Origin of the sequence: Kribbella sp. NPDC050470, assembly GCF_044458365.1 — a bacterium.
GTDB lineage: Bacteria > Actinomycetota > Actinomycetes > Propionibacteriales > Kribbellaceae > Kribbella.
On the sequence record NZ_JBITHV010000003.1, the window covers coordinates 221,649 to 333,810 of the forward strand.

Consider the following 112,162-nt stretch of genomic DNA (forward strand, 5'->3'; position numbering starts at 1 on the left):
ACTTCAAGCTCGTCCGACTCGAAAAGCTCCCGTAATCGGTACCCAGTTGTGACACATCTCGCATCGTTCGCCGATCGACTGTCACAAGCGGGAAGATGTGACCAGTTGATGGACTGGTGTCTCAGCCGGGGACCAGTTTCGGTACCGCCGTACCCGCGAGCGTCCAGACAGTTAGCGGATCAGGCAACTGCTGGGTACGGTGTCCGGCAAGTAGTGCAGCCAGTGAGGCCGGTGAGGAGGTCTACTGGTAGTAGAGACAGTGCATCAACCCCTGGATCCACGCGGTCCTGCCTGCGAAGCCTCACCCGGCTGAAGGGCCGGCCCCCGTGCAACGTTGCGGTCGCGGCGATCCCGCGCTCGAACCCGAGGAGTGCATGTGAGTGAGTCGGTGCCGGGGAGTGCCCCGGAAGTGTTCGCGCCGCACGAGGCGCCGGTCAGTCCGCCCCAGGCCTCCGAGGAGGTCGAGTTCGTCCAGCTGCTGACGCCCGAAGGTGAGCGCGTCGAGCACCCGGACTACGCGTTCGACCTGGACGACGAGGCGATCAAGGGCTTCTACCGGGACATGGTCCTGGTCCGCCGGATCGACACCGAGGCGACCGCCCTGCAGCGGCAGGGTGAGCTCGGAATCTGGGCGTCACTGCTCGGCCAGGAGGCCGCGCAGATCGGCTCCGGCCGCGCCCTCAACAGCAAGGACATGGTCTTCCCGACCTACCGCGAGCACGGCGTCGCCTGGTGCCAGGGCGTCGACCCGCTGCGGCTGCTCGGCCTGTTCCGCGGTGTCGACCAGGGCGCCTGGGACCCGCGTGACAACAACTTCCACCTGTACACGATCGTGATCGGCGCCCAGACGCTGCACGCGACCGGGTACGCGATGGGCCAGCAGCGCGACCACGCGATCGGCGACGCCGAGAGCGGCGAGGCGACGATCGCGTACTTCGGCGACGGCGCCAGCAGCCAGGGCGACGTGAACGAGGCCTTCATCTGGGCCTCGGTGTTCAACGCCCCGGTCGTGTTCTTCTGCCAGAACAACCAGTGGGCCATCTCCGAGCCGATCGACCGGCAGACCCGGATCCCGCTCTACCAGCGCGCGGCCGGCTTCGGCTTCCCGGGCGTCCGCGTCGACGGCAACGACGTACTCGCGACGTACGCCGTCACCCAGCAGGCGCTGAAGCGGGCCCGCGAGGGCAGCGGCCCGACCCTGGTCGAGGCCTACACGTACCGGATGGGCGCCCACACCACCTCCGACGACCCGACCAAGTACCGGCTGAACGAGGACCTCGAGCACTGGAAGCTCAAGGACCCGATCGCCCGGGTCCGCGCGTACCTGACCCGCTCGGCCGAGGTCGACGTGGCGTGGTTCGACGAGATCGACACCGAGGCGGACAAGATCGCCGCCGAGCTCCGGGCCGGCTGCCTGTCCATGCCGGATCCGGACCTGACCGACTTCTTCGACCACGTGTACGTCGAGCAGACCGCACAGCTGGCCGAGCAGAAGCAGCAGTACGCCGCGTACGCCGCCTCGTTCGAAGGGGAGGGTCACTGATGGCGAAGATCAGCCTCGGCAAGGGCATCAACATGGGCCTGCGGGCGGCGATGGAGGCCGACCCGAAGGTCGTCGTGATGGGCGAGGACATCGGCAAGCTCGGTGGTGTCTTCCGGGTCACCGAAGGGCTGCAGAAGGACTTCGGCGAGGACCGGGTGATCGACACCCCGCTGGCCGAGTCCGGCATCATCGGCACCGCGGTCGGCCTGGCGCTGCGCGGGTACCGGCCGGTCTGCGAGATCCAGTTCGACGGGTTCGTCTTCCCGGGGTACGACCAGATCATCAACCAGGTCGCGAAGATGCACTACCGGTCGCTCGGCAAGATCAAGATGCCGGTCGTCATCCGGATCCCGTTCGGCGGCGGCATCGGCGCGGTCGAGCACCACTCGGAGTCGCCGGAGTCGCTGTTCGCGCACGTGGCCGGCCTCAAGGTCGTCTCCTGCGGCGACCCGGTGGACGCGTACTGGATGATCCAGCAGGCGATCTCCTCCGACGACCCGGTCGTCTTCTTCGAGCCGAAGCGCCGGTACCACGAGAAGGCCGAGCTGGACGAGACCGTGCCGCCGGCGCTGCCGCTGCACCAGGCGAAGACGGTCCGCGAGGGCACCGACGCGACGCTGTTCTGCTGGGGCCCGATGGTGAAGACCAGCCTGCAGGCGGCCGAGGCCGCCGTCGAGGACGGCCGGAGCCTGGAGGTCATCGACCTGCGCACGATCTCGCCGCTGGACCTGCCGGCGATCTTCGCGTCGGTCAAGAAGACCCGGCGGGCGGTCGTGGTGCACGAGGCGCCGTACACGCTCGGCCCGGGCGCGGAGCTCGCGGCCCGGATCACCGAGGAGTGCTTCTACCACCTCGAGGCGCCGGTGCTGCGGGTGGCCGGGTTCGACACCCCGTACCCGCCGTCGCGGATGGAGGAGGAGTACCTGCCCGACCTGGACCGGGTGCTCGACGGGGTCGACCGGGTGATGGGGTACTGATGGGCATCCAGCAGTTCCGCCTGCCCGACGTCGGCGAAGGCCTGGTCGAGGCCGAGATCGTCAGCTGGAAGGTCAAGCCGGGCGACGCGGTCAAGCTGAACGACACCGTGGTGGAGATCGAGACGGCGAAGTCGCTGGTCGAGCTCCCGGTGCCGTTCGCCGGCACCGTCACCGAGCTCCTGGTCCCCGAGGGCGAGACGATCCCGGTCGGTACGCCGATCATCGCCGTCCAGACCGAGTCCGTCGCCGGTGACGAGGGCCAGCTGGCCGACGACATGGTGCCCGCCATTCCGGACGAGCCCGAGGCCGGCAAGATCGGCGGCGAAGCCCCCGGCGGCCGCACCGCCGTCCTGGTCGGCTACGGCCCCCGAACCACAGAAGCCAAACGCCGCCCCCGCAAGGGCGCACCCGCACCCTCCGCCAGCTCAGCTCCGGCTGCTGCTGCCACGGCGCCACCCACGCCCGCTGCGCCAGTCGGCGCTGCGCCCGGCACCGCGCCGGGTGCCCTCGCCACCAGCGCCGCAGGCGCCGCCTCGGCACCCGTCGTCCCCTCGCCCGTTGCTGAAGGCAACGGGGTTGCAGGTGCCGTGCACGTGTTGGCCAAGCCTCCGGTGCGGAAGCTCGCCAAGGATCTGGGCATCGACCTCGCAGCTGTGACCGCCACCGGAGCCGGGGGCATCATCACGCGGGCTGATGTCGAGGCATACGCGTCCGGCGCGCCGGCGGCGGAGCCCGTGGTTGCTCCGGTGGTGGAGGCTGCTCCGGTGGTGTCCGCGCAGGGTGACACGCGGGTGCCGATCAAGGGTGTGCAGAAGGTGATGGCGCAGGCGATGGTGGCCAGCGCGTTCACGGCGCCTCATGTGACCGAGTGGATCACCGTCGACGTCAGCGAGACCATGGCGCTGGTCGAGCGGCTGAAGGGCGACAAGGCGTTCCGCGACCTCAAGGTGTCGCCGTTGCTGGTGGTCGCGAAGGCGGTCGTCCTGGCGGCTCGCCGTACGCCGATCGTCAACGCGGCCTGGGACGAGCAGGCGCAGGAGATCGTCTACAAGGGCTCGATGAACCTCGGCATCGCCGCGGCCACCCCGCGCGGCCTGATCGTGCCGAACATCAAGAGCGCCGACTCGCTCACCCTGCCCGACCTGTGCCGCGCGCTGAACGACCTGGTCGCGACCGCGCGCGAGGGCAAGACCTCGCCGGCCGACCAGGCGGGCGGCTCGTTCACGATCACCAACGTGGGCGTGTTCGGGGTCGACGCCGGGACGCCGATCATCAACCCGGGCGAGGCTGCGATCCTCGCGTTCGGCGCGGTGCGCAAGCAGCCGTGGGTGGTTGACGACGAGATCGTCCCGCGCTGGATCACCACGCTCGCGCTGTCCTTCGACCACCGCATGATCGACGGCGAGAAGGGCTCCACCTTCCTCGCCGACGTCGCCGGCATCCTCGAGGACCCAGCCCGCGCCCTGATGTTCTGACGCAAACACCAAGGCCCGGGTGGAAACCACCCGGGCCTTCGTGTTGCCCTCAAGCGCTCGAGGTGTGTGAGCGTTGCGGCCGGCCCGATCGGCCGCGACGCCGAACAGCGGGCACCGCCGCTATCGCACCGAGGACCTCGACGTACTCGAGGCGCTGGTCTGTCTCCGCGCGGCCGGCGTCGGCATCGAGGACATGCGCACGTACCTGGCCAACCGCGCCCGCGGCCGCGAGGCAGCAGCCGAACAGCGCGACCTGCTGCTCCGGCACGCGGAGCGCATCGAGGCCGAGATCGCGCCCAGCAGGCAGTTGCGCGCGGCCGTTCGCCATTGCGGTGCGGACGATGCCGGCCTCGAGGTGGTTCCCGCGGACCTGATGTCGGACGACGGTTGGCCGGCCGCAGTGGCGGGGTGCGAGGAGGTCCACCATGTCGCCTCGCCCATCCCGGTCGCCCAGCCCGACGATCCCGACGAGCTGATCCGCCCGCGCGCGAGGGCACCCTGCGGGTACTGCCAGCACGACCTTGAGAAGCCACCAACCACATTTCGGCGTTCGAGATGGTCGGTGGGTTCTCAAGGTCGCTGTACACGCCGAAGCCGGGCGCCGAGTTCACCGAGGACGACTGGACGGATCCCGAGACGCCGGGTCTGGCGCCGTACCCGCGCTCGAAGGCGATCGCCGAGCGGGCCGCGTGGGACCTGATGGAGAACGACGACGGTGACACCGAGCTTGTCGTGGTGAACCCGACCGGCATCTTCGGCCCGACCCTGGCCTCCTGCAACTCGCCGAGACCCTGCGCCACCACCTCGGCCCGCTTGCCGTCGGCGTAATCCGCCTGACCGCTCAGATGTCTGGTGAGAGGGTGTAGCGGTGGTGGTCTTGATGGTGGTGCTGGGGGCGGCGGTGCTGCATGCCACCTGGAACGCGATGGCTCATGGCGCGCCGGATCGGGTGGCCGGGCTGGCGTTGTTCGAGCTGGCGGCGGGGGTCATCGGGCTGGTCGCCGTACTGGTGATGGGCCTGCCGCCGGCGGACACCTGGGGCTACATCATCGCGTCGGCGGTGCTGCATCTCGCGTATCTGGGTGGTCTGCTTGCGTCGTACCAGCTGGGTCAGTTCAGCCAGATGTATCCACTCGCCCGCGGTACGTCGCCGTGGGTGGTGGCCGTGGTGTCGATAGTCGTGCTGCATCAGGCGCTGGCCGTGGTCGAGCTCGCCGGGGTGCTGCTGATCTCGGCGGGCCTGATCGCACTGGTGTTCATCGGCCGGCCTGGTCGACAGCAAGTCCCGGCGCTGCTGGCGGCTTTCGGCACCGGGCTGACGATCGCGGCGTACACGGTCGTCGACGGCCTCGCGGTCCACAAGATGCCGGTGCTGACGTACATGGGCTGGGTCTTCATGCTCCAGGGCTTCCTGATGCCGCTGGTCGTCCTCGCCTGGCGCGGCACCAGCGTGCTCCGGCAGCCCCGCTCCGCCGTACTCTCCGGCCTCGGCGGCGGCGTGGTCTCGATGGTCGCCTACGGCCTCGTCCTCTGGGCCCAAACCCGAGGCACCCTCGCCGCCATCGCCGCCCTCCGCGAAACCAGCATCATCTTCGGCGCCATCATCGGCGCCCTCTTCTTCGGCGAACACTTCGGCCCCCGCCGAGCCCTAGCCGCCGCAGTAGTAGTAGGCGGCATCGTACTGATCAGCCTGGGCTGACAAGCACTCATCCACGGGTGACGTCTGAGGCCGCACACCTCTCTACGAACAGTTCCTTCCACGGCCCGTCTCCACCAGCCGCTGATGGAGTACGGCCCGGCGGCATCACATGGCGGTCGAAGGAGCGCGGCAGCGGGCGCATGGGGGCGCGGCAGCGCCCAGCAGACGGGTGGGTGGGAGCGGCTGCGTAGCACGGCGACGTAGGAGCCGCGCGTAGCGGACGCGTGGGCTGACCACAGTTGTTGAGGAGTGGGGGTCCCGGGCGGGGGACCCCCACTCGGTCTGGTTAGGGGGTTACGGCGTCGAGGGAGTCGGTGAGGCCTTCGCCGAAGAAGGCGTTGTTGGCGGTGGTGCCGGTGCAGCGGGGGTCGGGGGTGGTGGGGCAGGCGGTGTCGTCGGCCTGGTTGCGGAGGGCGGACTCTAGTTGCTTCGGGCCCCACCACGGGTGGGTGGACTTCATCAGCGCGGCCACGCCGGCGACGTGCGGGGACGCCATCGAGGTGCCGCTCATCCGGCCGTAGCCGCCACCTGGCCAGACCGTCGACAGGATCGAGCTGCCGGGGGCGGCGACGTCGATCTTGTTCAGGCCGAAGTTGGAGAATCCGCTCCGGACGCCGGCCTGGGTGGTGCTCGCGACGGTGACGACACCCGGCAGCTCGGTCGGCATGTCGAGGCAGTCGTTGTTGATCGTCCGGGTCACCGGCGTCGTGTCGTTCGGGCTGTTCGAGTCGGTGGTCTTGTTGGCCAGGTCGTAGTTCGAGTTGCCGGCCGCGGCCACGGACAGGACGCCGCGATGCGTGGCGTAGTCGACGGCACGCCGTACTGCTTCCTGGACGGCGCCCTGGTCACCGGTGTCCTTGCACCAGAACTCGAACGGGTCGATGAAGTAGCTGTGGTTGGTGACGTCCATGTGGTGCTCGGCGGCCCAGACGAAGCCGCAGATCGCGTACTCCGGGTAGATGAAGCCGTCGTTGTTGACCACCTTCACCGAGGCGATCCGCACGTTCGGCGCGACGCCGACGATGCCGACGCCGTTCCGGGCGGCGGCGACGGTTCCGGCGACGTGGGTGCCGTGCGAGCTGGTGGTCGGACGCCACGCGCCCTCGGCCGTGTCCGGTACGCCGTTGTCGACGCAGCTCACCGAGTCGGCCTTGTCGAAGTTCGGCGCGAGGTCCGGGTGGGTGTCGTCGACACCGCTGTCGTTGATGCCGACCAGGACGCTGCGGGAGCCGTCGGTGACCGCGTGCGCCTGGTCGGCCTTGATCTGGACCATGTCCCACTGGTCCTTCTCCAGCGGGTCCGGCGCCGGCGCGGCCGTCACCTCGCCGAGGGACTTCAGGCCGCCGGCCGGTCCCTCGCTCACCGCGGCCGTCCGGGTGGCGCCGACGGACTGCACGTCGCGCCCGTACTTGCCGGTGCGGACGGCGGTCTTGAAGTCGGCGTTCGTCGACTGGGCGATCACCACGCCGAGCTGCCGGTACGACTGGACGACGGTGCCGCCGGCCGCGACCACCGCCTTCTCGACCTTCTTCACATGCCCGGCGGACGCCTTGGTGTTGACCACGTAGTTCATCAGCGGCCCAGGCGCGGCCGCCGCCGAAGTCGGCTCAGCGGTCGGTACGGCGTTCGCCGTCGACGCACCGAATGCGGTCAGGGCCAGGGCGGCGGCGGCCAGGCCGGCAGTCAGCCGGCGAGGCCGGGAGGTTCGGATCACACTGTCTCCTCGAGGACGGTCGAGCACGGTAATCGGAGACTCTAGAGCGATTTCCGAACCGGCGGAGTTCTTCATCCACAACGCAGGGGAAACCCTCCACAAGCCCAAGATCGTCACTACACACGGTTCACTTGTTCACAGGGAGTTGCCCACATCTGTGGATTGACCTGTGGATAACTGGTGGACAAGCTGGGGAACACCGGTGGACGGGCCACTGTTGTAGGATAGATACAACAGAGATACGAGTCGTATGGGTGAGGGTTCAGTGACAGGCGGGGTGCCGGAACAAGCGCCGGCGAGAGCAGCAGACATCGAGTTGGGCGACCAGACCGCGGAGATCGCGCGGGTCGTGGTCGAGGCGGCGCCGGGGGTGGAGAAGATCCCGGCCGCCGAGCGGGTCTACGCGTACGTGAAGGCCGCGATCCTGGATCGCACCTACCCGGGCGGCGAGCTGCTCACCGAGGGCGAGCTGGCCACGGCCGTCGGGGTGTCGCGCACCCCGGTCCGGGAGGCGCTGCTCCGGCTGGAGGAGTCCGGCCTGGTGAAGTTGTACCCGAAGAAGGGCGCGCTCGTCCTGCCGGTGCTCCCGCAGGAGATCGACGACGTGCTCGAGGCCCGCGAGCTGATCGAGACGCATGCGGCCGCCAAGGTCTGGCCGCGGCGCCGGCAGCTGATCGAGACGCTCACCCAGCGCGTCGACGAGATGCGCGCGCACCGCAGGACCGGCGACGCGAAGAGCTTCCTGGAGGCCGACCGGGCTTTCCACGAGGCGATCGTCGGTGCCGCGGGCAACGAAATCCTGGCCAAGCTGTACAACAGCCTGCGCGACCGCCAGGTCCGGATGGGGGTGCCGGGCATCGAGATGCAGCCGGCCCGGATGGACAAGTCCATCACCGCGCACCAGGAGATGATCGACGCCCTCGACGGCAACAGCGTGAAGCGGTTCCGCGAGCTGGTCGTCACCCACATCAACGAGGCCGCCACCGACCTGCGGAGTACTCGGTGACAGAACTTCTCTACCCCCTGGGCGGACGGCGTGCCTGGGCGGTGTGGACCACTGCTGTCCTCACCTACCTGGTGACGGTGCTGCACCGCGGCTCGATGAGTGTCGCCGGTCTGCAGGCCGCAGAGCGCTTCGACATCTCCGCATCCGCGCTTGCGAGCTTCACCGTCGTACAGCTGACTGTGTACGCCGCCATGCAGGTGCCGGTCGGCATCCTGCTGGACCGGTACGGCTCCAAGCGCCTGCTGATCACTGCGTCGGTCCTGCTGTTCGCTGCGCAGTCCGCGTTCAGTCTGGTCGACTCCTATCCGGCTGCGCTCGCTGCACGCGCCGTACTGGGTGTCGGCGACGCACTGGTGTTCATCAGCGTGCTGCGGGTCGTCATGTCCTGGTTCCCCGCGCTACGGCAGCCGGTGATGTCGCAGGCCACCGGGATGCTCGGCGGTGTCGGCGCGATCGTCTCGACCGTGCCGATGGCCGCCGCGTTCCACGCCTTCGGCTGGACCAGCACGTTCGCCGCTGCCAGTGTGCTCAGTCTGGTCACAAGTGTCGCCGTACTGTTCCTGATTAGGGACACGCCGTACGACGTGCCGCTCAGGCGGACCAAGCAGTCGTTGACCGAAGTACGGAGCAACCTGCGCCGCGCCTGGCAGGAGCCGGGCACACGGCTCGGGCTGTGGACGCACTTCACCACCAGCTTCTCCGGCGGAACGTTCGGTCTGCTCTGGGGCTACCCGTTCCTCGTCCAGGGGCAGGGCGTCCCTCCGACCACGGCTGCCGCGATGCTCATCCTCCCCGTGCTGGCGAGCCTGTTCTACGGGCCTCTGGTCGGCCGGTATGCCGCGAGGTTCCCGTTCTACCGGTCGTGGATCGTGCTGGCCGTGATCGGCGGCTCGGTGCTCATGTGGACCGTCGTACTGCTGTGGCCGGGCCGGGCGCCGATGCCGGTGCTGCTGATGCTGATCGTCGTCCAGGCGGCCGGCGGACCGGGCTCGATGCTCGGGCTCGACTACGCCCGGACGTTCAACCCGGCGACCCGGTTCGGGGCGGCCAACGGGATGGTCAACACCGGCGGGTTCATCGCGATGCTGATCTGCATCGGCATGGTCGGCATCCTGCTGGACGTGTCGTCGGGCGGTGCGCCGCAGACGATCGACGACTTCAAGTTCGCGCTGGCGTTCCAGTACGTGCTGTGGGCGATCGGCACCCGGCAGATCCTCAAGTACCGCCGCAAGGCCCGCGGCCACCTGGCCCGCTACAACCCCGAGGCCTACCAGGCCCTGCTTGCCAACCAGATCATGCCGCTGAAGGGCTGAGCCAGCGGCCTGACAGCGGAGTGCCAGGGCGGTGCCAGTACGGCGTCGGACGGTAGTCCCAGTGAAGTGAGTCCACTGGGAGGAACCGATGACCACAACGAACCAGGTCGCCATCGAGGCGGTCGGCTTGGTCAAGAAATATGGCGACACCACCGCCCTCGCCGGCGTCGACCTGAGCGTGCCGACCGGCACCGTGCTCGGCGTGCTCGGGCCGAACGGCGCCGGCAAGACCACCGCGGTCCGCATCCTCGGCACCCTGATCCGCCCGGACGGCGGCCACGCCATGGTCGGCGGGTACGACGTCGTCCGCGACGCCGGCAAGGTCCGCGGGATCATCGGCCTGACCGGGCAGTACGCCTCGGTCGACGAGGACATGTCCGGCCGCCGGAACCTGGTCATGATCGGCCGGCTGCTCGGGTACTCGCGGGCGCAGGCCCGGGCCAAGGCGGACGAGCTGCTGGAGCGGTTCGAGCTGACCGGCGCGGCGGAGCGGATCGCGAAGACGTACTCCGGCGGTATGCGCCGCCGGCTCGACCTGGCCGCCAGCCTGGTCGGGAACCCGAGCATCCTCTACCTCGACGAGCCCACCACCGGTCTCGACCCGCACGCCCGCAACGGCGTCTGGGAGACGGTCCGGAACCTGGTGCTCGACGGCACCACGGTGCTGCTCACCACGCAGTACCTGGAGGAGGCCGATGCGCTCGCCGACTCGATCGTGGTGTTCGACAAGGGCCAGGTCGTCGCCTCCGGGCGGCCGGCCGAGCTCAAGGCCCAGGCCGGCCGGCAGTCGCTCGACGTACGCCCGGCCGAGCCCGCGCACCTCGAGCGGGTCGCCGCGATCGTCGCCGAGTCGGTCGGCGTCCGCCCGACCGTCGACGTGGTCAACACCCTGGTCAGCGCACCGGTCAGCGACGGCACGCCGATGCCGGTGGTGGTACGGCGCCTCGACGAAGAGGGGATCGCGGTCACCGAGCTGGCGCTGCGGCTGCCCAGTCTGGACGAGGTGTTCCTCGCCCTCACCGGGCATACCGCCGAGGAGAAGACGCAGGACGCCGTACTGGAAGGAGTGGGTCGATGACCACCGCAACACTGGAAGCCCCGGCCCACGCGGGCCGCCGGAGCCGGCCGTTCGCCTGGGTCGAGCAGAGCCTGACGCTTGCCTGGCGCAACATCGTCCGGATCCGGCAGAACCCGGAAGCGCTGGCGGACGTGACGTTCCAGCCGATCATCTTCCTGGTGCTGTTCCTGTTCGTGTTCGGCGGCGCGATCGCCCAGGGCGGGACCTGGCGGGACTACCTGCCGTTCCTGCTGCCGGGGCTGCTGGTGCAGACCGTGGTGTTCTCCACGATGGGCACCGGTGTCGGGCTGAACGACGACTTCGCCAAGGGCGTCTTCGACCGGTTCCGGTCCCTGCCGATCGCCCGGGTGGCGCCGCTGATCGGCGCGGTCCTCGGTGACGCGGTCCGGTACACGCTGTCGATTGTGATCTTGATGAGCACCGGGTTCGTGCTCGGGTTCCGGTTCCAGAACGGGGTCGGCTACGGCCTGCTGGCGCTGCTGATCGTGCTGCTGTTCGCGCTGTCGATGTGCTGGATCTGGGTCTGGCTCGGGCTCACGCTGAAGACGGCGCAGGGGGTCCAGGGCATCGCGTTCCTGGTGATGTTCCCGCTCACCTTCGGCAGCAACGTGTTCGTGCAGACCAGCACGCTGCCGGGGTTCCTGCAGGCGTTCGTGAACGTGAACCCGGTCAAGTACCTGGTCGATCTGATGCGGGCGCTGATGCTCGGCGGCGACATCCAGAAGCCGCTGCTGATCACCCTCGCCTGGATGGCCGGCCTGATCGCGGTCTTCGCACCCCTGGCGATCCGCGCCTACCGCCGCCGTACCTGATCATCCGACGGATAGGGGCCGGGGACGTTCCCGGCCCCTATCGTCAGTAGCGATCGATTCGATCAACAATCATCGCTTTTCGCAATGGTGTTGCCGACCCTAGTGTCGATGACATGGAACCGGCACCCGAGCAACTGTCCAGCCCTCGCGGCACACCCCTGACAGCGCTCACCTGGGCGGACGCGCAGACGCGTGTTGCCGAGGCGGAGGACTTCCTGCTCGCGACGACCGACCCGGATGGGCGGCCGCACGTGGTGCCGGTGCTGGGGGTGTCGCTCGACGGAACGTTCTGCTTCGTCACCTTCCGGCGGTCCCGCAAGACCCGCAACCTCGAGCGGAACAACGGCTGCGCGGTCACCGTGCCCGGTGCCGAGGTCGACCTGGTTCTCGAAGGGACTGCCGATCGCGTTCGGGACGGAGCCCGGCTGCAGGCGATCGCGGACCTGTTCCCGGTCAAGTATCCGTGGTGGCATCCGTTCGTCAGGGACGGCGAGTTCTACGATCCGGCCGACCTCGATCCGCGGCACGTCTACGCGGTCGAGCCGGCACAGGTGTTCGCCTTCGGCAAGGAGCACGGGTTCAGCGCCACGCGTTGGCGCAGCTAGATCTGTCCATGGCGTCCGTCAGAGTGGCGGTATGACGACCAGATGGACGATGACGATCGACTGCGCGGACCCGGGCCGGCTCGCGCGGTTCTGGGGTACGGCGCTCGGCTACGTGGGCTCGGATCCGCCGACGGGCTGGGACACCTGGGAGGCGTTCCTGACCGACCAGAACGTGCCCGAGGACGAGTGGAACGACGGCGCCAGCCTGTCCGACCCGAACGGCGTGCTGCCCGCCATCTCGTTCCTCAAGGTCCCCGAGCCACGCACGGTCAAGAACCGCCTGCACCTGGACCTCCAGGTCAGCGGCGGCCGCGCCGAACCCCAACCGCTGCGAGAACAACGCATCCGCGCCGTCGCAGCCACCCTCGTCGAGGCCGGCGCCACCATCGTCCACGAGATCCGCAAAGACGCCTCCCCCGACCTCGACCACCTCTGGATGGCCGACCCCGAAGGCAACGACTTCTGCGTCGTCTGAGACCTGCCGGCCGACGTTCACCAAGCCGATCAGGCCAGGTGTCCTGGGAGCAAGCCAGTTCCCGCAGAAGATCCTGGACTCCGTGGGCTCGGTCGTCCACAAGCCCCAGGACTGGTGAAAAGCAGAAGCCCCACCGAAGTGGGGCCTCGCGCCCAGCCACCGAAGCAACTGGGGGAATAGTCAGAGCCTAACCGACGAGCAGACCCCGGGCAACTGAGGACACTCAGTGCAGGTGTTCGCCGAAGGCCAATGGGTCGCGGGTGCAGAGGTAGGTTGCCCAGTGCAACTTTGTTGGGGTGCCGGTGGCGTCTCGGGTGATGCGGAGGAGTTCGCCGGTTTCGCGGCCGGAGGTGGTGCGGTAGACGTCTTCGGACAGGCGGGTGAAGACGGCGGGGGCGAGGTGCTCGGCTGCGGCGGGGGACTTGGCCTGGAGCTCGCCGGCCTTGACCGAGAAGACGAACGGGGTGCCCTCGGAGAACCAGGTGCCGAGGACGCCGACGAGCTCGTCCGGCACCGTCGTACCGGGGACCCAGGGGTCGGCCGGGAGCGGGTCGTCCTCGAGGACCTTGATGATCAGGTCGGTGGCCAGCAGGCCCGGCGCCGGCGCGGAGGTGGAGCTCTGCAGTGCGATGCCCGCAGTACCGGAGGGCCGGTGCACGAAGGTCGACGTGATGTGACCGGGCATCCCGCCGTCGTGGCCGACGAAGATCCGGTCGCCGCGGCGCAGCAGCATGAAGCCCAGGCCGAAGGCGAGTTGCCAGCGGTCCAGGTCGGCCATGATTTGCACCTGGCACATCTCGTCCAGGGTGTCCTTCGACAGCACCTCGTCGACCGGGTTCGCGACGAACATGGCCCACTTCGCCAGGTCTTCCGCCGTACTCGCGAGCCCGCCGCAGGCGTCCATCGAGCCGAGGTTCAGCAGTTGCTCGCGGACCGGAACGTCGGAGAACGGCGGCACGTAGTAGCCGACGGCTGTCGGTCCGCCGTCCATGCCGACCGTCGTACGGCGCATCTCCAGCGGATCCAGGATCCGGGTCTTGATCGCGTCGTACCAGGAGCGTCCGTCGAGGCGGGCGACGATCTCGCCGAGGAGTGAGAAGACCAGGTTCGAGTAGTGGAACCGGTGGTGCGGCTTGCCGACCCGCTCGGCGTCGTTCCAGCCCGAGACCAGCTCGGCGCGGTCCGGGAACTTCATCACGTCCCAGACGTCGCCGACCGGCTCGCGCTGCATCCCGCTGGCGTGGCTGAGCATCTGCCGCACGGTGATGCCCTCGTGCTTGCTCTCCGGGATCAGCTTCTCGACCGGGTCGTCGAGGGTGAGCTTGCCCTCGTCGCGCAGCGCCATGATCGCGACCGCGGTCAGCGTCTTGCTCTGCGAGGCGATCAGGAACTGCGAGTCGGCCGTCGGCGGCACACCGGGAGCGTCCAGGTCGGCGGATCCGGCCCCGTGGGACCAGGCCAGCGCCCCGTCCCGGGCGACGGCTCCCACGACGCCGGGCACGCGCCCCTTGGTCTGACGTTCCGCGACGAGGCGGGTGAGCGCAGTCTGCGTCTGCGCGGCGATATCTGTCACGACTGCCGACTGTAAGGGAAGGCAATGACAAACGGCAGGGGTATTTGGGTGGGCTCATGTGCGAGGCTGGTCGGGTGCGCATAGCGGTGCTTGGGCCTCTCGCGATGTGGGCGGCCGACGGGACTCCGCTGGACGTCCGCGGAGTCCGGCTGCGCGGACTGCTCGCCCGGCTCGCGCTGAGCGCGGGCAAACCGGTCAGCGTCGAGACTCTGGTCGACGGGCTCTGGGGCACCGAGGCGCCCAGCGCCAACGCGCTGCAGTCCCTCGTCTCCCGCCTGCGCGCCGGCCTGCCCGCCACCGAGTCGAGCATCGCCGTCCAGTCCGGCCCGGCCGGCTACACGCTGACCATCGGCCCGGACTGCGTCGACGCCCTCCAGTTCGAGGACCTGGTACGGCGCGGCCGCGGGCTGATCGGCTCCGACCCGGAGAAGGCGTGGACTCTGCTCACCCAGGCGGACAAGCTCTGGCGCGGTGACGCGCTCACCGACCTCCGCGACCTGCCGTTCGCTGCCATCGAGGCCGACCGCCTGGCCGAGCTCCGGCTCGCCGCCACCGAGCACCTCGCCGAGGCCGCAGTCAGCTGCGGTCACGCCCGCGAGCTGATCGGCGAGCTCGAGGGCCTCGCCACGGCCCACCCGCTGCGCGAGCGACTGCACGAGCTGCTGATCAGAGCCCTGTACGCCGACGGCCGCCAAGCCGAGGCGCTGGCCGCGCACGAGCGAGTCCGCGAGACCCTGGCCGACGAGCTCGGCGCCGATCCCGGGACCAGGCTCCGAGATCTGCATGTCGCAGTACTGCGGGGTGACTCGATCGATCCGCCCGCCACGACGACCGCCGTACCTGCGCCGGCCGCTCCGAAGCCGCGCAGCAACCTGCGTGCACCACTGACCAGCTTCGTCGGGCGGCGGGATGACGTGACCGAGCTGGCCCGCCTGGTGAGCGACGGGACGCGCCTGGTGACCATGGTCGGCCCTGGTGGCGCAGGGAAGACCAGACTGGCGACCGAGACCGGGCGCTCGCTCATGGAGCAGAGCGGCGACGGGATCTGGTTCGTCGAGCTTGCGCCACTCGGTGATGCGGCGGACGTCGCGCCGGCTGTGCTGTCCGCGCTCGGCGCGACCGAGTACGTCGAGGAGCTCAGTACGGCGCTCGCCCCCAAGCACTTCCCGACCAGCCGGGCAGCAACGCAGCGACTGGTCGAGGTGATCGCCGATCGCCGCATCCTGCTCGTGCTCGACAACTGCGAGCACCTGGTCAACGAAGTCGCCGGTCTGGTCGACTCGCTGCTCGCGGCCTGCCCACGGCTGCGGGTGCTCACCACCAGTCGCGAGCCGCTGAGCATCCCGGGCGAGCACCTGCATCCGGTCGGGCCGCTGGGCCTGCCGCCCGAGGACAACGACGCCGACGGCGACTACCCGGCGATGCAGCTGTTCGTCGACCGGGCCCGCGCCGTACGCCCCGACTTCATGCTCACCGACACCAACCGGGCAGCGGTCGCCGAGATCTGCCGGCGGCTGGACGGGATGCCGCTGGCGATCGAGCTGGCGGCGGCGCGCCTGCGGGCGCTCACTCCGGCGCAGATCGTCGACAAGCTGGCGGATAGGTTCCGCTTGCTGACCAGCGGATCGCGTACGGCGCTGCCCCGCCACCAGACGTTGCGTGCAGTCGTGGAGTGGAGCTGGGAGCTGCTCGACCCGGAGGAACAGGCGGTCGCGCGGCGGCTGTCGCTCTTCTCCGGCGGTGCGACGCTCGAGGCCGCCGAGCAGGTGTGCAGCGACGACAACCTGCCGCCCGAGTCCGTGCTCGGCGTACTGGCGTCCCTTGTCGACAAATCACTCGTCGAGGCAGCGGCCGACGACCGGTCCGTGCGCTACCGCATGCTCGAGACGGTCCGCGCGTACGCCGCCGAGCAGCTGCAGGACTCGGGTGAGTACGGGTACTTCCGGAACGCACACACCAAGTACTTCAGCCGCCTGCTCCGCCAGGCCCGGCCGAAGCTGCGGTCCGCCGAACAGATCCAGTGGATCGCCCGGCTGACCGCGGACAACGAGAACCTCGTCGACGCTCTGCGTACGGCGATCGACAGCGGCTCGGCTCGGTCGGCCGTCCAGCTGGTGGCCGCGCTCGGCGAGTACTGGAACATGTGCGGTCGCCCGGCCGAAGGTGTCACGTGGATGCGGGCGGCGCTCGCCGTACCTGGTCCTAGCTCGCCGCTGGACCGGGCTACGGCGTTGATGCTGTTCTCGCTCGGCACGCTGTCGAGTGGTGAGGACCCGACCGACTCGTTCCCGCAGGCGGTGCGTGGGCTGGCCGAGGTTCGCCTGCTGAGCCGACGGCACGAGCAGGTCGCGAGCGCGGGCGTCGGCCTGTTCACGAACGCGGTCTGGTCGGCGATCCGGCGCGACAAGGCGGCCTGCTTCAACACCTTGCAGATCGCCCGCGAGCACCAGGACCCGTGGACGCGCAACATGGGCGTGATGATGACCGCGATGTTCCGCGAGAACGAGGGCGACGTCGACCAGATGGCCGCCGACCTGACGCTCGCGCTCGACGGGTTCCGGGTGATCGGCGACCGCTGGGGCATCTCGCTCGCCCTCCGCGGCCTGTCCAGCTACCTGGGCATCCAGGGCGACCACGAGCGCGCCCTCGAAGCGCTGGACGAGTCGATGAGCCTGCTCGAGGAGCTCGGCACCGTCGAAGGTGTCCCGCAGATCCTCGGCCAGAGCGCGATGAGCCGGATCGAGCTGGGCGACCTGGAGGGCGCGCGGGCCGACCTGCAGCGGGCGATGCGGCTGGCCGAGGAGACCGGTTCGCGCAGCGGCCAGGGAATGGCGTACGCCGGGATGTCGCGCATCGCGCTGCGGACAGGCAAGCTCGACGAGGCCAGGGAGCTGGCGGAGCGCGCGTACTCGATGCTCGACCTCGAGGCCGAGCGGATGGCGCCGCACGGCCAGGCGATGATGCTGTCGCAGCTGAGCCGGGTGAGCGTCGCGCGTGGCGAGCTCGATGACGCCGTCGCCTACAGCCGCCAGGCGATGGAGCTGGGCCTGAGCACCGACGACATGCCGGTGGCGTCGGTGATCGTGGAAGGCGCCGCGGAGGTGGACCTGCTCGCCGGAGACACCGAGCTCGCGGCCCGGACCCTCGGCCTCGCCGCGGCGATGCGTGGCATGCGCAGCATCCCCACCGCCGACGTCCGCGCGAGCTTCGACCGACTGCGCGACGTACTGGGTGCGAGCGCGTTCGAGCAGGCGTACGACGCCGGCGCGTCGCTCCCGCGGGACGAGGCCCTCGCCGAGCTCCGCAAGCGCTTCAGCTCGTCATGAGTTGGACGGCCAGGTCGCGGAGCGCCTGCTGCACGGTCTGCTCGGGCGGCCGCGGGTCGGCCAGCATCCAGTCGTAGACGACGGTGTTCACCGCACCGAAGAAGCACAGACCGAGGAACCGGAAGTCCTTGTCCTTGATCTCGCCACGCCCGACCGCGGTGCCACCGAGCTCCTGCACGCTGCCGATCATCAGCTCCCGGAACGCGATCCGCTGCTCCTCGACCGCGGGACTGGTCCCGACCACTTCGACGAACGAGATTTGGGCCCGGCGCAGGTCTTCCATGATCGTGCGCAGGTAGCTGTCGACCGCCGCCTCGATCCGCTCGCGGATCGGCCGGCCGTCGGTCTGGCGCAGCGCGTCGCCGGTGCTGCGCACCGCGAGCTCGATCACCTGCGCGTGCACCGCGAGCAGCACGGCTTCCTTGTTCTGGAACTCGTGGTAGAAGTGCCGGGTGGACACTTTCGCCTGTGTGCACAGGCGTTCCACGGACGTCGCGGGATAGCCTTCGGTCCCGAACAACTCCAGCGCGGCGGCCAGCAACCGCTCGCGCCGCGCAGCCTTCCACTCCTCGACTGACCGCCCGGAATAACGGCGTACGGAGGGTTCCCTCATCACACCTCTTGTCGCTACCCCGTGCCAGATGCCGGACATCCTATCCACCACTCGGCGTCACTGTCGCGGGTCGCCAGGCCATCACAGATCGCGGACCGGAGCAGGGCCGAGCGTCACCCGGTCCTCGTGGTCGCGATTGTGATGGCCTGGCGGTCCGCTCACCTCAGTCGCCGGTGGCGCCGTCGAGCACCTCGCGGATGATGTCGAGGTGCCCGAGGTGCCGCGCGGTCTCCTCGATCATGTGGCAGAGGATGTACCGCACCGACGCCCGGCCCGCCTCGCGGACCACGAGCCGTTCCACGTCGTCGAGCGCGAAGCCGGCGACGATCTCGTTGGACCGCTTGCACTCGGCGTCGTACTCGTCGAGCAACTGCGCGAGCGGTACGTCGTCGACGAACATCTCGGCGTCCGGATGGCCGCCTTCGGTCCACGGGGTCTGGCCGGTGTCCGGCGTACCGAGGAGGTTCTCGGTGAACCAGGAGTACTCGACCCAGCGCAGGTGCGCGACCAGCCCGGCCACCGTCATCAGCGGTGACGTGGGCAACAACTTGCGATGGGCATCGATCTCGCTGAGGCCCGCGCACTTCGGCCGGACCAGCGATCGCTGATGGTCGAGCCAGCCGACCAGTTGGGCGCGTTCGTCGCCGGTCAGTGGTGGCCTCATGTGGGGTCCGCCATCCGCACGTAGCCGGTACGGCCGTCGAGGAGTTCGCGGATGATGTCGAGGTGGCCGACGTGTCGCGCGGTCTCCTCGATCATGTGGCAGAGGACGTACCGCAACGAGGCCGCCTTGTCTGCCGGTTGCCCGCGTTCGACGGTCTCCAGCGGGAGGCCGGCGATTGCCGCGTTGGATTGCTTGCACTCGGCGTCGTACTCCTCGAGCAACCGGGCCAGCGGCACGTCGCCGACGAACATCTCCGCGTCGGGATGCCCGTCCTCGGTCCAAGGGGTTTGGCCGGTGTCCGGTACGCCGGCCACGTTGAGCTGGAACCACGCGTACTCGTTCCAGCGCAGGTGCGCCACCAGCCCCGCGATCGTCATCAACGGCAACGTCGGCAGAAGCTTGCGGTGGGCATCTTCTTCGGAGAGTCCTTCGCACTTCATCCGGACGAAGGAACGTTGCAGGTCGAGCCATCCGATCAGCTGAGCGCGCTCGTCGGCGGTCAGCGGCGGACGCAGTACTTCGGTCATTCAAAGCTCCTGTGAATGTGGAGCCACCCGGTCTCAGCCGCGGGTACGGCGGACGGGCGGCACGACGGTCGGACTGCACATCGCGCTCACCTCCTCTCCACCAGTTGACAGCACCATATCCGCCCGACGGCCCGGTCCGGAACTCGGTTTCTGGCAGTCTTGGTCCGGACAGCGCCCGCACCGCGCGAAGAGGTGAGACGTGGACCCACGGTTCGACCTTCCGCTCTACACCCGCGCCGAGGTCGCGCTTCACCTGGGGTTACCACCCACCACTCTGGGCGACTGGCTCCGGTCCGGTGCCCTGGAAGCGCGCAGCGGCGGGCGCGGCGAGCCGACCATCACGTTCGCCGGCCTCGTCGAGACCCACATGCTCCGGCACCTCCGCCAGGCCGGCCTGTCCCTGCAGGCGATCGGCGAAGCCGCCGTCGCCCTGCGCTCCCGTGCCGGCCGCCACTACCCGCTGGCGTGGTCCGGCCTGGCCCACGATGGCCGCGACCTGCTGATCGAGATCGCCGCCGAAGGTCGCGAGCAAGGCTGGGAACGCATCCGCGACAGCCAAGGCGGCCTCCCCGGCGTCCTCCGCCGCGGCTCAGCCGCGATCACCTGGTCCGACGACGGCTACGCCGCCACCCTCCGCCTCGTCATCTACCACGACATCGACGTCATCGTCGACCCCCGCCGCTCCCACGGCCAACCCCTCGTCGCCGACTCCGAGGTCCGCGTCGAAGAGGTAGTCGACCAAGTCCGCACCGGCACGACGTACCGCGACCTGGCGGCCAAACACAACCTCGAAGACTTCGAAGTAGAAGCCCTCGTCCGCCCACCCACCTTCCGCCGCCCCAAACACCCCCAACCCGAACCCCTCCTGTAGGCGGTTCTGTGGATAGCCGAACGCATACTGTCCGCCCGGACTGGCATCCTGGTCATCGACAGGCTGTGATCACGGAAGGAGGTGGTGTGGATGGATCCGCGATTCGACCTGCCGATTCTCACGCGCGCAGAGACAGCGAGCCACCTGGACCTACCTCCCTCGACCCTCGGCTACTGGGTGAAGACACGAGCGCTCCAGGTCGTCGAGCGACAACGAACCAGCGACGCGTCGATCACCTTCGCGAGCCTGGTCGAGACGCATATGCTTCGCCAACTGCGGCAGTCCGGTCTGTCTCTGGGTGCGATTCGCGACGCTGCGATCCGGCTGCGCAACGAGCTCGACAGGCCGTATCCGCTCGCCTGGCGACGTATCGCCCACGATGGACGCGACCTCCTGGCTGAGATCGCGGCCGAAGGCGAGGGCGCTTCATGGGAGCGAATCCGCGACAGCCAAGGCGGCCTGCCTGGCGTAGTCGAGCTCGGGCTGAAATCCGTCGAGTGGGCGCCCGACGATTACGCGAGCAGACTTCGGCTGGTGGCGTATCGAGGGGCCGACGTCGTTGTCGATCCCTTGGTCTCCTTCGGGCAGCCGATTCTGGCAGGCGTCGGTGTGCGCGTCGAGGATGTGGTCGACCTGGCACGGGCGGGCGAGCCCTACCAGCTGATCGCCGACGAGTTCGGCATCCAGACCACCGAGGTCGAGGCCCTTGTCCGGCCCCACATCCGAGCAGCCTAGGTTCTACATCGACGTCGGTCTTGGCGGCATCGCGATCCCTCACCTGGTTCGTCGACTGGGCAGCGAAGCGTTGACCAAGCACGAGGTGTTCGGACGTCGGACCGTCGAGGACACCGAATGGACTGCCTGGGCCGATGCTGAGGATCTCGTCGTGCTGACGAAGGACGATGCGATCCGGAGGCGACCGCTCGAGCGTGCCGCGCTGGCCAGGTCGGGTTTGCGAGTCTTCTGCTTGACCAACGCGAACCTCACGAAGGCGGAGCAGGTCTTGCGGTTCGAGTGCTTGTGGCCGGCCCTCTCAGGCGGTGCGAGCAGCCCGGTCCGTTCGTCTGTGGCGTGTACGCCGACCGGCTGCAGGACCTGCGTTTCTAGCAGTCGGCCGCCTTGGACTGTGGTGACGCCCCTCTGGTGGGGTCGAACAGCGAATGGCCTGTGGATGGTCACCAGTTCCTGTCCGAGCCCTCGGTTCGAGTCGGAGTCTGACGGTCACCGCCGATGCGACAACCGCCGGGCCGGTGGGACAGCCCGCCTACGGACCACGTCGACCGGGTGGTCGATCGCGTGCGACGGAGGAGCGCGCAGACCCGGCGGTAGCCGGAACGCACGGCGGTAGCCGGAACGCACGGCGGTAGCCGCGCGTGAGTCAGAGTCCGCGGTTGTCTTTGATTCGTTTGGCTTTGCCTAGGGAGCGTTCCAAGGTGTGGGGTGGGAGTACTTCGACGGTGGCGGTTACGCCTACTCGGTCCTTGATTCGGCGGGTCAGGTGGGCTGCGGCGGTATTGCGATCACCCAAATCGGGGGTGGCTTCTACCTGGACGGTCAATTCGTCGAGGCGGGTGGGGCGGGTGAGGATGCAGAGGTAGTGCGGGGTGAGGCCCGGGACGAGCAGGATCTGTTCCTCGATCTGGGTGGGGAAGACGTTGACGCCGCGGACGATCATCATGTCGTCGGTGCGGCCGGTGATCTTCTCCATCCGGCGCATGCCGGGGCGGGCGGTGCCGGGGAGCAGGCGGGTCAGGTCGCGGGTGCGGTAGCGCAGGACGGGGAATGCTTCCTTGGTGAGGGTGGTGAACACCAGTTCGCCGACCGAGCCGTCGGGGAGGACCTCGCCGGTGACGGGGTCGATGATCTCCGGGTAGAAGTGGTCTTCCCAGATGTGCAGGCCGTCCTTGGTTTCGACGCATTCCTGCGCGACGCCCGGCCCCATCACCTCGGACAGGCCGTAGATGTCCACGGCATGCATGCCCGTCCGCTCCTCCACCTCCAAGCGCATCTGCTCGGTCCAGGGCTCGGCGCCGAAGATCCCGATGCGCAGCGACGTGTCGCGGGGGTCGAGGCCGCGGGACTCCAACTCGTCGACGATGGCGAGGAAGTACGACGGGGTGACCATGATGATCCGGGCGCCGAAGTCGCGGATCAGATCGACCTGCCGTTCGGTCATCCCACCAGACACCGGTACGACGGTGCACCCGAGCCGCTCGGCGCCGTAATGAGCGCCCAGCCCGCCGGTGAACAGACCGTAGCCGTAGGCAATATGGCACACGTCGCCCGCCCGGCCACCGGCAGCACGGATCGACCGCGCCATCAGGTCGGCCCAGTTGTCCAGGTCGCGCCGGGTGTACCCGACCACCGTCGGCCGTCCCGTCGTACCCGAGGAGGCGTGCACCCGCACCACTTCAGACCGCGGTACGGCGAACATCCCGAACGGATAGTTCTCCCGCAGATCCGCCTTCGCGGTGAACGGCAGCCTGCTCAGATCCGACAACGATCGCAGGTCGCCCGGCTCGAATCCCACCGCGGACAGCGCGGCCCGGTAAAGCGGCACGTTCTCGTACGCCGACGCGACCGTCGACTGCAGCAGAGAAAGCTGACGGGAGCGGAGCTCGTCGACGGACAGCCGCTCGCCGTCGTCACGCAGGTCCTCGGGACAGGGCTCGCCGAGCATCACGACACCTCCAGGTCACGGACGAGCGAGCAGGGTCGCGATGCCCTGGCCCACTCCGATGCACATGGTGGCCAGCGCGTACCCGGCGTCGCGGTGGCGACGCTCGAGGGCAGCGGTGAGCGCGAGCCGAGCGCCCGACATCCCGAGCGGATGGCCGAGCGCGATCGCGCCGCCGTTCGGGTTCACGTGCTCGGCGTCATCGGGCAGACCGAGCTCCCGCAGTACGGCGAGGGACTGCGACGCGAACGCCTCGTTCAGCTCGATCACGCCGACGTCCGACAGCGCGACACCGGACCGGTCGAGCAGCTTGCGCGTGGCCGGGGCCGGGCCGATTCCCATGATCCGCGGTGGCACGCCGGCCGCCGCCGTACCGACGATCCTCGCCAACGGTGTGACTCCGAGCCGCTCGACGGCCGCACCGCTCATCACCAAAAGAGCGGCCGCACCGTCGTTCACGCCGGAGGCGTTGCCCGCAGTGACCGTGCCGGGTGAGCGGAACGGCGTCTTGAGCCCGGCCAGCGCCTCGAGCGAGGTCTCCCGCGGGTGCTCGTCGACCTCGACGACAGTCACAGCGCCTCGCTTGCCCGGGACCGAGACCGGCACGATCTCCTCGGCCAGCCGCCCGTTCGCCTGCGCCTTCGCCGCGCGCTGCTGGCTGCGCAGGGCGAACAGGTCCTGGTCCTCGCGGGAGACGCCGAAGTCCGCGGCGACGTTCTCGGCCGTCTCCGGCATCGAGTCGATCCCGTACTGCTGCTGCAGCACCGGGTTCACGAACCGCCACCCGATCGTGGTGTCGAAGATCTCGGCCTGCCGGGCGAACGCGGTCGTTGCCTTGGGCATCACGAACGGCGCCCGCGACATCGACTCGACGCCGCCGGCGACCACGATCTCGTTGTCTCCGGCAATGATCGACCGGGCCGCCGACGCGACCGCGTCCAACCCGGATCCGCACAGCCGGTTGATCGTCGTACCAGGCACCTCGGCGGGAAGGCCGGCCAGCAGCACCGCCATCCGGGCCACGTTCCGGTTGTCCTCGCCGGCCTGGTTCGCGCAGCCGAGGATCACGTCGTCGATCATCGCGGGGTCAAGAGAAGAGTGCCGGCCCAGCAGAGCGGACACGACCCCAGCGGCCAGATCGTCGGGGCGGACGGGTGCGAGCGCACCGCCGTACCGGCCGATCGGCGTCCGCACCCCATCAACCAGAAACGCCTCACGCGTCATGACTCTTCCTCCGGGGAAATGATCGTGCCGGACAACTGACGGCTGCGGCCGCGGAACTCGGCGATCACCTCGTCGCCGCGCCGGACGGTCACGTCGTAGATCGCGTTCCGGCCGTACGACGTCCGCTCCCGCGCCTCGGCGACGAGCACGTCACCATGCTTGGCCGGGGCGACGAAGACGATGTCGCAGGTCTGCGCGACCGTGACCTGGTTGCGCGAGTTGCACGCGAACGCGAACGCGGAGTCGGCCAGGCAGAACACGAATCCACCATGCGCGATACCGTGCCCGTTCACCATGTCCTCGCGCACCGGCATCTCGATCCGGGCGAATCCGTCGCCGACCTCGGCCAGCCGCATCCCCAGGCCGGCGGAGGCGGTGTCCTCCGCCCACATCGCCGCGGCCACCCGGGCCGCCAAATCGTCAGCCATACCTGCCCTATCGAGAAGAAGGCTTGTGACACTCTATCCCCGGTCGCGGCATCGACTGTAACATCACAGACGCAGACCCCGAGCTTGGAGGACCCATGACCGACTGGCTGGCGACCCACCGCGAGCGCCTCGACGACGCGCTGAAGGCGATCCGCGGCCGCGGCTACCACTCCGCCTTCCCGGAGTCGCCCAGTCCGCGGGTGTACGGCGAGACCGCGGCCGCCGACGGCAAGGCCGCGTTCGAGGCCTACCTCGGTACGACGTTCCCGCTGGAGATCCCGGGGTCGCGCGGCGAGGTGGTCACCGAGCACTCGCCCTACGGCATCAAGCTGGACATCGCTTACCCACGCATGGTCGAGGACGGTCTCGACGACCTGCTCGCGGCGGCACAGGCCGGGCTCAAGGACTGGCGCAACGCCGGGATCGACGGCCGGACCGGCGTGACGCTGGAGATCCTCGACCGGCTGCACAAGCGCGTCTTCGAGCTGGCCAACGCGGTTCAGCACACCAGCGGCCAGGCGTTCGTGATGGCGTTCCAGGCCGGTGGCGCGCACGCGCTGGACCGGGCGCTCGAGGCGGTCGCGTACTCCTACGAGGAGATGAACCGCTACCCGGCCGCGGCGACCTGGGAGAAGCCGGCCAAGGGCGACCCGATCCGGATGGAGAAGACGTTCACCGTCGCCGGTCGCGGTGTCGCGCTGGTGATCGGCTGCAACACGTTCCCGACCTGGAACTCCTGGCCCGGCCTGTTCGCGTCGCTGGTCACCGGCAACGCCGTGGTGGTCAAGCCGCACCCGCTGGCCGTCCTGCCGCTGGCGATCACCGTCCAGGTGTGCCGCGAGGTGCTCGCCGAGGCCGGCCTCGACCCGAACCTGGTGACGCTGGCCGCCGAGCGGGCCGGCGACGGCCTGGCCAAGCCGCTGGCGACCCGGCCCGAGGTCAAGCTGGTCGACTTCACCGGCGGCAGCGAGTTCGGCGAGTGGCTGGAGCAGAACGCGACCCAGGCGACCGTCTTCACCGAGAAGGCCGGCGTGAACGCGGTCATCATCGACTCGACCGACGCGTTCAAGGCGCTGACCGGGAACCTGGCCTTCACCCTGTCGCTGTACTCCGGCCAGATGTGCACCACCACCCAGAACCTCTTCATCCCGGCCGGCGGCATCGAGACCGACGAGGGCCGCAAGTCCTTCGAGGAGGTCGGCGCCGGGATCGCCGGCGCGATGGGCAAGCTGCTCGGCGACGACGCCCGCGCGGTCGAGATCCTCGGCGGCATCGTCAACCAGGCCGTGATCAGCCGGCTCGAGCTCGCCCCGGAGTACGGCGACGTCGTGCTCGAGTCACGCTCGATCCAGCACCCGGCCTTCCCGGACGCCCTGGTCCGCACGCCGCTCCTGGTCGCGATCGACGCCAAGGACGAGGAGGTGTACGGGCGCGAGTGCTTCGGGCCGGTGTCGTTCCTGGTCAAGACGGCCGACACCGACGAGTCGATCGACCTGTTCCGCAAGACCGTCACCGACGGCGGCGCGATGACGGCCGGGATCTACTCGACCGACGCCAAGACCCTGGACGCGGCGCGGGAGGCCGCCCTGGACGCGGGGGTCGCGCTGTCGGAGAACCTGACCGGTCAGGTGTTCGTCAATCAATCGGCTGCTTTCAGCGATTTCCACGGCACCGGCGCCAACCCGGCCGCCAACGCGACATACACCGACGGCGCTTACGTTGCGAGTCGCTTCCGCGTCATTCAGTCTAGGCGTCATGTCTGATGGTGCGTCTCTGCAGGAAGTTCTGACCTACTACCGCAGCTGGCTCGCGTTCAGACAGCGCTATCTGCGGGTGCCGGGCGTGCAGGCGGCCGTGTTCGCGAACGGCTCGGTCGCCCTCAGCGCGGCGTACGGTCTGGCTGACGTGGAAGGCGCCGTACCGCTGACCGAACGGCACCTGTTCCGGATCGCGTCGCACTCGAAGACGTTCACCGGGACGGCCGTGCTGCAGCTGGTCGAGAAGGGCCGGCTGCGGCTCGACGACAAGGCGGAGATGCACGTCACCGAGCTGGTCGACGCGCCGGCCGGCAAGCTGACGTTGCGGGATCTGCTGAGTCATGCCGGCGGCCTGACCCGGGACAGCGACGACGCGGACTTCTGGCAGCTCGCGCAGCCGTTCCCCGATCGCGACGAGCTGCTCGCAGTACTGCGGTCGCCGGAGGCCGCGGTGATCGCGGAGCACGAGCGGTTCAAGTACACCAACATCGGCTACGGGCTGCTCGGGCTGGTGATCGAGGGCGCGACCGGCCGGTCGTACAACGACCATGTCCGGACCGAGATCGTCGAGAAGCTCGGGCTGTCCGACCTCGGACCCGAGCTGGATCCGGCGCGGAGCGCGGAGTACGCCACCGGCTACAGCTCCCTCGCGTACGCCGACACGCGCGTGCCGATCGACCACGTCGACACCCAGGCGCTGGCCGCCGCGACCGGGTTCTACGGCACCGCGACCGACCTGGTCACGTACTTCTCCGCGCACTTGCCCGGCGACGACCGGCTGCTGACCGACTCGTCGAAGCGCCAGATGCAGCACGCGCAGTGGAGCGTCGGGACCGACGACTGGCCGAAGTACGGGCTCGGTCTGCAGCTGGCGAAGGTCGGCGACCGGGAGCTGTTCGGGCACGGCGGCGGCTACCCGGGGCACATCACGCGGTCGCTGGTCGACGGCAAGGCCGGGATCGCGGTGTCGGTGCTGACGAACGCGATCGACGGGCCGGCGCAGCAACTGGCCGAGAGCCTGTTCAAGCTCCTCGACCTGGCGCAGGCGAAGAACCGCCCCGACCAGTCGGCCGACCTGAGCCGCTTCACCGGACGGTACGCCGGGCTCTGGGGCGTCACCGACATCGTCGAGCTCGGCGGGCGGCTGTACACGGTCGATCCCACGCTGGGCGACCCGGCAGACAAGGCCCCGACGCTGGAGGTCGACGGCGACACCCTGCTGGTGACCGAGGACCACGGCGGCGGGTCCTACGGCCAGCGCTACCACTTCACGTTCGGCGCGGACGCCCGCCCGGAGTCGATCCGGTCCGCCGGCGGCCTGCGGATGCAGCCGATCGAACAGTTCGCCCTGCCGTCGCGGGTGACAGTCGGCTGAGTACCGTTCTGGCATGACGATCCACGGCGATCATCCGTTCCTGCCGTCCGAGTCCGAGCGGAGCCCGGTACGGCGCTTGCGCGGCCGGCTGGCGTCGCCCGTCGGTCTCTGGACCACCGCGTACGACGGCAGGCGGGCCGGCCTGACCGTGGCGTCGATGATCGTGGCGGACGGTGACCCGGGGTATGTCGTCGGCCTGATCGACCCGGACTCGGACCTCTGGGAAACGTTGCGGCAGGCAAGAACCGCGGTCGTCGCCCTGCTCGGCGAACCGCATCGCCAACTGGCCGACGCGTTCGGCTACGTCGCCCCGGCACCGGGCGGTCCGTTCAAAATGATCGACTGGACCGACACGGAATGGGGCCCGGCACCGGTCGGCGTCGAGACCTGGGCGGGCTGCACCCTGGTCACCCCAGACCCACCCGAGGTCGGCTGGGCTCTCCAGGTCCAGCTCGAGATCGCCCACGTCGAGCTCTCGCCCGACGAGACCCCTGCGCTGGTCCACCGCCGCGGCCGCTATTACACGCTCTGACCCCGGATCCGCTTCGCCTCCCGGTCCTGCAACTCCTCACCCTGGACCAGGAACCGGTGAATCGTCTCCAGCTCCGCCCGGGTGTAGCGAGACAGCACCGCCGTCCCGGCCGGCCTGACCGGGCCGTACAGCTTCTCTACCCGCCCCGCCACCAACGGCGTCGCCGTCACCAGCACCCGGCGCCGATCAGCGTCGTCCTTCGTGCGTCCGGCGTACCCGAAGCTCTCCAACCGCTCGATCGCAGCAGTCGTCGCGGCCGGACTCAACCCCGCCTCGACCGCGAGCTGCCCCGCGGTCAGTCCGCCGCTGCGCAGCAGCAACCCGATGCACAGCAGATCGGTCCGATTCACACCGAGCGCCGCAGCGGCCGCGGCGTCCACCCGATCAGTGGCGTTCTGGAACCGCACCACGGCCTCGGCGATCTCCCCGATCAGGTTTTGTTTCGACACTCGAAATAGTCTACCCTCGATCCAATGTTTCGATCGTCGAAATAAATCGGAGGTTGCGATGGCTGCCACGACGCCTTTGCCCGGCTGGCTGAAGCCGGTGAACCGGCTGGTCAAGCTGCTGTCCCGCGCCGGGCTGCCGCTCGGCACCATCCACGTGCTGTCCGTGCCCGGCCGCTCGAGCTGCGCGATGCGTACGACGCCGGTCTCGCCGCTGACCGTGGATGGCCGGCGCTACATCCTGAGTCCGGTGCCGACCTCGGACTGGGTGCGTAACGCACAGGCGGCCGGGTGGGGCGTGCTCGCGGCCGGCCGGAAGTCCAGGCGGGTCCGGTTGGAGGAGGTCGTGGATCCGGCCGAGAAGGAGGCGGTGCTCCGGGCGTTTCCGGCCGAGGTCCCCAACGGTGTGCCGTTCTTCATCCACGTCGGCGCCGTCACGAGCGCGGACCCGGACGAGTTCGCCGCGGCCGCGCCGGGATCGGTGGTCTTTCTCGTAGTGTGAGGCCATGCGAGCCACCACGATCCATGCGCCGTACGACGTCCGGCTGAGCGACGTCGCCGATCCGAAGCTCGACGGGCCGACGGATGCGCTGGTGAGGGTGGTTGCCTCGTGCATCTGTGGGTCGGATCTGTGGCCGTACCGTGGGGAGAACAAGATCCGGCCGGGCAGCCGGATCGGGCACGAGTTCGTCGGCATCGTCGAGGAGATCGGCAGCGACGTCCGCACGGTCGAGCCGGGTGACTTCGTGGTCGCGCCGTTCGTGGTGAGCGACGGGACCTGCCCGCACTGCCAGGCCGGCTACCAGACCGCCTGCCAGAACCTGGTCGGCTATGGCAGCAGCCGGGCCGACGGCGGCCAGGGGGAGTACGTCAAGCTTCCGTACGCCGATGGCACGCTCGTCGCCACGCCGGAGCCGCCGGACGACTCCCTCGTCCCGTCGCTGCTCACGCTGTCCGACGTGATGGGCACCGGCTGGCATGCGGCGCGGGCCGCCCGGGTGAAGGCCGGTGACACGGTCGTGGTGGTCGGAGACGGCGCTGTCGGGCTGTGCGGCGTACTGGCTGCTTCGCGGATGGGCGCCGAGCGGGTGGTCGCCCTGTCGCGGCACGAACCACGGCAGAAGCTTGCGGCGAAGTTCGGTGCCACGGACATCATTGCCGAACGCGGAGACGCGGCGCGGGACGCCGTACTGGAGTTGACCGGTGGGGTCGGGGCGGACGCCGTACTGGAGTGTGTCGGGACCGGGCAGGCGATGACGACCGCCTTCGACGTCGCGCGGGCCGGGGCAACGGTCGGGTTCGTGGGAGTGCCGCACGGGGTCGAGGTGCCGATCCGCACGATGTTCAGCCGCAACGTCGGGCTGGCCGGCGGGATGGCGCCGGTGCGGGCATACCTGCCCGAACTGATGGCCGACGTGCTGTCCGGAGAGATCAACCCCGGCCTGGTGTTCGACTCCGAGCTCCCGCTCGCCGATGTAGCCGAGGGCTACCAGGCCATGCACGAGCGCCGCGCGATCAAGGTTCTGCTCACACCGTAGTCACAAACGCGCAATCTCAGTGCGCGCGGTGCCCGGTCGGGCGCTCGATGTGCGCGCTCTCACACGTGAGCCCCACCGGGGGTCACGGCTGCGCAACGCGGTTGCGCGGATCGTTGACACCTGGCGCGCGGCGTGCCCAGAGTTGGGCCGTCAAGGGGGCATCGTTGTCACAGGCGGCTCCATCAACTGATCGGAGAGTGAAAACATGCGTGGTGGTCTGAGCAAGGCCGTCGCGGTGCTGGGTGCGGCGGGTCTTCTCGCGGTCAGCGCCTGCGGGAACAGCGACGATGGTGGCGACGGAGGGGACGCGGCCGCGACCAAGGACGTCACCGTCTTCACCTGGTGGGCAGACGGTGGTGAGAAGGCCGGTCTGGACGGCCTGGTCTCGGTGTTCGGCACCGAGTGCACCGACTTCAAGTTCGTCAACTCCGCGGTCGCGGGTGGCGCCGGCTCGAACGCGAAGCAGGTGCTGGCCAACGACCTGCAGGCCGGCAAGCCGCCGTCCACCTTCCAGGCGCATGCCGGCGCCGAGCTGAAGGACTACATCAACGCCGGCCAGGTCGACGACGTCAGCCAGCTGTACAAGGACTTCGGGCTGGACAAGGCCTTCCCGCAGAACCTGATCGACAACCTGACCGTCGACGGCAAGATCTACTCGATCCCGGCCAACGTGCACCGCGCGAACGTGGTGTGGGCCAACCCGACGGTGCTGAAGAAGGCGAGCATCGACGGCGCCACGGCTCCGGCCAGCGTGGACGCCTGGATCGCCGACCTCAACAAGCTGAAGGCCGCCGGGGTGAAGGCGCCGCTGGCGATCTCCAAGGGCTTCGCCCAGCAGATGCTGGTCGAGGCCGTGCTGCTGGCCGAGCTCGGGCCGGACAAGTTCACCGGGCTCTGGGACGGCAAGACCGACTGGGCCGGCGGCGACGTGACGGCCGCGCTGAACAAGTACAAGACCCTGCTCGGCTTCACCAACGCCGACCGCGAGGCGATCGACTGGCCGGACGCGCTGGGGTACGTGAACAAGGGCCAGGCCGGCTACACGCTGATGGGTGACTGGGTCGCCGCGCAGCAGCTGGCCGACAAGGTGCCGGACACGGCCTACACCTACTGGCCGGCTCCGGGTACGGCGGGCAACTTCCAGTACCTGGCGGACTCGTTCACGCTGCCGACCAACGGGCAGAACCCCGACGGCGCCAAGTGCTGGCTGAAGGTCACCGGCTCGGCCGAGGGGCAGAAGGCGTTCAACACCAAGAAGGGCTCGATCCCGGCTCGGTCGGACGCCAACCCGGCGGACTACCCGAAGTACCAGCAGGCGGCGATGGCGGACTGGAAGAAGGACAAGATCGTCCCGTCCTGCGCTCACGGTGCCGCGTGCACGCTGGGCCAGAACAACGACATCCTGTCCGCGATCAGCCAGTTCAGTGGCAGCCAGGACGTCGCTCAGTTGCAGCAGGCGCTGGGCACCGCGATGAAGACGAGCTGATGCGAGGCGAGTTGCGGACCGGTCCTCGGGCGGTGAGCTGAGCATGCACGGGAGAATTCGCACCTGGGGTCCTGGAGCCCTGGTGCTGCTGCCGACTGTGTTGCTGCTCGGGTACTTCGTGTACGGGCTGATCGCGTGGACGTTCAACACGTCGATGACCGACCGGCACACCGCGCGCCGAGGCGGCTCGGTCGACTACGTCGGGTTCGAGAACTACACGAACCTGTTCAACGAGGACCGGTTCCTCAACTCGCTGAAGAACCTCGGCGTGCTCACGGTGCTGTTCATCGTGGGCACGCTGATCTTCGGCCTGATCTGGGCGCTGCTGCTGGAGAAGGGGGTCACCGGCGAGGGCGTGTTCCGGTCGATCTTCCTGTTCCCGATGGCGATCTCGATGATCGCCTCGGGGGTCGTCTGGGGCTGGCTGCTGAACCCGTCCCAGGGTGACGACGCCCGCGGGCTGAACCGGCTGTTCCATCTACTCCAGCTGAACTTCCTGGAGAATTCCTGGTGGACCGCCGGGAGCAGATGGACCACGATGGCGGCCATCGCGCTGCCGGCGGTCTGGCAGCTGTCCGGGTACATCATGGCGCTGTTCCTGGCCGGCTTCCGGGGGATCCCGCCGGAGTTGCGCGAGGCGGCGCGGGTCGACGGCGCCTCGGAGTTCAAGCTGTACCGGCACGTGCTCTTCCCGCAGCTGTCGCCGATCGCGCTGTCGGCGCTGATCATCCTCGGCCACATGTCGCTGAAGCTGTTCGACCTGATCTACGCGATCACCGGGCCGAACCAGTTCCGCACCGAGGTGCCCTCGATCTACCTGTGGAACACCTTGCTGCGCGGCGACCAGGCCAAGGCGGCCGCCATCGCGATCGTGATGCTCGCGGTCGTCGCCGTACTCGTCATTCCGTACGTCGCGTACACGGTCCGGCAGGAGTCCAACGAATGACCGCCACGGAAGCGGCCACCGGCACCACCGCGACAGCGATTCGCCGGAAGCCACGGACCAGCGCCGACGGGACGACCCGGCTCAGCCGATCGGTCAAGTACCTGTTGCTGCTGTTCTTCCTGCTGTTCGTCCTCATCCCGGTGTACGTCGTGGTGGTCGGCAGCTTCAAGACGTCCAGCGACACCACCGCCGCCGCGCAGTGGAACCTGCCGCAGGTCTGGACGGTGGAGCCGTGGAGCAAGGCCTGGGACGTGCTGCAGCCGTACATGGTCCGGTCGCTGTCGCTGGCGATCCCGGCCGCGATCATCTCGTCGATGATCGGATCCATGAACGGGTTCGTGCTGGCCCGTTGGCGGTTCCCGGGCGCGAACATCGTGTTCGCGTTCATCCTGTTCGGGATGTTCATCCCCTACCAGGCGGTGATGCTGCCGCTGCGGACGACGTTCACCGAGCTGGACGTCACCCGCGGGGTGCCGACCCTGATCATCGCGCACGTCATCTACGGCATCCCGATCTGCACACTGATCTTCCGGAACTACTACGCCACGATCGTGCCGAACGAGATCATCGAGTCGGCCCGGGTGGACGGCGCCGGTCTGGTCCAGACCTACGGCCGGATCATCCTGCCGATCTCGATCTCCGGGTTCGTGGTGACGCTGATCTGGCAGTTCACCTCGGTCTGGAACGACTTCCTGTTCGCGCTGTTCCTCACCACGCAGCAGAACGGCCCGGTCACCCTGGGCCTGGCAGCGCTGGCGGGCGGGCAGAAGGTCGACTACGCGGCCAGCATGGCGGGCGCGCTGATCACGTCGTTCCCGACCCTGCTCGTCTACATCCTGCTCGGCCGCTGGTTCATCGGCGGCCTGATGGCAGGCGCCCTGAAGGGCTGACGTACGGCGTCTGCGGCCCGTGCTACTCGATACACGGGCCGCAGTCGGCTGGTGACGGCGTGTCGACCTAGTTATCCACAGGACGCGCGCAGGGGCCTGCGGCGGACTGGGGCTGGGCGGTAATGTCGCGGACGTGACCAAGTCACCACGAGGCCGGAACGGACGACCAAGCCATCTGCGGCTGGTCGGTTCCACCCCGGCTCCGCCCCCAGGACCCACAGCGGGTGTCGACGTCGACACCACGCCGAGTGTCGCCGTGCTGGAAACCCTGCTGGAAACGCTGTCCCTCGACCTCGCCGCCGCGCCGCGGGCCCTGCACCCGGTGATCGCGGAGGCCTCGGTGGCGCGATCCGCCGCCATGCTTGCCGACCAGCTGTGGCCGGCCGGGCGGCCGGACGAGATCGGTGAGGTGGAGCGGTTCTTCTGGGCCGACGCCGCCCGGGTGCTCGGCGAGCGCCGCGACCCGGAATCCTTTGTCCTGTTGACGAGTCTGGCCCGCACGGTCGGCCCGGCCGGGCGGTTGCCGCTGCAGCGTGCGCACCTGTCCCGGTTGCGGACCGAGCCCTGGGTGTCGGAGTGGGTGACCCGGATCGCCGGGTTCCGGCTGACCAGCGCGATCGTCTCCGAGGACATCACCGGCGACGGGCTGAGCGTCGTGCTGGACTACGACGACGAGCAGCATCCGCACACCGTGGTGGTGTTCATCGACAACAACCTCGGCGCGATCGTCAAGGACGTGTTCGTCGGCCCGCCGGTGGACCGGGTGCTCGAGGCGTACCAGCGCGGTGGCCGGGTGACGATCCGGACGGTCCGGCCGCCGACCGCGGCCGGCATCATCCTGCAGGCGCTCGGCGAGACCAACGACTACGACGACCCGCCGGTGACCGAGGACTTCGAGTTCTTCTCCGGCCTGCTGGTGAACCGGCTGACCCAGTTGCCGGAGCGCCCGATCCGCCCGCCGATCCGGCCGTTGCTGTCACCGAAGCAGCGCGAGCAGCTGGTCGAGGAGTTCCTCAGGTCCTCTTACGCCGTTGGGCTGTCCGACGACGCCGCGGACATCGCGCGGCTGTGGATCGACCACGCGGTGGACCACACGGTCGGCGGTCCGCTGCGGGTCAGCGCCGTACTGGTGGAGTTGTTCCTGGCGCACTGGCTGCCGCGCAAGGTGCTTGCTGACAGCACCTACTTCGAGGCGGTGCCGGTGGTGGTGAAGGCGTGGCTGGAGTTCGCGGGGGACCGCACCCAGCTGGCGCTGGACGCGATCGACGAGGCGGTCGACGCGGTGGACGTGTGGACGCCGGCCCTGGAGGCCGCGGCCATGGTCGACCCGGTCGGCTCCAAACCGGGCGAACGCGTCTTCCTCGACGAGTCGTCCAACGACCTCGAGGACGCCTACCGGGCGCTGTCCGGCCTCGGCACCCCACCCCAGCCGGACCTGCGCGGCCTCGACAAGTCCCAGGCCGCGACCCTGTCCGTCCTCGCCCCGCACGCCTGGCTGATGGCCGGCGAAACCCTCGGTACGACGTACGCCCCCGACGCCTTCGACATCGCCGAACGCCTCGTCCGCGACGCCCCCGACCTGCTCGCCAAAGCCCGCCTCTCCACCTGGCCGAGAGCCATCGTCTGGCTCCTCGCCCACCGCCATCGCCTGGTCGGCCCCGGCGAGCCCCTCACCCCCTACACGCTCGCCACCGACCTCTCCTCCTCCCCCGCCACCCTCCGCAAAACCGCCAAACTCCTCACCGACACCCTCATCCTCCCGCGCTGATCAGGGCGGATCCGCGGTCGGCTTCCGCTCGCCGTCGAGGTCGACCGAGTACTTCCCGACCGGTCGCAGGCACGTGGCGGAGCCGGCCTGGACGGTGCGCAGCACCTGACGTCGTCCGTTCTGATCGATCGGACCGACGACTTCACAGGCCTTGTGAACGTACGCCGGTCCGTTCCACTCGAACACGTCGCGACTGGTGCTCGGGTTGCGGGTGTTGGCCGGCCAGCCTTCGCGGTAGGTGATCAGGCGACGTACTCCGGCGAAGGTCGGCTCCTCGTAGGCATCGACGACCAGGCCGGTGCCACCGACGCTGCCGAAGGTCTGCACCGGCGTGGCTGACGGGTCGATCACCCACGCGATGCCGCTGTGGTTGGTGACCGCGAAGCTGACGAAGAGGTGGTTGGTCACGTCGGTGTCCAGCGCAGTCAGTCCGTACCCGGGCAGGAACGACTGGATCGGCGACTTCCAGCGCAGTTCACCCGACTTGTCGAAGACCAGTACGGCGGATCCCGCCGAGCTGCTCAGCTCCTCCTTGGTGACGAGGTCGACGCCGACCGCGGTCAGCTCACCGGCGCCGTTGGCGATCACAATCGACTTGGAGGTCCTGCACTCGAAACCGTCCTGCCGGCACTCCTCGATGGCCGCGCGGACGCGCTCGTCGAGACTCGGGGTCCCCTTGATCCAGCCGCCGACCCTCGACACCAGGTCGTCGCCGACGAGGAGGACGACGACGGCGACGATCAGCGCGGCCAGGGCCAGCCGGTTGCCGTCCTTGAGCCAGGACGACCGGGGTTGCTTCGGGGGAGCTGTGGGCGGCTGCTCGGTCTGGTCCGGGTCTGACACCGGGACATTCTGTCAGCGGCGCCGGGTCGCATGCTGGGCCGACCGCGGTGCGAGTTGAGCCCCGGCGGAGAATGGGGGCATGCATGTGCGTGCGCCGGAGCTCAAGGGTCGTGGGTGGCTGAACACGGGTGGGCGGGAGTTGTCGCTCTCGGACTTCCGGGGGCGCTTCCTTCTCCTCGATTTCTGGACGTTCTGCTGCATCAACTGCCTGCATGTGCTGGACGAGTTGCGGCCGTTGGAGGAGAAGTACGGGGATGCGCTGGTGATCGTGGGGGTGCATTCGCCGAAGTTCGCGCATGAAGGGGAGGAGGCGGCGGTTCGTGCCGCCGTGGAGCGGTACGAGGTGGGGCATCCGGTGCTGGACGACCCGGAGCTGATCACCTGGCAGAACTACACCGCCCGGGCCTGGCCGACGCTGGTGCTCGTGGATCCGAACGGCTACATCGTCGCGCAGTACTCCGGTGAGGGCCATGCCCATGCGTTGGACGCCCAGCTGGCGGAGCTGATCGCCGAGCACGAGCAGGCGGGGACGCTGACGCGGGGCAAGTCGCCGTACGTCGCTCCGGCGCCCGAGCCCACCGACCTCCGCTTCCCGGCGAAGGTGGTTGCTCTGGACAACGGGTTCCTGGTCGCCGACGCCGGCAACCACAGCATCGTCGAGCTCGCCGCCGACGCGACCACAGTGGTACGCCGGTTCGGCACCGGCCACCGTGGATTCGCCGACGGCCCCGCTGACCAAGCGGCCTTCTCCGAGCCGAACGGCCTCACCCGTCTACCGGCCGACGTCGCCGCCGAGCTCGGGTACGACGTCGTCGTCGCCGACACCGTGAACCACGCGCTCCGCGGGATCAACCTGGAGACCGGCCACGTCACCACCCTGGTCGGCACCGGCAAGCAGTGGATGGACGGCGACGGCACCGACGTCCTCAGCTCACCGTGGGACGTCGCCTGGTGGCAGGACAAGGTGTGGATCGCGATGGCCGGCGTACACCAGCTCTGGACCTTCGACCCGTTCGCCAAGGTCACCGAAGTCGCCGCCGGCACCACCAACGAGGGCCTGCGGGACGGCGCGCTCGACCAGGCCTGGTTCGCGCAGACCAGCGGGCTCGCCGTCGACGGCGACTGTCTCTGGCTGGCCGACTCGGAGATCTCCGCGCTGCGCTGGATCGACACCGAGGTGCACACGGCCGTCGGCACCGGGCTGTTCGACTTCGGCCTGCGCGACGGCAAGGCGAGCGATGCCCTGCTGCAGCACCCGCTCGGCGTGACCGTCCTGCCGGACGGCTCGATCGCGATCGCCGACACCTACAACGGCGCCGTACGACGGTTCGACCCGCGCACCGAGGTGGTCGACACGATGGCGACCGGCCTGGCCGAGCCCAGCGGTGCCGTTGTCGTGGGCAACGAACTCCTGGTGGTCGAGTCCGCCGCGCACCGGCTGACCCGGATCCCGCTCGGCGCCTCGGCGACGGCGGACGAGTTCAGCACCCGGACACAACGTCCACCGATGGACGTCACGCCCGGCGAGGTCACGCTCGAGGTCGTGTTCACGCCGCCGCCGGGGCAGAAGCTGGACGACCGTTACGGCCCGTCGACCCGGCTGCTCGTGTCGTCGACCCCGGAGAGCCTGCTCCGGGAAGGCACGGGCGACTCAACGGACCTCACCCGCAGGCTCGTGATCGATGAGCGGGTCGGCGACGGCGTGCTGCATGTCGCCGTACAGGCTGCGTCGTGTGACGACTCAGCGGAAGTCGAGTTCCCCGCGTGTCACATGCACCGGCAGGACTGGGGAGTTCCGATCCGCGTGACCCCGGACGGTGCCACGCGGCTCGAGCTGGTGCTGTCCGGAGCGTCTACTCCTTGACGTCGCGGTGGTGCTCCTCGACCACCCGGTACTCCTCCTCGATCGCCGGATCGATCGCGTCGGTCTCGACCCGACGGCGCCGGTTGGTGATGTAGAAGGAGAGCACGATCCCGGCCAGTCCGGCGAGGATCAGGATGTAGCCCACCACGGTCAGGTTGACAGCGTCCCACGAGTCCTGGACGGCGAAGGCGAAGATGGCGCCAACGACCATCAGAAAGATCCCCACACCGATGCTCATGGTCGTCCTCGCTTCGCTCCGGGCGCCCATGAGACACGAGGTGCGCTGTGCTCTCTGATGAGCTCGCTTCGCTCACTCATGTGAGCCTCCTAGTGAAGTGTTTCCTCACCGTCGAAACTACTCTGATCGCACGGTGTAATCCATGCACAACGCATGTCTGTTACACCACCGAACGCACACTCGGTACCCGTGCGTAAACGCTCTACCTGGTCTTCAGCTCGATGTCGCCGCTGGTGGTGGTGGCGGTGATGGAGCGGGAGCCGTTCGGGTCGTCGCCGAGGTTGTTCTCGACGTCGCCGCTGCGGGTCTCGGTGCTGACGTTCCAGCCGCCCACCGGCGCGATCACCTCGATGTCGCTGCTGGTGCCCTTCGCCCGGACGTCGTTCGCCTCGGCCAACTGGAGCTCGAGGTCACCCGAGGTGGTCTCGGCGGTGACCGGACCGCCCTTCAACCCGGACGCCTCGATGTCACCCGACGTGGCGGTGACGTCCAGCTTGCCGGTCAGGTCCTTCACGACCACGTCACCCGAGGTCAGGTCGAGCTTCACGTCGCCGGTCACGTCGCTGATCTCGATCGTCCCGGACCGCGACTGCGCGTCCACCCCGCTGACGCCGGTGATCGAGACGTCGCCGCTGCCGTTCTTGCCGGTCACCTTCGTCCCGCGCGGGACGGTGACCACGAAGTCGGCGTTGCACTGCCAGCCGCAGTCGCCGTCGAGTTTCAGGACGCCGTCCTCGACCGAGTAGGCATCCCCGTGCTTCCAGAACCAGAAGTGCCGCTTCTCCTGGACGGTCGTCTTGTCGCCGTCGGAGACCTTGATGGTGACGTCGGAGCTCTCGGCGGCCAGTTGGACCGTGCTGATCCGGTCGCCGAGCTCGTGGTCGTCGGTCGAGTCCCGGTCCCCGAACTGCCAGAATGCCAAGGCCGCCCCGGCCACCAGAAGCACTGCCCCGAGCTGCTTGGTCTCCGCCATCATCCGCCCCTTCGAGTCCCGGCCACGACCGGCCGTCCTGTCCGCTCGACAGTAGGCCGGGGGCCGGTGGCGCAGGATCCGGCAGATCCCCCGAGGCGTCCCTGAACCACACCTCAGGGACGCCTGAGGTCAGCGCCGGTACTCGCCCCGCGACACCGCATCGGCGAGATCGTCGTCGATGCTGCCGAAGAAAGTCCGCGCCCACAGGTCGTGGCCGTGCCAGTAGGGACCGTCGGCACCGGGCAGCGAGGCCGGCGCCTTGCCCTGCTTCAGCGCCCGCCGGCACTCGCCGCACAACGGCAGCGTCAACGTCGTCCCGTTGGCCTCCACCTGGGTCGGCCGTCCCGACGACCGCCCGTGCAGCGGGTTGAAAGCACACAACGCCGGTACGGCGTCCTGCTTCCGCCCGGCCGCCACCGCCACGGCCGCGTCGTACTCCCGCCGTGCCTTGTCCAGCAGCACCATCGCGCCGACCACGTCGACGAGATCCTCCGACGAGTCGAGCACCTTCCCGGCGGCCTGATGCGCGTCGAGCGCCGCCTGCTGGTGCCGCAGCCCCTCGCCCTCGGCGGCGGGTAACGCAGCCAGGTCCGAGCCCAGTGTGGTGAGCTCGACAGCCGTCTCGCCCGCCAGCCGTCGGCGTCGCTCGGCGGCCACCGTCGCGGCCACGTGCGGCGGGATGCTGAACGGCTTCTCCCGCCGTGGCCGGTCCTGTGGTCGCGAGCCCGGCCTACGCAGGCCGATGACCAGGCCCAGCCCGACCAGAGCGGCGATCCCCAGACCGACCAACAGCACTACCGTGCCGGCCACCGACTCCTCGTCCGAATCATCCCGCGACGACGACCGCGGGGTGGTCGGCTTGGTCGTGGCAGGCGGCAACGCGGGAGCTGCCAGCAGCTCGTACATCCGGGCCAGCACCTCGGTCGGCCCCGCGTCGTACCCGGTGTCGTCGAGCGCCCGCTCCCGGACCGCACGGAGCTTGTCGTCGTCCAGTTGCGGCAACTCGTGCGCCTCGTACCAGGGGAACCGCCCGCCGCCGTCGACGACCACGTACAACCCTGGCCGGTCGAGGGCGTCGATGATCAGCGTGAGGGCGCTGCGCTCCTTGCCCTGGAACGCGTCGCCGGGTGTCAACGGCAACACGATCGAGTACACCGGATACCCGAGCGCGTTCGCCTTCGCCAGCACGTCCTCGCGCAGGTTGTCCGGCAGGGCCGAGTCGTACGCCGGGTCGACGTACAGCGGCGTCTTCGCCAACACGGTCGCGATCTCCTTCGCCCGCTCGGCCGGAGTCTGGGCCCGCGCGGGGACGGCGGTCAGCGACACCAGCAGCGTGAGCAGAACGGTCAGGGCCAGCCGGGTTCTCACCGGGTTCCTCCAGGTCGTCGGGCCACCGTGGCCGCGATGGCGAGGACGACGCCGGCGAGCAGCGCGCCGCCCATCAGGCCGAGGACGACGCCGCCGATCCCGTTGCCGATCGCGGCGCCGACCGTAAATCGTTCGGGCTCCGAGGTCGTCTCCGGACGCGGCGGCAGCGGCTGGGTCCGGGCCGGCCTCGCCTCGTACCGGTCGTCCTTCTTGACGTCCGCGAGGTAGTCCGAGAGCTGACTGCCCATCGATTGCTTCGCCTTCGCGTAGTCGCTGGACGGCGCCCAGGCCGCGATCTCGTGCTCGACCCCGTGCGTCGTGTTGCTGTCCATCACGACGTACAAGCCCGGTTTGCCGTGCGCGGCGGCGAGCCGGCCGGCCAGCAGTTCGGTGTCGCCCTCCTCCTCGAACCACTCCCCGGTCGGTACGACGGCGACGTACACCGGGACCGGCGCGGCCTCGATCGCGCGGAGCAGCTCCGCCGACTGGGACGCGTCCACCACGGACGCAAAGTCCTGGTCGACGTACAGCGGCTGCGTCGCCCAGGCGGCGGTCGCCGCGGTGATCCGTGGATCCGCCGGGGCCGCGGCCCACGCCGTCCCGGACAGGAACACAACAGTTGCTGCAAGCAACAGGATCAGGCGCCTCACCGGACACCGTCCTGGAGTCGGGTGACCCGTTCGGGCAGGTCGTCGGACAGTGCGCCGAAGCCGGTCGCGACCATGACGTTGTCCTCGGGGTCCAGCGTCCAGTAGGGAACGTGTTCGCGGCCCAGCAGGCCGGACCGCTGCCAGACCTGCAAACCGTACGGCGTCTCGCCCTTGCCGACGATCCGCGCACAGGCCTGGCAGGCGGGCACCTCGATGTCGTCCGACCACTCGACCGTCATCGTCCCGGACCGGTGGGTCGGGTCGAAGAAGCACGGCGGCAGCACCTGGGCTCCACTCGCGCCCCGCTGGGCCTGGCGGGCCAGCACGAAGGCGCCGGTCACGGACAGCAGGTCGTCGGGCTCGCCATCCCGAAGTTTGCGGGCCGCGTCGAGGCGACGGTAGGCGTCGTCGCGCTGGTCGAGCACCTTCACCGACTTTCCGCGCCGCTTGTCCAACCGGTCGAGTGCCAGCTGCGCCCGCTCGATCCAGTCGTCCGCCCGGAACTGCATCTTGTCCACGGTCATCGGCTCGCCGCCGGCCGCGACGGGCTTCGAGCCCCGTCCCCCGCCGCGCCTGCGCAGGACGAGCCACAGCGTCAGCGCGAAACCGGCCAGCGCGCCGGCCCCCATGCCGATGAACGTGGACAGGTCCTCCAGGTCGGTGGCCGACCTGCCCCGACGCACCTCACGCTCCGGCTCCAGGTCGGCGGCCGGGATCGCCGGCAACGGGCGACCGTCGTACGCGGTCGCGGCTTGCTGGATCGACCGCACGATCCGCGGACCGGGCCGGTCGTCGACGATGTCGCGGTACCGCTCGTCGTCCAACTGGACCCGGGTGAGGCTGCGGCCCTTCAGCCCGGCCGGCCGGTACAACTCGTCCGTAAAGAACCAGTAGCTGTCCGAGGCCGTCGCCACCACGTACAGCCCTGGCTGCCCGACGCGAGCCTGCAGCAGCGTGATCAGGTCGCTCGACTTCGCCCGGGTGTACGGCGTCCGCGGCACGATCGCGACGTACACGGCGAAGTCGACGGTGGCCGCCGCCGCGCGGACCCGGTCCAGCTCGGGGATCGCGCGGAGCCGCTCGTCGACGTAGATCTTGTCGTTCCGCCAGGCGGCGGCGACCCGGTCGGCGAGCTGCGGGGTCGCGGCCCGCGCGGGGACAACAGGCAGGCACGCCAGGACGGCGAGCAGGGCGGCTAGGCGACACAGGCGGGCGAACATCGCGCACAGCGTACGACGACCTGACGTGGACACAGCACCACGGACGCACTCCGTGGACGAGAGGTTCCCCACTCCGAGCTGGCACGGCCCTGGCTCGGACAGGGGAAGCCGAGCCAGGGTCGCTGGGTGCCACGGGCAGAAACGTTCCTCTGTCGAGAGCTTCTTCACCAGGGCAGATCGCGGGGCAACCCGGGGCAGATCGATCTGCCCCGGAATGCCCGACCTCCGGCCCGATCCGCGCGAGTGATCGAGCCGGAGGAGCCGGGAAACTCAGAAGGCGGACTCCGGCAGGTCCATCACGTCGAGGTCGGTGAGCTCGGCCTTGACGCGCTCGGCGCGGACCGACGGCATCGTGGTCCGGACGAACCACTGGGCCGCGGCCACCTTGCCGGTGTAGAAGTCCTGCTCGGCCGCGGACAGCTCGCCGCCGAGCCGGTCCAGCGCGACCTCGGCCTGCCGCAGCATCAGCCAGGAGCAGACCACGTCACCCAGCACGTACAGCAGCCGCGAGGTGTTCAGGCCGACCTTGTAGATGTTGCGCGGGTCGCCGTTCTCCGCCTGCGGGTTGCTCGCCATCAGCGCCTGGCCCATCACCCCGAGGATCGTCTGGGTGTCCTCCAGGCCCTTCGCCAGCAGCCCGCGCTCCTCCTTCAGCCGGCCATTGCCGGCCTCGGAGGCGACGAAGCCCTGGATCTGCTCGGCCAGGTGGCCCAGTGCCTTGCCCTGGTCCTTGATGATCTTGCGGAAGAACAGGTCCTGGCCCTGGATCGCCGTGGTGCCCTCGTACAGGGTGTCGATCTTGGCGTCCCGGACGTACTGCTCGATCGGGTAGTCCTGCAGGAAGCCGGAGCCGCCGAAGGTCTGCAGCGACTCGGTGCCGAGCAGCGTCCACGACTTCTCCGAGCCGTAGCCCTTGACCAGCGGCAGCAGCAGGTCGTTCACACCCTCGGCGACGACGTCGTGCTCACCGGCGTACCGGGCCTGCTCGGCGCGGTCCTGGTACGTCGCCGTGAACAGCACCAGCGCCCGCAGCGCCTCGGCGTACGCCTTCTGCGTCAGCAGCGAGCGGCGGACGTCCGGGTGGTGGGTGATGGTGACCCGCGGCGCGTCCTTGGCCGGCTGGGTCAGGTCGGCGCCCTGGACCCGCTCCTTGGCGTACTCGAGCGCGTTCAGGTAGCCGGTGGACAGGGTCGCGATCGCCTTGGTGCCGACCATCATCCGCGCGTACTCGATCACCTGGAACATCTGCGCGATGCCGTCGTGCACCTCGCCGAGCAGCCAGCCCTTGGCCGGGATCCCGTCGCCGAAGGTGACCTCGCAGGTGGTGGACACCTTGATGCCCATCTTCTTCTCGACGTTCGTGACGAAGGCGCCGTTGCGCTCCCCGGTCAGCTCGCCCGTCTCCAGGTCGAAGTGGTGCTTCGGCACGACGAACAGGCTCAGGCCCTTGGTCCCCGGGCCGCCGACGCCCTCGACGCCCTGCGGCCGGGCCAGCACCAGGTGCACGATGTTCTCGGTCAGGTCGTGCTCGCCCGAGGTGATGAACCGCTTAACGCCCTCGATGTGCCAGCTGCCGTCGTCCTGCAGGGTGGCCTTGGTCCGACCGGCGCCCACGTCGGAGCCGGCGTCCGGCTCGGTCAGCACCATGGTGGCGCCCCAGCCGCGCTCGATGATGTGGTGCGCGATCTTCTTGTCGCGGTCCACACCGTTGCGCCAGAGCACGTGCGCGAAGTTGGGGCCGGCGGCGTACATGTGCACCGGCGGGTTGGCGCCCAGCACCAGCTCGGCGGCGGCCCAGCGCAGCGACGGCGGCGTCGGCTGGCCGCCCAGCTCGGCCGGCAGCTCCAGCTTGAACCACTCGGCGTCCATGTAGGCGTGGTAGCTCTTCTTGAACGCCTCCGGCATCCGCACCTCGTGCGCCTCCGCGTCGAAGACCGGCGGGTTGCGGTCGGCCTCGGCGAACGACTCGGCCAGCTCGTGCTTGGCCAGCCGGTCGATCTCGGCCAGCACCTCACGGGCGGTGTCGACGTCCATCTCGGCGTACGGGCCCTGCCCGAGCACCTCGTCCCGGCCCAGGACCTCGAGCAGGTTGAACTCGATGTCCCGCAGATTCGACTTGTAGTGGCTCACGCCTTCACCTCGCTTCGCTCGGCTGCGGCGTGAGCCAGAGGCTGCTGTGCATATTTGTTCGATCGCTTCGCTCTCTCACAGGGGTCCCCTACCTCTTGGCAGCGTTGTACTCACGAGTAACTTAAGTATATACCCGTGGGTAACGAAGACAAAGAAGTTTGTCCGGGACGTGATCCAGGAGACTTGTCCCGTGAAGCTGAGGCTGGTCTACGAGACGCACTCGACGACGCTCGACAACGAGCAGGGCATCGCCACCGGCTGGCTGCCCGGCGAGCTCTCCGCTGCGGGGCGGCGGGAGGCGGCCGAGTTGGGCGCCCGCCGCAAGGACGTCGACGTCGTGTTCAGCTCCGACCTGCGCCGGGCCGTGCAGACGGTCGAGGCGTCCGGCCTGGCGGCGCCGCACTTCCAGGACTGGCGACTGCGCGAGTGCAACTACGGCGTGCTGAACGGCGCGCCGCGCGGCTCGCTCGAGCCACGGGCGAATCGGGTGCAGACCCCGTTTCCGGGCGGGCAGAGCTACTGGGAGGTGATGGAGCTGACCCGATCGTTCCTCGAGGACCTCAAACGCTGGTACGACGGCCAGGTGGTGCTGATCGTCGCGCACTCCGCGAACCGCTGGTCGCTCGACCATTTGCTCGGCAGCCGGGCATCCCTCGAAGACCTGGTCGCCACTCCGTTCGAGTGGCGACCAGGCTGGGAGTACGTGCTTTAGGGGATGTAGACGGCGGAGCTGCCGTAGAGCTTGTTGGTGAACGCCGAGATGTAGCTCGCGCTGGTCGTCGAGGTGAGGTTGTAGGTGAGGAAGACGCCGTACCCTTCGTCGACCGTCCGCTGGGCGAGGCTGGCGGCGGTGGACGAGCTCGTTGCGGTGATCGACACGGCGGCGGGGGAGAGCCGGGCCTTGTCGCTCGGTCCGCTCGGGACCATCCAGGTGCCGTACCACGGGTTCCAGGCGTAGTCGAAGGTGTTCGCGATGCTCACGCCGTTGTAGCTCAGCCGGTCCGACGCCGGGCCGATGTCGTAGAGCGTGATGAGCTTGTTCGGCAGCTTCTGGCGCAGCGCCTGGACCAGGTAGACGAACGAGAAGTCGTTCGGCTGGCCGGTCCCGTTGTTGCCGTACTCGACGTACTCGTCGTCGAAGTCGATGCCGTCCAGGCCGTACTGGTTGACCGCGTCGGCCAGCTCCTGGGCGAACGCGTCGGCGGCCTGCTGGGACGGGAAGTTCGCGAAGCCTGCGCCCTGGTGGTTGCCGAGGATCGACAGCAGGACCTTGATGCCCTTCTGCTGCAGCGGCCGGACCTGGGTCGCCACGTTGTCGAGCACGTTCTGCACGTTCTCGTTGAAGTGCAGGTAGGCGTTCGTGCCGTCGTAGTTGATGTTCGCCGCGAAGATGATCGCGACGTCGAACACCTGGGCGCCGCCCTTGCTGAGCGTGTACTTGGCGGCGTTCGTCATGCTCTCGTTGTTGACCTCGATGTAGACCACCGAGATCGGTCCGGTCTTCGCGCGCGGCCGCGGCCTGGCGTAGGCGGTGCCGGCGGCCGGTACGGCGGCTCCGGCGGCGGTGGTCGCGGCCAGGGCTGACAACAGGGTCCTTCTGCGCATGAGCGGTGCACTCATCGATCGACTCCTCGTCATCGGGGCGGGATGCAGCTATATCGGTTAAGTCGCTCTCGCCGCCTGGCCGAATGCCCAGACGGCGAGAGAAGATAAACCGGTATAGCAGGCAAGATCATCGATCGGCGCGAACCCGCTGTCAAGAGGTCGTCAGCGCAGCGTCACCACCTCGGTCGTCCCGCTCGCCTCGACCTTCACCTCCGCCTTGTCGCCGGCGGGCACCAGGACCGCGTTCGTGCGCGGTGTGCTCCAGGCGCCGCCGTCGTACCGGTAGGAGAGGTTCGCGCCCTTGCGGGCGACGGCCCAGCCCTGGCCGGCGGGCAGCCTGACCGACACCGGCAGCGGCGAGTTCCCGTCCGGGACGCCGCCGGGGACGATGGTGCGCTTGCCGGCCTTGGGCTCGAGTACGGCGTACACGCGCGTCGGGTCGTTGTCGATCTGCTGTTCGCCCATGTACACCGACGAGCCGTTCGCGGTCACGCCGTACGCGACCCAGAACGAGTGACCGAGGGTGTAGTAGTTCTTCTCCGTGACGGCGTCGAGGGCGGTCTCGAACCGGTTCGTCGCGACCGTGCCCAGCGTGTCCGCGCCGGCGGTCATCGGCCAGGTCTCCAGGTCGGTGAAGTCGCTCCACTGTCGCCGATCGTCGGGGTTCTGCTCCGGTTTCGCCGCTTCGACGCCGCCGTTCACGATCCCCTGGTAGGCCTCGCCGTTGGCCGGCAGCCCGCTGATGCTGAGATCCGCAAGGTCGGCGTCTCGCGGAAGCTCGACCACGCTGACGCCGTCCTTGAACTGCAGCGGGGTGTACTCGCGGCTGGTGCCGCCGTCCTCGCCGTGCGTCCGGCCGGCCGACCAGCCGGCCTTCTTGCCGGTGTCGAGGACGACGAGCGCCTTGGTGTCGCCCTTCGTCGCCACCATCCCGGTCATCAGTCCGGCGCCGGGAGCCGGGTAGCTGTCGGCCAGCATCGTGGGCTTGCCATCTTTGCCGTCGACAACGAAGCCGACGAGGGTGTAGACGCCCTCCTTGTCGAGCTGGATGTTGTCGTGGTGCCGCAGGTAGGAGTGCTCGGCCACGATCGCGACCCGGCCGCCGGGGGTGTTGCCGGCCCAGTAGACCTGCGGGTTGCCCTGCAGGTGGTCGAAGATGCCGCGGTCGTAGTTGGGGGACTTGCGGTGGCTGGTCCGCCATGCCGTCAGGACCTCCTCGAGGTAGGCCTGGTCGTCCGCGAGGTCGCCACGGGTCGGCGTCTTCATCAGGAAGCTGTACAGATCGGCGGCGACCGGTGCCGACGCGGCCGGCGGGTCCTGCAGGCGGTCCAGAACGGCCGGCGCGGTGACGGTGACGCCGCCGACGGCGGCCACGGCGAGCGTGCCGGCGGTCAGCGCGAGGAAGCGGCGCCGGCGGAGCCGCCGGGCGCCACCGAGGCGGGCCCGGTCGAGCAGATCCGAGGGCGCTTCGACGTCGTCGACGCCGGCGCTCAGCCGCTGCTTGAGTTCGGTCTCGGTCATCGGAGTCCTTCCAGGGCTGGTTCGGTGATCAGGCGGAGCCGGTCCAGAGCACGGGAGGCCTGGCTCTTCACAGTGCCGAGGGAACACCCGAGCGCCTCGGCGGTTTGCGCTTCGGTGAGGTCCTCGTAGTACCGGAGTACGACCACCGCTCGTTGCCGCGGCGGCAGCTCCTGGAGTGCGGTCAGCAGCTGGTCGCGGACGACGAGGTCCTCGGTCCCGTCCGGGGTCGGGACGTCGTGGTCGACGAGCGCCAGCTCCGGTTTGCGGCCCCGGCTGCGCCACCGGTTCGCCGCGAGGTTGGCGAGCGTCTTGCGGGCGTAGGCCTCGGGCGCGCTGTGGATCCGCCGCCAGCGCACGTACACCCGCTCGTACGTCTCCTGGACGAGGTCCTCGGCCGCCGCGCGGTCGCCGGTGAGCAGTACGGCGGTCCGGAGCAGCCGGGTCGAGCTGCCCCGGACGAACTCGTCGAAATCGTCACCGCGGGTGACCATCCGCCCCTCCTCGGTCATCTGGTCTGGTACTACCTAGACACCGGCGGCACCCGGAAGGTTGCATGACGGGTCGCGCGGCTGGGAAGTTATGGACGAAGATGAGCAGTGGGGGTGGGAAAAACTTACGGGGGGGTCTGTGTCCTAGGAGGGCCCGATGAGCGCAACACCCGGTCAGACCGTGGCCGACCCGCGGACCCGGCGGTCCCTGGTCGCCGGCACGGTCGGCAACTTCGTCGAGTGGTACGAGTTCGGTGCCTACGGCTTCTTCGCGACCGTGATCGCGGCGAACTTCTTCAGCAGCACCTCGACCAGCGACGCCGAGAGCCTGATCAAGACCTACGCCTCGTTCGCGCTGGCGTTCTTCTTCCGGCCGATCGGCGCCGCCGTGTTCGGCCGGGTCGGCGACCGGATCGGCCGGCGCCCGACGCTGATCCTGGTCCTGCTGCTGATGACGCTGTCGACCACGCTGATCGGCCTGCTGCCGACGTACGCGACCGTCGGCGCCGCGGCGCCCTGGTTGCTGACGCTGGTCCGGGCCCTGCAGGGGTTGTCGGCCGGTGGTGAGTTCGGCGGCGCGGTGTCGATCATGACCGAGTTCGCGCCGAAGACGAAGCGCGGTCTGTACGGCGCTTGGCAGTCGTTCACCGTCGCCCTCGGACTGCTCGCGGGCGCGGGACTCGCAGCGATCCTGGCGACCGTGCTGAGCAAGGAGGCGCTGACCGACTGGGGTTGGCGGGTGCCGTTCCTGCTCGCGTTGCCACTCGGCCTGGTCGCGTTGTGGCTGCGGCTCCGGCTCGATGAGACGCCGAACTTCGCCAGGGTCCAGCAGGAGGAGCCGCGCCCGGCCGGCGCCGGGGAGGTCGCGAAGGCGATCGCGCTCGGCATCGGCCGGCTGATGGGCTGGTCTGCCGCCGGATACACGTTCCTCGTGGTGATGCCGTCGTACCTGCAGGCCACGCTGAACGCGACGTTCCAGCAGGCGCTGGTCGCGACCGTGCTGGCGAACGCCGGGTTCGCCGCGGCGATCCTGCCGGCCGGCCGGCTGAGCGACCGGATCGGGCGTCGGCCGGTGATGGTGACCGGCGCGGCGCTGGTCGTCGTACTCGCGTTCCCGTTGATGAATCTGCTGCAGGACAAGGAGTCCGGGACCGCGGTCAAGGGTGCGGCCGTGTTCGTCGCCGGTCTGGTGGTCGGGCTGATGGCCGGTCCGGGGCCGGCGATGCTGGCGGAGATGTTCCCGACCCGGGCCCGCTACACCGGTCTCGGGCTGGCCTACTCGCTGTCCAACGCGGTGTTCTCCGGCTGCGCCGGGCTGATCATCACCGAGCTGATCAAGCGGACGAAGAACATCGACATCCCCGCGTACTACGTGGCCGTGACCTGCGCGGTGAGCGTGGTCGCCCTGCTCACGTTGCGCGGTGACGACCACCGACGGGAGTTGCGGGACTGACATGCGAGTCATCGGCCTGATGTCCGGGACGTCGTACGACGCGATCGACGCGGCCGCCGCGGACCTGCGGCTGGACGGGGACCGGTTGGTGCTGACGCCACTCGGTCTGCTCAGCCAGCCCTATCCGGCGGAGTTGCGGGCCGCGATCGCGGAGTCGTTGCCACCGGCAAGTACGTCGATGGAGCAGGTGTGCCGGCTGGACACCGGGATCGGGCAGGCGTTCACGGACGTCGCGCGGCAGGCGGTGGAGCAACTCTGCGGCGGGTCCGCCGACTTGATCGTGTCGCACGGTCAGACGGTGTTCCACTGGGTCGACGGCGGAACCGTCCGCGGCACGTTGCAGCTCGGCCAGCCGGCGTGGATCGCTGAGGCGACCGGAACGACGGTGGTGTCGGACCTGCGGGCCCGCGACGTCGCCGCCGGTGGGCAAGGTGCGCCGCTCGTGAGCATCATCGACGTGCTCTGGTTGCGTGGGCGACCCGGTGTGCCGATCGCGTTGAACCTCGGCGGAATCGCGAACATCACCGTGGTGCACGGCGAGCCGGTCGCGTTCGACACCGGGCCGGCGAACGCGCTGATCGACGCGGTCGTGACCGAGCTGACCGGCCGTCCGTACGACGTGGACGGCGCGATGGCCGGGCGCGGCCGGGTGCATGGGGAGCTGCTCAAGCGGTTGCTGGCCGAGCCGTACTACGGCCGGTCGGCGCCGAAGAGCACGGGCAAGGAGCTGTTCAACCTCGCCTACCTGGCTCGGGCGCTCGAGGGGTTGTCGTCGGAGGTCCCGCCGGACGACCTGGTCGCGACGGTGACCCTGCTGACCGCGCGGACCGTCGCGGACGCCGTACGGCGGTACGGCGGGACCGAGGTGGTCGCGTCCGGGGGAGGGATCCGGAACCCGGTGCTCATGCACATGCTGGCGTCCGAGCTTGGGTCGGTGCCGGTGCGCAGTACGGACGAGTTGGGGTTGCCGTCGGCGGCGAAGGAGGCCTACGCGTTCGCCGTACTCGGGTTCCTGACCGTGAACGGGCTGGGCGGGACGGTCCCGAGCTGCACGGGTGCGCGGCATCCGAGTGTGCTCGGGTCGATCACGCCGGGAGCGCGCGGACTGCCGGTTGTGGCCGGAGACGCGCGACCCCCGATGAGTCTCACGATCGATTGACTCACACTGGTCTCGTGACAAGGCTCTTCGTGGTGACGGGTGCACCCGGTTCCGGGAAGTCGACGGTGGTGCCGGAACTGGTGCGGTTGAGTCCGGGCAACATGGTCGTGATGGACATGGACGAGTTGCTGGACGATCACGGACGGTTGCTGGGGATCGACATCGCCGCTCCGACCGCAGCGCCGATCTGGCCGGCGTACAACGCGCTGTGGTTGCGGATCACCGAGCTGATCCGCCGGTCCGGGATCCCGGTGCTGTTGCTCACGCCGGGGCTGCCGGCGGAGCTGCCGGAGGGCCGGTGGCTGCATCTGGACTGCCCGGACGCCGTACGGCGGAAGCGGCTGGCCGGACGTGGCTGGCCCGACGCGCAGATCGAGGAGGCGATCGCGGACGCGGTCGAGATCCGCAAGCACGTGCCGCGCTCGGTTCGTGGTGACGTGTCACCGGAGCGGTCGGCGAAGGGCATCCTGGACTGGATCCGCGGCGAGCGGCTGGGGAAGACGCTGGGGTTGTGGGGACGGCTGCGAAGTTGACCTTCGAGTTGGTGCAGGGCTGAGGGTCACGGCATGAGGTTGACGATCAGTGAGTTCTCCCGGCTGGTGGGCCTGGCGCCGAGCGCGCTGCGCTTCTACGACGACTGCGGTGTCCTCCCGCCTGCCGAGGTCGACGAGACCAACGGCTACCGCTACTACGCCCCGTCCCAGGCGCCCCGGGCCCGCCTCCTTCGCAACCTCCGCGAGATAGGCCTCCCGCTCCCCGAAGTCCGCACCGCCCTGGACGCCACCCCCGCCGAGCTGGCCGCCCAAATCCAAACCCACCTACGCACCCTCGAAGCCAAATCCACCGCCACCCGAGCCGCCGCCGACCACCTCCTGTCCACCCTCCTGGCCAACCGCACAGTCGCCGTCCTGGGCGCCCCCGAGCTGGCCAGCGCCATCCGCCAGGTAACCCCCGCCGCCGCTTCACCTGATGCCAAGGCCGAACTTGCGGTGCTGGAGTGCGTGCGGTTGGAGCTCACCGCGGACGAGGTGCGGTTGGTGGCGACCGATCGGTATCGGTTGTCGGTGCGGACCGTTCAACCCGTGGACTTCAGCGGGGCGACCACGAGTGTGCTGGTGCCGGCGTCCGAGCTGACTCAGTTGATCCGGTGGTTGACCGCCGGGGACCAGGTGCGGGTCGAGTTGGCAGGTGACGAGTTGGAGCTCGCGCGGGACGGGGATGTGCGCCGGCTGACGGTGGTTTCCGGCGAGTATCCGGCGTACCAAGGGATTCTGGACGGGTTGACGCCGCCGACGTGCCGGGTCGTGGTGGATCGGGGTGAGTTGAGGGCGGCCCTGGAAGGGCGGGATGTTGTTGCCTTTGACATCGATCCGGTGGCGTTGCGGATCGACGGTGAGGTGAAGCTCGACGTGATCGGGTCCGGGTCGGCGCGGATTGGGTTCACCGCAGGCCTGCTCGCGGCCGCGTTGGAGGCGAGTGTCGGGCCCGACGTGCTGCTCGAGATCGGGGCGTCCGACCGGCCGGTCGTCGTACGCTCGGCCGACCAGGGCACGTTCACCACGCTGGTGATGCCTGTCCGGCTGGACGGGTGAACCGGCCGTACTACGGCTGGCTGGCAGGGTCCACACTCTCGGCGTTCGGCGACAGCGCGCTGTTCTTCGCGCTCGGCTGGGCGGCGACCGGGATCGCCCCGCACGTCGCGGGGCTCGTGCTGACCGCGTTCACCTTGCCGCGCGCCGTACTCCTCCTGCTCGGCGGCGTCCTCGGCGACCGCTGGGGTCCCCGCCGCGTTCTCATCAGTTGCTCGGCGATCGTCGGCGCATGCTGCTTCGGCCTGGCCGCCGCCGTGGCGTTCGCGGGCAGCTCGGCCACTCTGCTGATCCTGACCGCAGCCGTCATCGGCACCGTCGACGCCTTCGCACTGCCGGCCGCCGGCGCCCTGCCCCGCCTGTTCGTCACCGACGACGACCTGCCGAAGGCCATGGCCATGAGTACGTCGGCCAACCAAGTCGTCAGGCTCGCCGGCGGCCCGATCGGCGGCCTGTTCGTCGCCTCCCTCGGCCTGGCCGGCGCCCTCACGATCGACGCCGCAACCTTCGCCGTACTGTGCTGCGTCCTCCTCGCGATCAAGCCGCCGTACGACGTGCAGCCGTCAGCCGACCGTAGTTCGGTGGCCCGCGACGCCCTCGACGGCATCCGTGTCGCCTGGTCGGACCGGACCCTGCGAAGCATCCTGCTCGTGGTCGCCGCAGTCGCAGCCTTCGTCCTGCCAGTCACGTCCCTCTGCATCCCACTTCTGGCAAGAGCTCACGCCTGGTCTGCCACCCAAACCGGCCTGATCGTCGCCGCAACCGTCACCGGCAGCCTCCTCGTCACCCTCGTGGCAGCCCGCCGCGGCACCTCAACCCGCCCCAACCTCACCGCCGGCCTGGGCTGCCTACTAGGCGCCGCAGGCATCACCGCCCTGACCCTCTCCCCATCCCCCTGGCTCGCCACCGCAGCCGCACTCCTCCAAGGCTTGGGCGTAGGCCTCTTCACCTCCCACCTGGCCCCCGTCTTCGTCCGCGCCACCCCCCGCACCCACTTGACCCGACTCCAGTCCCTCCTATCCCTCGCCCAAACCATCCCGCTGATCCCCTCCACCAACCTCCTGGCAGCCCTCAACATCCACCAAGCCCTCACCCTCTGCGCCACCACCACCGCCCTCGCCGGCCTGACCCTCACCCGCCTCGCCTTGACCTCCACAACCCAACGCGGCGCCGCGGTCTGAGGTCTGCGCGCCTGGCAATGTAAGACACTTTGTCTTACATTGGCTTCATGGGAGACAGCATCACCATCAGGACCGACGCGGAGACCGAGCACGCGCTGGACGTTCTGACTCACGACGGCAGTTCACGCTCGGCGGCTGTTCGGCAGGCAGTACTGGAAGCCGCTCAGCGGAGGGAGCGCGCCGCTGCGATGCGTCGTGCCGTACTGCGGATGCCGCTCGGTGAACCCGATGGAATCGACGTCGCCGCGGAGATCGCGCGTGCCCGCGAGGGCGAGCGCTGATGATCTATCTGGACTCGGCGGCGATCGTGAAGCTCGTGCACGCCGAAGCCGAGTCGCAGGCGCTCCGCGACTGGCTCGACCAGCGAGCCGAAACGGGCTGGACAAGCTCGGTCCTCGCGGAGGTCGAGTCGTCCCGGGCGTTGGCCCGCTATGCCCCTGCAGCAGTGGTCCGGCTCCCCCCGGTCCTTGATCTGATCGACCTGCTGGAACTGGATGCCGGCATCCGGATCCTCGCACAGACCGTGAAACCCGCGACCGTCCGCAGTCTCGATGCCATTCACCTGGCGACGGCTCTTCGAGTCCGTGCTCAGCTCACCTCTTTCATCACCTATGACAAGCGCCTCGCCGACGCGGCTCGCGTCGCTGGACTCCCCGTCGACATGCCTGCCTGAGTCGGGAGCTATTGACAACATGTTGCCGTCATGACAACATGTTGTCTATGACGAAGACAGCGTATGTGGGTGTTTACGAGACGTGGGCGGACTGGGAGATCGGGCATCTGCTGGTCGAGCTGCGGACCGGGCGGTTTACCGGCGAGCAGTGGGAGGTTGTGACGGTGGGGGAGACAGCGGAGCCGGTGACCACGATGGGTGGGTTGCGGGTTGTGCCGGACGTGGCGCTGGGAGACGTCGAGCCTGCGGACGGGGATCTGCTGGTGCTGGCTGGGTCGGCGCTGTGGGATGAGGGGCAGGGGGACGCATTCGCGAAGTTGGCGCGGCGGTTCCTCGAGGCGGGTGTGCCGGTGGCGGCGATCTGTGGGGCTACGGCCGGGCTGGCGCGTGAGGGGCTGCTCGACGAGCGCAAGCACACGAGCGCGGTGAAGGAGTACCTGTTGGCCACCGGCTACCAAGGCGGGGACAACTACGTGGACGAGCGTGCGGTCGTCGACGGCGATCTGATCACGGCTGGGCCGGATTCGCCGGTGCAGTTCGCGCGGGCGGCGCTCGGCCGGCTCGGACTCGCGGACGAGAAGAAGCTGGACGCGTACGAAGGCGTGTTCCACCGCGCCGACCCGTCGTCGTACCCGGCTCTGGTCGGCTGATGACTGTTCCACCACGCGAGGACTGGCCGCGGCCGGATCCGCAGTCGGAAGGTGGTGCGCTGTTGACGGACGTCGTCCTGGCCACCTTCCGGCTGAACGCGCGACTGATGGAGGCCGCCCAGGACCTCGCCGCGCACGGCGGGCTGACCGCCGCGTGGTGGCAGGTCCTCGGCGGCGTCCTCGACGAGCCGCGATCGGTCGCGGAGGTCGGCCGCATCATGGGCGTCAGCCGGCAGGGCGTGCAGCGGATCGCCGACCTGCTGGTCGAGCGCGGCCTGGCCGAATACCGCCCGAACCCGGCCCACCGCCGCGCCAAGCTGCTCGCCTGTACCGAGTCCGGCTACTGGGCGATCCGGCAGATCTCGATCGCCCAGCATCCGTGGGGCGACAAGCTCGCCGCCACCGTCGACCTCGACGAGCTCCGTACGACGCTCGCCACCATGCAGGCCCTGATCACCAAGCTGGAAGAAGCTTGACCGCGAGGCTCCGTCCGTACGTGTGATGCGTGGTGAACGTCAGCCGCGTCCCGGTCACCGTCCGCACCACCTGAACATCGGCAACCGGGGACTCGGGACGCAGGTAGTGCGCCCACAGGTTCACCGTGATCGTGTCGCGCGAGGTGGTCGGATCGGACGCGGCGACGGTGACCGCGTGGTCCTGGTGTCGTTGCAGCAGCACCGACGCCGGCCCGTCGATGGTGAGCCCCGGCAGGTTGTGCCGCCCGGGACCGAAGGTGTTGGCGCCGGTCAGCCGCAGCCCGAGATGAGTGATCGCCTGCAGCCGTGGGGTGTTCGACAGCACGACCACACGCCCGTGCTGGTAGGAGCGCAGCCCGGATTCTGTTGCATTGGGCACCAAAGCGTAGGCCAGTGACTGCTTGGACCCGGCCGGCTGCGCGACCGTCAGCCCGAAGACCTGCTTGGTCACCGCGGTGTCCGGGTTCGACCTCCGCACCACTCGCCGGCTGCGCGTCACCTGCTCCAGTCCGACCGACACCTGACTCGGCTGCAGGAAGTAGTACCCGATCGACGTTCCGCCGTTCGCGTACCGCAGCCACCGCGGATCCGTCGTACCCCTCCCGGTCCAGGCCTGGCCATCCCGCCGTACGCCGGTGATCGACACAGCATCCCCTGGAGCCGCGATTCGAGTGTCGAGCGTCGTCGTCACCGCGCGGGTGTCGTCGGTGACGCCGGCAGCCAGTACGACGATCTCGTCGTCGAGCATGAACCACGACTTGGTCGCCTCGGCGTTGCGGTAGACCACGAAGTCGTCGGGCAGTTCGTCACGCGACTCGTACGCGAAGTCGCTCGACTGGACCCACCCGACCGCGCTGTAGGCGTCCAGCGTCGCGCCGCCGGAGTACGCGTTCGTCCCGACCGGGAAGTACACGTACTTGTTCTGCGACTCGCTCGACGGCGTGAAGTTCAGCGGGTGGTCCGGGTTGTCGTAGTACGGCGTCCCGTAGAGCTCCGGGATCGACTTGCGGGCCTCGACCGGCGCGGTCACCCCACCGAGCGCGTACGGCGAGACCGTTGTGAAGTAGTCGATCCCGAACGACTGGGTCTGGTCCTGGCCGGCCAGGTAGAGGTAGTGCGCGCCGTCGCCCTGGAACCACGGCAGCAGGTTCTCGCCGCTCATGTACTCGTACTTGCTGATCCGCTCCGAGTTCCGGGCCAGCGCGAACCCGTACCCGGGCCGCCGGTGCACGGTCCGGTCCATCGCGTTGAACGCCGTGGTGCTCGCCGCTGGGTTGAGGTCGGCCGGCACGATCGCCGGGTCGGCCTTGAGGTCGGCGAACCGGGCGATGCTGACCGGCGACACGAAGCTGACCGGGTTGATCGTCGGCTGCGCGGTGAACTTCGCGAACGCCTTGAGCCGGGCGGCGTCCGCGCCGGTCGCGTAGTCGGCCAGGTCGACGATCGCCTCCACCACGACCGCGACGTCGGCGTACCCGGTGGCGGTCCGGGAGACCGCGCGGCCCTTGACGATCTCCATCATCCAGCCCTCGAAGATCAGCGGCGCGAACCCGTGCTCGACCCAGCCCTGGACCACGCCGACCAGGTCGTCACCCTGGGCGTACTCGGTGCCGGCCAGCACCTTGATGGTCTGCACGATCCGGCTGAGCAGTCCCTTCCCGTACGAGCCGGTGTACGCGACGGACGAGTGCTGGATGAACGAGCCGTCCGCGTAGTACCCGTCGGTCACGCCGTGCTGCAGGTTGTACGGGTCGATCGTCGCGAACACGGTGAACTGGTCCTGCAGCGCCTTCCGGATCCGCGCGTCGTCACCCATCAGCGCGCCCTGCAGGACCCGGTTGGCGGTGATGTCGACGAGGTTCGCGCCGGTGTGGAAGCGCGAGTCGAGGTCGACGTCGCCGTCCTTGCCGTTGCGCAGGTAGGCGTCCATCGAGGGGACGTACTGCGCGACCAGTGCGGCCGGCGCGTCGAGCAGGGCGAGCGTCTTCGACACGTGGGTGGAGATGCCGATCTCCCACGTGAACCAGTTGCCGTAGTACCCCTTCGACTGGTCGCCGTAGTAGTTCTCGTGCAGCCAGGCGAGCTTCTCCGCGACCCGGGCGCGCACCTGCTCGTTGCCCTGCAGGTCGGACGCCGGGCCGGGGCGCTTGGTCGCGAGCGCGATCTCGTAAAGGTGCTGGTACGACGCATTCAGGTTCGGATCGCTGGTCCCGAGCGCGAGGCCGGCGAAGAGCTCGTTCGCCTGCGCTCTGTCCATCGCGGCCAGCCAGGTCCGGGCGGTAGCGTCGAGGTTGGCGAGCTTCGCCGCGACCTCGGGCCGGGCGTTCGACTCCGGCGTACCGGCATAGATCGCGACCGCGTTGGCGAGCAGTTGGCTCGCGCCGGCCTCCAGGGCAGCCATCGTCGCGCCCGCGGTGGCGCGGGCGGTTGGGGCAGGGTTGACCGCGGTCAGCAGGGCGGTGGCGGGCACGAACGACAGCAGGCGGCGGCGGGTGATGTCCACTGATACTCCCTCAGCGGTTGGGAAAAACCTCACCCCGGGAGTCAATCAGCCGGAACTATCCTTCGGCAAGCGCTTGCATGCTGATGATTCAGGAACCTCCGGCGCCGACCAGCTGGCCGTCGATGGAGAGGATGCGGGTCGGGCCCCCGGCGGACTTCGTGGGGATGACCAGCGCGGCTTGGTAGAGGTAGTCCTGGTGGATGGTCTGGGTGTACTTGACCATGCTGCTGAACGCGGTCGCCTCGCCGCTGGTCCAGTAGGCGTTCGAGCCGGGCTCGACGCGCTGCAGGTACTGCTCGGTGAGGGAGAGGAAGACCAGCGCCTCGCCGGTCGAGGTGATGAAGGTGAGCGGCTCGCCGGACGCCGCGAAGGTGTCGGCGACGCTCGCGATGTAGCTCTCGTCGGTGTCCGCCACCTTCGACTTCGCGCGCCGCTCGAGGAGTGACGTCGTACCGGGCGAGGGGGTGAACAGCTTCGACTTCCCGCCAGTCGAGAGGTACGACGCGAGCGCCGCGCCGACCGCGGACGGCTGGGCGGCGAGCTGGTCGAGGTCGGCCTGGGCGGGCGTCCGCAGGCCTTCCATCGACGGGAGCTTCACCGTCTTGAGCGGGTAGACCGAGTTCGTCAGCAGCCACGGGGTGCCGGCGCTCTGCCGCTGCCAGACGCCGAGCTGACGGCTGCCGGGGTCGGTCGAGACGCCGGAGCTGACCACGAACCGCATCGGGTACGACCCGAACTCGGGCGCGCCGATCTGCGGCTCGGTGTACGTGAACGGCTTGTTCCTGTCCTTGCCGCTCGGGTCGAGCTTGCGGCCGATCAGGTAGCCGGCCCGGGTCTGGGCCAGCGTCGGATTCGCCTCGATCGTCTCGGCGAGCTTGGCGTCGCGGGCCTGGTTCGCCTGGTTGTTGACCTGGTTGTACTTCGCGACCACGGCCTGCGCGTCGGCCAGGGTGACGGCCGGGCGGGTCTCCGGCGCGGCCATGCTGTTCTTGGCGGGCAGCAGTCCGCAGCTCGTTGTCGTGAGCAACAAAGCGCCGCTGGCGAGCAGGGCGGCGGTCTTCCGGACCGCCTCGTCGCTGCGCTCGAACTCCGGCGACTCCTCGAGCCGCACGGTCTCCGGCTCCTCGTCGTACTCGGTGATCGCGTAGGTGGTCTCGAGGGTCGTCTCGCAGGCAGTCTCGTACGGCGTCTGGTCGTACGGGCTCTCGTCGTACTGCGGCTCGTCGTACTGCGGCTCGTCGTACTGCGTCTCGTACAGCGGCTCGTCGTCGGCCCGGACTGCGCCGACCGCGACCAGGAACGCGGGCGACTTCGCCTTCGCCTTGGCCACCGCCGACGGCGTCATCAGCATCGGCGCAGCGCCGATCGGCTCCGGAAGCCGCGCCTCCGGCTGCCGCACGACCGGGGTGGCGACCGGCTCCGGGGTGGCAACCGGCTCAGGCAGGGCGGCGGGCTGGGGTGCCGGCATGGCGACAGGCGCGGGCAGCAGGCGGGGGATGGGGGCAACCCCGGGCGGCTTGCGGCGGCGGAAGGTGAGGACCAGGCCGAGGGCGAGCACCAGGATGCCGGCGCCCAGCGCCAGCAGACAGACCCCGAACGCGCGCTCAACCTCGACGCCGAACCGGACGTCGGCGCCCACGGCGGGTGTGCCGTCCGCGTTCATCACGACCACGTCGTACCGGCCGTCCTGGATCGGCCACGCGAGCGACTGCCGGCCGGTCCCGCCGGCCTCCGCGACCCACCAGTCAAGCTCGGCCGGCGGCGTCAGCCGGGCGCTGCGGCCGCGCATCTCCTGCGTGCCGAAGGTGGCCGGCGGGTCGAACCGGATCAGCCGGGTGTGGGACGCGCCGGCCAGGTAGTCGGCGACGTCGAGGTCCTGCCCGACGCCGACGAAGACCGGTTTGTCGCCGGTCGCGGTCACGTGCAGGGTCGGTCCGTGCCGGTCGAGCAGGTCGGGCGCGGAGATGACGGCCAGGCCCTGGCTGGTGAACTGGCGGCTGCCGGTGGTGACCGTGTTGTCCGGGCCGACCAGCCAGAAGGCGGCGACTGCTCCGGCGATGGTGACCACGAGGCCGGCCAGGGTCAGCAACAGGCCCAGGGCGGTGCGGGCGAAACGCATGAAGAGGCTCCCGTTGGTACGACGAACCCAGCCCGCGGCGGGTGGACCGGGCAACGGGCTCCCGGGACGGGCCCTCTTCGGGTCCCGTCGTTCACCCGTTGCTCTGGATAACTGATCGCACAAGGATCTGTTACTGTTCATGAATTAACGAATGGCGATTCACAAACTCGGAGGTGCTGGAGTGGCCCGGCCGCGGCTGGTCAGCGACGACGTGATCCTGGACGCGACCCGCCAGGTGCTGGCCGAGCTGGGACCGGTGAAACTGACCCTCGCCGCGGTCGGCGAGCGGGTCGGCCTGGCCCCGCCGACGCTGATGCAGCGCTTCGGCTCCAAGCGCGGCCTGCTGCTCGCTTCGGCGGCCCGGTCGCCGCTGATGGTGCTCCGGGCGGTCGAGGAGGCGGAGGCGCGGAACACCTCCCCGCTCGCGATCCTGCGGGACTTCGCGCTGACGGCGGTTGCCCACATCAAGCACCGCGAGGAGCTCGGCAACGGCCTCGGCTTCGTCCAGCTCGACGTCGCCGACCCGGAGTTCCGGGCGCACGCGCTGGCGCACTCCGCGGCGATCGTGGACAGCTGCGCCCGCCTCTACCTGGCCGCCCGTGAGGCCGGCGAGCTGCGGCCGGACACCGACGTACCGGCGCTGGCTCGCCACACCCTTGTCTGCTTCAACGGCGCCCTCCAGGTCTGGGCGGTGAACGGCTGGGGCTCGCTGCACGAGTTCCTGACCGAGCAGCTGGACCTGATGATCGCGCCCTATCTCTCCAGGAGTGAGGATGCTCTCCCCACCTGACGCTGCGCGGCCGCGGCGCTCCGGTGCGTATCAAGGTGCTCCAGGCAACAACCTGACGATCGTCAGGGGGCCGGTAGGACTTTGGCTCACTGCGGCGGCTCGTCGTCGCTCCTAGCGTCGAGGTCATGACATGGAGGTACGACGGAGTCCGTCGGGTACTGGGTTCGCCGGGCGTGCTGACGCTGGGGACGGTCGTCGTCGTACTGCTCTATCCGGGCGGTCTGGGGACGACCGTCCCGGTGCGGGTGACGACCGGCGACTCCGCGTCGGCGTTTAGGGCGGTGAACGAGGTGGTGGCGGAGGCGCCGTCCTGGGTGGGGTCGTTGGTCGACCTCGCGGGCGGAGGCCTGCTCGTCGCGCTGGGGCTGCTTCTTCTGTGGGTGGCTTTTCACTATCGCGACGCCCGGACGGTGGCCGTCGTACTGCTCACCGGCGTCGGGACGGTCGTCGCCTACGGCCTGAGCGAGGCGTTGAAGTTGGCGGTCGACGAAGAGTGGCCGTGCCGCGCTGTGCCCGGCGCCGAGGTGATCGCGCACTGTCCCGCGGCAGGTGATTGGTCCTTCCCGAGCAACCACGCCACCCTCGCAGCCGGCCTGGCCATCGGCATCGCCCTGTTGCGCCCCCGACTCGCCGCCCTCGCCTTGCCGCTCGCGGCCGGAGTCGCGCTGGCCCGAGTCGCCGCCGGCGTCCACTACCCCCACGACGTCGCAGCCGGCACCGTCCTCGGCGCAACCCTCGTCGCAGCGCTCCTACTCATCGCCACTCCACTCACCACGAGGATGGCCGGCCTGCTGCTCGACCGTGAGACCACCCGACGATTGCCTGAGTCAACCGTTTGATCCAGCCGAAAAGCCGAATTGTCGGAAGTAGGGTGCCAAGGCAACCAACAGCAGACGAACGAAGAGCCCGGGTCCTGAAGACCCGGGCTCGACTTTGTCCTGACAAATGGAGCGGGTGACGGGAATCGAACCCGCACTGTCAGCTTGGGAACAGAATTGTCAGCCGTAGTCCGCGCGGAATGAGGGCCGGCGAGGCGGCCGCCCGATCTGAATTGACCGCTGTTGACCGGCGGTTCACGCAGGGTGCCGTCCGATCGGGCACGAATCGGGCACAGCGCGCCAGCGACCGGTGCGAGCTTGTGGGAGGGTGGATCTCGAACGGCCGACCTCCGCTGCGCGGTGAAGCTATCCTGCTCCGGTGGCAGTCAAAGTCCGCCTCGAAGGCCATGGTTTCGATCTCGACACCCTTGCTGACCTGTTCGGGTACGGCGAGCCGATGGTGAGCTCTGACGCAGACGGGTACTACCTCGCGGCCTCGTCACTCGATGGACTATTCGAGGATGGTGGGCGTCTGCGTGATGCCGCCGAAGTGATCCTGCGTCGCGCCAATGGCGTTGCACGTTCCCTCACCGATGGGTACCGGCCTGTCAGACTGACGGGGCGTTTCACCAGCGGTGATGGCAAACACCAGCACGTCATGGTGCTCGGCACAGCCGAGGAACGCTCCAGGGCACTCCCAATGACGTTCGTCGTCAACGGAGAACCGCAGCAGCAGCCGCCGCCATCCCCGGCCCCGGCGTACCTCGAGGCGGCGGAGACTCATCCCGACGTCGGCGAGGTACTGGACTTGCTTGGCAAGGACGTGGTGGGGCTCGACTGGTTCGACCTCTACAAGGTCTACGAGATCGTACGAGGCGACGTCGGCACCGAGGCGGCGCTACTCGCTACGGGCTGGGTGCCTGCCACCGATCTCAAGGCATTCACTGCATCCGCCAACCTGCCAACAGTTAGCGGTGCGGACGCGCGTCACGCCAGAGGGCCGACGGGCCAGCCAAAGCACACCATGACGCTTCACCAGGCTCGCAGCATGATTGGCCAGCTAGTTGCTGCTTGGCTGGACTCTCTCTGAGGTCGGCCGCTAGGTGGGACCGGGGATGCTGGATGCAGTCCCAGGAGTTGCCCTGCTCACCGCAGATTCCAGGAAGAGGGGACGCGCCAGGAAAGTCTGACTGTCATCGAGGGCGCAATGACAAGTAGATTAAGCACCCGGACCGAGAGATGGGGTGGAGATCCGCCGTGGATTGGCTATACGACGAGCGCACGAGCTGCTGGTCCTTGCAGACTTCGATGACGGTCGCGAACTACCTGGAGTTGGTTCGCACAGCACATCAGACTCAGGGAGCTCTTTCGGGGCAGCGCGATGTCCTAACTACGACTACGGCAAAGCGCATTCGTACGCGGATGGTTGCCGATCTGAAGCTGGGTGCCGTGCTCCCGCCGGTTGTGATTGGAGCAGTCATTGATGATGAGTTGTTCGAGAGCCTGCCCGACGAGGATGCAGACTCTGTGGAGGAGATTTTAAGCCCGGAGGACCTAGAGAATTTGTCGATCATCGACGGCATGCAGCGGACCGCAGCCCTCCTGGAAGCCAATGCGGAGGATCCTCACGTGGCTGATCGTAAGCTGCGAGTGGAGTTCTGGTTTGCCACGTCGGTACGCGCGATGATCTACCGAATGCTCGTCCTGAATACCGGCCAGGTGCCCTGGACAATGAGTCGGCAGCTCTCCGTGGTCTTCTCGCCATTGCTCAAGGAAATCAAGGACAACGTCCCTGAGCTTGAGAAGCTCTATTCGCCGGATAACCGGGGGCGACGTGTTGGCGCGGCGCAGTATTCAAGCGATGCTGTCGTGGAATTGTACATAGCCTTCTCCCTCAGAAAGACAGCCGTGGACACGAAAGAGGTCGTCTCGGACGAGTTCTCTCGTCTCGATTTCGTCGAGAATCTTTCGGAAAGCGAATTTCAAGCTCAGTTCTACGAGTCTTTGTCGCTCATGGCTCAGCTCGACAAGGCCTTCTCCCGATATGAGCCGGCCAGCAGTGGACGCTTCACAAAGGGACGTGACATCTTCGGCGCTCAGCCGGCTCGAATCGGCTTCATCGTGGCTATCGGTACGGCGGTGCTCGGTAGGCCCGGCGCAAGTCGTACTACAGCCGATCGTTCCCGCCGCCTCAAAGGTCTGGCCGATGCAGAAGCGCAGCTCATCAAGAAGTTGGACAGCTTCGATGACGCACAACTTGCTGACTACCTGCGATTAGACGTGTTGCAGGAGGTTTTGGATCGACGCGTCGGGCAGGTAGGACGCTACGAGAGAGCGGTGTTCTCTGAAGCATTCAAGGTCTTAGTTGAGGAGGACTTCTCGCTCGACAACCTGGAGCCATGCTGGCGAGCCAACTGATGAGTAGGGACATGAAGCAGGCTAACTCGCTCCTGTTCTCCAATCTTGAGTCGTTCTGCATCCGTCGCGGTGAGACCCTTGAGAATCCTGGCAAGGTCCGATATGTCAGTTCCGACACCGTCGACAGGGAATTCCTAAAGAACTTAAAAGTGAGCTCGGTCCTTAAGTTTGGAAATCATAGATCGCTTAGTCATCTGCGCCTGGCTGATCAACACTATATCGGACTCATCGGGTTTGACTTCGAGCCGACCTTGTCGACATTGATTCCGCTGACGGTCAACGGGGGGATGGCCGTCTGCTTGCTAAGTACGATTCAGCCTGCGCCATCTGTGGGGCCGGCATCTGTGCGAAACATCGTCGAAGTCGCCAGCGCGGAAGACCCGGAGTACTCCGGACATTCTGCCGATGCCATCCAGTCCCTGTTTCCTGTGATCCAAGTGCTTGAGTGTTCGCAGGTCCTCGATGAAGACGCAGTCTGGCGAATCTACCTGATGATCTGCGCCGAGGAATGTATGCGCGGCGGTTCGTGGATCGGGGACAAACTGTCGGATGCGCTGGTGACGCTTACAGGCCTAGCTATACCCTCGATGCCATATCCAGCCATCTGTCGATCGATGTTCGACGCTGATCCACGGAGTCTATTCATGGCTCTGTACCGCTGTATTGAGGCAACATACGCATACGAATCGTCGCGTCGCCTTGTTGATAGGTTGAATCTCAGTGTTCGATGGCAGGAGGTGGCTGAGGCGCTTGACGACGAGATTGGGTGGCATCCGCAGGAAGCGCAAAGCCTCAACCTTGTGTTGCAGCATGCTGTTGAGCAGGACCTGGCCGATATCTGCGAATGCTTGAGCGTGTCCGTGCGGGAGGACAGGGAGATTCACCCTCAAGCGGGTAAAGCGATCTATGCGCTTCGAAATAAGATCGTACACTTTAGGAGCGCATCATCGGAACCATATGTGGATGAAACAGATTGGAATCGTCTGTGCTATCTGCTCGTAGGAGTCGTATTTAGTGTCTTTACTCAGGCGTACAGTTAGAGGGTGAGCTTGCTTCCTTCGCTGGTCGCTGATTGTGATGACGCGGTGGTTCGAAATCCGGCTTTGCATTGACCGCGTCCCGCGATCCCATCATTCAGCCTGTGGCAGGGTGGAACTGCTCGCCTAAGTTGTGGTCGATGAGCCGCAGGGGTGCATTGGAGGCTAGGCGTAGTTCGGCGAGGCGTTCGAAGAGTGCGCCGGACATGCGGGTTGGGTGTGACCGGGTCGTAAGGTACCGGAATCCGCGGTCTAGGTAGTACTTGTGGAGGCCGGAGTTGTCGCGCCAGCAGTCGAGGCGGAGCCAGAGGTTGCCTGACAGTTCGGTGCGGTAGCCGGACCAGTCGAGCAGGATGTCTCCGAGGCCGGTGCCTCGGTGGTCGGATCGGATGATGAATTTGTAGAGGTAGAGAGCCGGTTCCTTGAGTTCGTCGTCGGTCCAGAAATCCGGGTCGCCCGCATCGAGGGACAGGCTGCCGATGATCTCGCCGTCGTCGGTGGTGACGACGAAGGTGCTACCGGCCCCGATCCATCCTTTGATGACGCGGGCTCCGTACGCGCTTCGGGTCCACTGTTCGATCCCGGCCGCTCGGAGCCAGGCTTCAGCGTGCCGTCTCAGGGCGAGTACTCCGTCTACGTCGTCGTCTCCGGCAACGCGTACGTGGTAGGTCATCACCGGGCATCTCCGTTGGCCGGCATACGGCGCTCAGGGACGGCCAGGTCGTACGTTATGACTTGGCGATCGCCTGCCCAGATGTGAATCAGGACGCGAACGCGGCGGCCGGTCTGGTCGATGCCGATGCGGGCGTGCTGGCCAACGGCTGTCCCGGGCGACAGCGCCATCAGCTCGGCCTCCTCGGCGGTTGGCATTCGTACTTCGATGTTGTCGATGAAGCGCACCTGCCGGAACCCGAGGGCGTGATAGATGCCGCCGGGCATGGTCGTGTCTTCAGGACTCATCAGGGGTGCTCGGCCGTCGATGAGCTTGTAAGCGATGTCGGGTGGCGTCCACGTGTCCGCGATCATCGCGACCCGCTCAGGAACGCCTTCCGCGGGACGGCTGACGAGACGGAGCCGCCGACGACGAACGACGGGTACGCCGGGTCCGTCGAGACCGAGGAACTCGGCTACCTGCGAGGGCGCGGGCAACTCGCGTACGTCGACCACGACCTGACGGCCGGTCCACCCGGCAGCCTCGACCCCGGCCAGCCACTGGTCTTTGCCGTTCGCCGGGTCATCCGTGTACGCCCCCAGCTCGAACTTGGACATGTCGAAGTTGAGTCGCATTCGACGGCTGACGACTCGTCCACGGCTGCCGCCGAGGTCTTCGACCAATCCTTCCTGTTCGAGTCGTCCGACGGCGGTCCGAACGGTGTTGCGAGAGACGCCGAAGCGTTCCATCAGTTCACGCTCGGCCGGAACCCGTGAGCCCTGCGGCAGCGTGCCGTGATCAATGTCTGAGTGGAGCTGCTCATACAGCGCCTCCCAGCGGGTCGAGCTGGTCACCTGAGTCCCTTCGTCGCGGTCTCCTGGACGGTACCAAGTCAACTTGGTTGGGTCCAAGGGCTTGCACGTTGGCCACGATCTGTGATTCGGTACCTACCAACAGCACTTGGTACCGACCAAATGGACTTGGTACCTACCATCGGGATCAAGACTCATAGCGACGCCCCGGCGGCTGCCACCGCCGAGGCGTCCGGGTCGCACTAGTCATCTGAAGAGGAGCGCAACCCCAATGAGCATCATCCACCTGTCGGCAGTCAGCAGCGAGGAGCCGTCCGCTGCGGACCTGGCTGCTATTGAGCAGGAATGGCCGCTGATCGCGGCTGAGCTGGACCTGTTGGACGCGCAGATCGCGTTCATCAACGCGGGGCCTGCCGCGTCGACCCTGGATCGTCGCCGGGTGCGCCGTGCCGAGCGGAGGGTTCTGGAGGTTGGCCGCGAGCTGGCCGACCGGGAGACCGCCGAGGACGGTGCCGCATGAGTCGCCGGCCGAGCATCTCCGATCCGGTGTTTCTGGATGAGGTGTGGGCCGATCGGCTCGGGATCGACAGCGCCGAGGCCGTGGAGGACGAGCTGCGGGCGCGCTTTGAGCACCTGTCGCGCTTCGTGCTCTGCGGGGGGATGCCCCCGGCCGGGAAGGCGGGTGTGTCGGCGGAGGCCGCGACGGCGTGCGGCGAGCTGTGGATCCTGACTGGCTTCCTGGCCGACGCCAAGCGGGTTCTGAGCGGCGAGGAGGACGGCCGATGAGCACCGTCACGCAGTCCGCGGAGAAAGCGCCGGCAACCGGCACACCCAACAGCGTGGACAAGCTGCGCACGGCTGCTGCGGAGGCGTCGCAGGTGCGTGCGCTGTCCACTCATCCCGATGTGGTGGCGTTGCGGGTGGAGTCGGTGCGCACGCAGGTTGACCGGTGCATGTGGGTCGGGATCGTGCTGGGTTTGGCGTTCACGATGGTCAACGTCCAGGCGTTCGCCGCGCAAGGCGCTGTGTTGTGGTCGTTGCCGTGGTTCGCGGCGTGGCTTCTGGACCCGATGGTGTCGCTGGTGCTGATCGCGGTTCTGCGCGCTGAGCAGATCACCGCCCGGTATCAGGTGAGCGACCACACGAAGTGGATCGGCCGGACGAAGCGGTTCGCGTTCGCCGCCACCTACGCGATGAACACGTGGCATTCGTTCGTGCGGCTGGATGTGGCGGGGATCGTGCTGCACTCGGTGCCGCCGCTGCTGGTGTTCTGCGCTGCCGAGACCGCCCCGGTGCTGCGGGACCGGCTGACCGAAGCCGTGCTCCGGGCGGAGCGGGCCGCCGCGCAGGCCGATCCGGAGGGGGCATCTCACCGCCTCGACACCGCCCCGGCCACTGCCGAGCTGCCCACCGCTGCCGAGACACCGCAGACGGCCGCTGAGGTGATCGAGACCGCACAGACGACCTCAACCAAGCCCAAGCAGTCACGGGCACACAGGAAGCCCGCCAAGCCCAGCACGACCGGCCGGAAGTTGCTGGCTGACTACGTGGCTGAGGGGGTCGCGGCGATCGACGCGGCGGGCGGCGGCGACATCGGTGAGATCACCCCGGCGTGGGCGCGGCATGCCACTGGCTGCTCAACCGGCCTGTCCGCGAAGGTCGCGGCCGGTGTCCGCGACCACCTGATCAGTGACGGCTACGGCCGAGTCATCGCCAGCACCCAGCCCGCCGCGCAGGCCAGCGACGAGACGACCACCGAAGACACGGACGCACCGGGCGAGCCCGCCCGGGTCGCGGCCTGACCGATAGGGAGCGAACAGGCATGGACAACGTGCGCAAGCTTCACAACGACGAGCACGACACGGGCGACGAGACGACGCAGGACACGACGCAGGATGTTGCTCAGGGCATCGTCCACGAGTCGGCCGAGCGCATCGACGATGACGCCGCCGTGGTGGTCGAGGCTGAGGTGATCGAGGGCGAGATTCTGACCGATGAGGAGTCGGCTGAGCTGGACCGCCGTCTTGCCAACCGTGGCGCGCTGGTGCGCCGTGCGGTGACGACCACGCAGCTGGTGGCGCGTGCGTCAAAGACTGTCGCGACGCACGACAAGACCAGGACGGCAGGCAAGGTGCTGCTGCGCGAGGGGTTCACGGTCGTGCAGGGTGTGGAGTCGTGGGCGAAGCGGGCGTGGGATGCCTCGACCATGGGCGTGTACCGACGGCAGATCAAGGCGGCGGAGGCGGTTGGGGATCGCGAGGAGTTGAAGGAGTGGACCGATCGCAAGGAGATGGCCACAGAGCGCCGTCACCGTCGCCTGATGGATCTGCCGAAGCTCGCCTGGGGTGTCTTGAAGGTCGGTGTGGCGACGGTGGTTGGGGTGCCGTTGCTGGTGCTGCTGATCGCGATCCTGACCAAGGCCACCGGGAACGGGTCGTTCACGGGTGTGTGGCTGGGGTTCTTCGCGCTGATCGGTTTCCTGATCGCGGCCGGTGCGCTCATCTGGTCAGGGGTGTCGATCGCGGCACCGTTCCTGATCGTGCTGGCCGCCTGGCGCGAGGGCAAGCGCCGCGCTGAGCCGCCGTCGTGGCTGGTCACAACGGCCGATGCGGCGTGGGATGTGGCGATCGATGAAACCACGATCGCGAAGGCGCTGGAGGCGCTGCGGATCCCGGCGATCACCCAGTACCTGAAAGCCGGTCTGAAGCTGCAGTTCATCACCCCCGCCCGGGTGGATGGCCGCGGTACGCACGCGGTGGTGCGGCTGCCCGCCGGTGTGACGGCCGAGAAGATCGCGCGCCGTCGCGGTGACCTGGCGACCGGTCTGCACCGGGCGGCGAAGGAGGTCTGGCCGACCACGGGCAGCGAGGCCGGGATTCTGGATGTGTGGATCGCGGACAAGGGCGCGCTGGCTGAGGGTGCGGGAGAGTACCCGCTACTCGGTGGCGGTCTGGTGGACGTGTTCAAGGGCGTGCCGGCCGGGAGGACGCTGCGCGGTGACGCGCTGCTCGCGCCGATCATGGAACGCAACACGATGACCGGTGGCATGCCGGGGCAGGGCAAGTCCTCGGCAGCGCGGGCGATCATGGCCGGGTGCGCACTCGACCCGACCGCCGAGTTGCGGATCTGGGTGCCGGACACGAACTTCGACTTCGAGGTGTTCAAGCCGCGCTGCTCGTCCTACGTGATGGGCGCGGACGACGATTCCATGAAAGCGATCCGTGACCAGCTCGTGAACGTTCATGAAGAGGTCCAGCGGCGCGGCGAGCTGCTGATCCGCTACGAGGTCCCGGCGGTGACTCGTGAACTCGCCAACGCGGGGGTTGGGCTGCACCCGCTGGTGTGCCTGCTGGAGGAAGCGCACGTGGCGATCACCGACGACACCTACGGCAAGGAGATCTCCAAACTGCTGGTCGAGATCGTGAAACTCGGACGCAAGCGCGGCATCCACATGATCGTCTCGACGCAGGCCCCGACGCGGGACTCGATGCCGCGCGACGTGACCCGCAACTGCTCCAACGGGATCGCGTTCGCGGTCGGTGACCACGTCGCCAACGACGCGCTGCTCGGGCAGGGCGCGTACGCCGCCGGCCACCGGGCCACCGAGCTGATCCCCGGCACCGACAAGGGCACCGCCGTCGTCAAGGGCTTCACCGGCGAACGGTCCGAGATCCTGCAGTGGTACTACCTCGACGTGGCCAAGGGCAACGACCAGGTGACGCCGCTGATCCAGCGGTCCCTGGACGCGATCGCCAAGCTCGGCCGGAGCGTGCCGGACTCCCGCCCGGTGCAGATCGAGACCCGCGATCTGCTGGCCGACCTGGACGAAGTCCTCGGAGACGACCCGGTGCCGAGCGCGGACGTGCCCGCGCTGCTCAAGCGACTTGCCCCGGCCTGGGCCCCGTATCAGTCGCTGACCGGCAAGGCGCTGCGCGAGACCCTGCGCGCTGAGCACGGGATCAAGGTCCCCTCGACCGGGAACCGCTACCCCATCGACCCCGCTACCGTCCGTGACGCGCTCGTGCGGCGGGAGCAGGACTCGACCGACACCGACGAGACCGGCGACGAAGCCGGACAGCTCGCGAGTTAGCTCCCGCCCCGGGGTCGGAGACTGCCGGAATCGGGCTCTGAGCAGCGGTTTCCGGCCCCGGGTTAACTCGCCTCACTCGCTAACTTTCCGCAGGTCAGAGTCACATTAGCCCCCACTCGGCCGGTGAGTTACAGACCTAACCCGATCACCGGCAGCTAACCGTCCCGAACCACCCAACCAGGACGGCCACCACCAGGTGCCCGCCCCGGCCCGTCACGCCCTGATCCGACTACAGAAAGTGACAGAGATGTCTGAGTCTGTCCCGCCGCTGGCCGCGCTCGTCACCACCGCGTCGTTCCTGCTGCTGGCCGCCGCCGCGGTCGTGCTCGGGGTCGGCTACCTGCTCGGCTGCCGGATCTGGCCCTACGCCAACTGCGGTCGCTGCCACGGCACCGGCAAGTCCGGCTCCCCGAACCGCAAGGCCTTCCGCAACTGCCCCCGCTGCAAAGGCACCGGCCGCCGGATCCGGATCGGCCGCCGCCTGCTCGACCACCACAGCAACCGCTGACCCGGAGGACACCACCATGGCCACCCGCAAACCCCGCAAGCCCGTCGCCAAGAGCCAGGGCACGACCGACCCGGAACGGCCGCTGACGCCGCGCGAGGAGTACCGCGCCGCGCTGACCGAGCTGAACCGCTACTCGCACAACAACGAGACCGCCGAAGCCCTTGCCGCGCGGGAACGGTTCGACCGCGCCGACCGCAAGCGCCGTTGGTGGCGTCGCTGATGGCCACGCAGGCGATCGACCGCGCCAGCTTGCACCCGGCCGCTGCGCGCTGGATCGAGCTGTGGAACGGCGCAAAGGCACTCGGCTGGGACCTGCACGGGACGCCGGTGTTCCGGTTCCGGTGGGCCCCCGCAGGCCTGGCCACCCGCCGCCAGCTCCGCTCGATGCGGATGTGCCCGGGAGGGCAGGAGCCGTACGCGCTGCTGGTCTGGCGCAACGGCAAACGCTGGGCCTGGCTGTACCGGCTCGACCTCGCCCGGCCCTCCCGCGTGCCGTCGCCGGCGCAGCTCGACGCCCAGGACAAGGCGATGGAAGCCCGACGGACCTGCCAGCTCTGCCAGGCCGTCACCGACTACTGCATCCCCACCTCTGACGGCCGCTGCAACGACTGCATCGCCGCCAGCTACCAGCACGCTGCCTGACCACCACCTCGAGGAGAACCCACCCATGAACCGCCTCATCGCCGCCGCGCTCGCGGTCGTTGTCCTGGCCGTCGCGACCGGATGCGACCCGGGTGTCCCGGATGCCGGGACCGTCACCGACAAGGGCATCACCACCAGCCGGTCCGGCCAGACCACCAACACCTGCCACTGGATCAAGGTCCGCCACGACGACGGCACCACGTCGCGCGGCTGCGTCCCGATCCAGCGGTGGAAGAAGGCCACCAAGGGCGGCGACTGGCTTGGGAAGTGACCATGACGAACCCCATCCTGACCGCCGCCCTGGCCGCTGCCGACCGTGGCTGGCCGGTGTTCCTGCTCGGACGGTCCAAGCGGCCGGTCGCCAACTGCCCCGACTGCCCCAAAGACGCCCACGACCCGGCGTGCTGTGGGCACCTGACCTGCCACGGGTTCTACGCCGCGAGCACCGACCCGGCCAGGGTCGCGGCGATCGTGGCGGCTGTCCCCGGTGGGCAGCTCGCCGTCCGGACCGGCGCGAGCTCCGGGCTGCTGGTGGTCGACGTGGACCCCGCGCACGGCGGCGACCGCAGCCTGGCCGGGCTCGTCGTCGACCAGCTGGTGCCGCGCACGCTGTGGGTGCGCTCCGGATCCGGCGGCGTGCACCTGTACTACCGCCACCCCGGCGGCGACATGCAGTCGCGGCCGATGCCGGACCGGGCGGGGATCGACATCAAGGCCGACGGCGGGTACGTCGTGCTGCCGCCATCGATCCACCACCGCACCCACCAGCCGTACCGGTGGGGCACCGGCCCGGCCGACGTGGTGGAGATGCCCCCCGCTCTCGTCACCGCCTGCCTGCCACCAGCTGAGCCCGAGGCATCGCCCGCCGGCCAAATCGCCACCGTCGAGGCGGGGGGCATCTCCCACCCCGAACGGCTGCTCACCGCGCACCTCGACGCCGTACGGAACGCACCCGAAGGCCGCCGAAGAACGACCCTCTACGGCGCCGCCCGAGGTGTAGCGCGAATGGTCGCTGCCGGTGCGATCAACCACGCCGACGCCATCGCCGCACTGACCGATGTGGGGCAGCAAGCCGAGCAGACCGCCCGCGACATCCGAGCCGCCATCACCGGTGGCTTCCGTGACGAAGGGATCGCCGCATGACCACCCCGACCGACACCACACCCGAACCGATCGACGGTGCCGAGCTGCTGGACGACGTGGCCGCCACCATCGCCCGCTACGTCATCCTGCCTAACACGTCCGCTGCCGTCGCGGTGGTGCTGTGGATCGCCGCCACCCACGCTGTACCGGCCTGGAACTGCGCGCCCCGGCTGGTCATCCGCGCACCCGAGCGCCGGTGCGGGAAGTCGCGGCTCCTGGACATGGTGGAAGGGATGAGCCATCGGCCGCTGATGACCGTCAACGCCTCGCCGTCCGCGGTCTACCGGTCGATCGGCATGACGCCGAGCGATCCGCCGACGCTGTTGATCGACGAGGCCGACACAATCTTTGGCCCCAAGGCGGGCGAGAACGAGGACCTGCGCGGCCTGCTCAACGCCGGGCACCAGCGCGGCCGCCCCGCGCTGCGGTACGACGCCGGCACTCGAAACGTGGAGAAGATCGCCACGTTCGCCATGGCCGCGCTCGCCGGCATCGGCGCGATGCCGGACACGATCGAGGACCGGGCCGCCGTCATCCGGATGCGTCGCCGCGCACTCGGCGAGAAGGTCGCCCCGTACCGCGTCGGCCGCGACGGTCCCGAGCTGGACGAGCTGCGGCAACGGCTCAACCAGTGGGTCAAGGTCAACATCAAGGCACTGCGGAACGCGACCCCGGACATGCCGCTAGAGGACCGTGCGGCCGACACCTGGGAGCCGATGATCGCCGTCGCCGACCTGGCCGGCGGGCAGTGGCCGCGTGCTGCCAGGAAGGCCGCCGTAGCGCTGACCAGTGACCGCGACGCGGGCGATGAAGGGTCGATCCCGACCCGGCTCCTGGCTGACTGCCGGACGGCGTTCCAGGACGCCGACGCGCTGCCCACTCAGACCCTGCTCGACCGACTCCGCAGCGACGCCGAAGCGCCCTGGGCAACGATGGGCGCGGCCGGACTCACCGCCATGAAGATGGGCAACCTGCTGCGGGACTTCGAGATCCGCAGCGACACGATCCGGTTCCCGACCGGCCAAGCCAAGGGCTACTTCCGGAGCGATTTCACCGATGCATGGAACCGCTACTGCCCCGAGCCAAAACCCGCCGGTGGGGAAGCCGTACCAGCCGTACCAGCCGTAACTTCCCAGGTCAGCCCCGAGGAGGCTTCCACCGCTGGTACGGCTCAAGCCGTACCAAGCACCCAAGCCTCCTTGGGCCTGACCTGCGAAAACGAGGCTGGTACGGCTGGTACGCCTTGGGTCCCGAGGGCGGTTCCGGATCTTGCCGAGGACAACGACCGATCGCACTGCGCATGAGCAGACGCCACCAACTGACAGCTCCACCAACCCCGAGGAGAACGACGTTGACGACCCCGACGAGTGACAGTGACCGGCTGCTCGATGTGCAGGAGGCGGCGGTCATGCTCGGCACCTTCAACACCAGCGGCGTGCGGTTCCCGCGACGCCTGATCTCTGAGCGTCGCATCCGGTTCGTGCGCATCGGCCGCATGGTGCGCATCCCCGAGTCCGCGATCCGCGAGCTGATCGAACAGAACACAGTCGAACCCATCCGAGTAGCTCTGGAGAGGAACGCCGCCTGATGGCGAAGAGACGATTTGGACGAGTCCGCAAGCTGCCGTCCGGCCGGTTCCAGGCGCGGTACCCCGGCCCGGACGGAATCGACCGGCCTGCTCCGAACACATTCGCGAGCAAGACCGACGCGGCGCGCTGGCTGACGCTGAAGGAAGCCGAGTTGGCCCGAGATGAGTGGATCGATCCGGCTGCAGGTGAGGTACCGCTGGGGGAGTACGCGCAGAAGTGGATCCGCGAGCGCCCCGGCCTCCGGTCCAAGACGCTCGTTCTGTACGGCGGCCTGCTGCGGAACCACATCGCCCCAACGCTGGGTGCCAAGCCGCTCACTGAACTCACTGCGCCGATGCTGCGTGGCTGGAGGCACTCCCTGCTCGATGGCGGCCTGGGGCCCGTGACGGCGGCCAAGGCGTACCGGCTGCTGCGGTCGATTCTCTCGACGGCAGTCGAGGACCGGCTGATCAAGACCAACCCGTGCTACATCAAAGGAGCTGCTGTGGAGCGCAGTCCGGAACGACCGGTGCTGACTGTTGCCGAGGTCTACAAGCTGGCCAATGCGATGCACCCGAGGTTTCGAGCCCTGATCCTGGTAGCAGCGCTCGGCAGCCTCCGCTGGGGTGAGTTGGCCGCGCTCCAGCGGCGACATGTGGATCTGGTCAGTGGGGTGGTCAGGATTCGGCAGGCGGCGGTCGAGCTGCCGACTGGCGAACTGCAGATCAGTCCGCCTAAGACGGCCGCCGGCCGCCGGACCGTGTACCTCCCCGAGATCGTCATGCAGGACCTGCGCGTGCACTTTGACATCTACGTCAAACGAACGCCTGAAGCATTCGTTTTCACCGGGGCCAAGGGCGCACAGTTGCGCAGGTCAACGTTCCAGCGGAACTGGAGGAAGGGGCTCAAGGGAGCAGGTCTGACCGGCCGCGTCCACTTCCACGACCTGCGGCACACCGGCAACACCTGGGCAGCCGAGTCAGGCGCGACCCTGCGCGAACTGATGGACCGCATGGGTCACGCCAGCAGCAGGGCAGCTCTCATCTACCTCCACACCAGCGACCGGCGACACCAGGGAGTCGCCCAGGCGATGTCAGAACTCGTCGCGGAGGGTTTGCGGGACGACCCGGACGACGGTCTCGCGGTGGCATCGGGCACGTAACGGGCACGGCGGCGAAATCCGGTCACTGAGATGACGAAACCCCAGGTCAGAAACTTGCCTCTGACCTGGGGTTTCTCGCTGGAGCGGGTGACGGGAATCGAACCCGCACTGTCAGCTTGGGAAGCTGATGTTCTGCCATTGAACTACACCCGCATGCTTGGCGGTGGCACCAGCAGGCGGAGACGAGCATAGCTGATGGGTGGGGTCCCGGCCACGGTGGGTCCGGCGTGCCGCGGCGCGGATGGGGATCCGGTGCGCCGGGTCGTGGCCGGGGGCGGGGAGGTGTACGGCGTCGCCGTACCCAAGAACTGATGCCGAATGCATCGAAAAGGGGCTGCGGGGCGGTTTGCGGGTGGGGTTCCTGGGCAGTTTTCCACAAAGGGCACGCCCAGGACTGGGCAGGTCCGGCATCTTCTGGCAGATTAGAACGCGTTGCCGGGGGCAACATTTCGACGCAACGTGAGGATGCGGTCCTCACCGGGACCGGACAAGATGGTTGCGGGGCAACTGGATGAAGGGGTGAATGGTGGCAACAGACACGAGTGACGTGCTGGACAACCTGGAGAAGGAGCTCGTCACGATGGGACGGCGGCTGCGTGGTCTGCAGCGGAAGCTGTCCGACGACGCGCACCCGGACCTGGAGCCGGCGCAGTACGCGTTGCTGAACCACGTCGAGGAGCTGGCGCCGGTGCGGATGGCCGACCTGGTTGCTGCGCTCGAGGTGGACAAGGGTCCGGTCAGCCGGGCCTGCGCACGGCTGGAGGAAGAGGGTCTGCTGAAGCGGGCGGCCGACAAGTCGGACGCCCGGGCGACTCTGCTGACGCTGACCGCGGCCGGCAAGCGCAAGCTCGCGGCGGCCCGGAAGAAGCGGCACAAGGTGATCGAGGACCTGCTCAAGGACTGGTCGCCGGCGCAGGTGAAGACCTTCGCCACCCAGGTGTCGCGCTTCAACAAGCTGTCCGGCTGAGCGGCCGGCACTGAGGCACTTTCGTTGCCTCAGGCCCCGAGGTGGACGCGGGACAGGCCCGGAGGAGTGGTGACGCCGGGGAGCTGAGGGCTCCGGACAGCCGCCACCGGGCACCGCGATCCGGATCGTGGGCCGTAGGCGTACGAATTCCCGGTGTGGTCGCCGGTCGGCGGCCACACCAGGACGAATGGGGGATTGGACCGGAATCCGTGGGCTGGCGCTGGGCTGGGGGCTGGGGCGCTGCTAACGTGCGGTCGTGCTGCTCTCCGACCGCGACATCTTGGCCGAGCTCGACGGGAAGCGGGTTCAGCTGGACCCGTTCGACGCTGCGATGGTGCAGCCGTCGAGTGTCGACGTCCGCCTGGACCGGTTCTTCCGGGTGTTCGAGAACCACAAGTACCCGCACATCGACCCGGCCGAGGAACAGCCCGACCTGACCCGGATGGTCGAGCCGGAGGGGGAGGAGCCGTTCATCCTGCACCCCGGTGAGTTCGTGCTGGGGTCGACGTACGAGCTGGTGACGCTGCCCGACGACGTGGCGGCGCGGCTGGAGGGCAAGTCCTCGCTGGGCCGGCTCGGGCTGCTCACCCACTCCACCGCCGGGTTCATCGACCCCGGGTTCTCCGGGCACGTGACGCTGGAGCTGTCGAACGTGGCGACGCTGCCGATCAAGCTCTGGCCCGGGATGAAGATCGGCCAGCTGTGCTTCTTCCGGCTGTCCTCCCCGGCCGAGCACCCGTACGGCTCGGCCAAGTACGGCTCCCGCTACCAAGGCCAGCGCGGCCCCACCCCGTCCCGCTCCTTCAAGAACTTCCACCGCACCGACATCTGAATCACGCGGTAGGACTCAGCGCGATCAGAATCATGTGGAAGCCACTGCCGAGTGCCCGTACTGCGTGACCGCAACCGGCCTTCGGTCGGGGTGGTGATCAGGCGGTGGGGGACAGGGTGATCAGGATGGACTGGAAGTCGTAGGTGGTGCCGCCGGGGGGCTGCAGGTAGACGCCGCCGTATTGGGTGACCGCGGTCGGCGACTTCGGTTTGCCGTTGTAGAGCGACATGTCCGAGCCGTTCGCGCTGCCCGGGTCGTTGCCCTGGGACGACGGCGTCCCCTCGGTCGGGGAGGCGCCTTCCGTCGGGGCGGCACCTTCGGTGGGTGTCGCGGAACTGGTCGGCACGTCGGCGCCGGTCGCCGCGTCCATCAGGACCGGCTGCGCCTCGGTCTGGGCGTAGACGACGCCGTGGAACGCCGCGGTGACCGACGGCACCACCCGGCTGGCCGACTTGTCGGTGTATCCCCAGGTCTTCGCGCCGGTACTGTCGTCGAAGCCGATGATCTCCTGGCCGCCGGACTCACCGGACGTGCAGACCACGGCCTTGGCCTGGTCGCCCCAGCAGGTGAAGGTGCTGATCCGCTCGTCCACGACCTGCGACTTGGTCGGTACGACGGCGCCGGTCGCGATGTCGACCGAGTACAGGACGTTGTTGAACTTGTCGCCGTCCAGGGCCGTCGTGGACCCGAAGTAGGCCCGCTGGGAACCACTGCCGGCCGCGACCAGGTAGTCCTGCTTGGTCGGGGTCTGCTTGGTGATCTTGCCGGTCGCCCCGTCAGCGATCACGACCGTGCCGTCGGCGGCGCCTTCCTGGTTGGAGGCCTTCGCGCCGGCGACGACGCCGTTCAGCACGCCGGCCGGCATCACGAACGGGATGACGGCCGACTTCTGCGTCTTCGGGTCGGCGTAGACGGTGAAGACCTCGCCGCCCTTCTTGGCGGCCGCCTGGCCGTCGGCTCCGACCCCGACCACGATCTGGCCGGTCTTGGCGTCGTACGCCTGGCTCACGACGTTGTCGCCGCCCTCACCGGCGCCCAGCGCCGGAGTGAGGTCCGCGATGACCTCGGCGACCTTCTTGCCGTCGGTCGCGTCGAGCCACTGGAACACCACCTGGCCCTTGGCCTTCTGGGTGCCGTTGCCCTTGTCCTTCTGGACGTAGGCGATCGCGACGACGTCCTTGCCGTCGAGCTGGACACCCATCGGTGCGGACAGGCCGACCGTCTCGGTGGTCGAGGCTTCGGCGGACGGGATGGTCCACGGCTGGCCCTGGGCGGCGATGTTGCGGCCGGTGATGCCGGTGCGTCCCGCGATCAGGGTGGTCTGGCCGACCATGCCCTCGTGCAGCGAGTACTCGTTGTCCTTCGCCGTGCGCTCGATGCCGAAGGCTGCGTTCGCGACGAAGGCCTTCGGCGGGTCGAAGGAGGCGACTGCCGGGGCGGACGGCGTGCTGGAGGTGGTGCCGCTGCTCTCGGACGTCGGGCTCGGCTTGTCGTCGTTGCCGCCACACCCGGCCAGCAGGACAACGGCGGCGGTGGCGGCGGTGGCGACGGCCATCGGACGCTGCATCGTTCGTTACTCCCCAGGTCGCACCGAAACGGTCGCGACGAACGCTAGCAGTGGCTCCGGGTCCCCAGAGTCACCAGACCCAGGCGTTGCAGCAAGCTGCAGAGGGCGGCCGCCCCGTTCACCGGCCGGCCGGTCACCGGACGACCGACAATCCGGTTCGGCGGTGCTGTGGCTGCGGCTCGAGGCGATCGGCCAGGCGACGCAGTACGGCGGCCAGTTCGTGCCGCGGACCGCTGACCCGGCCGTCCTTCGCAGCCGCTCGCAGCTCGTTGCGCTGGGCCCGCAGCTCGGCGGCCCGGATCCGGTCCTCGACTTGGCAACGCGCGACCTCTTGATACTCGGTGATCATCGTCCTGCTCCCCTCACGTCGTCCCCGTCTGGTTTTCGGCAGTGCTTCGCCCAGGTCCCGCCGGATCCCAGTCCCGGCGGGACCTCCTGGGGCGATCAGTCAGGCCCTGACGACGCTGATGTCGCCGGAGACCGTGCGCGCCCGCAGCATCAGCGAGCGCTCGCCTTCGGCCGGCTGGTCGCCGGGCTCGAGGTCGCACCGGATCCGCCCGGTGACCGTCTTCAGGTCCAGGTACGCCGGGACGCCGTCGGGCACCCCGATCCGGACGTCACCGCGCGCGGTCTCGGCCTGCACGCTGGGTCCGTCGGCGACCTCGACCGTGACGTCGCCGGAGCCGGAGGTGGCGACCGAGTGGTCCCGGATCCGCTCGATGGTGATGTCACCCGAGCCGACCTTGACCGTGGTCCGGCCGGCCGCGTCGCCGATCCGGACGTCGCCGGAGCCGGTGCTCAGCCCGAGCGCGTCGCCGGCCTCGTCGATGTCGATCGACCCCGAACCGGTGCCGGCCCGGACCGCGCCCACGACGTGCCCGACCCGGACGTCACCGCTGCCGGTGCTGACGCCGAGGTCGCCCTCGACCCGGTCGAGCGTGATGTTGCCGGAGCCGGTGCCCAGCCGGGCGGTGCCCAGTGGCATCCGGGAGGTGATGTCGCCGGAACCGGTCTTGATCCGGGCGTCGAGAGTCGCCGGGGTGGCGATCCGGACCTGGATCTCCGGGCCGCGGCGGACGTCGCGCGGACCCTCCACGATCAGCTCGCCGTCGCGCACCTCGAAGATGACGTCGCTCTCGTCGCCGGCGCTGACCTCGAGGTCGACAGTCGTCTGGTCGCCGTCGGCCGGCCGGATGTCGACCAGCCCGGAGCCGATCTCGATCCGGACCCGGTCGATCTTGCTCGCGTCCTCGGTGAGTTGCGATGTGAAGCTCACTGGACCCACCCCGTCATCCGCTGGCCCGGCCCGCGGTGCCCGCGGTCCCGGTCGCGCCGGCCACGGTCCCGGTCGCGGCCACGCCGGCCGCGCTCCGGTCCGAAGACACCCTCGTCGCCGAACGGGCCGTCGGGGCCGAACACACCGTCCGGTCCGAAGACGCCGTCGGGTCCGAGCGGTCCGTTCGGGCCGAGTGGTCCCTCGGGCCCGAAGAAGCCGCCGCGCGGAGCGCGCGGGGGCCGCGGCGGACGCGGAGCGCGGACACCGCGGCCCCGGTCGCTCAGCGCGGTCATCACGGTGCGCATCAGCCACGCGTTCGAGGAGATGCCCTCGGCGGCGGCGGCCTCGTCCACCTTGTTCTTCACCGACATCGGCAGCCGCAGCGTGATCCGCGCGGTCGGCTCGTCCGCGTCCGGCGCGATCGTCTCGGCGGGCTCGTCGGTCTCTTCCTCGTCGATGTCGTCGTGGTCGTCGTGTCCGGTCAGCTGGCTCGGGGCCGGCGTGACGACGAACTCCGGACGGCCGCCGGCCATCCGGAGCTCGACCGAACCGGGGGACAGCTCGCGGCTGATCTCTCCGGCGGCGTCGGACAGGGCTGAGATGAGGGCCAGCCGGCCCGCGTCATCCAGCGTGGCTCCGAGGCGCTGTGCCACGGAGCGAGTCTGTTCGTCGGCCAGGGCGGTGGCGTTCTCCACGCTCCGCCGGACCGATTCGAGATAGTGGTCAAGTTCCATGACAGCAACTATGACGTCATAGTGACGTCACTGTCAACCCGTTCTGATGTCATCGCGCCGCCACGGCAGAATGGGCACAGTCGACGACAGGGAGAGAGCGTGTCCAGAGGGGTACTCGTCACAGGTGCGTCCAGGGGTGTCGGAGCCGCGGTCGCTCGGGTGTTCGCGCAGGCCGGTGACCGGGTCGTGCTGCACTGCCGCGGAGCGGTCGACCGGGCCGAGGAGGTGCGCGCCGGACTGCCCGGAGACGGTCACGCGGTGATTGCGGCCGATCTCGGCGATGCGGCCGCAATCCCTGCCCTGGTTGAGGAATCGGCGGCTGCTCTCGGCCGGATCGACGTACTCGTGAACAACGCCGCTCTGTTCGTCGACGAGCCGGTGTCGGGGTCCCGGCGGATCGGGCACCCACTGGCCGAGGCGTCGTACGACGAGTGGGTGTCGGCGTGGCGCCGTACGCTCGCGGTCAATCTGGAGGGGGCGGCGCACGTGACCTGGTGCGTGGCCCGGCAGATGCTCGACAAGGACCCGGCTGAGGGCGTACGGCGGGGCGCGATCGTCAACGTGGGGTCGCGAGGGGCCTACCGCGGCGAGCCCGACGTGCCTGCGTACGGCGCCTCCAAGGCTGGACTGCACTCGCTCGGGCAGTCCTTGGCGGTGTCGTTGGCGCCGCATGACATCACGGTGACGTCAATTGCGCCCGGATTCATCGCCACCGACATGGCTGAGTCCGTCCTGAGCGGCCCCGGCGGTGACGCGATCCGGGCGCAGAGCCCGTTCAACCGCACCGCCACCGCCGAGGAGGTCGCGGACGCCGTCTACTGGCTCGCGTCACCCAAGGCCGGCTGGTCGACCGGCGCCGTCCTCGACTTCAACGGAGCCTCCTATCTGCGCTGAGCCTCAGGCACCCCGGTTCTCGGCGCCGAGCATCCAGGCCTGCTTCTCGAGGTCGACGATGATCGCGTGCAGCAGGTCGGCCGTCGACGGGTCCTCGGCGTCGACGCGGTCGTGGATGAAGCGCGCCGTACCTGCGGTGGCGTGCAGCGCGGCCGTCACCACGTCGACGACGGCCGTCACGTCCTGCTCGCCGCCGGGGAACTCCGGCAGCGTCGCCGACGCCGCGATCGTCGGGGCGCGTCCGTCGGGTGTCGTACCGAGGGCGCGCATCCGCTCGGCGATGGTGTCCGCGGCGACGCGGGCCACGTCGACGATCTCGTCGAGCTGCAGGTGCAGGTCCCGGAAGTTGCGTCCGACGACGTTCCAGTGAGCTTGTTTGGCCTGCAGGTGCAGGGCGATCAGGTCGGCGAGGAGCTGCTGCAGGTCTGCCGTCAGCGTTGCGGAGGCGTGGAAGGCGGGGCGAGTCGCTGTGGTTGTCATGCCTCAATCCTGCTGACGGCAGCCTGCCGACACCATGTCCATTCCGACGGGTCTGCCACAGATCTGGCCATGCGCTTAGGAGCCGTACACCTCCAGCTCCACGATGCGCGAGTAGGTGTTGCCGTTGCCGGCGAGGCAGAGGATGCGGACGGCGGTGGCTTGGGTGGGGGTGAAGGTCGAGGTGACGTGGCCGGCGGTGTTGCCGCGGACCTGGGTGACGGTCTGCCAGTCGCCGGTCCCGTTGCGCACCTGGACGTCCCAGTCGCGGAGGCCGTTGGCCGGGGCCGGGTACTTCACCGAGTCGAGGGTGTAGAGCTCGACGCGGTTGATCGTGCTCGGTTCGGCCAGCGCGACGTCGTAGGTGTCCGGGAAGGCGGCGCGAGTCCCGTCGTTCCAGCCGGTCAGCGTGTCCCAGTGCTCGGAGTCGCTGTCGCCGTCGACCGCTCCGCACAGCGCGAAGTTGCCGTGCGTCGACGAGGCGGACGCCTGCTCGCCGAGCGCGAGGTTGTCGCCGGGCCCCTTGGATGGCAGCGGATTCACCGTGACCGGGACGGTCAGCTTGGACCCCTCGACCTCGAGGTCGAGGGAGTACTGCCCGGGCTGCGTGTCCCGCGGGACCCGGACCTCGACCGGCGCGCTGACCGGCTGGTCCGGGTCGACCGCAGGCAGCCAGGACGAGAACACTTCCCGGGACGGCTGGAGCGGACCACTCGGGTCCAGCGTCAGGTCGGCGTACCTGTCCTCGCTGCCGGTGTTGGTCATCGTGAGGTTGAGCATGCCCGGGAAGCAGGGCAGGCCCACGACACTCAGCTGCTGCGGGGCCACGGAGATCTGTACGTCGGTGCGCGGAGCGCCGCCGGTTGTCGAGGCGACCACGCCGGTCGCGACCGCGGCGCCGAGGGCGACCGCCGACTGCCATCGAATCGTCATCGGTCTCTCCTCAGAGGGTCTGGATTCCCGGGCGCCCGTCCTCGACGAGGAGCCGGGTGCGGGTGCTGACGGCGCCGTTCGGGACGCTGACCTTGTCGACCACGCGGTAGTCGGAGATCCAGCGCTGCGGCGTGATGCTGCAGCTCACGTAGCCGCGCTGGAAGTTGCCGAACTTGATGTGCGGGTTCTCCTTGAGCAGCGTCGCGCCGCCCGGATCGAGATCCATCCCGTCGATACCGGACGTGATCGACGTCCCGACGAACTCGGTGCCCACGGTCGGCGAGTCCGGGTCGGCGAAGTCGAGCTTGAGGTCCGAGGCGACGCTGCGGTGCAGGTCGCCGGCGATCGAGACCAGGTTGCGGACCTTGCGCTGTACGGCGCCGCCGAGCACCCGGTCGCGGGACGCCTCGTATCCGTCCCAGGTGTCCATCGGCACCAGCACCTCAGGGCCTTCCTTGGTGTCCAGCCGGGCGATCGCGGTCTGGTGCGCGAGCACGTTCCAGCGCGACCGGGACGCGGCCCAGCCGTCGAGCAGCCACTTCTCCTGCGCGTCGCCGGTGATCGTGCGCGCCGGGTCCTTCGTCTCCGGGCCGGGCGCCTTGGTGCCGTCGCCGTACGCCTGGTCAGAGCGGTACTGGCGGGTGTCGAGGACGCTGAACTCGGCCAGCCGGCCGTACCGGATCCGCCGGTAGAGCTGCATGTCCGGGCCCTTCGGCAGCTGGGCCAGCCGCATCGGCATGTGTTCCCAGTACGCGCGGAAGGCGTTGGCTCGCCGTACCAGGAACTGCGCGGGCGGTGCGCTCGGATGCGCCTCGTCGGCCCAGTTGTCGACCACCTCGTGGTCGTCGAGCGTGACCACCCAGGGCGCGGACGCGTGCGCCGCCTGCAGGTCGGGATCCATCTTGTACGACGCGTACCGGACGCGGTACTCGTCCAGCGTCACGGTCTGCTGGGTCATCCAGGGCTCGTTCGAGTTCGGCCGGACGCCGCGGTCGATGCCGAACTCGTAGATGTAGTCGCCGAGGAAGAACACCACGTCGTGCTCGCGCTTGGCCATGTCGGCGTACGCCGTGTACCAGCCCTCCCACCAGGCCTGGCAGGACGCGAACGCCAGCGACATCTCGGGGACGTACGCTTCGGCCGGCGGCGCGGTCCGGGTCCGGCCGACCGGGCTGAGCTTCCCGTTCACACGGAAGCGGTACCAGTAGTGCCGCCACGGGCGCAGGCCGCGTACGTCGACGTGCACCGAGTGACTCGACTCGGGCCGGGCCTGGGTGGTGCCTTGGCGGACGACCCGATGGAACCGCTCGTCTTCAGCAACCTGCCACTGCACCTCGACTGGCCGGCGATCCATCCCACCGAACGGCGCGAGCGGCTCCGGCGCGAGCCGGGTCCAGATCACCACCGCATCCGGCAACGGATCCCCGGACGCGACCCCGAGCGTGTACGGATCCCGCCGGTCGGGGCCGCCGGTCGCGCCGGCCAACGCCCGCTGCACGTCGGGAAGGTTGCCGGTCACGGCCAGTGCGGCAGCCGCTCCGGTGACGGTCAGGAAGTTTCGTCGAGTACTTCGCATCGGCACCAGCCCACCCGATCATCCAGAGGTGATCACTTCCGTAACGCGAGATTACGAGAAGTTCTCACGATCGGGTGGGATCTGACCGATTCCGGTCTCACTCCTCCACGATGTCCTTCGCCGCCGGCGCCTTGATGCTGACCGGCTCGCCCCAGTCGGACGTCGTCATCGTCGCGCTGGCGCCGATCAGGTTGAACGACACCTTGTACATCAGGTGGTCGGCCTGGCCCATCCAGATCGTGTAGACGATCGCCTTCGGGGCGCCCGCCGGCATCTTCTGGCCCTGAGCCTTCATCGCCGCGGCCGTGTCCACGGTGACCTCGTAGCGGTCGACCTTGCGGCGCTGGAGCGCCTCGGTCTTGATGTACTCCACCTTCTTCAGGCCGGCGTCGAACGCGTCGAAGGTCTTGGTCGGGCTCATCTCCTCGACCATCGAGGCGACCTCGGCCGCCATCGGGTGGTCGGAGTTCGGGTCGATCTTGAGGTACTTGCCCCTCGGCAGGTCACTCATCTGCACGTACGCGATGTCGTTGACCAGAATCAGCTTCATCCGGCCGCCGAACGCGGCGCCCTTCATGTCGATCTTCGCCTTGACCGGATTCATCGACTGCTCGCCGGTGATGGTCGCCTTCTCGCCACCGGTCTCGATCGTCATCGAGACCTTCACGGTGTCCTTGCCGACCATCCCCTTCTTCACGGCCGGCATGAAGCTGGTCGAGTCGAGGTGCGCGGCCGCCGGGACGACCTTCTGCGGCTCGGCGGTGCTGACCGACGTCGACCCCGGTGTGGACGGCTTGTAGCCGGTCGCGGCCGGCTCGCCGCCGCAGGCAGCCAGGCCGAGAACGAGTGGCACTGTCGCGGCAGCGGACAGCGCAAAGCGGAACTTCATAACTGCTGATTCCTCCCCAGATGATGCAGACGCCGGATCTTATGGTCTGGACCACCTGAGGGGGAAGGGATTTGCAGCTGGTGGCAGTCAGCTTTCCCCACGCTTTACGGAGGCGAGCAGGAGCTGGGCGACGTCGGCGACCTCGACGGACTCGCGGGCCGAGCCGTCGGCCTGCTTGGCGGTGAGGCCGTCGGACAGCATCACCCGGCAGAACGGGCAGCCGGTGGCGATCTTGTCCGCCCCGGTCTCGACCGCCTCGGTGGTCCGGTTCAGGTTGATCCGGCTGCCGATCTTCTCGTCCATCCACATCCGGGCGCCGCCGGCGCCGCAGCAGAAGGACTTGGTCTGGTTCCGCGGCATCTCGGCGTACTCGGCGCCCGGGATGATGTCGAGCAGCTCGCGCGGGGCGTCGTACACCTGGTTGTGGCGGCCGAGGTAGCACGGGTCGTGGTAGGTGATCTTCTGGCCGTTGAGCGAGCTGTCGGCCGGGGCGACCGGGGTCAGCTTGCCGTCGCGGACCAGGCGGTTCAGCAGCTGGGTGTGGTGGATGACGTCGAGCTCGACGCCGAGCTGGGAGTACTCGTTCTTCAGCGTGTTGAAGCAGTGCGCGCAGGTGGAGACGACCTTGCGGACCTTGGTCTCCTTGAAGACCTCGGCGTTCTGCATCGCCAGCTGCTGGAAGACGAACTCGTTGCCGGACCGCCGGGCCGGGTCGCCGGTGCAGGTCTCGCCGTCACCCAGCACGGCGAAGCTGACGCCGGCGATGTTCAGCAGCTCGGCGACGGCCTGCGTGGTCTTCTTCGCGCGGTCCTCGAAGGCGCCCGCGCAGCCGACCCAGAACAGGTACTCGACCTCGTCCAGGGACTCTGGATCATCAGGGCCGGCGCCGCCGACTTGTTTCACCTCGAACGGCAGGTCCTTGGCCCAGTCCATCCGGCCGGACGGGTTCATGTTCCACGGGTTGCCCTTGTTCTCCAGGCCCTTGAACAGCCCGTTGAGCTCGGACGGGAAGGAGGACTCGATCAGCACCTGGTAGCGGCGCATGTCCATGATCGCGTCGACGTGCTCGATGTCGACCGGGCACTGCTGCACGCACGCGCCGCACGACGTGCACGCCCACAGCGCTTCCTCGTCGATCACCGCGACGTCGGCCGGGCCGACCAGCGGCTTGTCCTGCTCGGCGAGCACCAGCTCCGGCAGCGACTTGCGCTCGTCGTCGGACGACGCCAGCAGGTACGGCGCCTTGGCGTACGCGTGCTCGCGCAGGTTCATCACCACCAGCTTGGGCGACAACGGCTTCTCGGTGTTCCAGGCCGGGCACTGCGACTGGCAGCGGCCGCACTCGGTGCAGGTGGTGAAGTCGAGCAGGCCCTTCCAGGTGAAGTCCTCGACCTTGCCGACGCCGAGGGCGGCGTCCTCGTCCAGCTCGTCGATGTTCTCGAAGTCGATCGGCGCGCCGTTGACCATGATCGGCTGCAGGGCGCCGAGCGCCGTACCGCCGTCGTCCTCGCGCTTGAACCAGATGTTCGGCCAGGCGGTGAACCGGTGCCAGGCGACACCCATGGTCGCGTTCAGCGAGATGGTGATCATCCAGGCGAACGAGATCAGGATCTTGACCATGGCGACCAGGTAGACCGCGTTCTCCAGCCCCTGCTCGCTCAGGCCGCCGAACAGGCGCTCGCCGATGAAGTACGTGCCCGGGAAGTGGAACTTGTCCCCGGCGCCGAGCTGGTATTCGAGGCCGCGCAGCAGCAGGATGCAGACCAGGACGCCGAGGATCGTGTACTCGACGTAGTACGCCTGCCAGGCGCGGGACCCGAAGAACCGGCTGTACCGGGCCAGGTGGCCCTTCGGCAGGTTGAGCAGCCGGATCACGATCAGCCCGATGATCGACACCAGGCCGGTCCAGGTGAGGAACTCGGTCACCCACTCGAAGACGAACCAGTGCCCGATGATCGGCAGCGCGAAGTGCGCGTCGAAGAGCTGGCCGAACGCCGTCACGAGGCTGAGGAACAGCCCGATGAAACCGAACGCGACGAACCAGTGCAGGATGCCGACGTGGCTCCACTGCAGCATCCGGGTGTGGCCCAGCGTCTCCTTGGCCAGCGTGACCGTGCGCTGCGCCGGGTGGCCGGTCCGGCCCGCGGTGGGCCGGCCGAGCCTGATGACGGACACCATGTGCCCGATCGTCTTGCCGAACAACGCGACGCCGACAGCGGTGATCGCGAGCGAGACGACGATGGCGAGGATCTGCATACCAGCGATGTTATTGGTTGGTTACCCGCGAGTCATGTCGGTGTCGGGCTCATCACGCCCGAGATGTGACCTTGAACAAACCGAGACGGACCGTTACCGGGGATCCGTTGTCGCCGCATTGGACCAATCCGTAAGTTTCCTACCACTGCGAGTGCAGTGATGGGAATGAATTCACGGGAGAGTGCGATGCGTCTTCAGCGGGCAGCGGTCGCGGGAATGGTGCTGGCGAGCGGAATTCTGGTGCACGGAGCGAGTACGGCGAGTGCGGCGCCAGTGGATCCGGACGTCCGGGTCGCGAAGAAGTGCGACACCAAAGCGGTCTACTGGTACACCCGGGGCGGCAAGGAGGTCTACGTCGGCACGAACCTCTACAGCGAGTGGCTGGAGGGCCCGGGCCGGATCACCTACCAGAAGACGGCGACCTCGGAGTCGAACTCGTCCTGGTCCGGCGATCTCGGCGTGAGCATCCCGCTGGTGATCGCGGAGATCCAGAACAAGTACTCCAAGACCGTCGGCAAGTCGCACTCGGTCTCCCAGACCTGGTCGTACACGGCCGAGGTCCCGCCCGGCAAGATCCGCCGCCTGCACCAGCTCAAGCAGTCCTGGCGCGTCCAGGTGGTCCGCTGGCGCTACACCACCAGCGACTGCAAGAAGACCAAGGAAATCAGCAGCAAGACCGCCACCTTCCCGGTCAAGAACCGCGACTACATGTGGATCCTCATCGGCCGCGAGTGACCTACTTACTCCGCCAACCGGTGCAGCCGAGCCGCCACGGCAGGCAGGCGGTGATCGGTCGGTGGGAGCACGATCAGCAGAGTCTCGAAGATCTCCAGGTCCTCGGCGCCGGTCGGTGTCTGGGCGAAGCGCCAGAGCAGGTCGGCGTCGCCGGAGTCGAGGACTGCACGGCGGAGGGTGGCGTCGAGCTCGTCGCGTTCGGCGCGGAGGGCCGGGGCGTCGGAGCGTGCGAGCAGCGCGCCGGGGTAGAGCTCGAGGGCGCTGCTCAGGTCGCCGGCGCGGAGAGCGTTCTGTACGTCGGTGATGTCGCCGGAGACGTCGGCGATGATCCGGTACGGCTTGGTGTCCAGGACGCCGCCGCCGAGCAGGTTCCGCAGCCGGTGCATCTCGGCGCGGACCGTGGTCGGGTTGCCCTCGTCGCCGTACAGCTGGAGCATCAGCTGCTCGGCGGTGAGGCCGGCCGGGTGCAGCAGAAGCAGGGCGAGTACTTCGGCTCGTCGTAGCGTCAGCGCGATCTCACGGTCGCCGACGACCGCGATCGGCTGGCCGGCGCCGAGGAGCTTGAGCCGCAACGACGGCCGCGACCGGCGGACCGGCGTGCCGGGGAGGCGTAGCAGGAAGCCTTCGTCGAGTTGCTCGATCACGCCTTCGCGACCGTCGCCGAGGTCGATCCGGTCCGCGCCGTCGGGAACGTCGAGCCGGTCGGGCAACCACTCGAGCGGCTGGACCGCGAGCACGCGACCGGTCGGGGTCAGCAATGCGCCGGGCTCGTCGCCCAATGCGTTCAGGTGCCGCATGTTGCGGGCCCGGAGGAGTTCGTCGGCCGCGGCCATCCGGACGCGGAGCTGTCCTTCGGCCAGCTGGGCGGCGGCAGTGACCAGGGCAACCATCGCCGGGTGGACGGTGCGCAACGGGCCCGACACGTCGACGGCGCCGAGCAGCTTGCCGGTGTCGGGGTCGTGCACCGGAGCGGCGGCACAGGTCCATTCGTGGATCCGGCGAACCAGGTGCTCGGCCGAGTGGATCTGCACCGGCTGCCCGACGGCGAGCGCCGTACCCATGCCGTTGGTGCCGATCTGGTCCTCCGACCACACCGCGCCTTCGGACAACGCGATCCGGTCGGCCTGGCGCCGTACGTCGGCCGCGCCCTCGCGCCACAGGATCATGCCGCGGGCGTCGGTGATGATCATGATGTGCGACGCCTCGTCGGCGATCGACGTCAGCGTCTGGCGGAGCACCGGCAGGACGGCGCTCAGCGGGTGGTTCGCGCGCAGGCCTTCGAGCAGGTCCGCGTCGACGACCACCGGCGGCGCGTCCCGCTCGGGGTCGACCGCGGCGGCGAGAGACCGCTCCCACGAGGCGGCGACCAGTGGGCGTGGTGCGCCGGGCACGCGGCCGCCGCCGAGCACCTCGTCGTACAGCCTGCTCAACCGGCGTGCCTGCTCCGGTGCGTCCATCCAGCCTCACTCCGGGTTGCAACGTCCGTGCAACGTAGCGCCACCTACGTTCGATCCACCGTCAGGTTCCGACGACGTTGAAGGAGGACCGATGACGATTTTCGCAGCTCCCGGGTCGGATGGCAGCCCGGTCGCGTACAAATCGCGCTACGAGCACTACATCGGCGGCGAATGGGTGCCGCCGGTCAAGGGCGGATACTTCGAGAATCCGACTCCCGTCACCGGTGAGGTGTTCACCGAGATCGCCCGCGGTACGGCGGACGACGTCGAGCGAGCCCTCGACGCCGCCCACGGTGCCGCACCGGGATGGGGCCGGACCTCGCCGGCCGAACGGGCCACCATCCTGAACAAGATCGCCGACCGGATCGAGGCCAACCTCGAGGCGCTCGCGGTCGCCGAGACCTGGGACAACGGCAAGGCGGTGCGGGAGACGCTGGCCGCCGACCTGCCGCTGGCGGTCGACCACTTCCGCTACTTCGCCGGTGCGCTGCGGGCCCAGGAGGGCTCGGTCTCGGTCATCGACGACGACACCATCGCGTACCACTTCCACGAGCCGCTCGGCGTGGTCGGGCAGATCATCCCGTGGAACTTCCCGATCCTGATGGCGACCTGGAAGCTGGCGCCCGCGCTGGCCGCCGGCAACGCCGTCGTACTGAAGCCGGCCGAGCAGACCCCGGCGTCGATCCACGTGCTGCTCGAGCTGATCCACGACCTGCTGCCACCCGGTGTGCTCAACGTGGTCAACGGATTCGGCGTCGAGGCCGGCAAACCGCTTGCCTCAAGCAACAGAGTTGCCAAGGTCGCGTTCACTGGTGAGACCACGACCGGCCGGCTGATCATGCAGTACGCGTCGGAGAACATCATCCCGGTCACGCTCGAGCTCGGCGGCAAGAGCCCGAACATCTTCTTCGAGGACGTCGCGTCCTCGCGGGACGACTTCTACGACAAGGCGCTGGAGGGCTTCACGCTGTTCGCGCTGAACCAGGGCGAGGTCTGCACCTGCCCGTCCCGGGCGCTGATCCAGTCCTCGATCTACGACGGCTTCCTGGCCGACGCGGTCGGCCGGACCCAGGCGATCAAGCAGGGCCACCCGCTCGACACCGACACGATGATGGGCGCGCAGGCCAGCAACGACCAGTTCGAGAAGATCCTCGCCTACATCGAGATCGGCAAGCAGGAGGGCGCCCGGGTCGTCACCGGCGGCGGCCGCGCCGAGCTCGGCGGCGACCTGGCCGGCGGGTACTACATCCAGCCGACCGTGTTCGAGGGCGACAACAAGATGCGGATCTTCCAGGAGGAGATCTTCGGGCCGGTCGTCGCGGTGACGAAGTTCGACGACTACGCCGACGCGATGAAGATCGCCAACGACACGCTCTACGGCCTGGGCGCCGGGGTCTGGTCGCGCGACATCAACACCGCGTACCGGGCGGGCCGCGAGATCCAGGCCGGCCGGGTCTGGACGAACTGCTACCACGCCTACCCGGCGCACGCGGCCTTCGGCGGCTACAAGAGCTCGGGCATCGGACGCGAGAACCACAAGATGATGCTCGACCACTACCAGCAGACCAAGAACCTGCTGGTCAGCTACAGCCCCAGCAAGCTGGGGTTCTTCTGACCATGGCGGTCGCGAAGGTGCTGCTCACCGACGAGGCGGCGGACCTGCTCCGCCGTCTCACCGGGATGCACGGTCCGCTGATGTTCCACCAGTCCGGTGGGTGCTGCGACGGCAGCTCGCCGATGTGCTACCCGGACGGGGAATTCCGCACGGGGTCGGCGGACGTGCATCTCGGCGACCTGGTGGTGACCGGACTGGACCGGCCGGTCCCGTTCTGGATGTCCGCGGCCCAGTACGAGTACTGGAAGCACACCCAGCTCACCGTCGACGTCGTGAAGGGCCGCGGCAGCGGCTTCTCGGTGGAGGCCCCCGAAGGCGTCCGCTTCCTGATCCGCTCCCGCCTCTTCACCGACCAGGAGTTCGCAGCCCTAGGACTCCCCTGAGCGAGTGCCGCCCGTCCGCTGGCGTTGCCGGCCGGCCGGCACTCTTCAGTTCCCGAGTACGGCGTCGTAGATGTCCGAGCTCCCGAGGTCTGGCCCGGCCGCCTTCAACCGCAGGATGGTGAGGCGTTTGTCGGATGGGGCGTCTCGGAGTCGGAGGGCGTCGGGGACGTGGGGGCGGTCGACGACGTGTAGCCAGAAGGTGAGGTCGATCTTCCAGGTGGGGGTGTGGAGGACGGCGTAGAAGCGTTCGTCGGTGATGGCTGGGGTCGGGCGGCGGTCGGCGCGTTCGTCGTGGAAGTCGACGCTGCGGAGGTCGACTCGTTGGGCCAGGGTTGCCAGGCCTTCCAGGACCGTGGCAGCGGTGGCGTCGGGGGCGTCGAACATGACGTCGAGGTCGCGTACGACCATCAGGCCGGACAGGGCACTTCCGATGACCACTGGCTGCCAGGGAAAGGCAGTCTCGAGTTGCAGTTGGGCCGTGAGTTGCCGGGCCTCGTCCTGGAGAGACTGTGCGCGTTCGAGCAGCGACATGTGTCGACGGTAGAGGTCAGGTTCTGGGGATCACCAACGGTTTTCCGGGGGCGACGACGGTTTCGGCGGCCGGCAGGGCGGTGCCGTCGACGTGGACTGTGACCACGGTCAGGTGGCCGGCGTGGCAGGTCAGGGTGAGGGACTCGGGGGTGCTGGTGGCGACGCCCCAGCCGGTGCCGGCCACGAAGGGGAGTTGCCAGGTGTCGGCGGAGCGGGCGACGTCGAGTGGGGCGAAGGTGAGGGCGCCGGACAGGGCGTCGTACCGGAAGCCGGCGAGGGCTTCGAGGACGGTCCAGCCGGCGGCGTTGCGGATGTAGTGGTCGCCGCACTCGATCGGGTTGAAGGGGTTGCGGCGGCTGCCGTCGTAGCGGTTCCAGAGGCCCTGGAGGATCTGGAAGCCCTCGTCGACGAGGCCTTCGTACAGGCAGTGGGCGGCGACCTGGTACTCGGATCCGGTCCACACCTCGTCGCAGTACCGGGTCGGGACGTCCGGGCGGCCGCCGTACGGCCAGGTGCACATGAGGAGGCCGGTGTCGTTGCCGTCGGCAAAGACGCGGTAGGGGTGGTCGAAGCCCTCGAAGTTCGTGCGGAGGTTGTGCCGGACCACGTTGCGCAGGGCGGTCTTCACGTGATCCGCGGGCAGGACGTAGCCCAGGTCGAGTTGGTGCGCCCACCACTGGCCGACCAGTTGGTCGGCGAGACAGCCGTCGCCCCACTGGAAGTCCGGCTTCTCGTCCTGTGCGAGCACCTGCTTGTAGTACTCGCCGGTGAACAGGAGGTCGTCGTATGCCTTGCTGCCTGCTTCGAAGAGCGTGCGGTAGCCCTTGCCGTCCGCACCCAGCAGTTGGGCCATCTCCTCGGCGGCGCGGAGTGCAGCGAGCCAGAGCGAGCCCATGAAGGTGTTGACGCCGCACAGGTCGATGTCGTGCGTGCTGGGCTGGATGCCGCGCAGTACGCCGGTCCCCGCTGGGTCCCACTTGGTGCGGATGTGGGTGAGCAGTCGCTCGACGTTCGGCCACCGCTCGGCGAGCCAGTCGAGTCCTGCGCCCTGCCGTACCTCTCTGTAGGTCTTGAGGATGTTGCCGAGCATGCCGTCGAGCGCCGGCTCCTCCGGGCCGCCGATCACCTCGTCCCACAGTTGCCGGTGGTACGTCGGCGCGATCACCCGGTGTGGGATGTAGCCCTCGGGCGCCTGCATCACGTCGTACTCCGTGTCGCGCATGTTCCGTTCGAGCGCGGGGAAGAGACGGGCCAGGGTCTGCTCGTAGTTCCACACATGGGTGCAGTTGAGTGGGCAGGAGCCGCCGTACCGGCCGCCCCACATTCCGGTGGACGCACCGAGCACTCCCTCGAAGCCGAACACAGTGCCGTCGTCGGTCTGGAAGACAGTCGGGCTTCGTACGTCGGCAACCAGTGCAGCGAGTCGTGGTCCGGCCTCACCGGGCAGCGTGCTGTCCTCGAACGCGTCTGCCCAGGATGTGGTGCGTACCTCGAGCTCAGCCCACTGGGTGATGAAGGAGTCGGCCACTGCAACGGCATCGGGCGTACGGCGGGTATACGCATTGCCGAGCCAGAAGCGGCTGTGGCCGTAGTCGCGTTTCGGGCCGAACTGCTGAAAGTCGACATATCGGTTCGGAAAGTGCCAGGCGATCAGGAACCGCACCTGGGTGGTCTCGCCCGGCTGCAGGCGGAACGGCGTGGCCAGCCCGCCGTTCCAGGTTGTCCCGGGGGCACTCGGACCGTCGGCGGGGAACGGTCGGCGGGTCGGGCGACCGGCCAGGAAGGTGATGAACTGCTCCGGCGTCGACCACTGGGGATAGGTCAAGGCATCACTGTTCTCGGTCGAGAACACCAGTTGCCCGGCGCCCGGGTGATCCGAACTGAGAACAGTGTTCTCCAAGACGAGCGCTGTCCACTCTCCGGAACGCCGTACTCGGTTCGTGTTGCCGCCGTATAAGGAGCACGAGACGCCATCGATCGGAGTCACCCCGTCCCAGCCCACCGAGTTCTGCAAGGCGCCGCCGAGCAGACCGTGCACGGCGAAGTCGCCGCGGTTGTGCAACGTGAAGGTGAACGCCGCGACCGGCAATGAGCTCGCAGCCGAATCAGCAGGCACCAGCGGGTTGAACACCTCCATGCTTACGTCCAAAGGCAGGTCAGTCGCATAGTCGACCCGCGCCCGCGGATACACCGCTGACACCGTCGCCTCACCAACAGGCCGCAGCAGCCCGTGCAACCGCCGCTCACCAGCCGGTACGACGTCATCAGTCACCAGCGGCGTGTTCGTCGGCTCCCGCAGCGGCCCTTGCAGCAAACGGATCTCGTCGATCGGCGGCTCCACCTGCGACACCCGGAGCGCGAAGAAGCTGTCCGGCACATGGGCCTCGTGGTTGCCGATGTTGTGCAACTGCCACTGCCGCAACGCGCCGTTGCCGGCCAGCGCCACGGTCCCGGTCCCCAGACCTCCCAACGGCAGCGCGAAGTGCGTCAGCTTGTCACCGGTGTAGTGCATGATTCTCCGTCCAGGTACCGGCCGAGGCGAACAACGCCACCGGCCCAGGGGCGAGCAACAACAGCGATGCAGTGACCGACGTACCGAGCAGCAGCGCGACGAAGGCCAACGCCAGCACGCCGAGTGGGACCAACGGCGCACGTGCGACCAGGTGAAGCGCGGTCAGCCACAGTGTCTTGCCACGCAGGCCCGCCGTCACGCGCAGACTGAACGCGTAGCAGGACGCCAGCAAGGCAAGCACGGTCGCACAACCGCTGACAGCCAACGGGACCGCGAAGACCGGACCGCTGTAGACGGCCTGATTGAGCAGAGCCAGCGCACCGAACACGGCAGGTACGGCGGCCACCTCAACGCCCGCGAGACCGCATCTCCTCAGGTTGCGAAGCAGCAACCACACACCACCGCGGCCATCTCGCACGGCTGAGTCAGCAGTAGCCATCACAGCTGCCCAGACCGGTCCGACCACGAGCGCACCGAGTAGCACGCTGACCGGCGACACACCCGGCATCAACAGCACGACGAGTCCGGACGCCGTACACACGAGGACTCCGGCGGCTGCGAGCAGCGGCGACTCGTGCCACATGGCCCGCAAGGCGGCAGGGAGGTAGTCGGTCATGCACGCAGCCCGGTGGTCGCGATCGACGCGATGAACGACCGCTGGAAGATCAGGAACAGCACGAGGATCGGCAGCACCACCAGCGTGATCGCCGCGAACAGCACCACGGCCGGACCGCCACCCATTGCCCCCTGCAACGACACCAGCCCGACCGGCAGGGTCATCTTCTCCGGCGACGACAGGAAGATGTACGGCCAGAAGAAGTTGTTCCAGGACGCCTCGAAGACGAAGATGCCGAGCGCGGTCAGCCCCGGCCGGGCCAGCGGCAGGATCACCCGGAACAGGATCCAGAAGTGCCCGGCGCCGTCCATGATCGCAGCCTCGTCCAGCTCCCGCGGGATCGACGCGATGTACTGCCGCAGGAAGAAGATGCCGAACACGTTCACCAGCGCCGGCAGCCAGATCGCCACCGAGGTGTCGACCAGGTGCAGCCACCGCATCAGGATGAAGATCGGCACCACGGTCAGCTGCACCGGTACGACGAGCGCCGCCAGCAGCACCGAGAAGATCTGGTCCCGTCCCGGGAAGCGCAACCGGGAGAAGGCGTACGCCGCCAGCGCACTGGTCAGCAGAGACCCGACGGTGGTGATGACCGCGATCTGCAAGCTGTTCCAGGCCATCTGCGCGAACGGGATCAGGTCCGGCACCTGCTGGAAGTTCTCCAGCGTCGGTGGTCGCGGGATCCACCGCGGCGGCAGCTGGAACGCGTCGATCGGCTCGGACAGCGCGTTCACGATCAGCCACACCAGCGGCGCGATCATCAGCAGCCCGGCGAGCACCAGCACGAGGTCGATCAGTTTGCCCTTCACTGGTGCACCCACCGGCGGCTGAGCCGGAACTGCAAGCCGGTCACGATCATGATCACCACGAACAGCACCAGCGAGAGGGCGGCGGCGTACCCGACCTCGAAGGACTGGAAGCCCTTCTCGTAGGTGTACATCACGATGCTCCGGGTCGCGCCGTCCGGCCCGCCCTGCGTCATGATCACCATCGGGTCGAAGATCTGGAACGCGCCGATGAACGTGATCACGGTGGCGAAGAAGATCGTCGGCGACATCACCGGCATCGTGACGCTCCAGAACCGCCACCACGCGTTCGCGCCGTCGACCCGAGCGGCCTCGTGCAGCTGGGCCGGCACCGTCTGCAGGCCGGCCAGCAGGATGATGAACGTGTAGCCGATCGTGTGCCACCAGTCGACCGCGATCAGCGTCGGCAACGCCCAGGTCGGCGAGGCCAGCCAGTTCGTGGTCGCCGACAGGTAGTGGTTGACCAGGCCGAACGTCGGATCCAGGACGTACTTCCAGATCAGCGCGACCGCGGCCCACGAGACCAGGAACGGGAAGAAGAACGCGGTCCGGACGAAGTACTTCGTGCCGCGCGTCATGGTCCGGTGCACGCCGAGCGCGAGCAGCATGCCGAAGCCGATGTGCGTCACCACCGACGAGATCGCGAACACGAAGGTGTTGATCACCGCGCGGATGGTGTCCCCGTCGGTCACGAGTTGCCGGAAGTTGTCCAGCCCGGCGAACTCCGGCCTACTCAGCAGGTCCCAGTGGAACAGGCTCAGCCCGAACGCGGCGACCAGGGGAGCGGCGACGAAGACCAGGAAGAGCAGGACGGCAGGGCTGATGAAGAGATAACCGGGCAGCCAGTCCCGCCGTTGTGGTTTCAAACCAACGGCCTGAGCGCCGGCGGCCGCACGGTGGCGATCGTCGATGCCTACGGCTACCCGAACCTGGAACGCGACCTCGGCGTCTACCGCTCCCAGTTCGGCCTGTCCGCGTGTACGACGGCCAACGGCTGCCTGCGAATCATCAACCAGACCGGCGGTACGTCGCTGCCGCGGTTCAACGCGGGCTGGGCCGGCGAACAGGCCCTGGACGTCGACGCGGTCTCGGCGGCCGCACCTGATGCGAAGATCGTCGTCGTCCAGGCCGACTCGGCCAGCTTCGCCGATCTCGGCACTGCGGTCGTGACCGCGTCAAAGCAGCCCGGCGTGGTCGCGATCTCGAACAGCTACGGCGGTGGCGACGCGTCCGACGCGACATACGGCAGCTACTACAACCACCCTGGTATCGCCGTGACCGCATCGACCGGTGACGACGGCTACCAGGGCGGCAGCTACCCGGCTTCGTCGTCGTACACGACTGCCGTCGGAGGTACGTCGCTTGTTGCGGCCAGCAACAGTCGTGGCTGGAGCGAGACCGTGTGGGACGGCGCCGGCTCGGGCTGCTCGTCGTACAACACGGCGTTGAGTGCGGCCGCGAGCTTCGGCACCGGCTGCTCGAAGCGGGCGATGGCCGACGTGTCCGCAGCCGCTGACCCGGCCAAGGGCGGCATGGCGATCTACTACCCGACCAGCAAGACGGCGTCGACCTGGGCGCAGTTCGGCGGCACCAGTGAGGCAGCGCCGATCATCGCCGCGGTCTACGCGCTGTCCGGCAACACCAGCGGCTACGCGAACGCACTGCCGTACGCGCACCCGGGCTCGCTGTTCGACGTGACCAGCGGCAGCAACGGGACCTGCCCGACCACCCAGTGGTGCACCGCGCGCACCGGCTGGGACGGCCCGACCGGCCTCGGCACCCCGAACGCAGCCGGCGCCTTCTGAGCGAACGGGCGGACCCTGCCACGCCCAGGGTCCGCCCGTTCTGGGGGTAGGTCCAGGTCCACCCCTCGAGTGGAGGTGACGCTCCTGATCCCCGGCGCTGCAGTGCCGAGGATCGATGCATGACCACGACCACCGCGCGGCCGGACGCCGTACCGACTCTTCCTGGCACGCCGCGACGGCTGCACCGACCGTTGCTCTGGGCGTCGATCGGGCTCGCCGCGACCACCCTGGTCGCGATCGGCGGCGCCCTGTTCGACGACCGGATCCTGCTCGGTCATCCGATCTGGATGAAGCCGCTGAAGTTCGCGATCAGCCTGGGGATCTACTGCGTCACGCTGGCGTGGATGCTGTCGCTGCAGACCAAGGCCCGGCGGCTCGGCTGGTGGATGGGCACGGTCGTGGCCGTCGGCGTCGCGGCCGAGATGGTCCTCATCGCCGGGCAGGTCGTGGTTCGCGGCCGGCAGTTGCACTTCAACATGTCAACGCCGACCGACCAGTTGATCCACAACATCATGGCGACCACGATCTACCTGGTCTGGGCCGCCGTACTGGTGATCGCGATCCAGTTGCTGTTCGACAAGCCCGGTGACCGGGCGCTGCGCTGGAGCATCCGGCTGGCCCTGGGTACGACGCTCGGCGGCATGCTGCTCGGGAACCTGATGTTCCGGATCACTCCGGCGCAGGAAAGAGAAGCTGCCGCGGCAGGCAAGCATCTGCACCTCGGGTCGCACTCCGTGGGTGTCGAGGACGGCGGCGCCGGGCTGCCGATCACCGGCTGGAGCACGCAGGCCGGTGACCTGAGGATCGGTCACTTCCTCGGTGTGCACGCGCTGCAGGCGATCCCGCTGGTTGCCCTCGGCCTCGTTCTGCTCGCCCGGCGGTACCCGATCCTGCGGCCCGAGGGTCCGCGGACCGCGCTTGTCTTCGTCGGCGCCGCGTCGTACGCAGGGCTGATCTGGCTGGTCACCTGGCAGGCGCAGCGCGGTGAGTCGATCGTGCATCCGAGCGGCCCGACACTCGCGGCCGGAGCTTCGTGGCTGGGTGCAACCATTCTGCTGTCGCTCCTAGTACTGTTCCGGGCACGAAGGACATCCCTCGTCTCCACGCCGTTCCGGTGATTTTCCTTCCTCGGGAACCTCTCTGCGGCCTAGGGTCGCCCGCGGACGGATCGTGCAGGGCGATCCGCGCACCCAACTCCATGGAGCGTTGCTGTGACCACATCACGCAGAGGGCGGGGGCTCCTGGCAGCCACCGCTGTCTCCGCAGCCACTGTGTTGGTCGTGACCGCCGCCGGCGGCGCCACGGCCGCGCAGACGGCCGGCCCGGAGCAGGGCCCGGCGGCCCAGCCCGGAAAGGCCCATAGCAAGGACCAGAAGGGCTACTACGACGCCCGGATCCCGAGCGCGAAGACGACGTACGCGCGGGCCGCCAAGGTGGCCGGCAAGGAGTCGGCCGCCTCGGAGAAGTTCCGCAACTCGCTCGGCTCCCAGGGCGTCGTCGAGGTGGACCCGAACACCGGCACCCCGGCCCAGGTGACGAAGCTGGACGGCTTCCTGACCGGCCGGAGCGCCAAGAAGGCCCGGGACATCGCGCTGAACTACGTGAAGGCGCACCCCGAGGTCTTCAAGCTGTCCGAGGCCGACCTGGGCACGCTGAAGCTGCGCAAGGACTACATCGACGACCTCGGCACCCACCACGTGTTCTGGTCCCAGGTGGTCGACGGCGTCGAGGTGTTCGGCAACGGCCTGAAGGCCAACGTCACCAAGAACGGCCAGCTCATCTCGGTCATGGGCGCCCCGGTGGCGGGCCTGACCTCGCAGGCCCAGGGCCGGTCCGCCGCGGCCGCGCCGAGCCTGACCGCGGCCGAGGCTCGCACCGCCGCGGCCAAGGACGTCGGTGGTACGGCGAAGCCGGCGACCGCCAAGGCATCTGGCGCGGACACCAAGTGGAGCAACGGCGACACCGCCAAGCTGGTGTGGTTCCACACCGCCGACGGCCTGCGCAAGGGCTGGATGACGTACACCAACACCGGCGGCACCAAGATCTTCACGCACGTGATCGACGCCCAGACCGGCGGCCTGCTGTACCGCCGGAACCTGTCCAGCGACGGCCTCGGCGACGCCCTCGTGGTGGACAACTACCCGGGCGCCGCGAAGGGCGGCACGCAGCGGGTCGAGAACCTGGTCTACAACAAGTGGCTGCCGAAGAACGCCAAGACCCTGCTCGAAGGCACCTCGGTGGCCGCCTTCGCGGACCTGAACGACGACAACCAGCCGAACGCCGGTGAGACCGTCAAGGTGCCCGGTACCAAGACCACCGCCGAGTTCAAGCTGGTGTCGTTCCCGAACGCCGCGTCGTCCTGCTCCACGTCGTACATCTGCACCTGGGACCCGGCCAAGCCGGACTCCTGGAAGACGAACATGAACCAGGACGTCACCAACGGGTTCTACCTGGCCAGCAACTTCCACGACTGGCTGGCCAAGCCGCCGATCAGCTTCACCCCGGCGGCCGGCTCGTTCGACGCCGCGGGCGGTGACCCGGTGCTGCTGAACGCCCTCGACGGCGCGGCCACCGGCGCCGACGGCGGACCGGACGCCGACCACGCCAACAACGCGAACATGAGCACCCCGCCGGACGGCACCCCGCCGACCATGCAGATGTACCTGTTCAAGGGCGGGTTCGTGCCGACCAGCTCGTCGAGCTCGGCGGACATCCTGTACCACGAGTACACCCACGGCCTGTCGAACCGCCTGGTAGTCGATGCCACCGGCAACTCGACGCTGAACAGCATCCAGGGCGGCTCGATGGGCGAGGCCTGGAGCGACTTCTACGCGCTCGACTACCTGGTCTCGCACGGCCTGGAGAAGGACACCACCGCGCCGGGCGAGGTGCTCGAGGGCAAGTACGTCACCAACGGCGGCTCGATCCGCACCCAGGCGATGGACTGCCGGGTCAAGTCCGTCAGCCCGAACTGCGTCCAGCCGGACGGCTCGAAGGGCGGCTACACGTACGGCGACTTCCCGACCATCGGCGGGTCGCCGGAGGTGCACGCGTCCGGTGAGGTCTGGGCACAGACGCTGTGGGACCTGCGGGAGCGGTTCGGCCGCGGCTACGCGGTCAGCCTGATCACCCGGGCGATGGAGCTGTCGCCGGCCGACCCGACCATGCTCGACATGCGGAACGCGATCGTGCAGGCCGACCTGGTCGCCAGCGGCGGCAAGAACGCCGACGTCATCTGGACCGTGTTCGCCAACCGCGGCATGGGCTGGTACGCCGGTGTCGTCGACGGCGGCGACGCGTACCCGGCGGAGGACTTCCACAAGCCGCCGACGGGTGCGACCACGACCCTGACCGGGACCGTGACCGACAAGGACACCGGTGCTCCGGTGGCCGGTGCACTCGTCTACATCGGTGGTCACGCCTCCGGCTACGCGGGTGACTACTCCAGCGTCACGGACGCGGCCGGCAAGTACACCATCACCAACGTTGCCCCGGGCACCTACCCGAAGGTCGTCGTGGCCGGCCCCGGCTACGAGCTGATCGTCCAGAAGGTGACCGTGAAGGCGGGCGGCAAGGCCGACTTCGCGCCGCGCCGCAACTGGGCGGCCACCTCCGGCGGCGGTTCGGTGACGGACTTCAACGGCCCGGACTACAGCGACTACGGCTGCGGCCCGGGCGGTGCGATCGACAATGCCCAGGGCACCGGCTGGGGCAGTACCACCGGCGACGACAACGGCACGCCGACCGGCGTGATGGTGCCGAAGCACGTGGACATCAAGCTGCCGGAGAAGGTCGACATCAGCGCGTTCAACGTCGACCCGTCGAACACCTGCGGTGACCCGGAGGATGCAGCCACCGGCCAGTACCGGATCGAGACCTCGGCCGACGGCACCACCTGGGCGACCGCTCAGGAGGGCACGTTCACCGCGGCCAACGTGGGCATGTACAACCTGCTCACCCCGAGCGGCAACGCGACCGACGTCCAGTACGTGCGGGTCTGGCTGCTCAGCCCGCAGGTCCCGGACTTCGCCAGGAACTGCCCGGCAGGCGGCTACGCCGGCTGCCAGTTCACCGACCTGACCGAGATCCAGGTCTTCGGCACGAAGTAGCCTGCGTCCCCCCGCGAAGGCCGGCCGAGCATCCCACTCGGCCGGCCTTCCGTCGTTCGATGGTCGACCTACGCGGAGCACGCGTGGGTTGGCTCTTCCCCGGAGCACGCGGGGGCTGGGCACACTCCATGCACAGGCGTCGGTCCGGATGGTGGATGGTGGGAAGTAAGTCGATTGGATTGGTTTAGTTTCGCGGGGTGGATGTTGTGGCTCAGGGGTCGTCGCCGCGCTCAGGTGGGCGGGGCGGCGACCGAGCCGCGCTCGATCAGGGTCGGGGCGACGGTGGTACGGCGGACCCGGCGGTTGGTGTCGACGGCGGACGTGACCCGCGCGACCACGTCGGCGACCAGGTCGTCGAGCGGCCAGTGGAAGGTCGACAGTGGGGGCGTGAGCAGCTGGCTCAGCGGCTGGTCGTCGTACCCGAGCAGGGAGAGGTCTTCGGGGACGCGGAGGCCGAGCTCGCGGCTGGCGGCGTACACGCCGAAGGCCATCGAGTCGGCCAGCGCCAGGATGCCGGTCGGTCGTGGAGTGCTGCTGAGCAGCTCGCGGGCGACCTCGGTCGCGCCGGGCAGGTCGTGCGGGCACGGGAGGATGCGGACCTTCAGCTTCAGTCCGGAGGCGACCCGCTGAGCGATCTCCTCGGCCGGGCGCTGGATCTCGAAGCGGTGCGACGGGCTGAGCACCGCCACCGTCCGGTGTCCCGCGTCGGCCAGCCGGCGCAGCGCCGTACTGACGCCGCTCTCGTTGTCGAAGATCACCTCGGACTTCGCCGTCGCGCCGGCCAGCGCGTCGCCGATCGCGATCACGGGCGCCTGCTGGGCGATGTTGGCCCAGCCCTTCGCCGCCGGGTTGACCGGGATCACCACGATCGCGTCGGCGCGGTGGTCGACCAGGTGCTGGGCGAGCTCGAGCTGGCGGTCGGCGTCGCCGGCCGAGTCGATGATCCAGGCGTTCCGGTCCGGCGCCAGCAGCTCCCGGCCGAGCGCGGCCGCGAGACGCTGCTGCCAGAGGTCCTCGAGGGATGCGCAGAGCACGCCGACGGAGCCGCTCCGGCCGGACGCGAGGGCTCGGGCGACCGGGTCCGCTTGGTAGCCGAGCCGCTCGGCGGCCTCCTGGACGCGCTGGATGGTCTCCGGCGTCCCGTGCAGGCCGCGCAGCGCGTAGGACACGGCTGCCATCGACAGGCCGGTCTCGGCCGCGATGTCCTTGAGGGTCGGCCTCCGGGTGTTTCCGGACATGCCTTGAACCCTAGCCCGTCCGTCGGACAGAAACTTGACAACCAGCCCTTTGAAGCGCTTCACTCTAGACATCCTGAAGCGCTTCAATCTGATCAGGTCCGGGAGGAGGAGCCGTGATCGACGTCCACCAGCATCTGTGGCCGGCGGAGTTCGTCGACCGGCTCCGGGCTCGCCGTACCGCGCCGTACCTCGACGGGTGGACGCTGCACACCGCGACCGAGGCGCCGTACGAGTGCGACCCGGCCGCGCACGCGATCGACAAGCGGGTAGCGCTGGAGCAGGACGCCGGTACGGCGCTTGCCGCGGTCTCGCTGTCGAGCCCGCTCGGTGTCGAGCAGCTCGGTGATCAGGCATTGCTCGACGCATGGCACACCGGCGCGGCCGCACTGCCCGAGCCGTTCAAGGCGTGGGCGTCGGTCTGCCTGCTGGAGCCCGACCTTCAGGGCCTGGAATCCCTGCTGAGCAACGGATTCCTCGGTGTGCAACTGCCCGCGCACATCCTCGGCACGCCGGCCGGATGGACCGCGCAGGGTGAGCTGCTGGCGACTGCCGAGCGGCTGAACAAGCCGATCCTCGTCCACCCGGGCACCGCCGAGCCGATCGACGAGGCTCCCTGCTGGTGGGCGCCCGTCGTCGACTACGCGAACCAGTTGCAGGCCGCTTGGTGGGCCTGGCACGCGTACGGCGGCCGACGCGAGTTCCCGCTGTTGCGGCTGTGCTTCGTCGCCGCGGCCGGTCTCGCGCCGGTGCACCACGAACGGCTGGCCGCCCGCGGCGGCCGGCTCGGCACCATCGACCCCAACCTGTATGTCGACACCTCGAGCTACGGCCCGCAGGGGATCGACGCGGTCGCGCGGGTCCTCGGCATCGACCAGGTCGTGCACGGCACCGACCGGCCGTACGCCGGGATCACCGACCACCGCCAAGGCGCCGCCGCGACCGCGGTGATCCGCCACGACAACCCACACCGGCTCCTGTACGGGGCCGGGAAACCATCTCCTGAGAGGGGAGTGCAGTGACTGCTCAGCCCATCGACGTCCCGAACGTCCCGGCGCGCCAGCCCAGCCGGCTTGTGGATCTCAACAACTGTCTTTCGCTGGACAACCTCCCGGGCCGGGACCTCGACCCGCAGGAGCTGTCCGAGCTGGCCTCGTCGGTTGCAGCGCAGCCGCGCCTGTGGGAGGACAAGGTCGCCTACAGCGACGAGGAGCGGGTGTTCGCCTCGCTGCACCGCGACGCGAACGTCGACGTCTGGCTGATCTGCTGGACGCCGGTCAACGACACCGGCTGGCACGACCACGACGTCTCCTCGGGCGCGGTCGCGGTTGCGAAGGGCAAGCTGGTCGAGCACAACCTGGCGATCGGCACCGAGTCGATCGAGACCGAGGTGGAGGCCGGCGACGTCTACGGCTTCGGCCCCGACCACATCCACCGCCTGACCGGCCTCGACAAGGGCAGTGTCACCGTCCACGCCTACAGCCCGCCGCTGTGGCGCATGGGCCAGTACTCCGTCAAGGAAGGCGTCCTCCGCCGAGTCTCCGTCTCCTACGCCGACGAACTCCGCCCGCTCGACTGAAGCTGTCTGTACCGGCACCCATTCTCTGACTAAGGTCAGAGGATGGGTGTTGCGGTGGTGCGGCGGTTCAATCGGGTGGTTACTCAGCGGGTGGGGGCGTTGAGTGATGCGTATATGGCTCGGGATCGGTCGTTGGGGCAGGCTCGGGTGCTGTGGGAGATCGGGGACGGGTGTGACGTGCGGGCGTTGCGGGCCCGGCTGGATCTCGACTCCGGGTACTTGAGCCGGCTGCTGCGGTCGTTGGAGGGCGACGGGCTGGTCCGGGTCGAGCCGAGTACGGCGGACGCGCGGGTGCGGATCGCGCGGCTCACCAGGAAGGGCGCGGCCGAGCGGCAAGTGCTGGACAAGCGGTCGGACGAGTTGGCCGCATCGATCCTCGAGCCGTTGAGCGAGAGCCAGCGCGAGCGGCTGGTCGCGGCGATGGACGACGTCGCCCGCTTGCTGACCGCGTCGATGGTGGAGGTCGCCATCACCGATCCGCGGCAGCCGGAGGCGGCGTACTGCGTGCAGTCGTACTTCGACGAGCTCCGCGACCGCTTCGACCAAGGCTTCGACCACGCCCGGAGCATCTCGGCGGACAACGCCGAGCTGACGCTGCCGGCCGGGTTGCTGCTGGTCGCCACGCTGCACTCGGAGCCGGTCGGCTGCGGCGCCTTGAAACTGCACGGCGACGAGCCAGCGGAGATCAAGCGCATGTGGGTGTCACCAGACGCGCGCGGCCTCGGCCTGGGGCGGCGGCTGCTGACCGAGCTCGAACGCGAGGCGGTCGCTCGGGGCGCGAGCGCCGTACGGCTGGAGACCAACCGCAACCTGGTCGAGGCGATCAGCCTGTACCGCGCGTCCGGCTACACCGAGGTGCCCGCGTTCAACGACGAGCCGTACGCCCATCACTGGTTCGAGAAGTCCTTGAAGGCCTGAAATCCGCGAGGCGGCCGGCGGGCCTCTTCCCAGCGCAGCTGCATGCTCCCGGCCAGCTCCTCGAACCACCGGCCGAGCGCCGGATAGAGAGGTACGGCGGTGGCTGCCGCCGACGTGAGGGTCTGGACGATCTGCGTACGGCGCCTGACCGCCTCGGCTGGGTCCTGGTCGGTCGACGCGATCAGCCGCAACCGCGCGGCGCGCACGATCGCCCACGCCGCGCACCCCGTCGCCATCAGGTGCTCGTACGTCGAATCGTCCAGTGGACCGAGCCCGTCCCGGTACGCGCGGTCCACCTGAGCAAGCACGTCGTCGGGGAGGACCGCCCAGTACCCGTACGCCGGGAACGGGAGCCGCAAGCCGGCCGCGTCCATCCCGGGATGCCGGCGGCCGGCGCCTTCCAGGTCGACCAAGCGGGCCTCGCCGTCGACGAGTACGACGTTGTTCGGGGTGAGATCGCCGTGGGTGAAGGTGGCTCGGCTGCCGAGGTCGTCGGCCAGCGCCGCCAGTTCGACGTCACCCGGCGGCGGGAAGCCGAGCTTCGCCGCCGCGTCGACCAGCTCCGGCCACAGGTGGAGGGGATGATCGAGGAACTGCACCTCGTGGACGGCGGTGAAGTGCGGATCGACGGCGCTGTGCAGCTTGGCAGCGAGGCGTGCCATCGCCAGCAGACCCTCGGTCGCCGCATCCGGATCGTCGCCGAACAACAACTCCTGCACGGTCGGGCCGGGGCCGAGGTCGGACATCACCATCACCTGCTCGTCCTGCTCGTGTAGCTCGTTCGCCGACTCCTCGTTGCTTGCGAGGAGCACAGGTGCGAGTCCCGTCCCGCGCAGGTGGTTCAGCGCCAGCTTCTCGTTGCGCTGGAACTCGGCGCCACCACCCCAAGCGGTGCCGCCGCGCCGGAGTCCTTTCGCGATCACGGTGGGGCCGATGCCGTCGTACGGGCGATCGAGGATCAGCCGGGCGACCGGGGCCTGTTCGCCGCTGCCGAGGTCGATGCGCTCGACGACGCGGACCCCCAGGAGACGCTCGACCGTCCGTTCCATCCTGGTGACCCTACCGGCCGAGATGTCACTTGTTTGTCGGTTCCTCATCGATCCGGGCCGCTGCGTGTGTGGGCGGCGGGCGGCAGGGTAGACATGAGGGCAGTACTGACACCCGGGGGCGGGGACTAGTGGAGTGGAGGGGGACGGATGGCTTTTGCGATCGCGCCGTTGAACCCGGCGATCCTGCCGGCGGCCGCGGGCAACTACACGCACGGCGTACAGGTGGACGGCGCCCGGCGGATGGTGTTCGTCAGCGGCCAGGTGCCGTGGGGCAACGAGCACGGGCGGGTGCCGGAGAGTTTCGAGGCGCAGTGCCGGATGGTCTGGCGGAACGTGCTCGCGGTGCTGGGTGAGGCCGGGATGGGCGTCAAGAACCTGGTGAAGGTGACGACGTACCTGTCGGACCGGCAGTTCCGGGGGCTGAACTCGAAGATCCGCGAGGAGGTCCTCGGCGACCACGCGCCCGCACTCACGGTCATCATCTGCGACATCTACTCGGAGAACTGGCTGCTGGAGATCGAAGCCGTCGCAATGGCATGAAAAGCAGCCGGCCTTCGGCCGGGTAGTGGTGGGGGCCGGTGGCGATGGCGTGAGCGGGCCACCGGGTTGGTAAGTGGCTATGGATTCGGGGGGTTGGGAAACCTAGCGTCGGGTGTATGAGGATCAGGGTGGTCGACGCGTTTGCGGAGCGGGCTTTCGGTGGGAATCCGGCGGCGGTGTGCGTGCTGGCGGCCGGTGAGTGGCCGGACGCGGGCTGGATGCAGGACGTCGCGGCGGAGATGAACCTGTCCGAGACCGCCTTCGCGCGGCCGTCCGACCAGTCCGACGCGGACTGGGACCTGCGCTGGTTCACCCCGACGATCGAGGTCGACATGTGCGGGCACGCGACCCTCGCGACCGCGCACGTGCTGGCGGGCGACGGGCTGGTCGGCGGGAAGGTCCGGTTCAGCACGCGCAGCGGCATCCTGCTCGCGTCGGTCGGCGACGCGATCACGCTCGACTTCCCGATCTCGCCGACCACGGAGATCGCCGTACCGGACGGCTTGGTCGAGGCGCTCGGGGCGCAGCCGGAGAGTGTGCACAGCACCGGCGCGCTGACCGACGTACTGGTGGTGCTGCCGGACGAGGCGGCGGTGCGGGCAGTGACGCCGGACATCGGCGCGCTGGAGGCGGTCAACCGCCGCGACGGCAACCGCGGCACCATCGTCACTGCGCGGGGTCAGGAATACGACTTCGTCTCGCGGTTCTTCGCGCCCGCCGCCGGGATCCCCGAGGACCCGGTCTGCGGCAGCGCGCACACCGCCCTGGCGTCGTACTGGGCCGGGCGCCTCGGACGGGACGACCTGGTCGGCTACCAGGCCTCCGCCCGAGGCGGTGTCCTACAGGTCACCGCGGCTGGCGACCGCGTCTACCTGAGCGGCAGCGCAGTCACCACACTCGACGGTGAGCTGACGGTCTAGGCCCAGGTCTCCGCGTGGGTGGCGACGCCGTTCGGGGCGATGAGCTCGGTGACGACGTCCTCGGCGTCCGCGTCCAGCGGCTCGAACGGGTGCTCCGGTACGACGTACGCGCGGGCGCCGGCCACCATCTCGATGCCCGGGAGCTCGAACCACGCCTCGCCGACCTCACGGCTGATCTCGTAGATCGCCTGCTCGGCCGAGTCGACCGGGTCCTTCTCGCCGGTCTCGTCCAGCTCGGCCGGGTGCCGCTCCTGCGCGGCCCGGCCGGCCTCCAGCAGCGCGTCCAGGTCGACCACGCGCAGGTCGAAGCGTGACACCACGCTGATCACCTGGTCCTGCTCGACCTCTTCGTCGTCCTCGTCGTCGGCGCTGTCCTCCAGCAGCAGCGGCGCCGTACCGGTGTGCTCGAAGACGGCGTCGTTCCAGCTCTCGACGAGCTCCTCGAGCGCCGCGTTCTGGTCGTAGATCGCGGTCTGCTCCTCGTCGCCGGTCATCGCCAGCAGGGCCTCGGTGTGGGCCTGGAGCCGCTCCGCCAGCCGGCGGCTCGCCTCGGCGAGCGCCTCCCGGGTCTCCGCGGAGAAGAACTGCTCGGTTGGGGCGATATCCAGTTCAGTCACTAGCTGTTCTTCCCTTATCAATCAGTGGGCTGGTGATTGCCAGGCGTAAGTATGCGGACTACGGGCCGCAGCGCGAAGTCCCACCCGAAGATCACCGTCGGAATCAGTGCTCGTGAGAGCCCTGTGAGAGGTCTGTCAGCCGCTGTGAGAGGGCTGTGAGAACACTCCTGACCGGGCAGCGAGCGGTGTGCAGTGGGGTCATGAGCACTGTTTGTGTGAGGTGGCGCCGGCATGGCTGACGTGATCTACCTCGCCGTCACCGTCGTCGTCTTCGCGGCCGTCTGGTCCGCGCTGCGCGGAGTGGAGAAGTTGTGAGCGCCGAAAACATCGCCGGCCTGGTGGTCGCGGCGGCCTTGGTCCTCTACCTCGTCGCCGCCCTGATCTTCCCCGAGAGGTTCTGATGTCCGACACCGCCGCCGGCCTGTTACAGGTCGGCCTTCTCCTCGCGTGCCTGGCCGCGGTCTACCGGCCGCTGGGTGGCTACATGGCGAGGGTCTACTCGTCCGACCGCGACCTGCGGATCGAGCGCGGGGCCTACAAGTTGCTCGGCGTCGACTCGAAGGCCGACCAGACCTGGGCCGTCTACGCCCGGTCGCTGCTCGCGTTCTCCGCGGTCAGCGTCATACTGCTCTACGTCCTGCAGCGCGTGCAGGGGCACCTGCCGCTGTCGAACGGCCTGCCCGGCGTCGAGTCGGGGCTGGCGTTCAACACGGCTGCGTCGTTCGTCTCGAACACCAACTGGCAGTCGTACTCGCCCGAGCAGACGATGGGCCACCTGGTCCAGTTCGCCGGTCTCGCGGTGCAGAACTTCCTGTCCGCGGCCGTCGGCATGACCGTCGCGGTCGCGGTGATCCGCGGCTTCGCCCGGTCCAAGACGGACCGGCTGGGCAACTTCTGGGTCGACCTGACCCGGACCACGCTGCGGATCCTGCTGCCGATCGCGATCGTCGGCACCCTGGTGCTGGTCGCGACCGGCGTCGTACAGAACTTCTCCAGCGGTCACGAGGTCACCTCGGTGGTCGGCCAGACCCAGACGATCCCGGGCGGCACGGTCGCCAGCCAGGAGGTCATCAAGGAGCTCGGAACCAACGGCGGCGGCTACTACAACGCCAACTCCGGGCACCCGTTCGAGAACCCGAACCCGCTGTCGAACCTGTTCGAGATCTTCCTGCTGCTGCTGATCCCGGTCTGCATGACCCGGACCTTCGGTGTGATGGTCAAGGACAAGAAGCAGGGCTACGCGATCCTCGGCGTGATGGGCACGCTGTGGGCGGCCTTCACCTTCTCCGCCACGTTCTTCGAGAACCAGGGCGCGGGTACGGCGACCCAGGCGGCCGGCGCCGCGATGGAGGGCAAGGAGACCCGCTTCGGCGAATGGGCCTCCGCACTCTTCGCGAGCTCCACCACCGGTACGTCGACCGGCGCGGTGAACTCGGCGCACGACTCGTTCACCGCCCTCGGCGGCGGTACGGCGCTCTTCCACATGATGCTCGGCGAAGTCACGCCGGGCGGCACCGGCACCGGGCTCTACGGCATGCTGATCCTGGCCATCCTGACCGTGTTCGTGGCGGGCCTGATGGTCGGGCGGACCCCGGAGTACCTGAAGAAGAAGATCACCGCCCGCGAGATGAAGCTGGTCTCGCTGTACATCCTGACCACGCCGACCGTGGTGCTGGTCGGCGCCTCGGTCGCGATGGGACTGGCGGTGGCGCGGGCCTCGATCTTCAACACCGACAGCCCGCACGGCTTCTCCGAGGTGCTGTACGCGTTCACCTCGGCCGGCAACAACAACGGCAGCGCGTTCGGCGGGATCAGCGCGAACATCCCGTTCTACAACACCGCGCTCGGGCTGGTGATGCTGTTCGGCCGGTTCGTGCCGATCGTGCTCGCCCTCGGCCTGGCCGGCTCGCTGGCCCGCCAGCAACCGGTCCCGGTGACCCAGGGCACGCTGCCCACCCACAAAGCCCTGTTCGTGACGATGCTCGTCGGCGTCGTGCTGATCGTGACCGGCCTGACCTACTTCCCCGCACTGACTCTCGGACCCCTCGCGGAGGGACTGTGACCACGCTGTTGAAGCCGCCGGCGTCGAAGCCGGCGGTGACCCCGAAGAGAGCACCCTCGGGTCTGTTCGACCCGAAGATGCTGCTGACCTCCCTGCCGGACGCGCTGCGCAAGCTCGACCTGCGGGTGATGGTGAAGAACCCGGTGATGTTCGTGGTCGAGGTGGGCGCGGTCGCGTCGACCGTCTTCGCCTTCACCGACTCCAGCGTGTTCGTCTGGTGGATCGTGGTCTGGCTCTGGCTGACCGTGATCTTCGCGAACCTGGCCGAGGCCGTCGCGGAAGGCCGCGGCAAGGCCCAGGCCGAGACCCTGCGCCGGGCCAAGACCGAGACCACCGCCCGGCGGCTGGCCGGGGACCGGGAGGAGGAGGTGCCGGCCACCCAGCTCCAGCTCGGTGACCTGGTGGTCGTCGAGGCCGGCCAGATCATCCCCGGCGACGGTGACGTCGTCGAGGGTGTCGCGAGTGTCGACGAGTCGGCGATCACCGGCGAGTCGGCACCGGTCATCCGGGAGTCCGGCGGCGACCGCAGCGCGGTCACCGGCGGGACCAAGGTGCTGTCGGACCGGATCGTCGTGAAGATCACCACCCGGC

The 112,162-nt window shown here is 68.8% G+C and carries 111 protein-coding genes, 1 tRNA gene and 1 pseudogene (2 of these 113 only partly in view); 71 read left to right on the forward strand and 42 right to left on the reverse strand.

The genetic code is table 11. The annotated features are described in order from the left end of the window. The 7 genes and pseudogenes from ACIBGM_RS09510 to ACIBGM_RS09540 form a co-directional block, all read left to right on the forward strand. Window positions 1-35 carry the final stretch of a phytase gene (locus tag ACIBGM_RS09510; RefSeq protein ID WP_396385043.1) on the forward strand. The gene continues 1,165 nt to the left of window position 1, outside the view, so only the last 35 of its 1,200 coding nucleotides appear in the window; the start codon falls outside the window, past its left edge; it ends in the stop codon at window positions 33-35. A gap of 341 nt (window positions 36-376) precedes the next feature. Then, window positions 377-1,543, forward strand: a complete 1,167-nt coding sequence (pdhA, locus tag ACIBGM_RS09515; RefSeq protein WP_396385044.1) for a pyruvate dehydrogenase (acetyl-transferring) E1 component subunit alpha — start codon at window positions 377-379, stop codon at window positions 1,541-1,543. Beyond that, window positions 1,543-2,520, forward strand: a complete 978-nt coding sequence (locus tag ACIBGM_RS09520; protein WP_360514371.1) for an alpha-ketoacid dehydrogenase subunit beta — start codon at window positions 1,543-1,545, stop codon at window positions 2,518-2,520. The genes pdhA and ACIBGM_RS09520 overlap by 1 nt, the downstream gene beginning before the upstream one ends. After that, on the forward strand, window positions 2,520-3,995 hold the full coding sequence (locus ACIBGM_RS09525) for a dihydrolipoamide acetyltransferase family protein (RefSeq protein WP_396385045.1): 1,476 nt from the start codon (window positions 2,520-2,522) through the stop codon (window positions 3,993-3,995). Before ACIBGM_RS09520 ends, ACIBGM_RS09525 begins: the two co-directional genes overlap by 1 nt. Window positions 3,996-4,068: 73 nt before the next feature. Then, window positions 4,069-4,149 (forward strand): annotated as a pseudogene (locus ACIBGM_RS09530) (hypothetical protein); the annotation flags it as partial. A 401-nt stretch (window positions 4,150-4,550) separates the two neighbouring features. Beyond that, window positions 4,551-4,823 carry a hypothetical protein gene (locus ACIBGM_RS09535; protein ID WP_360515132.1) on the forward strand — a complete coding sequence of 91 codons (273 nt, stop codon included), beginning with the start codon at window positions 4,551-4,553 and terminating at the stop codon, window positions 4,821-4,823. A 40-nt stretch (window positions 4,824-4,863) separates the two neighbouring features. Beyond that, window positions 4,864-5,694, forward strand: a complete 831-nt coding sequence (locus ACIBGM_RS09540) for an EamA family transporter (protein WP_396385046.1) — start codon at window positions 4,864-4,866, stop codon at window positions 5,692-5,694. Between the two features lie 286 nt (window positions 5,695-5,980). Here ACIBGM_RS09540 and ACIBGM_RS09545 read toward each other — a convergent pair whose 3' ends face one another. Beyond that, window positions 5,981-7,408, reverse strand: a complete 1,428-nt coding sequence (locus ACIBGM_RS09545) for a S8 family serine peptidase (RefSeq protein ID WP_360514380.1) — start codon at window positions 7,406-7,408, stop codon at window positions 5,981-5,983. A 265-nt stretch (window positions 7,409-7,673) separates the two neighbouring features. Between ACIBGM_RS09545 and ACIBGM_RS09550 the strand changes: the two genes are divergently transcribed. The 6 genes from ACIBGM_RS09550 to ACIBGM_RS09575 all read left to right on the forward strand — a co-directional run bounded on the left by ACIBGM_RS09550 (window position 7,674) and on the right by ACIBGM_RS09575 (window position 12,697). Next, a complete protein-coding gene (locus ACIBGM_RS09550; protein ID WP_360514383.1) occupies window positions 7,674-8,414 on the forward strand; it encodes a GntR family transcriptional regulator in 741 nt (246 codons plus the stop codon). Beyond that, window positions 8,411-9,727 (forward strand): nitrate/nitrite transporter, encoded by a 1,317-nt coding sequence (locus ACIBGM_RS09555; RefSeq protein ID WP_396385047.1) that lies wholly within the window; start codon window positions 8,411-8,413, stop codon window positions 9,725-9,727. Before ACIBGM_RS09550 ends, ACIBGM_RS09555 begins: the two co-directional genes overlap by 4 nt. Before the next feature lie 88 nt (window positions 9,728-9,815). Beyond that, window positions 9,816-10,805, forward strand: a complete 990-nt coding sequence (locus tag ACIBGM_RS09560; RefSeq protein WP_396385048.1) for an ATP-binding cassette domain-containing protein — start codon at window positions 9,816-9,818, stop codon at window positions 10,803-10,805. Then, window positions 10,802-11,617, forward strand: a complete 816-nt coding sequence (locus tag ACIBGM_RS09565) for an ABC transporter permease (RefSeq protein WP_396385049.1) — start codon at window positions 10,802-10,804, stop codon at window positions 11,615-11,617. Before ACIBGM_RS09560 ends, ACIBGM_RS09565 begins: the two co-directional genes overlap by 4 nt. A gap of 113 nt (window positions 11,618-11,730) precedes the next feature. Then, window positions 11,731-12,222, forward strand: coding sequence for a pyridoxamine 5'-phosphate oxidase family protein (locus tag ACIBGM_RS09570; protein ID WP_396385050.1), 492 nt, complete (start codon window positions 11,731-11,733; stop codon window positions 12,220-12,222). 31 nt (window positions 12,223-12,253) lie between these two features. Continuing rightward, a complete protein-coding gene (locus ACIBGM_RS09575) occupies window positions 12,254-12,697 on the forward strand; it encodes a VOC family protein (RefSeq protein WP_360514398.1) in 444 nt (147 codons plus the stop codon). A gap of 223 nt (window positions 12,698-12,920) precedes the next feature. Here ACIBGM_RS09575 and ACIBGM_RS09580 read toward each other — a convergent pair whose 3' ends face one another. Beyond that, entirely contained in the window at window positions 12,921-14,270 is a 1,350-nt protein-coding gene (locus ACIBGM_RS09580; RefSeq protein WP_396385051.1) for a serine hydrolase domain-containing protein, read from the reverse strand. Window positions 14,271-14,326: 56 nt separating this feature from the next. Here ACIBGM_RS09580 and ACIBGM_RS09585 point away from each other — a divergent pair, with 56 nt between their 5' ends. Beyond that, on the forward strand, window positions 14,327-17,596 hold the full coding sequence (locus tag ACIBGM_RS09585; protein WP_396385052.1) for a BTAD domain-containing putative transcriptional regulator: 3,270 nt from the start codon (window positions 14,327-14,329) through the stop codon (window positions 17,594-17,596). On the opposite strand, the gene ACIBGM_RS09590 is transcribed toward ACIBGM_RS09585, so the two are convergent. The 3 genes from ACIBGM_RS09590 to ACIBGM_RS09600 all read right to left on the reverse strand — a co-directional run bounded on the left by ACIBGM_RS09590 (window position 17,583) and on the right by ACIBGM_RS09600 (window position 19,400). After that, a complete protein-coding gene (locus ACIBGM_RS09590) occupies window positions 17,583-18,209 on the reverse strand; it encodes a TetR/AcrR family transcriptional regulator (RefSeq protein ID WP_360514407.1) in 627 nt (208 codons plus the stop codon). The genes ACIBGM_RS09585 and ACIBGM_RS09590 overlap by 14 nt on opposite strands. Before the next feature lie 163 nt (window positions 18,210-18,372). Next, window positions 18,373-18,873: a DinB family protein gene (locus tag ACIBGM_RS09595; protein ID WP_396385053.1), complete on the reverse strand. Its 501-nt coding sequence runs from the start codon at window positions 18,871-18,873 to the stop codon at window positions 18,373-18,375. Then, window positions 18,870-19,400, reverse strand: a complete 531-nt coding sequence (locus tag ACIBGM_RS09600) for a DinB family protein (RefSeq protein ID WP_396385054.1) — start codon at window positions 19,398-19,400, stop codon at window positions 18,870-18,872. The genes ACIBGM_RS09595 and ACIBGM_RS09600 overlap by 4 nt, the downstream gene beginning before the upstream one ends. 199 nt (window positions 19,401-19,599) lie before the next feature. Between ACIBGM_RS09600 and ACIBGM_RS09605 the strand changes: the two genes are divergently transcribed. From ACIBGM_RS09605 to ACIBGM_RS09615, 3 genes are all read left to right on the forward strand, one after another. After that, a complete protein-coding gene (locus ACIBGM_RS09605) occupies window positions 19,600-20,271 on the forward strand; it encodes a DUF433 domain-containing protein (RefSeq protein WP_360514416.1) in 672 nt (223 codons plus the stop codon). A 90-nt stretch (window positions 20,272-20,361) separates the two neighbouring features. Next, on the forward strand, window positions 20,362-21,006 hold the full coding sequence (locus ACIBGM_RS09610; protein ID WP_360514419.1) for a DUF433 domain-containing protein: 645 nt from the start codon (window positions 20,362-20,364) through the stop codon (window positions 21,004-21,006). Further along, entirely contained in the window at window positions 20,978-21,619 is a 642-nt protein-coding gene (locus ACIBGM_RS09615; RefSeq protein ID WP_396385055.1) for a hypothetical protein, read from the forward strand. Before ACIBGM_RS09610 ends, ACIBGM_RS09615 begins: the two co-directional genes overlap by 29 nt. Before the next feature lie 30 nt (window positions 21,620-21,649). Here ACIBGM_RS09615 and paaK read toward each other — a convergent pair whose 3' ends face one another. The 3 genes from paaK to paaI are packed head-to-tail and all read right to left on the reverse strand — an operon-like array spanning window position 21,650 to window position 24,600. Beyond that, window positions 21,650-22,951 (reverse strand): phenylacetate--CoA ligase PaaK, encoded by a 1,302-nt coding sequence (gene paaK / locus ACIBGM_RS09620; RefSeq protein ID WP_396385056.1) that lies wholly within the window; start codon window positions 22,949-22,951, stop codon window positions 21,650-21,652. A 15-nt stretch (window positions 22,952-22,966) separates the two neighbouring features. Further along, window positions 22,967-24,172, reverse strand: coding sequence for a 3-oxoadipyl-CoA thiolase (gene pcaF, locus ACIBGM_RS09625; protein ID WP_396385057.1), 1,206 nt, complete (start codon window positions 24,170-24,172; stop codon window positions 22,967-22,969). Further along, window positions 24,169-24,600: a hydroxyphenylacetyl-CoA thioesterase PaaI gene (gene paaI, locus ACIBGM_RS09630; protein ID WP_360514431.1), complete on the reverse strand. Its 432-nt coding sequence runs from the start codon at window positions 24,598-24,600 to the stop codon at window positions 24,169-24,171. The genes pcaF and paaI overlap by 4 nt, the downstream gene beginning before the upstream one ends. 95 nt (window positions 24,601-24,695) lie before the next feature. Between paaI and paaN the strand changes: the two genes are divergently transcribed. Genes paaN through ACIBGM_RS09645 form a run of 3 tightly spaced genes read left to right on the forward strand, consistent with a single transcriptional unit; the run spans window position 24,696 to window position 28,264 of the window. After that, window positions 24,696-26,363: a phenylacetic acid degradation protein PaaN gene (gene paaN / locus ACIBGM_RS09635; protein WP_396385058.1), complete on the forward strand. Its 1,668-nt coding sequence runs from the start codon at window positions 24,696-24,698 to the stop codon at window positions 26,361-26,363. Beyond that, the gene (locus tag ACIBGM_RS09640; RefSeq protein WP_396385059.1) at window positions 26,356-27,732 is read left to right on the forward strand and encodes a serine hydrolase domain-containing protein; all 1,377 of its coding nucleotides are present in this window, start codon (window positions 26,356-26,358) and stop codon (window positions 27,730-27,732) included. Before paaN ends, ACIBGM_RS09640 begins: the two co-directional genes overlap by 8 nt. Before the next feature lie 13 nt (window positions 27,733-27,745). Then, complete coding sequence (locus tag ACIBGM_RS09645; protein ID WP_396385060.1) at window positions 27,746-28,264, forward strand: flavin reductase family protein; 519 nt, start codon at window positions 27,746-27,748, stop codon at window positions 28,262-28,264. On the opposite strand, the gene ACIBGM_RS09650 is transcribed toward ACIBGM_RS09645, so the two are convergent. Next, complete coding sequence (locus ACIBGM_RS09650) at window positions 28,252-28,713, reverse strand: MarR family transcriptional regulator (RefSeq protein ID WP_396385061.1); 462 nt, start codon at window positions 28,711-28,713, stop codon at window positions 28,252-28,254. The genes ACIBGM_RS09645 and ACIBGM_RS09650 overlap by 13 nt on opposite strands. A gap of 58 nt (window positions 28,714-28,771) precedes the next feature. Between ACIBGM_RS09650 and ACIBGM_RS09655 the strand changes: the two genes are divergently transcribed. The 6 genes from ACIBGM_RS09655 (at window position 28,772) to ACIBGM_RS09680 (ending at window position 35,338) form a co-directional block, all read left to right on the forward strand. Next, complete coding sequence (locus ACIBGM_RS09655) at window positions 28,772-29,212, forward strand: deazaflavin-dependent nitroreductase (protein WP_396385062.1); 441 nt, start codon at window positions 28,772-28,774, stop codon at window positions 29,210-29,212. Window positions 29,213-29,216: 4 nt separating this feature from the next. Then, on the forward strand, window positions 29,217-30,248 hold the full coding sequence (locus tag ACIBGM_RS09660; RefSeq protein ID WP_396385063.1) for a zinc-dependent alcohol dehydrogenase family protein: 1,032 nt from the start codon (window positions 29,217-29,219) through the stop codon (window positions 30,246-30,248). Between the two features lie 205 nt (window positions 30,249-30,453). Beyond that, window positions 30,454-31,734, forward strand: a complete 1,281-nt coding sequence (locus ACIBGM_RS09665; RefSeq protein ID WP_360514453.1) for an ABC transporter substrate-binding protein — start codon at window positions 30,454-30,456, stop codon at window positions 31,732-31,734. A gap of 43 nt (window positions 31,735-31,777) precedes the next feature. After that, on the forward strand, window positions 31,778-32,680 hold the full coding sequence (locus ACIBGM_RS09670) for a sugar ABC transporter permease (RefSeq protein WP_360514456.1): 903 nt from the start codon (window positions 31,778-31,780) through the stop codon (window positions 32,678-32,680). Next, complete coding sequence (locus tag ACIBGM_RS09675) at window positions 32,677-33,570, forward strand: carbohydrate ABC transporter permease (RefSeq protein WP_360514459.1); 894 nt, start codon at window positions 32,677-32,679, stop codon at window positions 33,568-33,570. The genes ACIBGM_RS09670 and ACIBGM_RS09675 overlap by 4 nt, the downstream gene beginning before the upstream one ends. Before the next feature lie 133 nt (window positions 33,571-33,703). Further along, a complete protein-coding gene (locus tag ACIBGM_RS09680) occupies window positions 33,704-35,338 on the forward strand; it encodes a hypothetical protein (RefSeq protein WP_360514462.1) in 1,635 nt (544 codons plus the stop codon). Here ACIBGM_RS09680 and ACIBGM_RS09685 read toward each other — a convergent pair whose 3' ends face one another. Beyond that, window positions 35,339-36,181 carry a hypothetical protein gene (locus tag ACIBGM_RS09685; protein WP_396385064.1) on the reverse strand — a complete coding sequence of 281 codons (843 nt, stop codon included), beginning with the start codon at window positions 36,179-36,181 and terminating at the stop codon, window positions 35,339-35,341. 79 nt (window positions 36,182-36,260) lie between these two features. Here ACIBGM_RS09685 and ACIBGM_RS09690 point away from each other — a divergent pair, with 79 nt between their 5' ends. Continuing rightward, complete coding sequence (locus ACIBGM_RS09690; protein ID WP_396385065.1) at window positions 36,261-38,045, forward strand: NHL domain-containing thioredoxin family protein; 1,785 nt, start codon at window positions 36,261-36,263, stop codon at window positions 38,043-38,045. Here the strand turns inward: ACIBGM_RS09690 and ACIBGM_RS09695 are convergent. From ACIBGM_RS09695 to ACIBGM_RS09720, 6 genes are all read right to left on the reverse strand, one after another. Then, window positions 38,035-38,283, reverse strand: a complete 249-nt coding sequence (locus ACIBGM_RS09695; protein ID WP_360514471.1) for a DUF6458 family protein — start codon at window positions 38,281-38,283, stop codon at window positions 38,035-38,037. The genes ACIBGM_RS09690 and ACIBGM_RS09695 overlap by 11 nt on opposite strands. A gap of 202 nt (window positions 38,284-38,485) precedes the next feature. Beyond that, window positions 38,486-39,256, reverse strand: a complete 771-nt coding sequence (locus tag ACIBGM_RS09700) for a DUF4097 family beta strand repeat-containing protein (protein WP_396385066.1) — start codon at window positions 39,254-39,256, stop codon at window positions 38,486-38,488. Window positions 39,257-39,385: 129 nt separating this feature from the next. Then, entirely contained in the window at window positions 39,386-40,624 is a 1,239-nt protein-coding gene (locus ACIBGM_RS09705) for a hypothetical protein (protein WP_396385067.1), read from the reverse strand. Continuing rightward, on the reverse strand, window positions 40,621-41,274 hold the full coding sequence (locus tag ACIBGM_RS09710; protein WP_396385068.1) for a hypothetical protein: 654 nt from the start codon (window positions 41,272-41,274) through the stop codon (window positions 40,621-40,623). Before ACIBGM_RS09710 ends, ACIBGM_RS09705 begins: the two co-directional genes overlap by 4 nt. Further along, the gene (locus ACIBGM_RS09715) at window positions 41,271-42,494 is read right to left on the reverse strand and encodes a hypothetical protein (protein WP_396385069.1); all 1,224 of its coding nucleotides are present in this window, start codon (window positions 42,492-42,494) and stop codon (window positions 41,271-41,273) included. Before ACIBGM_RS09715 ends, ACIBGM_RS09710 begins: the two co-directional genes overlap by 4 nt. A gap of 270 nt (window positions 42,495-42,764) precedes the next feature. Further along, window positions 42,765-44,624: an acyl-CoA dehydrogenase gene (locus ACIBGM_RS09720; RefSeq protein WP_396385071.1), complete on the reverse strand. Its 1,860-nt coding sequence runs from the start codon at window positions 44,622-44,624 to the stop codon at window positions 42,765-42,767. 190 nt (window positions 44,625-44,814) lie between these two features. Between ACIBGM_RS09720 and ACIBGM_RS09725 the strand changes: the two genes are divergently transcribed. Further along, window positions 44,815-45,336 (forward strand): histidine phosphatase family protein, encoded by a 522-nt coding sequence (locus ACIBGM_RS09725; RefSeq protein ID WP_396385072.1) that lies wholly within the window; start codon window positions 44,815-44,817, stop codon window positions 45,334-45,336. On the opposite strand, the gene ACIBGM_RS09730 is transcribed toward ACIBGM_RS09725, so the two are convergent. The 3 genes from ACIBGM_RS09730 to ACIBGM_RS09740 all read right to left on the reverse strand — a co-directional run bounded on the left by ACIBGM_RS09730 (window position 45,333) and on the right by ACIBGM_RS09740 (window position 48,259). Then, window positions 45,333-46,244: an endo-beta-N-acetylglucosaminidase H gene (locus ACIBGM_RS09730; protein ID WP_360514493.1), complete on the reverse strand. Its 912-nt coding sequence runs from the start codon at window positions 46,242-46,244 to the stop codon at window positions 45,333-45,335. The two genes, ACIBGM_RS09725 and ACIBGM_RS09730, sit on opposite strands and share 4 nt — an antisense overlap. A gap of 147 nt (window positions 46,245-46,391) precedes the next feature. After that, window positions 46,392-47,750 carry a hypothetical protein gene (locus ACIBGM_RS09735; RefSeq protein ID WP_396385073.1) on the reverse strand — a complete coding sequence of 453 codons (1,359 nt, stop codon included), beginning with the start codon at window positions 47,748-47,750 and terminating at the stop codon, window positions 46,392-46,394. Then, the gene (locus ACIBGM_RS09740) at window positions 47,747-48,259 is read right to left on the reverse strand and encodes a SigE family RNA polymerase sigma factor (protein ID WP_360514499.1); all 513 of its coding nucleotides are present in this window, start codon (window positions 48,257-48,259) and stop codon (window positions 47,747-47,749) included. Before ACIBGM_RS09740 ends, ACIBGM_RS09735 begins: the two co-directional genes overlap by 4 nt. A 136-nt stretch (window positions 48,260-48,395) precedes the next feature. On the opposite strand from ACIBGM_RS09740, the gene ACIBGM_RS09745 reads away from it, so the two are divergent. Genes ACIBGM_RS09745 through ACIBGM_RS09785 form a run of 9 tightly spaced genes read left to right on the forward strand, consistent with a single transcriptional unit; the run spans window position 48,396 to window position 55,419 of the window. Further along, window positions 48,396-49,691: an MFS transporter gene (locus ACIBGM_RS09745; protein WP_396385074.1), complete on the forward strand. Its 1,296-nt coding sequence runs from the start codon at window positions 48,396-48,398 to the stop codon at window positions 49,689-49,691. Between the two features lies 1 nt (window position 49,692). Continuing rightward, a complete protein-coding gene (locus ACIBGM_RS09750) occupies window positions 49,693-50,850 on the forward strand; it encodes an anhydro-N-acetylmuramic acid kinase (RefSeq protein ID WP_396385075.1) in 1,158 nt (385 codons plus the stop codon). Between the two features lie 14 nt (window positions 50,851-50,864). Continuing rightward, on the forward strand, window positions 50,865-51,383 hold the full coding sequence (locus tag ACIBGM_RS09755) for an AAA family ATPase (protein ID WP_360514508.1): 519 nt from the start codon (window positions 50,865-50,867) through the stop codon (window positions 51,381-51,383). Between the two features lie 33 nt (window positions 51,384-51,416). After that, window positions 51,417-52,442 carry a MerR family transcriptional regulator gene (locus ACIBGM_RS09760; protein ID WP_360514511.1) on the forward strand — a complete coding sequence of 342 codons (1,026 nt, stop codon included), beginning with the start codon at window positions 51,417-51,419 and terminating at the stop codon, window positions 52,440-52,442. Next, entirely contained in the window at window positions 52,439-53,620 is a 1,182-nt protein-coding gene (locus ACIBGM_RS09765) for an MFS transporter (RefSeq protein WP_396385077.1), read from the forward strand. Before ACIBGM_RS09760 ends, ACIBGM_RS09765 begins: the two co-directional genes overlap by 4 nt. A 47-nt stretch (window positions 53,621-53,667) precedes the next feature. Further along, window positions 53,668-53,901: a hypothetical protein gene (locus ACIBGM_RS09770; RefSeq protein ID WP_360514517.1), complete on the forward strand. Its 234-nt coding sequence runs from the start codon at window positions 53,668-53,670 to the stop codon at window positions 53,899-53,901. Further along, window positions 53,901-54,293 carry a type II toxin-antitoxin system VapC family toxin gene (locus ACIBGM_RS09775; RefSeq protein WP_396385079.1) on the forward strand — a complete coding sequence of 131 codons (393 nt, stop codon included), beginning with the start codon at window positions 53,901-53,903 and terminating at the stop codon, window positions 54,291-54,293. Before ACIBGM_RS09770 ends, ACIBGM_RS09775 begins: the two co-directional genes overlap by 1 nt. A 47-nt stretch (window positions 54,294-54,340) precedes the next feature. Then, window positions 54,341-54,943: a DJ-1/PfpI family protein gene (locus ACIBGM_RS09780; protein WP_360514523.1), complete on the forward strand. Its 603-nt coding sequence runs from the start codon at window positions 54,341-54,343 to the stop codon at window positions 54,941-54,943. Next, window positions 54,943-55,419 carry a MarR family transcriptional regulator gene (locus tag ACIBGM_RS09785; protein WP_360514526.1) on the forward strand — a complete coding sequence of 159 codons (477 nt, stop codon included), beginning with the start codon at window positions 54,943-54,945 and terminating at the stop codon, window positions 55,417-55,419. The genes ACIBGM_RS09780 and ACIBGM_RS09785 overlap by 1 nt, the downstream gene beginning before the upstream one ends. Here ACIBGM_RS09785 and ACIBGM_RS09790 read toward each other — a convergent pair. After that, entirely contained in the window at window positions 55,397-57,922 is a 2,526-nt protein-coding gene (locus ACIBGM_RS09790; protein ID WP_396385080.1) for a polysaccharide lyase family 8 super-sandwich domain-containing protein, read from the reverse strand. The genes ACIBGM_RS09785 and ACIBGM_RS09790 overlap by 23 nt on opposite strands. 88 nt (window positions 57,923-58,010) lie before the next feature. Further along, window positions 58,011-60,041 (reverse strand): hypothetical protein, encoded by a 2,031-nt coding sequence (locus ACIBGM_RS09795; protein WP_396385082.1) that lies wholly within the window; start codon window positions 60,039-60,041, stop codon window positions 58,011-58,013. Window positions 60,042-60,192: 151 nt separating this feature from the next. On the opposite strand from ACIBGM_RS09795, the gene ACIBGM_RS09800 reads away from it, so the two are divergent. From ACIBGM_RS09800 to ACIBGM_RS09820, 5 genes are all read left to right on the forward strand, one after another. Next, window positions 60,193-60,831, forward strand: coding sequence for a helix-turn-helix domain-containing protein (locus tag ACIBGM_RS09800; protein WP_360514535.1), 639 nt, complete (start codon window positions 60,193-60,195; stop codon window positions 60,829-60,831). A 125-nt stretch (window positions 60,832-60,956) separates the two neighbouring features. Next, the gene (locus ACIBGM_RS09805; protein WP_396385083.1) at window positions 60,957-61,670 is read left to right on the forward strand and encodes a phosphatase PAP2 family protein; all 714 of its coding nucleotides are present in this window, start codon (window positions 60,957-60,959) and stop codon (window positions 61,668-61,670) included. A gap of 358 nt (window positions 61,671-62,028) precedes the next feature. Beyond that, window positions 62,029-62,739, forward strand: a complete 711-nt coding sequence (locus ACIBGM_RS09810) for a hypothetical protein (RefSeq protein WP_396385084.1) — start codon at window positions 62,029-62,031, stop codon at window positions 62,737-62,739. Between the two features lie 218 nt (window positions 62,740-62,957). Then, complete coding sequence (locus ACIBGM_RS09815) at window positions 62,958-64,067, forward strand: hypothetical protein (protein ID WP_396385085.1); 1,110 nt, start codon at window positions 62,958-62,960, stop codon at window positions 64,065-64,067. 11 nt (window positions 64,068-64,078) lie between these two features. After that, entirely contained in the window at window positions 64,079-65,107 is a 1,029-nt protein-coding gene (locus ACIBGM_RS09820) for a hypothetical protein (RefSeq protein WP_396385086.1), read from the forward strand. Window positions 65,108-65,201: 94 nt separating this feature from the next. Here the strand turns inward: ACIBGM_RS09820 and ACIBGM_RS09825 are convergent, their stop codons facing one another. Next, complete coding sequence (locus ACIBGM_RS09825) at window positions 65,202-65,777, reverse strand: GNAT family N-acetyltransferase (RefSeq protein ID WP_396385087.1); 576 nt, start codon at window positions 65,775-65,777, stop codon at window positions 65,202-65,204. After that, window positions 65,777-66,610, reverse strand: coding sequence for a GntR family transcriptional regulator (locus ACIBGM_RS09830; protein WP_396385088.1), 834 nt, complete (start codon window positions 66,608-66,610; stop codon window positions 65,777-65,779). The genes ACIBGM_RS09825 and ACIBGM_RS09830 overlap by 1 nt, the downstream gene beginning before the upstream one ends. 229 nt (window positions 66,611-66,839) lie before the next feature. Here ACIBGM_RS09830 and ACIBGM_RS09835 point away from each other — a divergent pair, with 229 nt between their 5' ends. The 12 genes from ACIBGM_RS09835 to ACIBGM_RS09890 all read left to right on the forward strand — a co-directional run bounded on the left by ACIBGM_RS09835 (window position 66,840) and on the right by ACIBGM_RS09890 (window position 75,681). Further along, window positions 66,840-67,088, forward strand: a complete 249-nt coding sequence (locus ACIBGM_RS09835) for a DUF6284 family protein (protein WP_396385090.1) — start codon at window positions 66,840-66,842, stop codon at window positions 67,086-67,088. Then, window positions 67,085-67,354: a hypothetical protein gene (locus ACIBGM_RS09840; protein ID WP_396385091.1), complete on the forward strand. Its 270-nt coding sequence runs from the start codon at window positions 67,085-67,087 to the stop codon at window positions 67,352-67,354. Before ACIBGM_RS09835 ends, ACIBGM_RS09840 begins: the two co-directional genes overlap by 4 nt. Continuing rightward, window positions 67,351-68,370 (forward strand): hypothetical protein, encoded by a 1,020-nt coding sequence (locus ACIBGM_RS09845; protein WP_396385092.1) that lies wholly within the window; start codon window positions 67,351-67,353, stop codon window positions 68,368-68,370. The genes ACIBGM_RS09840 and ACIBGM_RS09845 overlap by 4 nt, the downstream gene beginning before the upstream one ends. Before the next feature lie 20 nt (window positions 68,371-68,390). Continuing rightward, window positions 68,391-70,658: a cell division protein FtsK gene (locus tag ACIBGM_RS09850; RefSeq protein WP_396385093.1), complete on the forward strand. Its 2,268-nt coding sequence runs from the start codon at window positions 68,391-68,393 to the stop codon at window positions 70,656-70,658. Window positions 70,659-70,905: 247 nt separating this feature from the next. Next, a complete protein-coding gene (locus tag ACIBGM_RS09855; protein WP_396385094.1) occupies window positions 70,906-71,166 on the forward strand; it encodes a hypothetical protein in 261 nt (86 codons plus the stop codon). 16 nt (window positions 71,167-71,182) lie between these two features. Beyond that, window positions 71,183-71,386, forward strand: coding sequence for a hypothetical protein (locus ACIBGM_RS09860; RefSeq protein WP_396385095.1), 204 nt, complete (start codon window positions 71,183-71,185; stop codon window positions 71,384-71,386). After that, window positions 71,386-71,808, forward strand: coding sequence for an RRQRL motif-containing zinc-binding protein (locus ACIBGM_RS09865; protein ID WP_396385097.1), 423 nt, complete (start codon window positions 71,386-71,388; stop codon window positions 71,806-71,808). The genes ACIBGM_RS09860 and ACIBGM_RS09865 overlap by 1 nt, the downstream gene beginning before the upstream one ends. Window positions 71,809-71,833: 25 nt before the next feature. Next, window positions 71,834-72,079, forward strand: coding sequence for a hypothetical protein (locus tag ACIBGM_RS09870; RefSeq protein ID WP_396385098.1), 246 nt, complete (start codon window positions 71,834-71,836; stop codon window positions 72,077-72,079). Window positions 72,080-72,081: 2 nt separating this feature from the next. Then, entirely contained in the window at window positions 72,082-72,951 is an 870-nt protein-coding gene (locus tag ACIBGM_RS09875; protein WP_396385099.1) for a bifunctional DNA primase/polymerase, read from the forward strand. Then, on the forward strand, window positions 72,948-74,255 hold the full coding sequence (locus ACIBGM_RS09880; protein ID WP_396385101.1) for a DUF3631 domain-containing protein: 1,308 nt from the start codon (window positions 72,948-72,950) through the stop codon (window positions 74,253-74,255). Before ACIBGM_RS09875 ends, ACIBGM_RS09880 begins: the two co-directional genes overlap by 4 nt. 47 nt (window positions 74,256-74,302) lie before the next feature. Next, on the forward strand, window positions 74,303-74,539 hold the full coding sequence (locus tag ACIBGM_RS09885) for an excisionase family DNA-binding protein (protein ID WP_396385102.1): 237 nt from the start codon (window positions 74,303-74,305) through the stop codon (window positions 74,537-74,539). Beyond that, complete coding sequence (locus ACIBGM_RS09890; protein WP_396385103.1) at window positions 74,539-75,681, forward strand: tyrosine-type recombinase/integrase; 1,143 nt, start codon at window positions 74,539-74,541, stop codon at window positions 75,679-75,681. Before ACIBGM_RS09885 ends, ACIBGM_RS09890 begins: the two co-directional genes overlap by 1 nt. A 79-nt stretch (window positions 75,682-75,760) precedes the next feature. On the opposite strand, the gene ACIBGM_RS09895 is transcribed toward ACIBGM_RS09890, so the two are convergent. After that, a tRNA-Gly gene (locus tag ACIBGM_RS09895) sits at window positions 75,761-75,834 on the reverse strand. Window positions 75,835-76,204: 370 nt separating this feature from the next. Here ACIBGM_RS09895 and ACIBGM_RS09900 point away from each other — a divergent pair. Together ACIBGM_RS09900 and dcd are read left to right on the forward strand one after the other, a co-directional pair. Next, on the forward strand, window positions 76,205-76,648 hold the full coding sequence (locus ACIBGM_RS09900; RefSeq protein WP_360514541.1) for a MarR family transcriptional regulator: 444 nt from the start codon (window positions 76,205-76,207) through the stop codon (window positions 76,646-76,648). A gap of 256 nt (window positions 76,649-76,904) precedes the next feature. Next, window positions 76,905-77,480, forward strand: coding sequence for a dCTP deaminase (gene dcd / locus ACIBGM_RS09905; RefSeq protein ID WP_360514544.1), 576 nt, complete (start codon window positions 76,905-76,907; stop codon window positions 77,478-77,480). A 97-nt stretch (window positions 77,481-77,577) separates the two neighbouring features. Here dcd and ACIBGM_RS09910 read toward each other — a convergent pair whose 3' ends face one another. The 4 genes from ACIBGM_RS09910 to ACIBGM_RS09925 form a co-directional block, all read right to left on the reverse strand. Beyond that, window positions 77,578-79,047 carry a hypothetical protein gene (locus ACIBGM_RS09910; protein WP_396385105.1) on the reverse strand — a complete coding sequence of 490 codons (1,470 nt, stop codon included), beginning with the start codon at window positions 79,045-79,047 and terminating at the stop codon, window positions 77,578-77,580. Between the two features lie 133 nt (window positions 79,048-79,180). Further along, window positions 79,181-79,396, reverse strand: coding sequence for a hypothetical protein (locus ACIBGM_RS09915; RefSeq protein ID WP_360514550.1), 216 nt, complete (start codon window positions 79,394-79,396; stop codon window positions 79,181-79,183). A gap of 99 nt (window positions 79,397-79,495) precedes the next feature. After that, a complete protein-coding gene (locus ACIBGM_RS09920; protein ID WP_360514553.1) occupies window positions 79,496-80,323 on the reverse strand; it encodes a DUF4097 family beta strand repeat-containing protein in 828 nt (275 codons plus the stop codon). Next, window positions 80,320-81,057 carry an Arc family DNA-binding protein gene (locus ACIBGM_RS09925; RefSeq protein ID WP_396385107.1) on the reverse strand — a complete coding sequence of 246 codons (738 nt, stop codon included), beginning with the start codon at window positions 81,055-81,057 and terminating at the stop codon, window positions 80,320-80,322. Before ACIBGM_RS09925 ends, ACIBGM_RS09920 begins: the two co-directional genes overlap by 4 nt. A 99-nt stretch (window positions 81,058-81,156) precedes the next feature. Here ACIBGM_RS09925 and ACIBGM_RS09930 point away from each other — a divergent pair, with 99 nt between their 5' ends. Beyond that, window positions 81,157-81,951, forward strand: coding sequence for an SDR family NAD(P)-dependent oxidoreductase (locus ACIBGM_RS09930; protein WP_396385109.1), 795 nt, complete (start codon window positions 81,157-81,159; stop codon window positions 81,949-81,951). Between the two features lie 3 nt (window positions 81,952-81,954). Here ACIBGM_RS09930 and ACIBGM_RS09935 read toward each other — a convergent pair whose 3' ends face one another. The 5 genes from ACIBGM_RS09935 to ACIBGM_RS09955 form a co-directional block, all read right to left on the reverse strand. Then, window positions 81,955-82,431, reverse strand: a complete 477-nt coding sequence (locus tag ACIBGM_RS09935; RefSeq protein ID WP_396385110.1) for a Dps family protein — start codon at window positions 82,429-82,431, stop codon at window positions 81,955-81,957. A 75-nt stretch (window positions 82,432-82,506) separates the two neighbouring features. Further along, window positions 82,507-83,361, reverse strand: a complete 855-nt coding sequence (locus ACIBGM_RS09940) for a hypothetical protein (protein ID WP_360514565.1) — start codon at window positions 83,359-83,361, stop codon at window positions 82,507-82,509. Between the two features lie 10 nt (window positions 83,362-83,371). Beyond that, on the reverse strand, window positions 83,372-84,937 hold the full coding sequence (locus ACIBGM_RS09945) for an alkaline phosphatase D family protein (RefSeq protein ID WP_396385112.1): 1,566 nt from the start codon (window positions 84,935-84,937) through the stop codon (window positions 83,372-83,374). A 97-nt stretch (window positions 84,938-85,034) separates the two neighbouring features. After that, window positions 85,035-85,826 carry a hypothetical protein gene (locus ACIBGM_RS09950; RefSeq protein WP_360514571.1) on the reverse strand — a complete coding sequence of 264 codons (792 nt, stop codon included), beginning with the start codon at window positions 85,824-85,826 and terminating at the stop codon, window positions 85,035-85,037. 87 nt (window positions 85,827-85,913) lie between these two features. Next, entirely contained in the window at window positions 85,914-88,082 is a 2,169-nt protein-coding gene (locus ACIBGM_RS09955; protein WP_396385114.1) for a heterodisulfide reductase-related iron-sulfur binding cluster, read from the reverse strand. A 186-nt stretch (window positions 88,083-88,268) separates the two neighbouring features. Between ACIBGM_RS09955 and ACIBGM_RS09960 the strand changes: the two genes are divergently transcribed. Next, window positions 88,269-88,817 carry a hypothetical protein gene (locus ACIBGM_RS09960; protein WP_360514577.1) on the forward strand — a complete coding sequence of 183 codons (549 nt, stop codon included), beginning with the start codon at window positions 88,269-88,271 and terminating at the stop codon, window positions 88,815-88,817. 5 nt (window positions 88,818-88,822) lie between these two features. Here ACIBGM_RS09960 and ACIBGM_RS09965 read toward each other — a convergent pair whose 3' ends face one another. Further along, entirely contained in the window at window positions 88,823-90,274 is a 1,452-nt protein-coding gene (locus ACIBGM_RS09965) for a GAF domain-containing protein (protein WP_360514580.1), read from the reverse strand. Between the two features lie 91 nt (window positions 90,275-90,365). Here ACIBGM_RS09965 and adh point away from each other — a divergent pair, with 91 nt between their 5' ends. Both adh and ACIBGM_RS09975 read left to right on the forward strand, forming a co-directional pair. Beyond that, window positions 90,366-91,889, forward strand: coding sequence for an aldehyde dehydrogenase (adh, locus tag ACIBGM_RS09970; protein ID WP_360514583.1), 1,524 nt, complete (start codon window positions 90,366-90,368; stop codon window positions 91,887-91,889). A 2-nt stretch (window positions 91,890-91,891) separates the two neighbouring features. After that, on the forward strand, window positions 91,892-92,272 hold the full coding sequence (locus ACIBGM_RS09975; protein WP_360514586.1) for a DUF779 domain-containing protein: 381 nt from the start codon (window positions 91,892-91,894) through the stop codon (window positions 92,270-92,272). A gap of 45 nt (window positions 92,273-92,317) precedes the next feature. Here the strand turns inward: ACIBGM_RS09975 and ACIBGM_RS09980 are convergent, their stop codons facing one another. From ACIBGM_RS09980 to ACIBGM_RS10000, 5 genes are read right to left on the reverse strand one after another with little or no spacing between them, the layout of a single operon-like run. Beyond that, on the reverse strand, window positions 92,318-92,803 hold the full coding sequence (locus tag ACIBGM_RS09980; protein ID WP_360514589.1) for a hypothetical protein: 486 nt from the start codon (window positions 92,801-92,803) through the stop codon (window positions 92,318-92,320). A gap of 16 nt (window positions 92,804-92,819) precedes the next feature. Beyond that, window positions 92,820-95,315 (reverse strand): GH116 family glycosyl-hydrolase, encoded by a 2,496-nt coding sequence (locus ACIBGM_RS09985; protein WP_360514592.1) that lies wholly within the window; start codon window positions 95,313-95,315, stop codon window positions 92,820-92,822. Then, window positions 95,299-95,931: a hypothetical protein gene (locus tag ACIBGM_RS09990; protein ID WP_360514595.1), complete on the reverse strand. Its 633-nt coding sequence runs from the start codon at window positions 95,929-95,931 to the stop codon at window positions 95,299-95,301. Before ACIBGM_RS09990 ends, ACIBGM_RS09985 begins: the two co-directional genes overlap by 17 nt. Further along, window positions 95,928-96,740 (reverse strand): carbohydrate ABC transporter permease, encoded by an 813-nt coding sequence (locus ACIBGM_RS09995; RefSeq protein WP_360514598.1) that lies wholly within the window; start codon window positions 96,738-96,740, stop codon window positions 95,928-95,930. The genes ACIBGM_RS09990 and ACIBGM_RS09995 overlap by 4 nt, the downstream gene beginning before the upstream one ends. After that, entirely contained in the window at window positions 96,737-97,603 is an 867-nt protein-coding gene (locus ACIBGM_RS10000; RefSeq protein WP_360514601.1) for a sugar ABC transporter permease, read from the reverse strand. The genes ACIBGM_RS09995 and ACIBGM_RS10000 overlap by 4 nt, the downstream gene beginning before the upstream one ends. On the opposite strand from ACIBGM_RS10000, the gene ACIBGM_RS10005 reads away from it, so the two are divergent. The 3 genes from ACIBGM_RS10005 (at window position 97,592) to ACIBGM_RS10015 (ending at window position 102,651) form a co-directional block, all read left to right on the forward strand. Then, on the forward strand, window positions 97,592-98,542 hold the full coding sequence (locus tag ACIBGM_RS10005) for a hypothetical protein (RefSeq protein ID WP_360514604.1): 951 nt from the start codon (window positions 97,592-97,594) through the stop codon (window positions 98,540-98,542). The two genes, ACIBGM_RS10000 and ACIBGM_RS10005, sit on opposite strands and share 12 nt — an antisense overlap. Before the next feature lie 119 nt (window positions 98,543-98,661). Then, window positions 98,662-99,660, forward strand: coding sequence for a hypothetical protein (locus ACIBGM_RS10010; protein WP_360514607.1), 999 nt, complete (start codon window positions 98,662-98,664; stop codon window positions 99,658-99,660). Between the two features lie 162 nt (window positions 99,661-99,822). Next, window positions 99,823-102,651, forward strand: a complete 2,829-nt coding sequence (locus tag ACIBGM_RS10015) for a M36 family metallopeptidase (protein WP_396385116.1) — start codon at window positions 99,823-99,825, stop codon at window positions 102,649-102,651. Between the two features lie 230 nt (window positions 102,652-102,881). Here the strand turns inward: ACIBGM_RS10015 and ACIBGM_RS10020 are convergent, their stop codons facing one another. Beyond that, window positions 102,882-103,889: a LacI family DNA-binding transcriptional regulator gene (locus ACIBGM_RS10020; protein WP_396385118.1), complete on the reverse strand. Its 1,008-nt coding sequence runs from the start codon at window positions 103,887-103,889 to the stop codon at window positions 102,882-102,884. A gap of 113 nt (window positions 103,890-104,002) precedes the next feature. Here ACIBGM_RS10020 and ACIBGM_RS10025 point away from each other — a divergent pair, with 113 nt between their 5' ends. The 3 genes from ACIBGM_RS10025 (at window position 104,003) to ACIBGM_RS10035 (ending at window position 106,383) form a co-directional block, all read left to right on the forward strand. Further along, entirely contained in the window at window positions 104,003-104,908 is a 906-nt protein-coding gene (locus ACIBGM_RS10025; protein WP_396385120.1) for an amidohydrolase family protein, read from the forward strand. Next, window positions 104,905-105,465, forward strand: coding sequence for a cysteine dioxygenase family protein (locus ACIBGM_RS10030; RefSeq protein WP_360514619.1), 561 nt, complete (start codon window positions 104,905-104,907; stop codon window positions 105,463-105,465). The genes ACIBGM_RS10025 and ACIBGM_RS10030 overlap by 4 nt, the downstream gene beginning before the upstream one ends. 114 nt (window positions 105,466-105,579) lie before the next feature. After that, the gene (locus ACIBGM_RS10035) at window positions 105,580-106,383 is read left to right on the forward strand and encodes a GNAT family N-acetyltransferase (protein WP_396385122.1); all 804 of its coding nucleotides are present in this window, start codon (window positions 105,580-105,582) and stop codon (window positions 106,381-106,383) included. Here ACIBGM_RS10035 and ACIBGM_RS10040 read toward each other — a convergent pair. Next, the gene (locus ACIBGM_RS10040; protein WP_396385123.1) at window positions 106,353-107,432 is read right to left on the reverse strand and encodes a phosphotransferase family protein; all 1,080 of its coding nucleotides are present in this window, start codon (window positions 107,430-107,432) and stop codon (window positions 106,353-106,355) included. The two genes, ACIBGM_RS10035 and ACIBGM_RS10040, sit on opposite strands and share 31 nt — an antisense overlap. 147 nt (window positions 107,433-107,579) lie before the next feature. On the opposite strand from ACIBGM_RS10040, the gene ACIBGM_RS10045 reads away from it, so the two are divergent. Both ACIBGM_RS10045 and ACIBGM_RS10050 read left to right on the forward strand, forming a co-directional pair. Beyond that, the gene (locus ACIBGM_RS10045) at window positions 107,580-107,972 is read left to right on the forward strand and encodes a RidA family protein (protein ID WP_396385125.1); all 393 of its coding nucleotides are present in this window, start codon (window positions 107,580-107,582) and stop codon (window positions 107,970-107,972) included. 116 nt (window positions 107,973-108,088) lie between these two features. After that, entirely contained in the window at window positions 108,089-108,892 is an 804-nt protein-coding gene (locus ACIBGM_RS10050; protein WP_360514628.1) for a PhzF family phenazine biosynthesis protein, read from the forward strand. On the opposite strand, the gene ACIBGM_RS10055 is transcribed toward ACIBGM_RS10050, so the two are convergent. Beyond that, entirely contained in the window at window positions 108,889-109,509 is a 621-nt protein-coding gene (locus ACIBGM_RS10055) for a hypothetical protein (RefSeq protein ID WP_360514631.1), read from the reverse strand. The two genes, ACIBGM_RS10050 and ACIBGM_RS10055, sit on opposite strands and share 4 nt — an antisense overlap. 311 nt (window positions 109,510-109,820) lie before the next feature. Here ACIBGM_RS10055 and kdpF point away from each other — a divergent pair, with 311 nt between their 5' ends. The 3 genes in view from kdpF to kdpB are tightly spaced (each overlapping or abutting the next) and all read left to right on the forward strand, a layout consistent with a single transcriptional unit that may run on beyond the window. Next, entirely contained in the window at window positions 109,821-109,910 is a 90-nt protein-coding gene (gene kdpF, locus ACIBGM_RS10060; protein ID WP_130442715.1) for a K(+)-transporting ATPase subunit F, read from the forward strand. Continuing rightward, on the forward strand, window positions 109,910-111,571 hold the full coding sequence (kdpA, locus tag ACIBGM_RS10065) for a potassium-transporting ATPase subunit KdpA (protein WP_396385126.1): 1,662 nt from the start codon (window positions 109,910-109,912) through the stop codon (window positions 111,569-111,571). Before kdpF ends, kdpA begins: the two co-directional genes overlap by 1 nt. Then, on the forward strand, window positions 111,568-112,162 hold the start of the coding sequence (gene kdpB / locus ACIBGM_RS10070) for a potassium-transporting ATPase subunit KdpB (RefSeq protein ID WP_396385127.1). It continues 1,484 nt past the right edge of the window; the window shows 595 of its 2,079 coding nt (coding positions 1-595); its start codon is at window positions 111,568-111,570; its stop codon lies off the right edge, out of view. Before kdpA ends, kdpB begins: the two co-directional genes overlap by 4 nt.

Coding starts and splice junctions, on each gene's coding strand:
- ACIBGM_RS09695 (WP_360514471.1), bottom strand. CDS start 38,283: ATGAGCATCGGTGTGGGGATCTTTCTGATGGTCGTTGGCGCCATCTTC.
- paaI (WP_360514431.1), bottom strand. CDS start 24,600: ATGGCTGACGATTTGGCGGCCCGGGTGGCCGCGGCGATGTGGGCGGAG.
- ACIBGM_RS09760 (WP_360514511.1), top strand. CDS start 51,417: ATGAGGTTGACGATCAGTGAGTTCTCCCGGCTGGTGGGCCTGGCGCCG.
- ACIBGM_RS09735 (WP_396385073.1), bottom strand. CDS start 47,750: ATGACCGAGACCGAACTCAAGCAGCGGCTGAGCGCCGGCGTCGACGAC.
- ACIBGM_RS09980 (WP_360514589.1), bottom strand. CDS start 92,803: ATGTCGCTGCTCGAACGCGCACAGTCTCTCCAGGACGAGGCCCGGCAA.
- ACIBGM_RS10020 (WP_396385118.1), bottom strand. CDS start 103,889: ATGTCCGGAAACACCCGGAGGCCGACCCTCAAGGACATCGCGGCCGAG.
- ACIBGM_RS09950 (WP_360514571.1), bottom strand. CDS start 85,826: ATGAAGTTCCGCTTTGCGCTGTCCGCTGCCGCGACAGTGCCACTCGTT.
- ACIBGM_RS09825 (WP_396385087.1), bottom strand. CDS start 65,777: ATGACCTACCACGTACGCGTTGCCGGAGACGACGACGTAGACGGAGTA.
- ACIBGM_RS09795 (WP_396385082.1), bottom strand. CDS start 60,041: ATGCGTTTCGCCCGCACCGCCCTGGGCCTGTTGCTGACCCTGGCCGGC.
- ACIBGM_RS09570 (WP_396385050.1), top strand. CDS start 11,731: ATGGAACCGGCACCCGAGCAACTGTCCAGCCCTCGCGGCACACCCCTG.
- ACIBGM_RS09875 (WP_396385099.1), top strand. CDS start 72,082: ATGACGAACCCCATCCTGACCGCCGCCCTGGCCGCTGCCGACCGTGGC.
- ACIBGM_RS09935 (WP_396385110.1), bottom strand. CDS start 82,431: ATGACAACCACAGCGACTCGCCCCGCCTTCCACGCCTCCGCAACGCTG.
- ACIBGM_RS09850 (WP_396385093.1), top strand. CDS start 68,391: ATGGACAACGTGCGCAAGCTTCACAACGACGAGCACGACACGGGCGAC.
- ACIBGM_RS09655 (WP_396385062.1), top strand. CDS start 28,772: ATGGCTGCCACGACGCCTTTGCCCGGCTGGCTGAAGCCGGTGAACCGG.
- ACIBGM_RS09940 (WP_360514565.1), bottom strand. CDS start 83,361: ATGACGATTCGATGGCAGTCGGCGGTCGCCCTCGGCGCCGCGGTCGCG.
- ACIBGM_RS09730 (WP_360514493.1), bottom strand. CDS start 46,244: ATGAGTGCACCGCTCATGCGCAGAAGGACCCTGTTGTCAGCCCTGGCC.
- ACIBGM_RS09600 (WP_396385054.1), bottom strand. CDS start 19,400: ATGACCGAAGTACTGCGTCCGCCGCTGACCGCCGACGAGCGCGCTCAG.
- ACIBGM_RS09870 (WP_396385098.1), top strand. CDS start 71,834: ATGAACCGCCTCATCGCCGCCGCGCTCGCGGTCGTTGTCCTGGCCGTC.
- ACIBGM_RS09860 (WP_396385095.1), top strand. CDS start 71,183: ATGGCCACCCGCAAACCCCGCAAGCCCGTCGCCAAGAGCCAGGGCACG.
- ACIBGM_RS09770 (WP_360514517.1), top strand. CDS start 53,668: ATGGGAGACAGCATCACCATCAGGACCGACGCGGAGACCGAGCACGCG.
- ACIBGM_RS10010 (WP_360514607.1), top strand. CDS start 98,662: ATGACCACGACCACCGCGCGGCCGGACGCCGTACCGACTCTTCCTGGC.
- ACIBGM_RS09675 (WP_360514459.1), top strand. CDS start 32,677: ATGACCGCCACGGAAGCGGCCACCGGCACCACCGCGACAGCGATTCGC.
- ACIBGM_RS09985 (WP_360514592.1), bottom strand. CDS start 95,315: ATGCACTACACCGGTGACAAGCTGACGCACTTCGCGCTGCCGTTGGGA.
- ACIBGM_RS09835 (WP_396385090.1), top strand. CDS start 66,840: ATGAGCATCATCCACCTGTCGGCAGTCAGCAGCGAGGAGCCGTCCGCT.
- ACIBGM_RS09665 (WP_360514453.1), top strand. CDS start 30,454: ATGCGTGGTGGTCTGAGCAAGGCCGTCGCGGTGCTGGGTGCGGCGGGT.
- ACIBGM_RS09805 (WP_396385083.1), top strand. CDS start 60,957: ATGACATGGAGGTACGACGGAGTCCGTCGGGTACTGGGTTCGCCGGGC.
- ACIBGM_RS09955 (WP_396385114.1), bottom strand. CDS start 88,082: ATGCAGATCCTCGCCATCGTCGTCTCGCTCGCGATCACCGCTGTCGGC.
- ACIBGM_RS10040 (WP_396385123.1), bottom strand. CDS start 107,432: ATGGAACGGACGGTCGAGCGTCTCCTGGGGGTCCGCGTCGTCGAGCGC.
- ACIBGM_RS09610 (WP_360514419.1), top strand. CDS start 20,362: ATGGATCCGCGATTCGACCTGCCGATTCTCACGCGCGCAGAGACAGCG.
- ACIBGM_RS09915 (WP_360514550.1), bottom strand. CDS start 79,396: ATGATCACCGAGTATCAAGAGGTCGCGCGTTGCCAAGTCGAGGACCGG.
- ACIBGM_RS09690 (WP_396385065.1), top strand. CDS start 36,261: ATGCATGTGCGTGCGCCGGAGCTCAAGGGTCGTGGGTGGCTGAACACG.
- ACIBGM_RS09750 (WP_396385075.1), top strand. CDS start 49,693: ATGCGAGTCATCGGCCTGATGTCCGGGACGTCGTACGACGCGATCGAC.
- ACIBGM_RS09815 (WP_396385085.1), top strand. CDS start 62,958: ATGACGGTCGCGAACTACCTGGAGTTGGTTCGCACAGCACATCAGACT.
- ACIBGM_RS09645 (WP_396385060.1), top strand. CDS start 27,746: ATGACGATCCACGGCGATCATCCGTTCCTGCCGTCCGAGTCCGAGCGG.
- ACIBGM_RS10050 (WP_360514628.1), top strand. CDS start 108,089: ATGAGGATCAGGGTGGTCGACGCGTTTGCGGAGCGGGCTTTCGGTGGG.
- ACIBGM_RS09775 (WP_396385079.1), top strand. CDS start 53,901: ATGATCTATCTGGACTCGGCGGCGATCGTGAAGCTCGTGCACGCCGAA.
- kdpA (WP_396385126.1), top strand. CDS start 109,910: ATGTCCGACACCGCCGCCGGCCTGTTACAGGTCGGCCTTCTCCTCGCG.
- ACIBGM_RS09965 (WP_360514580.1), bottom strand. CDS start 90,274: ATGGACGCACCGGAGCAGGCACGCCGGTTGAGCAGGCTGTACGACGAG.
- ACIBGM_RS09800 (WP_360514535.1), top strand. CDS start 60,193: ATGGCGATTCACAAACTCGGAGGTGCTGGAGTGGCCCGGCCGCGGCTG.
- ACIBGM_RS09900 (WP_360514541.1), top strand. CDS start 76,205: ATGGTGGCAACAGACACGAGTGACGTGCTGGACAACCTGGAGAAGGAG.
- ACIBGM_RS09785 (WP_360514526.1), top strand. CDS start 54,943: ATGACTGTTCCACCACGCGAGGACTGGCCGCGGCCGGATCCGCAGTCG.
- ACIBGM_RS09880 (WP_396385101.1), top strand. CDS start 72,948: ATGACCACCCCGACCGACACCACACCCGAACCGATCGACGGTGCCGAG.
- ACIBGM_RS09840 (WP_396385091.1), top strand. CDS start 67,085: ATGAGTCGCCGGCCGAGCATCTCCGATCCGGTGTTTCTGGATGAGGTG.
- pcaF (WP_396385057.1), bottom strand. CDS start 24,172: ATGACGCGTGAGGCGTTTCTGGTTGATGGGGTGCGGACGCCGATCGGC.
- ACIBGM_RS09565 (WP_396385049.1), top strand. CDS start 10,802: ATGACCACCGCAACACTGGAAGCCCCGGCCCACGCGGGCCGCCGGAGC.
- ACIBGM_RS09700 (WP_396385066.1), bottom strand. CDS start 39,256: ATGGCGGAGACCAAGCAGCTCGGGGCAGTGCTTCTGGTGGCCGGGGCG.
- ACIBGM_RS09990 (WP_360514595.1), bottom strand. CDS start 95,931: ATGACCGACTACCTCCCTGCCGCCTTGCGGGCCATGTGGCACGAGTCG.
- ACIBGM_RS09585 (WP_396385052.1), top strand. CDS start 14,327: ATGTGCGAGGCTGGTCGGGTGCGCATAGCGGTGCTTGGGCCTCTCGCG.
- ACIBGM_RS09535 (WP_360515132.1), top strand. CDS start 4,551: ATGGTCGGTGGGTTCTCAAGGTCGCTGTACACGCCGAAGCCGGGCGCC.
- ACIBGM_RS09780 (WP_360514523.1), top strand. CDS start 54,341: ATGACGAAGACAGCGTATGTGGGTGTTTACGAGACGTGGGCGGACTGG.
- ACIBGM_RS09820 (WP_396385086.1), top strand. CDS start 64,079: ATGAAGCAGGCTAACTCGCTCCTGTTCTCCAATCTTGAGTCGTTCTGC.
- ACIBGM_RS09960 (WP_360514577.1), top strand. CDS start 88,269: ATGCGTCTTCAGCGGGCAGCGGTCGCGGGAATGGTGCTGGCGAGCGGA.
- ACIBGM_RS09945 (WP_396385112.1), bottom strand. CDS start 84,937: ATGCGAAGTACTCGACGAAACTTCCTGACCGTCACCGGAGCGGCTGCC.
- ACIBGM_RS10045 (WP_396385125.1), top strand. CDS start 107,580: ATGGCTTTTGCGATCGCGCCGTTGAACCCGGCGATCCTGCCGGCGGCC.
- ACIBGM_RS09845 (WP_396385092.1), top strand. CDS start 67,351: ATGAGCACCGTCACGCAGTCCGCGGAGAAAGCGCCGGCAACCGGCACA.
- paaK (WP_396385056.1), bottom strand. CDS start 22,951: ATGCTCGGCGAGCCCTGTCCCGAGGACCTGCGTGACGACGGCGAGCGG.
- ACIBGM_RS09745 (WP_396385074.1), top strand. CDS start 48,396: ATGAGCGCAACACCCGGTCAGACCGTGGCCGACCCGCGGACCCGGCGG.
- ACIBGM_RS09520 (WP_360514371.1), top strand. CDS start 1,543: ATGGCGAAGATCAGCCTCGGCAAGGGCATCAACATGGGCCTGCGGGCG.
- ACIBGM_RS09660 (WP_396385063.1), top strand. CDS start 29,217: ATGCGAGCCACCACGATCCATGCGCCGTACGACGTCCGGCTGAGCGAC.
- ACIBGM_RS09925 (WP_396385107.1), bottom strand. CDS start 81,057: ATGGAACTTGACCACTATCTCGAATCGGTCCGGCGGAGCGTGGAGAAC.
- ACIBGM_RS09590 (WP_360514407.1), bottom strand. CDS start 18,209: ATGAGGGAACCCTCCGTACGCCGTTATTCCGGGCGGTCAGTCGAGGAG.
- ACIBGM_RS09560 (WP_396385048.1), top strand. CDS start 9,816: ATGACCACAACGAACCAGGTCGCCATCGAGGCGGTCGGCTTGGTCAAG.
- ACIBGM_RS09715 (WP_396385069.1), bottom strand. CDS start 42,494: ATGTTCGCCCGCCTGTGTCGCCTAGCCGCCCTGCTCGCCGTCCTGGCG.
- ACIBGM_RS09855 (WP_396385094.1), top strand. CDS start 70,906: ATGTCTGAGTCTGTCCCGCCGCTGGCCGCGCTCGTCACCACCGCGTCG.
- ACIBGM_RS09525 (WP_396385045.1), top strand. CDS start 2,520: ATGGGCATCCAGCAGTTCCGCCTGCCCGACGTCGGCGAAGGCCTGGTC.
- ACIBGM_RS09640 (WP_396385059.1), top strand. CDS start 26,356: ATGTCTGATGGTGCGTCTCTGCAGGAAGTTCTGACCTACTACCGCAGC.
- adh (WP_360514583.1), top strand. CDS start 90,366: ATGACGATTTTCGCAGCTCCCGGGTCGGATGGCAGCCCGGTCGCGTAC.
- ACIBGM_RS09910 (WP_396385105.1), bottom strand. CDS start 79,047: ATGCAGCGTCCGATGGCCGTCGCCACCGCCGCCACCGCCGCCGTTGTC.
- ACIBGM_RS10035 (WP_396385122.1), top strand. CDS start 105,580: ATGGCTCGGGATCGGTCGTTGGGGCAGGCTCGGGTGCTGTGGGAGATC.
- ACIBGM_RS09975 (WP_360514586.1), top strand. CDS start 91,892: ATGGCGGTCGCGAAGGTGCTGCTCACCGACGAGGCGGCGGACCTGCTC.
- paaN (WP_396385058.1), top strand. CDS start 24,696: ATGACCGACTGGCTGGCGACCCACCGCGAGCGCCTCGACGACGCGCTG.
- ACIBGM_RS09670 (WP_360514456.1), top strand. CDS start 31,778: ATGCACGGGAGAATTCGCACCTGGGGTCCTGGAGCCCTGGTGCTGCTG.
- ACIBGM_RS09740 (WP_360514499.1), bottom strand. CDS start 48,259: ATGACCGAGGAGGGGCGGATGGTCACCCGCGGTGACGATTTCGACGAG.
- ACIBGM_RS09595 (WP_396385053.1), bottom strand. CDS start 18,873: ATGAGGCCACCACTGACCGGCGACGAACGCGCCCAACTGGTCGGCTGG.
- ACIBGM_RS09890 (WP_396385103.1), top strand. CDS start 74,539: ATGGCGAAGAGACGATTTGGACGAGTCCGCAAGCTGCCGTCCGGCCGG.
- ACIBGM_RS09575 (WP_360514398.1), top strand. CDS start 12,254: ATGACGACCAGATGGACGATGACGATCGACTGCGCGGACCCGGGCCGG.
- ACIBGM_RS09865 (WP_396385097.1), top strand. CDS start 71,386: ATGGCCACGCAGGCGATCGACCGCGCCAGCTTGCACCCGGCCGCTGCG.